100 protein-coding genes, 1 tRNA gene, 1 other RNA gene and 1 riboswitch (2 of these 103 only partly in view) are annotated in these 115,343 nt (G+C 67.1%); of the genes, 34 read left to right on the forward strand and 68 right to left on the reverse strand.

The window, feature by feature from the left end; genetic code table 11:
- The 7 genes from C566_RS0105820 to rnpB form a co-directional block, all read right to left on the reverse strand.
- Nucleotides 1-310: the 5' portion of a DUF1579 family protein gene (locus C566_RS0105820; RefSeq protein WP_018773400.1), read on the reverse strand. The gene continues 149 nt to the left of window position 1, outside the view; 310 of the gene's 459 nt are visible here — the first part of the coding sequence; it begins with the start codon at nucleotides 308-310; its stop codon lies off the left edge, out of view.
- Nucleotides 311-340: 30 nt separating this feature from the next.
- On the reverse strand, nucleotides 341-1,237 hold the full coding sequence (ppk2, locus tag C566_RS0105825; protein ID WP_018773401.1) for a polyphosphate kinase 2: 897 nt from the start codon (nucleotides 1,235-1,237) through the stop codon (nucleotides 341-343).
- A 107-nt stretch (nucleotides 1,238-1,344) separates the two neighbouring features.
- On the reverse strand, nucleotides 1,345-2,142 hold the full coding sequence (locus C566_RS0105830; protein ID WP_018773402.1) for an HNH endonuclease family protein: 798 nt from the start codon (nucleotides 2,140-2,142) through the stop codon (nucleotides 1,345-1,347).
- A gap of 111 nt (nucleotides 2,143-2,253) precedes the next feature.
- Nucleotides 2,254-2,463, reverse strand: coding sequence for a hypothetical protein (locus C566_RS0105835; protein ID WP_018773403.1), 210 nt, complete (start codon nucleotides 2,461-2,463; stop codon nucleotides 2,254-2,256).
- An 88-nt stretch (nucleotides 2,464-2,551) separates the two neighbouring features.
- Complete coding sequence (locus C566_RS0105840; RefSeq protein ID WP_081627256.1) at nucleotides 2,552-4,042, reverse strand: glyceraldehyde-3-phosphate dehydrogenase; 1,491 nt, start codon at nucleotides 4,040-4,042, stop codon at nucleotides 2,552-2,554.
- Between the two features lie 229 nt (nucleotides 4,043-4,271).
- A complete protein-coding gene (locus C566_RS0105845; protein WP_018773405.1) occupies nucleotides 4,272-5,939 on the reverse strand; it encodes a GMC family oxidoreductase in 1,668 nt (555 codons plus the stop codon).
- Nucleotides 5,940-6,130: 191 nt separating this feature from the next.
- An RNA gene (gene rnpB, locus C566_RS22065) (RNase P RNA component class A) lies at nucleotides 6,131-6,524 on the reverse strand.
- Nucleotides 6,525-6,644: 120 nt separating this feature from the next.
- Between rnpB and C566_RS0105850 the strand changes: the two genes are divergently transcribed.
- From C566_RS0105850 to C566_RS0105860, 3 genes are all read left to right on the forward strand, one after another.
- Nucleotides 6,645-7,496 carry an SPFH domain-containing protein gene (locus C566_RS0105850; protein ID WP_018773406.1) on the forward strand — a complete coding sequence of 284 codons (852 nt, stop codon included), beginning with the start codon at nucleotides 6,645-6,647 and terminating at the stop codon, nucleotides 7,494-7,496.
- 669 nt (nucleotides 7,497-8,165) lie between these two features.
- Nucleotides 8,166-8,453, forward strand: coding sequence for a hypothetical protein (locus C566_RS23105; protein WP_018773407.1), 288 nt, complete (start codon nucleotides 8,166-8,168; stop codon nucleotides 8,451-8,453).
- 72 nt (nucleotides 8,454-8,525) lie between these two features.
- Nucleotides 8,526-9,290, forward strand: a complete 765-nt coding sequence (locus tag C566_RS0105860; protein ID WP_018773408.1) for a YaaA family protein — start codon at nucleotides 8,526-8,528, stop codon at nucleotides 9,288-9,290.
- Nucleotides 9,291-9,297: 7 nt separating this feature from the next.
- Here C566_RS0105860 and C566_RS0105865 read toward each other — a convergent pair whose 3' ends face one another.
- Both C566_RS0105865 and C566_RS0105870 read right to left on the reverse strand, forming a co-directional pair.
- A complete protein-coding gene (locus C566_RS0105865) occupies nucleotides 9,298-10,035 on the reverse strand; it encodes a zinc ribbon domain-containing protein (protein WP_018773409.1) in 738 nt (245 codons plus the stop codon).
- A 123-nt stretch (nucleotides 10,036-10,158) separates the two neighbouring features.
- Nucleotides 10,159-11,082, reverse strand: a complete 924-nt coding sequence (locus tag C566_RS0105870) for a Nif3-like dinuclear metal center hexameric protein (RefSeq protein WP_026266427.1) — start codon at nucleotides 11,080-11,082, stop codon at nucleotides 10,159-10,161.
- 99 nt (nucleotides 11,083-11,181) lie between these two features.
- Here C566_RS0105870 and msrA point away from each other — a divergent pair, with 99 nt between their 5' ends.
- The 3 genes from msrA (at nucleotide 11,182) to epsC (ending at nucleotide 13,326) form a co-directional block, all read left to right on the forward strand.
- Complete coding sequence (gene msrA / locus C566_RS0105875; protein ID WP_018773411.1) at nucleotides 11,182-11,706, forward strand: peptide-methionine (S)-S-oxide reductase MsrA; 525 nt, start codon at nucleotides 11,182-11,184, stop codon at nucleotides 11,704-11,706.
- A gap of 65 nt (nucleotides 11,707-11,771) precedes the next feature.
- Complete coding sequence (gene cysK, locus C566_RS0105880; RefSeq protein WP_018773412.1) at nucleotides 11,772-12,707, forward strand: cysteine synthase A; 936 nt, start codon at nucleotides 11,772-11,774, stop codon at nucleotides 12,705-12,707.
- A 34-nt stretch (nucleotides 12,708-12,741) separates the two neighbouring features.
- A complete protein-coding gene (gene epsC, locus C566_RS0105885) occupies nucleotides 12,742-13,326 on the forward strand; it encodes a serine O-acetyltransferase EpsC (RefSeq protein ID WP_018773413.1) in 585 nt (194 codons plus the stop codon).
- A 47-nt stretch (nucleotides 13,327-13,373) separates the two neighbouring features.
- Here the strand turns inward: epsC and C566_RS0105890 are convergent, their stop codons facing one another.
- Together C566_RS0105890 and gndA are read right to left on the reverse strand one after the other, a co-directional pair.
- Complete coding sequence (locus C566_RS0105890) at nucleotides 13,374-14,216, reverse strand: oxidoreductase (protein WP_018773414.1); 843 nt, start codon at nucleotides 14,214-14,216, stop codon at nucleotides 13,374-13,376.
- 115 nt (nucleotides 14,217-14,331) lie between these two features.
- On the reverse strand, nucleotides 14,332-15,768 hold the full coding sequence (gene gndA, locus C566_RS0105895) for an NADP-dependent phosphogluconate dehydrogenase (RefSeq protein WP_018773415.1): 1,437 nt from the start codon (nucleotides 15,766-15,768) through the stop codon (nucleotides 14,332-14,334).
- 261 nt (nucleotides 15,769-16,029) lie between these two features.
- Between gndA and C566_RS0105900 the strand changes: the two genes are divergently transcribed.
- The gene (locus C566_RS0105900; RefSeq protein ID WP_018773416.1) at nucleotides 16,030-16,758 is read left to right on the forward strand and encodes a FadR/GntR family transcriptional regulator; all 729 of its coding nucleotides are present in this window, start codon (nucleotides 16,030-16,032) and stop codon (nucleotides 16,756-16,758) included.
- Nucleotides 16,759-16,793: 35 nt separating this feature from the next.
- Here C566_RS0105900 and C566_RS0105905 read toward each other — a convergent pair whose 3' ends face one another.
- The 3 genes from C566_RS0105905 to C566_RS0105915 are packed head-to-tail and all read right to left on the reverse strand — an operon-like array spanning nucleotide 16,794 to nucleotide 19,613.
- Nucleotides 16,794-17,858, reverse strand: a complete 1,065-nt coding sequence (locus C566_RS0105905) for an L-idonate 5-dehydrogenase (RefSeq protein WP_018773417.1) — start codon at nucleotides 17,856-17,858, stop codon at nucleotides 16,794-16,796.
- Nucleotides 17,858-18,628, reverse strand: a complete 771-nt coding sequence (locus tag C566_RS0105910) for an SDR family oxidoreductase (RefSeq protein WP_018773418.1) — start codon at nucleotides 18,626-18,628, stop codon at nucleotides 17,858-17,860. The genes C566_RS0105905 and C566_RS0105910 overlap by 1 nt, the downstream gene beginning before the upstream one ends.
- Nucleotides 18,629-18,641: 13 nt before the next feature.
- Nucleotides 18,642-19,613, reverse strand: a complete 972-nt coding sequence (locus C566_RS0105915) for an NAD(P)-dependent oxidoreductase (protein ID WP_018773419.1) — start codon at nucleotides 19,611-19,613, stop codon at nucleotides 18,642-18,644.
- A gap of 64 nt (nucleotides 19,614-19,677) precedes the next feature.
- On the opposite strand from C566_RS0105915, the gene C566_RS0105920 reads away from it, so the two are divergent.
- A complete protein-coding gene (locus tag C566_RS0105920; protein ID WP_018773420.1) occupies nucleotides 19,678-20,742 on the forward strand; it encodes a D-2-hydroxyacid dehydrogenase in 1,065 nt (354 codons plus the stop codon).
- Nucleotides 20,743-20,941: 199 nt separating this feature from the next.
- Here the strand turns inward: C566_RS0105920 and C566_RS0105925 are convergent, their stop codons facing one another.
- The 5 genes from C566_RS0105925 to C566_RS0105945 all read right to left on the reverse strand — a co-directional run bounded on the left by C566_RS0105925 (nucleotide 20,942) and on the right by C566_RS0105945 (nucleotide 26,171).
- Nucleotides 20,942-22,291, reverse strand: a complete 1,350-nt coding sequence (locus C566_RS0105925) for an MFS transporter (protein WP_155846742.1) — start codon at nucleotides 22,289-22,291, stop codon at nucleotides 20,942-20,944.
- Between the two features lie 166 nt (nucleotides 22,292-22,457).
- A complete protein-coding gene (locus C566_RS0105930) occupies nucleotides 22,458-23,255 on the reverse strand; it encodes an IclR family transcriptional regulator (RefSeq protein WP_018773422.1) in 798 nt (265 codons plus the stop codon).
- A gap of 173 nt (nucleotides 23,256-23,428) precedes the next feature.
- Complete coding sequence (locus C566_RS0105935; RefSeq protein WP_018773423.1) at nucleotides 23,429-24,259, reverse strand: fumarylacetoacetate hydrolase family protein; 831 nt, start codon at nucleotides 24,257-24,259, stop codon at nucleotides 23,429-23,431.
- Nucleotides 24,260-24,506: 247 nt separating this feature from the next.
- Entirely contained in the window at nucleotides 24,507-24,785 is a 279-nt protein-coding gene (locus C566_RS0105940; protein ID WP_018773424.1) for a hypothetical protein, read from the reverse strand.
- Between the two features lie 117 nt (nucleotides 24,786-24,902).
- Nucleotides 24,903-26,171, reverse strand: coding sequence for a glycosyltransferase (locus C566_RS0105945; RefSeq protein WP_196802333.1), 1,269 nt, complete (start codon nucleotides 26,169-26,171; stop codon nucleotides 24,903-24,905).
- A 165-nt stretch (nucleotides 26,172-26,336) separates the two neighbouring features.
- Here C566_RS0105945 and C566_RS0105950 point away from each other — a divergent pair, with 165 nt between their 5' ends.
- Nucleotides 26,337-28,178, forward strand: a complete 1,842-nt coding sequence (locus C566_RS0105950; protein WP_081627258.1) for an FAD-dependent oxidoreductase — start codon at nucleotides 26,337-26,339, stop codon at nucleotides 28,176-28,178.
- A 107-nt stretch (nucleotides 28,179-28,285) separates the two neighbouring features.
- Here C566_RS0105950 and C566_RS0105955 read toward each other — a convergent pair.
- From C566_RS0105955 to C566_RS0105970, 4 genes are all read right to left on the reverse strand, one after another.
- Nucleotides 28,286-28,361, reverse strand: a tRNA-Val gene (locus C566_RS0105955).
- A 90-nt stretch (nucleotides 28,362-28,451) separates the two neighbouring features.
- Nucleotides 28,452-29,384 (reverse strand): NAD-dependent protein deacetylase, encoded by a 933-nt coding sequence (locus C566_RS0105960; RefSeq protein WP_026266432.1) that lies wholly within the window; start codon nucleotides 29,382-29,384, stop codon nucleotides 28,452-28,454.
- A gap of 4 nt (nucleotides 29,385-29,388) precedes the next feature.
- Nucleotides 29,389-29,871, reverse strand: coding sequence for a peroxiredoxin (locus tag C566_RS0105965; RefSeq protein WP_043466219.1), 483 nt, complete (start codon nucleotides 29,869-29,871; stop codon nucleotides 29,389-29,391).
- A gap of 41 nt (nucleotides 29,872-29,912) precedes the next feature.
- Nucleotides 29,913-30,332, reverse strand: a complete 420-nt coding sequence (locus C566_RS0105970) for a DUF3052 domain-containing protein (protein WP_018773429.1) — start codon at nucleotides 30,330-30,332, stop codon at nucleotides 29,913-29,915.
- 436 nt (nucleotides 30,333-30,768) lie between these two features.
- On the opposite strand from C566_RS0105970, the gene aceE reads away from it, so the two are divergent.
- The 6 genes from aceE (at nucleotide 30,769) to fabF (ending at nucleotide 38,926) form a co-directional block, all read left to right on the forward strand.
- On the forward strand, nucleotides 30,769-33,522 hold the full coding sequence (gene aceE, locus C566_RS0105975) for a pyruvate dehydrogenase (acetyl-transferring), homodimeric type (RefSeq protein WP_026266434.1): 2,754 nt from the start codon (nucleotides 30,769-30,771) through the stop codon (nucleotides 33,520-33,522).
- Between the two features lie 236 nt (nucleotides 33,523-33,758).
- Nucleotides 33,759-35,003: a PucR family transcriptional regulator gene (locus C566_RS0105980; RefSeq protein WP_018773431.1), complete on the forward strand. Its 1,245-nt coding sequence runs from the start codon at nucleotides 33,759-33,761 to the stop codon at nucleotides 35,001-35,003.
- 87 nt (nucleotides 35,004-35,090) lie between these two features.
- Nucleotides 35,091-36,020 (forward strand): ACP S-malonyltransferase, encoded by a 930-nt coding sequence (locus C566_RS0105985; protein WP_018773432.1) that lies wholly within the window; start codon nucleotides 35,091-35,093, stop codon nucleotides 36,018-36,020.
- Nucleotides 36,017-37,078: a beta-ketoacyl-ACP synthase III gene (locus C566_RS0105990; protein WP_018773433.1), complete on the forward strand. Its 1,062-nt coding sequence runs from the start codon at nucleotides 36,017-36,019 to the stop codon at nucleotides 37,076-37,078. Before C566_RS0105985 ends, C566_RS0105990 begins: the two co-directional genes overlap by 4 nt.
- Before the next feature lie 199 nt (nucleotides 37,079-37,277).
- Nucleotides 37,278-37,523: an acyl carrier protein gene (locus C566_RS0105995; RefSeq protein WP_018773434.1), complete on the forward strand. Its 246-nt coding sequence runs from the start codon at nucleotides 37,278-37,280 to the stop codon at nucleotides 37,521-37,523.
- 167 nt (nucleotides 37,524-37,690) lie between these two features.
- Nucleotides 37,691-38,926: a beta-ketoacyl-ACP synthase II gene (gene fabF / locus C566_RS0106000; protein ID WP_018773435.1), complete on the forward strand. Its 1,236-nt coding sequence runs from the start codon at nucleotides 37,691-37,693 to the stop codon at nucleotides 38,924-38,926.
- A 123-nt stretch (nucleotides 38,927-39,049) separates the two neighbouring features.
- Here the strand turns inward: fabF and C566_RS0106005 are convergent, their stop codons facing one another.
- The 5 genes from C566_RS0106005 to C566_RS0106025 all read right to left on the reverse strand — a co-directional run bounded on the left by C566_RS0106005 (nucleotide 39,050) and on the right by C566_RS0106025 (nucleotide 44,100).
- On the reverse strand, nucleotides 39,050-39,553 hold the full coding sequence (locus tag C566_RS0106005; protein WP_026266435.1) for a DUF3145 domain-containing protein: 504 nt from the start codon (nucleotides 39,551-39,553) through the stop codon (nucleotides 39,050-39,052).
- A 380-nt stretch (nucleotides 39,554-39,933) separates the two neighbouring features.
- Nucleotides 39,934-40,833 (reverse strand): tyrosine recombinase XerC, encoded by a 900-nt coding sequence (locus C566_RS0106010; RefSeq protein WP_018773437.1) that lies wholly within the window; start codon nucleotides 40,831-40,833, stop codon nucleotides 39,934-39,936.
- 129 nt (nucleotides 40,834-40,962) lie between these two features.
- Nucleotides 40,963-42,150 (reverse strand): DNA-processing protein DprA, encoded by a 1,188-nt coding sequence (gene dprA, locus C566_RS0106015; protein WP_018773438.1) that lies wholly within the window; start codon nucleotides 42,148-42,150, stop codon nucleotides 40,963-40,965.
- 45 nt (nucleotides 42,151-42,195) lie between these two features.
- The gene (locus C566_RS0106020) at nucleotides 42,196-43,743 is read right to left on the reverse strand and encodes a YifB family Mg chelatase-like AAA ATPase (protein WP_018773439.1); all 1,548 of its coding nucleotides are present in this window, start codon (nucleotides 43,741-43,743) and stop codon (nucleotides 42,196-42,198) included.
- Nucleotides 43,744-44,100 carry a YraN family protein gene (locus tag C566_RS0106025; protein WP_026266436.1) on the reverse strand — a complete coding sequence of 119 codons (357 nt, stop codon included), beginning with the start codon at nucleotides 44,098-44,100 and terminating at the stop codon, nucleotides 43,744-43,746.
- Between the two features lie 171 nt (nucleotides 44,101-44,271).
- Between C566_RS0106025 and C566_RS0106030 the strand changes: the two genes are divergently transcribed.
- Both C566_RS0106030 and C566_RS20950 read left to right on the forward strand, forming a co-directional pair.
- Nucleotides 44,272-44,694 carry an HAD domain-containing protein gene (locus C566_RS0106030; RefSeq protein ID WP_018773441.1) on the forward strand — a complete coding sequence of 141 codons (423 nt, stop codon included), beginning with the start codon at nucleotides 44,272-44,274 and terminating at the stop codon, nucleotides 44,692-44,694.
- A 235-nt stretch (nucleotides 44,695-44,929) separates the two neighbouring features.
- On the forward strand, nucleotides 44,930-46,000 hold the full coding sequence (locus tag C566_RS20950) for a transglycosylase domain-containing protein (protein WP_018773442.1): 1,071 nt from the start codon (nucleotides 44,930-44,932) through the stop codon (nucleotides 45,998-46,000).
- Nucleotides 46,001-46,010: 10 nt separating this feature from the next.
- Here the strand turns inward: C566_RS20950 and C566_RS0106040 are convergent, their stop codons facing one another.
- The 13 genes from C566_RS0106040 to C566_RS0106100 form a co-directional block, all read right to left on the reverse strand.
- The gene (locus tag C566_RS0106040) at nucleotides 46,011-46,337 is read right to left on the reverse strand and encodes a DUF2469 domain-containing protein (RefSeq protein ID WP_018773443.1); all 327 of its coding nucleotides are present in this window, start codon (nucleotides 46,335-46,337) and stop codon (nucleotides 46,011-46,013) included.
- A 91-nt stretch (nucleotides 46,338-46,428) separates the two neighbouring features.
- Complete coding sequence (locus C566_RS0106045; protein ID WP_018773444.1) at nucleotides 46,429-47,094, reverse strand: ribonuclease HII; 666 nt, start codon at nucleotides 47,092-47,094, stop codon at nucleotides 46,429-46,431.
- Nucleotides 47,095-47,104: 10 nt separating this feature from the next.
- Nucleotides 47,105-48,124: a signal peptidase I gene (gene lepB / locus C566_RS23110; RefSeq protein ID WP_018773445.1), complete on the reverse strand. Its 1,020-nt coding sequence runs from the start codon at nucleotides 48,122-48,124 to the stop codon at nucleotides 47,105-47,107.
- Nucleotides 48,125-48,805 (reverse strand): signal peptidase I, encoded by a 681-nt coding sequence (gene lepB, locus C566_RS0106055; protein WP_026266437.1) that lies wholly within the window; start codon nucleotides 48,803-48,805, stop codon nucleotides 48,125-48,127. It lies immediately after the preceding gene.
- Nucleotides 48,806-48,936: 131 nt separating this feature from the next.
- Nucleotides 48,937-49,296, reverse strand: a complete 360-nt coding sequence (gene rplS, locus C566_RS0106060; RefSeq protein ID WP_018773447.1) for a 50S ribosomal protein L19 — start codon at nucleotides 49,294-49,296, stop codon at nucleotides 48,937-48,939.
- A gap of 235 nt (nucleotides 49,297-49,531) precedes the next feature.
- Nucleotides 49,532-50,371, reverse strand: coding sequence for a tRNA (guanosine(37)-N1)-methyltransferase TrmD (gene trmD, locus C566_RS0106065; RefSeq protein ID WP_018773448.1), 840 nt, complete (start codon nucleotides 50,369-50,371; stop codon nucleotides 49,532-49,534).
- Nucleotides 50,372-50,983, reverse strand: a complete 612-nt coding sequence (rimM, locus tag C566_RS0106070; RefSeq protein ID WP_018773449.1) for a ribosome maturation factor RimM — start codon at nucleotides 50,981-50,983, stop codon at nucleotides 50,372-50,374.
- Between the two features lie 123 nt (nucleotides 50,984-51,106).
- Nucleotides 51,107-51,349 carry an RNA-binding protein gene (locus C566_RS0106075; protein ID WP_018773450.1) on the reverse strand — a complete coding sequence of 81 codons (243 nt, stop codon included), beginning with the start codon at nucleotides 51,347-51,349 and terminating at the stop codon, nucleotides 51,107-51,109.
- A gap of 1 nt (nucleotide 51,350) precedes the next feature.
- Entirely contained in the window at nucleotides 51,351-51,776 is a 426-nt protein-coding gene (gene rpsP, locus C566_RS0106080; RefSeq protein WP_026266438.1) for a 30S ribosomal protein S16, read from the reverse strand.
- Between the two features lie 218 nt (nucleotides 51,777-51,994).
- Nucleotides 51,995-52,432, reverse strand: a complete 438-nt coding sequence (locus C566_RS0106085) for a hypothetical protein (RefSeq protein ID WP_018773452.1) — start codon at nucleotides 52,430-52,432, stop codon at nucleotides 51,995-51,997.
- A 614-nt stretch (nucleotides 52,433-53,046) separates the two neighbouring features.
- Nucleotides 53,047-53,922 carry a VOC family protein gene (locus C566_RS0106090; RefSeq protein WP_018773453.1) on the reverse strand — a complete coding sequence of 292 codons (876 nt, stop codon included), beginning with the start codon at nucleotides 53,920-53,922 and terminating at the stop codon, nucleotides 53,047-53,049.
- An 82-nt stretch (nucleotides 53,923-54,004) separates the two neighbouring features.
- On the reverse strand, nucleotides 54,005-55,087 hold the full coding sequence (locus C566_RS0106095; RefSeq protein WP_018773454.1) for an amidohydrolase family protein: 1,083 nt from the start codon (nucleotides 55,085-55,087) through the stop codon (nucleotides 54,005-54,007).
- Between the two features lie 3 nt (nucleotides 55,088-55,090).
- On the reverse strand, nucleotides 55,091-55,591 hold the full coding sequence (locus C566_RS0106100; protein WP_018773455.1) for a GNAT family N-acetyltransferase: 501 nt from the start codon (nucleotides 55,589-55,591) through the stop codon (nucleotides 55,091-55,093).
- Nucleotides 55,592-55,666: 75 nt separating this feature from the next.
- Nucleotides 55,667-55,774: riboswitch (TPP riboswitch) on the forward strand.
- Between C566_RS0106100 and thiC the strand changes: the two genes are divergently transcribed.
- Nucleotides 55,770-57,620, forward strand: a complete 1,851-nt coding sequence (gene thiC, locus C566_RS0106105) for a phosphomethylpyrimidine synthase ThiC (RefSeq protein WP_018773456.1) — start codon at nucleotides 55,770-55,772, stop codon at nucleotides 57,618-57,620. (Overlaps the previous riboswitch by 5 nt.)
- Here thiC and C566_RS0106110 read toward each other — a convergent pair.
- Together C566_RS0106110 and ffh are read right to left on the reverse strand one after the other, a co-directional pair.
- Entirely contained in the window at nucleotides 57,617-58,351 is a 735-nt protein-coding gene (locus tag C566_RS0106110; protein WP_018773457.1) for an alpha/beta fold hydrolase, read from the reverse strand. The genes thiC and C566_RS0106110 overlap by 4 nt on opposite strands.
- 71 nt (nucleotides 58,352-58,422) lie before the next feature.
- Nucleotides 58,423-60,006, reverse strand: a complete 1,584-nt coding sequence (gene ffh / locus C566_RS0106115) for a signal recognition particle protein (RefSeq protein WP_018773458.1) — start codon at nucleotides 60,004-60,006, stop codon at nucleotides 58,423-58,425.
- A gap of 152 nt (nucleotides 60,007-60,158) precedes the next feature.
- Here ffh and C566_RS0106120 point away from each other — a divergent pair, with 152 nt between their 5' ends.
- Nucleotides 60,159-61,547: a glucose-6-phosphate dehydrogenase gene (locus C566_RS0106120; RefSeq protein WP_018773459.1), complete on the forward strand. Its 1,389-nt coding sequence runs from the start codon at nucleotides 60,159-60,161 to the stop codon at nucleotides 61,545-61,547.
- 189 nt (nucleotides 61,548-61,736) lie between these two features.
- Here the strand turns inward: C566_RS0106120 and C566_RS0106125 are convergent, their stop codons facing one another.
- Entirely contained in the window at nucleotides 61,737-62,075 is a 339-nt protein-coding gene (locus C566_RS0106125) for a P-II family nitrogen regulator (protein WP_018773460.1), read from the reverse strand.
- Nucleotides 62,072-63,439 (reverse strand): ammonium transporter, encoded by a 1,368-nt coding sequence (locus tag C566_RS0106130; RefSeq protein WP_018773461.1) that lies wholly within the window; start codon nucleotides 63,437-63,439, stop codon nucleotides 62,072-62,074. The genes C566_RS0106125 and C566_RS0106130 overlap by 4 nt, the downstream gene beginning before the upstream one ends.
- 251 nt (nucleotides 63,440-63,690) lie before the next feature.
- On the opposite strand from C566_RS0106130, the gene C566_RS0106135 reads away from it, so the two are divergent.
- Both C566_RS0106135 and C566_RS0106140 read left to right on the forward strand, forming a co-directional pair.
- On the forward strand, nucleotides 63,691-64,941 hold the full coding sequence (locus C566_RS0106135; protein ID WP_018773462.1) for an MFS transporter: 1,251 nt from the start codon (nucleotides 63,691-63,693) through the stop codon (nucleotides 64,939-64,941).
- A gap of 161 nt (nucleotides 64,942-65,102) precedes the next feature.
- Nucleotides 65,103-66,797, forward strand: a complete 1,695-nt coding sequence (locus tag C566_RS0106140; protein ID WP_155846743.1) for a hypothetical protein — start codon at nucleotides 65,103-65,105, stop codon at nucleotides 66,795-66,797.
- 76 nt (nucleotides 66,798-66,873) lie between these two features.
- Here C566_RS0106140 and ftsY read toward each other — a convergent pair whose 3' ends face one another.
- The 3 genes from ftsY to C566_RS22900 form a co-directional block, all read right to left on the reverse strand.
- Nucleotides 66,874-68,085, reverse strand: coding sequence for a signal recognition particle-docking protein FtsY (ftsY, locus tag C566_RS0106145; RefSeq protein WP_018773464.1), 1,212 nt, complete (start codon nucleotides 68,083-68,085; stop codon nucleotides 66,874-66,876).
- Nucleotides 68,086-68,173: 88 nt separating this feature from the next.
- The gene (gene smc / locus C566_RS0106150; RefSeq protein ID WP_018773465.1) at nucleotides 68,174-71,809 is read right to left on the reverse strand and encodes a chromosome segregation protein SMC; all 3,636 of its coding nucleotides are present in this window, start codon (nucleotides 71,807-71,809) and stop codon (nucleotides 68,174-68,176) included.
- A 99-nt stretch (nucleotides 71,810-71,908) separates the two neighbouring features.
- The gene (locus C566_RS22900; protein ID WP_196802345.1) at nucleotides 71,909-72,157 is read right to left on the reverse strand and encodes a hypothetical protein; all 249 of its coding nucleotides are present in this window, start codon (nucleotides 72,155-72,157) and stop codon (nucleotides 71,909-71,911) included.
- On the opposite strand from C566_RS22900, the gene C566_RS0106155 reads away from it, so the two are divergent.
- From C566_RS0106155 to C566_RS20955, 3 genes are read left to right on the forward strand one after another with little or no spacing between them, the layout of a single operon-like run.
- Nucleotides 72,072-73,094, forward strand: a complete 1,023-nt coding sequence (locus C566_RS0106155; RefSeq protein ID WP_026266440.1) for a 3-oxoacyl-ACP synthase III — start codon at nucleotides 72,072-72,074, stop codon at nucleotides 73,092-73,094. The genes C566_RS22900 and C566_RS0106155 overlap by 86 nt on opposite strands.
- Nucleotides 73,088-75,823 carry an alpha/beta fold hydrolase gene (locus C566_RS0106160; protein ID WP_018773467.1) on the forward strand — a complete coding sequence of 912 codons (2,736 nt, stop codon included), beginning with the start codon at nucleotides 73,088-73,090 and terminating at the stop codon, nucleotides 75,821-75,823. Before C566_RS0106155 ends, C566_RS0106160 begins: the two co-directional genes overlap by 7 nt.
- Complete coding sequence (locus C566_RS20955) at nucleotides 75,820-76,857, forward strand: NAD-dependent epimerase/dehydratase family protein (RefSeq protein WP_081627270.1); 1,038 nt, start codon at nucleotides 75,820-75,822, stop codon at nucleotides 76,855-76,857. Before C566_RS0106160 ends, C566_RS20955 begins: the two co-directional genes overlap by 4 nt.
- Here the strand turns inward: C566_RS20955 and mutM are convergent.
- The 5 genes from mutM to coaD form a co-directional block, all read right to left on the reverse strand.
- Nucleotides 76,793-77,776, reverse strand: a complete 984-nt coding sequence (gene mutM / locus C566_RS0106170; protein ID WP_018773469.1) for a bifunctional DNA-formamidopyrimidine glycosylase/DNA-(apurinic or apyrimidinic site) lyase — start codon at nucleotides 77,774-77,776, stop codon at nucleotides 76,793-76,795. The two genes, C566_RS20955 and mutM, sit on opposite strands and share 65 nt — an antisense overlap.
- A 9-nt stretch (nucleotides 77,777-77,785) precedes the next feature.
- Nucleotides 77,786-78,508: a ribonuclease III gene (gene rnc / locus C566_RS0106175; protein WP_018773470.1), complete on the reverse strand. Its 723-nt coding sequence runs from the start codon at nucleotides 78,506-78,508 to the stop codon at nucleotides 77,786-77,788.
- Nucleotides 78,509-78,529: 21 nt separating this feature from the next.
- Nucleotides 78,530-78,733 (reverse strand): 50S ribosomal protein L32, encoded by a 204-nt coding sequence (gene rpmF / locus C566_RS0106180; RefSeq protein WP_009356569.1) that lies wholly within the window; start codon nucleotides 78,731-78,733, stop codon nucleotides 78,530-78,532.
- A gap of 36 nt (nucleotides 78,734-78,769) precedes the next feature.
- Nucleotides 78,770-79,294: a YceD family protein gene (locus tag C566_RS22300; protein ID WP_079553424.1), complete on the reverse strand. Its 525-nt coding sequence runs from the start codon at nucleotides 79,292-79,294 to the stop codon at nucleotides 78,770-78,772.
- Nucleotides 79,295-79,467: 173 nt separating this feature from the next.
- Nucleotides 79,468-79,968: a pantetheine-phosphate adenylyltransferase gene (gene coaD, locus C566_RS0106195; protein WP_026266441.1), complete on the reverse strand. Its 501-nt coding sequence runs from the start codon at nucleotides 79,966-79,968 to the stop codon at nucleotides 79,468-79,470.
- 117 nt (nucleotides 79,969-80,085) lie between these two features.
- Between coaD and C566_RS20960 the strand changes: the two genes are divergently transcribed.
- Genes C566_RS20960 through C566_RS0106210 form a run of 3 tightly spaced genes read left to right on the forward strand, consistent with a single transcriptional unit; the run spans nucleotide 80,086 to nucleotide 82,954 of the window.
- A complete protein-coding gene (locus C566_RS20960; protein ID WP_231386257.1) occupies nucleotides 80,086-80,949 on the forward strand; it encodes an SDR family NAD(P)-dependent oxidoreductase in 864 nt (287 codons plus the stop codon).
- Nucleotides 80,946-82,166, forward strand: a complete 1,221-nt coding sequence (locus C566_RS0106205) for an aminotransferase class I/II-fold pyridoxal phosphate-dependent enzyme (RefSeq protein WP_018773476.1) — start codon at nucleotides 80,946-80,948, stop codon at nucleotides 82,164-82,166. Before C566_RS20960 ends, C566_RS0106205 begins: the two co-directional genes overlap by 4 nt.
- Before the next feature lie 2 nt (nucleotides 82,167-82,168).
- Nucleotides 82,169-82,954 (forward strand): spermidine synthase, encoded by a 786-nt coding sequence (locus C566_RS0106210; RefSeq protein ID WP_018773477.1) that lies wholly within the window; start codon nucleotides 82,169-82,171, stop codon nucleotides 82,952-82,954.
- On the opposite strand, the gene rsmD is transcribed toward C566_RS0106210, so the two are convergent.
- From rsmD to C566_RS22040, 5 genes are all read right to left on the reverse strand, one after another.
- Complete coding sequence (gene rsmD, locus C566_RS0106215; RefSeq protein ID WP_018773478.1) at nucleotides 82,951-83,547, reverse strand: 16S rRNA (guanine(966)-N(2))-methyltransferase RsmD; 597 nt, start codon at nucleotides 83,545-83,547, stop codon at nucleotides 82,951-82,953. The genes C566_RS0106210 and rsmD overlap by 4 nt on opposite strands.
- A 39-nt stretch (nucleotides 83,548-83,586) precedes the next feature.
- Nucleotides 83,587-85,836 (reverse strand): ATP-dependent DNA helicase RecG, encoded by a 2,250-nt coding sequence (locus C566_RS0106220; RefSeq protein ID WP_018773479.1) that lies wholly within the window; start codon nucleotides 85,834-85,836, stop codon nucleotides 83,587-83,589.
- Nucleotides 85,826-86,902 (reverse strand): DAK2 domain-containing protein, encoded by a 1,077-nt coding sequence (locus C566_RS0106225; protein WP_043423224.1) that lies wholly within the window; start codon nucleotides 86,900-86,902, stop codon nucleotides 85,826-85,828. Before C566_RS0106225 ends, C566_RS0106220 begins: the two co-directional genes overlap by 11 nt.
- 22 nt (nucleotides 86,903-86,924) lie before the next feature.
- Complete coding sequence (gene thiL / locus C566_RS0106230) at nucleotides 86,925-87,995, reverse strand: thiamine-phosphate kinase (protein WP_018773481.1); 1,071 nt, start codon at nucleotides 87,993-87,995, stop codon at nucleotides 86,925-86,927.
- A 106-nt stretch (nucleotides 87,996-88,101) separates the two neighbouring features.
- The gene (locus C566_RS22040; protein WP_155846744.1) at nucleotides 88,102-91,098 is read right to left on the reverse strand and encodes a hypothetical protein; all 2,997 of its coding nucleotides are present in this window, start codon (nucleotides 91,096-91,098) and stop codon (nucleotides 88,102-88,104) included.
- 209 nt (nucleotides 91,099-91,307) lie between these two features.
- Between C566_RS22040 and C566_RS0106245 the strand changes: the two genes are divergently transcribed.
- The 7 genes from C566_RS0106245 to C566_RS0106275 all read left to right on the forward strand — a co-directional run bounded on the left by C566_RS0106245 (nucleotide 91,308) and on the right by C566_RS0106275 (nucleotide 100,347).
- Nucleotides 91,308-91,883: a YdcF family protein gene (locus C566_RS0106245; RefSeq protein ID WP_018773483.1), complete on the forward strand. Its 576-nt coding sequence runs from the start codon at nucleotides 91,308-91,310 to the stop codon at nucleotides 91,881-91,883.
- Between the two features lie 76 nt (nucleotides 91,884-91,959).
- Nucleotides 91,960-92,355 (forward strand): hypothetical protein, encoded by a 396-nt coding sequence (locus C566_RS0106250; RefSeq protein ID WP_018773484.1) that lies wholly within the window; start codon nucleotides 91,960-91,962, stop codon nucleotides 92,353-92,355.
- A gap of 49 nt (nucleotides 92,356-92,404) precedes the next feature.
- Nucleotides 92,405-93,550 (forward strand): non-hydrolyzing UDP-N-acetylglucosamine 2-epimerase, encoded by a 1,146-nt coding sequence (gene wecB, locus C566_RS0106255; RefSeq protein ID WP_018773485.1) that lies wholly within the window; start codon nucleotides 92,405-92,407, stop codon nucleotides 93,548-93,550.
- Nucleotides 93,551-93,929: 379 nt separating this feature from the next.
- Nucleotides 93,930-94,652 (forward strand): glycoside hydrolase family protein, encoded by a 723-nt coding sequence (locus tag C566_RS20975; protein WP_018773486.1) that lies wholly within the window; start codon nucleotides 93,930-93,932, stop codon nucleotides 94,650-94,652.
- A 316-nt stretch (nucleotides 94,653-94,968) separates the two neighbouring features.
- Nucleotides 94,969-95,841, forward strand: coding sequence for a glycosyl hydrolase (locus C566_RS22045; protein WP_018773487.1), 873 nt, complete (start codon nucleotides 94,969-94,971; stop codon nucleotides 95,839-95,841).
- Nucleotides 95,842-95,989: 148 nt separating this feature from the next.
- Nucleotides 95,990-97,783, forward strand: coding sequence for a polysaccharide pyruvyl transferase family protein (locus tag C566_RS22050; RefSeq protein WP_018773488.1), 1,794 nt, complete (start codon nucleotides 95,990-95,992; stop codon nucleotides 97,781-97,783).
- A 38-nt stretch (nucleotides 97,784-97,821) separates the two neighbouring features.
- A complete protein-coding gene (locus tag C566_RS0106275) occupies nucleotides 97,822-100,347 on the forward strand; it encodes a glycosyltransferase family 8 protein (protein WP_018773489.1) in 2,526 nt (841 codons plus the stop codon).
- Between the two features lie 4 nt (nucleotides 100,348-100,351).
- Here C566_RS0106275 and C566_RS0106280 read toward each other — a convergent pair whose 3' ends face one another.
- The 10 genes from C566_RS0106280 to C566_RS0106330 form a co-directional block, all read right to left on the reverse strand.
- Nucleotides 100,352-102,598, reverse strand: a complete 2,247-nt coding sequence (locus tag C566_RS0106280) for a polysaccharide pyruvyl transferase family protein (protein ID WP_018773490.1) — start codon at nucleotides 102,596-102,598, stop codon at nucleotides 100,352-100,354.
- Entirely contained in the window at nucleotides 102,591-104,438 is a 1,848-nt protein-coding gene (locus C566_RS0106285; RefSeq protein ID WP_155846746.1) for a glycosyltransferase family 2 protein, read from the reverse strand. Before C566_RS0106285 ends, C566_RS0106280 begins: the two co-directional genes overlap by 8 nt.
- 69 nt (nucleotides 104,439-104,507) lie before the next feature.
- Nucleotides 104,508-105,830 carry a UDP-glucose dehydrogenase family protein gene (locus C566_RS0106290; RefSeq protein WP_043466256.1) on the reverse strand — a complete coding sequence of 441 codons (1,323 nt, stop codon included), beginning with the start codon at nucleotides 105,828-105,830 and terminating at the stop codon, nucleotides 104,508-104,510.
- A 142-nt stretch (nucleotides 105,831-105,972) separates the two neighbouring features.
- A complete protein-coding gene (locus C566_RS0106300; RefSeq protein ID WP_018773493.1) occupies nucleotides 105,973-106,887 on the reverse strand; it encodes a hypothetical protein in 915 nt (304 codons plus the stop codon).
- Nucleotides 106,884-109,178 (reverse strand): glycosyltransferase family 2 protein, encoded by a 2,295-nt coding sequence (locus tag C566_RS0106305; protein WP_018773494.1) that lies wholly within the window; start codon nucleotides 109,176-109,178, stop codon nucleotides 106,884-106,886. The genes C566_RS0106300 and C566_RS0106305 overlap by 4 nt, the downstream gene beginning before the upstream one ends.
- Nucleotides 109,175-111,112 carry a glycosyltransferase gene (locus C566_RS22055; RefSeq protein WP_018773495.1) on the reverse strand — a complete coding sequence of 646 codons (1,938 nt, stop codon included), beginning with the start codon at nucleotides 111,110-111,112 and terminating at the stop codon, nucleotides 109,175-109,177. The genes C566_RS0106305 and C566_RS22055 overlap by 4 nt, the downstream gene beginning before the upstream one ends.
- Before the next feature lie 4 nt (nucleotides 111,113-111,116).
- The gene (locus C566_RS0106315) at nucleotides 111,117-111,956 is read right to left on the reverse strand and encodes a hypothetical protein (RefSeq protein WP_018773496.1); all 840 of its coding nucleotides are present in this window, start codon (nucleotides 111,954-111,956) and stop codon (nucleotides 111,117-111,119) included.
- Nucleotides 111,949-113,259 (reverse strand): UDP-N-acetyl-D-mannosamine dehydrogenase, encoded by a 1,311-nt coding sequence (gene wecC / locus C566_RS0106320; RefSeq protein WP_018773497.1) that lies wholly within the window; start codon nucleotides 113,257-113,259, stop codon nucleotides 111,949-111,951. Before wecC ends, C566_RS0106315 begins: the two co-directional genes overlap by 8 nt.
- A gap of 7 nt (nucleotides 113,260-113,266) precedes the next feature.
- The gene (locus C566_RS0106325) at nucleotides 113,267-115,189 is read right to left on the reverse strand and encodes a glycosyltransferase (protein WP_026266444.1); all 1,923 of its coding nucleotides are present in this window, start codon (nucleotides 115,187-115,189) and stop codon (nucleotides 113,267-113,269) included.
- A gap of 3 nt (nucleotides 115,190-115,192) precedes the next feature.
- Nucleotides 115,193-115,343, reverse strand: the final stretch of a protein-coding gene (locus tag C566_RS0106330) for an ATP-binding cassette domain-containing protein (RefSeq protein WP_018773499.1). The gene runs 740 nt beyond the window's last position; the window shows 151 of its 891 coding nt (coding positions 741-891); the start codon falls outside the window, past its right edge; it ends in the stop codon at nucleotides 115,193-115,195.

Genomic DNA, 115,343 nt, shown 5'->3' on the forward strand with positions numbered 1-115,343 from the left:
TGAGCCGGAGGACACCATCGGCGCCCACCGTGCCGGAGAACTGCATCAGCGCCTTGCCCGTGTGCCAGGAGTCCGCCCACACCGCGGTGGCGGGATCCGCGTCGGACGCCCCGCCGGCCAGGAGCAACAGGCCTTCCTGCGGGTTCTCACCGTCTGACCAGGTGTAGGCGACACTCGCGAAGTGCGCCGCGGTCACCTTCACCGTGGCGGTGGCCGCCGAACCCTTGTACTCGTCTGTGGGCATGAGCCGCAAGCGGTTTTGTCCCTGCCAGGTGCCAAGGATCGGTGTTACGTATTTCACAATGTCCATGCTGCAGTCTACTGATCCAGTCGATCCCGCTCAGTCCTCCGGCGGCTTTTCCAGGCTTGCCGCGAAGTCCGGGACATAGCGGAACAGTTCCCGCGGCGGACGCGTGTAGTTGACGGCTTTCGGCCGCTCCGGCAGGGTCACAGGCTCTGTCCGTACTTCTTTGTAGTCGATGCTGGAGAGCAGGTGGGCGATGAGGTTGATCCTTGCCCGGCGTTTGTCTTCGGCTTCCACCACGTACCAGGGTGATTCCGCGGTGTCCGTCTGCATGAACATGTCGTCCTTGGCCCGCGAGTAGTCTTCCCACCGCAGGATTGCCTCCCGGTCCATCGGCGAGAGCTTCCATTGCCGCATGGGATCATCCAGGCGGGATTTGAACCGCCGCTCCTGTTCCGAATGGCTGATCGAGAACCAGTACTTGAAGAGCAGGATGCCGTCCTGGATAAGGAGCCGTTCAAAAACCGGGCACTGGGCCATGAAGCGTTTGTGCTCCGCCGGGGTGCAAAAGCCCATCACGTGTTCGACGCCGGCACGGTTGTACCAGGAGCGGTCCATCAGGACGATTTCCCCGGCGGCGGGCAGATGCGCCACATAGCGCTGGAAATACCATTCACCACGTTCGCGCTCCGTCGGCGCCGGCAATGCGACTATCCGGGCAAACCGCGGATTCAGGTACTCGGTGACCCTTTTGATCGCACTCCCCTTGCCGGCTGCATCCCGACCCTCGAAGATGATGAGGACCCGCGCCCCGGTGCTCCGGACCCACTCCTGGAGCGCAACCAGTTCTGCCTGGAGCCGCAGAAGCTCGGCCTCGTAGATTCCGGCGTCGAGCCGCGCCTGCCGCCGCGCAGAGCCCTTCTTGTGACCGGCCTTGTGACCGGCCTTGTGGTCGGTGTGCCCCTTGCCTGAATCGTCCGTGCGATGTGCCATGGTTTCCGTTCCAGCATTCCGGCGCGCGGTTTGTCCCGCCGCGCCCATTCTCGCCGGGCAGGAGACCGGCTGCAAGGGTCCTCCAGCCCGGAAGCCGCGACGCGTCCTCACCGCGGCACAATCGTCTGCTGCCCGGGGCACAAGGTCAGGATCCGTTTCATCGCCTCCTTTTCTGCGGCCGTGACCCACAGCCGGTAGGCCGCCTTGACCGAGATTTGGCGGGCCACATAGTGGCAGCGGAAAGCCTTGTTCGGCGGCAGCCAGGTGGCGGCGTCAGAGGCGCTCTTGTCCTGGTTGGCGGGACCGTCGACGGCGATCAGGTTGAGGGGATCGTTGGCCAGGTGTTCGCGCTGCTGCACTGTGAGCTGCTGGGCGCCCTTTTGCCACGCGTCCCCCAGCGCCACGACGTGGTCGATCTGCACCGCGGCACTGGTTTCGGCGCCGCGCCGGAACGCGATCATGCGGCCGGTGTACGGTTCCTGGAACGTGCCGCCGGCCACCTGGCACCGGGAGCCGCTGGCGAATTCGGCGGCCGCCAGGTCGCGGCGGAGGATGTCGTTGCGCGTATCGCAGCCGTTGCGGTCGACGTCGAGCCACGCCTGGCCGAAGGCGCCCCGGTCATAGTTGTTCTTTGCCGCCCGTCCCTTGACCGCGAGGGTGTCGAGCACTCCGGCAGCGCTTCCCTCCGGCACGGCCCGGACGGCATCCACTGCGTTCATCCACCCGGCGGCAACCACGGGGGCCTCGCTGGGGCCGGCGATCTGCGGCTCCGCGGCAACAAACTGGCCGGCCGTGAAGAACCAGGCGAGGCCGCCAAGGACGGCCAGGCCTGCTGCGGCCAGGAGAATCCAGGCCTGGCGGGAGTGTCGGCGGGCGCGGCGGAATTCCATCCAGGTGACGGTCATGTAGGCGGCCGCTCGCGGCGTTCTGGCTGCACGCCCTGAGCCTACGCGGACGGACCGATACCAGGGCGGTTGTCCACAGTGTTGGGGACCAGTGGCGCGGAACGCCGGGGCCTATTGCTCCCGTGTGACCCGTTTCAGGTCTTCGTTGGCCAGATCCAGCAAGCCCTGGAGCTGGGTCACTCGGTCGTCGTTGACTTCACCGGACTGGCGTTTGACCAGGGCGTCGTCCAGCAGCCGCTTCGCTTCCTTCGCGTTGCTCCGCGCGACGTCCAGCGCGTGTTCCAGGGTGGTCTCGTGTTCAACAGCCGGGTTCGGTTCCATGGCTCCATTGTGGGTCCCTTTCCCGGCCGATTCCAGTGCATCGGCCGGGAAAGGAGGAACCAGTCCCGGTCAGGGACCTTGGCCCTGGCTAGACCTCGACGGGCAGGCCGGCGGCCTCGAGGATGGACGCGGCGTCCTTGGCGGGGAAGGACGGCGGGTTGACCCCGGCCATTTCCTCCATGACGCGGACCACCTGGCAGCTGTAGCCGAACTCGTTGTCGTACCAGACGTACAGGACGAGGTTCTTGTCGTTGGAGATCGTGGCCAGTCCGTCGACGATGCCAGCCCGGCGTGAGCCGACGAAGTCCGTGGAGACAACCTCGGGCGAATCGATGTAGTCGATCTGCTTGCGCAGCTCGGAGTGCAGCGACATTTCCCGCAGGTAGTCGTTGACCTCGTCCTTGGTGGTGCCGTTCTCCAGGTTCAGGTTCAGGATGGCCAGCGAGACGTCCGGGGTGGGGACGCGGATGGAGCTGCCCGTGAGCTTGCCGAGCAGTTCCGGCAAAGCCTTGGCGACGGCCTTAGCGGCACCTGTCTCGGTGATCACCATGTTCAGCGCGGCAGAGCGTCCACGACGGTCACCCTTGTGGAAGTTGTCGATCAGGTTCTGGTCGTTCGTGAAGGAGTGGACCGTCTCCACGTGGCCGTGGACCACGCCGTAGCGGTCGTTGATCGCCTTGAGCACAGGGGTGATGGCGTTCGTGGTGCAGGACGCCGCCGAGACGATCGTGTCCGAGTCGGCGATGGTGCCGTGGTTGATGCCGTGCACAATGTTCTTCAGATCGCCCTTGCCCGGTGCGGTGAGGAGAACGCGGGCAACACCCTTGCTCAGCAGGTGCTGGGACAGGCCCTCGGCGTCGCGCCAGCGGCCCGTGTTGTCCACGACGAGCGCGTCGTGGATGCCGTAGGCGGTGTAGTCCACCGTGGAGGGGTTGTCCGAGTAGATGACCTGGATCTGGACGCCGTTGGCCGTGATGGTGTCGTTTTCGAGGTCAACCTTGATGGTGCCTTCGAACGAGCCGTGGACGGAGTCGCGGCGCAGCAGGCTCGCGCGCTTGCTGAGGTCGTTATCGGAACCGCGGCGGACCACGATGGCGCGCAGGCGCAGGCCGTGGCCGCCGCCCGCCTTTTCGATCAGGAGCCGGGCCAGGAGCCGGCCGATGCGGCCGAAGCCGTAGAGGACGACATCGGTGCTGGTGCGGTCGTCGCCGCCGCGCTTGCCGACAACCTCGGCGAGTTCGGCGCGGAGGAACTCATCCAGGCTGGCGCCGTCGCCCTCGGCGCGGTACTTCTCGGTGAGGCGGGCAATGTCGATCGCCGCGGCGCCGAGGTCCAGCTTGGTCAGGGCCTCCAGCAGCGGGGCCGTCTCCTCGAGGCGCAGTTCTTCCTTGCTCATCCGGCGGGCGAAGCGGTGGGCCTTGAGGATATTCATGGTGGACTTGTTGATCAGGCTGCGTCCGTGGATGGAGGTCACCACGTTGTTCTCGCGGTACAGCCGGCCGATCACGGGGATCATCGCCTCGGCGAGCGCCTCACGGCCCATCCACGTATCAAGACAAGAATCTGACGTCTGGCTCACAGAACTACCTTCCTAGAATCCACCCCCTACGTCCTCGTAGGGGGAAGTCGGCCGCCGGAGGGTGTCCGGTACCGGGCACCGGCGGGGATTCGGTCCACCCCGGGCGCCTCATCGAGCGCAAAGAAAAACCGCCGGCTGCGAACGCAGACCCGGCGGCAGAACTTCTACGTTCACCATCAATTCTACGGGCGGCCAGGCCGGGTGGGGTGCCTGTTGCGCGTGAATTGACTCACACACCGTCCGGGGCCAAGGAGGAGCCGGCCAAACCACTCACTCCGGGCGCCAGCCGGGCTGCGTCCTCCAGGATCATGTCGACGGCCTTTTCCGCGATCATGATGGTCGGCGCCTGCGTGTTGGCACTGACCAGGCGGGGCATGACCGAGGAGTCAACGACCCGCAGCCCCTCCAGCCCGTAGACCTTCAGCCGGGGCGAGACGACCGAATCGTCTGTGGCCCCCATGGCGCACGTGCCGACCGGGTGGTAGGAGGTCCGTCCGTAGGAGCGCACGAAATTCACGTATTCGTCGCGGGTTGCCACGCGGGAGCCGTCGCCGATGTGCTCCTTCTTGATGAACGCCGCCATCGATGACTGCTCCATGATCTGCCGGCTCTGCTGCACGCCGGCGATCGTCATCTCCAGGTCATAGTCGTCCGCGAGGAAATTCGGATCGATGAGCGGCGACTGTGTGGGGTCTGAGGATGCGACCCGGACTGTCCCCCGGCTGCGGGGGCGCAGGAAATAGGAGTTCAGCGTCATGCCGAACCCGGGCTGCAGCGACGCTATGCCCGGCTCCGACCTCGCTGCGGGCAGGAAGTGGAACTGCAGGTCCGGGGATTTCTCAGCTGTGTTGGCGTAGCTGAAGCCACCCGCTTCAACGAGGTTGGATGCGAACGGTCCCGAACGGAAAGCCAGATACTCGAGGCCCGCCAGGACAGTCGCCGGGCGTACCCGATTGAACCGGTCCAGGCTGTGGTCATCGGTGAGTTCGTAGATGATGTCAAGGTCAAGGTGGTCCTGCAGGTTCTTCCCGACCCCGGGCAGGGCGTGGATCACGTCGATGCCGGCGGCAGCAAGGTCTGCCGGGTCGCCAATGCCTGAAAGCTGCAACAACTTGGGCGAACCAAACGCTCCGCTGGCGATCAGCACCTCGCGCCGGGCACCGTAGGTTCGCGCGACTCCGCCTTCAATCGTCTGGATGCCTACGGCGCGGCCGTTCTTGATGACCACCTTGGAGACGGTCACGTTGACGCGCACCGTGAGATTGGGCCGCTTGCGCGCGGGTTTCAAATAGGCAACGGCTGCGCTGCACCGGCGGCCGTTCCTGGTGGTGGTCTGGTAGAAGCCAACGCCGAGCTGCTTCGCCCCGTTAAAATCGCTGTTGTAGGGCAGCCCGAACTCCTGGCCCGCCTGCACGAAGGCCGCCGAGAGCGTGTGCGGACGCCGGAGGTCAGAGACGCCGAGGGGCCCTTGGGTTCCATGGTGCGGTCCTGAGAGTCTGGAGTTTGATTCCGAGCGGATGAAATACTTGGACACCTCGGCGGCGGACCAGCCCTCGCATCCGTAGTCCGCGACCCACCCGTCGTAGTCCCCAGCCACGCCCCGGGTGAAGACCTGGGAGTTGATGGAGCCGCCGCCGCCGAGTCCCCGGCCCTGAGGAAGCGCGATGCTGCGGCCGTTGCTGTGTTTTTGCGGAACGCTGTTGTAAGCCCACTGATACGGGCCCCCCTTGAGTCTCGGGAAGCCCGCGGGCATGTGAATGAACGGATGGCGGTCGGATCTTCCTGCCTCGAGCAGGAGCACGCGTATCGAAGGGTCCTCGCTAAGTCTGCCGGCCAGGACGCTGCCGCCTGTGCCACCACCGGCGATGACATAGTCGTATGCTGCGTCATCCGGCACTATGACTCCTCAACCATCGCATGCACCGTTACCTGAAGCGTTCATTGAAGTGTCGGGGCCCGCCGGGATGATGTCAAGCATGCCTCAAGGTTTTCCCAAGCTTGCAACCGTGCACGCACGCGCCCGGCTGCCGGCAGCCTGTGACGGCCGGATCCCGCTCCGGGCAGGACAGGGTAACCCGGCGGTTTGGGTGGATGGGTTGACCGATACGCCGGGTTCTGTGTTCCCGCGCTGTTGCCGGCGCGGGAGTAGCGGCCATCCATCTACGGACGCCGTTGCCGACGCCCTCCAGCGGCCTACCCGGACACTCGGGCGAGCAGCCCTCAAACGTGCCCTGTCTGGCCTTGCTCCGGGTGGGGTTTACCTAGCCTTCCCGGTCACCCGGGAAGCTGGTGGTCTCTTACACCACCGTTTCACCCTTACCTGCCCTGCAGCCTGTGCAAGCACACGCCGCACGCAGGCGGTCTGTTCTCTGTGGCACTGGCCTGCGGGTTACCCCGAGTGGGCGTTACCCACCACCCTGCTCTGCGGAGCCCGGACGTTCCTCGAGCCACTTGCGTGACGCGCGGCCGCCTGGTCAACCCATCCGCTGTCCATTCTACGGTCACGGCGAACGCATCCGGTGACACGTCCGCGCCGCGGCCTTTTGGGGCAGCCCGTGGGAGAATTGGAGCAGGATTCCTGCTAGTCAAGGAAGAGATCCCAATGAACTGGATCGCCATCATCATCTGGCTGCTCGCGATCATCCTGGTGGTGATTATCGCCAAGATGTCGATCAAGATTGTGCGCCAGTACGAACTCGGCGTCCTGTTCCGACTGGGCCGGGTGGTGGCGGTCCGGAGCCCCGGGTTGCGGTTCATCATCCCGGTTGTGGATCGGCTTCAGCTGGTGAGCCTGCGGATCGTGACGATGCCGATCCAGTCGCAGGGCATCATCACCCAAGACAACGTCAGCGTCGACATCTCGGCAGTGGCTTATTACCGGGTGATCGACGCCGTGAAGTCCGTTGTGGCAATCGAAGACGTAGCGGCGGCCATCAACCAAATCGCCCAGACCACCCTGCGCAAGGTCGTGGGCCGGCACAGCTTGGACCAGACGCTGTCCGAGACCGAGCACATCAACAGTGACATCCGGAAAATCCTGGACGCCCTGACCCTGGAGTGGGGTGTCGAAGTAACCCTCGTTGAACTCAAGGACATCCAGCTTCCGGAGAGCATGAAGCGGGCGATGGCCCGCCAGGCGGAGGCCGAGCGGGAGAAGCGGGCCAAGATCATCGCGGCCGAAGGAGAGGCGATCGCCGCCGTGGCGCTCGGCGCGGCATCTGACACCATGATGGCCCACCCGGTCGCCCTGCAGCTGCGGAATCTCCAGTCCCTCGTGGAGATCGGGGTGGACAAGAACTCAACCGTCGTCTTCCCGGCGCCCCTGATGAGCACCATCGCCGAACTGGCCGCCTTCCTGGCCCGCGAGGACCATGTGGCCAGGACAACGATGTCGGCGGCTGCACCCGCAGCGACACCGGCGGAATCACCGGCGTCACCGATCAAGGCCGCGTAGCGCGTGAACCTAGGAGTAGCGCCCCGGACCGGCGCGCCTATTATCGAGGGATGGACGAGTCTGCCCTGACCCGGCGCCGCCTGCTGGGGCTGGCAGGGATCGGTTTGGGCGCCTCCGCCCTCGCGGCGTGCACGGGCGGGCTCGCGCCCACCGAAACGTCCCGGCCGGCAAGCCCCGCGCCAGCGAGCCCCACGAGCCCGACGACACCGCCGGCCCCCGCCGGCCCGCTGACGGTCCGTACCAGCACGGGTTCGTTCGTCTCGGCTTACCGCCCGGGGACCGCGAGCCACTGGTCGCTGGCGACGCCGGAACTGCCGCCCGGCGGCGCGCCGCCCGAACTGCCCCTGGCCGTGTTTCTTCACGGACTGGGCGGCAGCCACACGGCTCTGCTGGAGGACCTGGCGGCCCACGAGGCCCTGCAACGGCACCTCGACGCCGGCGGCGCGCCCTTCGCGATCGCGGCCGTGGACGGCGGAAACACCTGGTGGCACCCGCGCGCCGACGGCAGTGACACGCAGTCGATGCTGGTGAAGGAATTTGTTCCGTTCCTCGGCGGCCAGGGCTTCGACCTTGGCAGGATCGGCCTCGTCGGCCTCTCGATGGGGGGGTTTCGGTGCCCTGCTGCTCGCCTCGCAGGGCCGGCTACCCGGGGTCCGGGCCGTCGCGGCCATGAGTCCTGCGGTCTGGGACCATTACGACCCGCGCCAGGATACCGCGTTCGACGGCCCGGAAGACTTCGCCGCCCACGACGTTTTCGCACTCCGGCCCCGGCTCGCAGCGCTGCCCAAACGGATCGACTGCGGCACCGGGGACGAGCTTGCCGCCACTGTTCGCCACTACCGGGCGGGACTCCCGGGCGAAATCGAGGGCGGCTTCCAGCCAGGTGGCCACGACTACGGCTACTGGCGCACCATCCTGCCCGGCGTCGTGTCCTTTCTCGGCTACAACCTCGCCTGAACCGCCGCCAATCGCCGGCCCCCGGGCCCTGGACGGCGGTCCCGGGAAGGCAGCCGCCGGTAAGATCGTACGGTGCTAATTCTGCTGCCGCCCTCCGAGGGCAAGACTCCCGCGACCGGCGGGGACGCCGCCGACTGGACCGCGTTGAGCTTTCCCGCCCTCAACAGCTCCCGCGCCAAGGTCCTGGAGGCGCTCGGTACTGTCAGCGCGCACGAGGACGCCCTGGCGTTGCTGGGCGTCGGCGCTTCCCTGAGTGCCGACGTCGAACGCAACACACGGCTGCACGCAGAACCTGCCGCCCCGGCCCACCAGGTGTATTCCGGGGTGCTCTTTGACGCCCTCGGCTACAACTCGCTGACCCCGACGCAGCGAAAGAGGGCCGACGAATCGGTGCTGGTGGTCTCCGCCCTGTGGGGCGCCATCCGCTTCGCGGACCGTGTGCCCGCCTACCGGCTGTCGATGGGGACCTCGCTGCCCGACGTCGGACGGCTCGCCTCCTTCTGGAAGCCGCAACTGGGCGACGCGCTGGCCGCGGCCGCCGCGGGCCAGCTGCTGGTGGACTGCCGGTCCAGCACCTATGCCGCGGCCTGGACTCCCCCGCCGGAACAGACGGTGGCCGTGAACGTCTTCACCGAGACCGCCGGCGTGCGCAAGGTGGTCAGCCACTTTGCCAAGCACACCCGGGGCGAGCTGGCACGCCATTTGCTCAGCCGCCGGGGCAAGGCCCCCCAAACCCCCGCACAGCTGCAGAAGGCGGCGGCGGAGAAATGGGTTGCCGAACTTGTTGCGGGCACGGCCCGGAAGCCGCACACCCTGAACATCATCCTGCCGGGCTAGGAACTGCTCAGGCCCAGTCGGCCGAGCGGACCAGGATGCAGCCGGAGTCGGGGCAGAACACGATGTCGTCCTCGGCCGCGGCCTTGATCTCGGCCAGGTCGCCCGGGCTCAGGTGCATGCCGGAGCCCTCCGAGGTGCCGTGGAAGAGCCGGGCGGCGCCGACGCCACGCTTGGCGAGGGTCTTCTCGTAGACGGCGAGCATTCCGGCGTCGAGTCCGGCGGCGAACTCGGCACGCTGCCCGCGCACCACCGTGGCTTCGGCGGCGATCTCGGCCAGCTGCTCGTCCAGCTCGGCACGGATGGAGCCGAAGGAGCCCTGGATGTCGTCCACGATCTGCTGCTGGGCCGCCTGGCGGGCGCGGAGCGAGTCGAGCCGTTCGAGGACTTCGAGCTCGACGTCCTCGAGGTCCGAGCGGCGCTTGTTCAGGGAGACGAGGTCCCGCTGCAGGGCGACGAGGTCCTTGGACAGCCCCGTGCCGCTGTTGAGCCTGGCCTCGTCGCGTTCGATCCGGGAGGCAACCTGCTCGACGTCGGCCTCTGAGCGCTTGAGTTCCAGTTCAGCGTCGTGGACGGCCACCTTGGCGGCACCGAGCTCACCGTTGGCCACGCTGAGGGCGGCTTCCAGGTCCGTGATGCGGGAATCGCTTTCAAGGCTTCGCCGGCGGTTGGACAAGGACTTGAGCTTGGCATCGAGTCCCTGCAATTCGAGCAACTTCAACTGTTCCGCCGGTGCTGCCTTGGCCACTATTTACCTCCGCTAAATCCAATCCGGCCGAAGCCGGGCACCGTCCCGGCGCTCCTTAGACTCTAGCGCCTAGCGTACTCCCCGGCCTCGCTACGCTCACCCGGGGCCCCTCGCACGCCAGGCTTAGCCCGGAGTCAGAATGAAGTCCCACGGGTCGCTGTTGGTGGCACTGACCCGGATCTCGACGTCGTGGCCCTGGTCGGTGAGCACATTGCCCAGCGCTTCGGCGGCCGCAGGCAGCCACAGCCACTCGCTGGCGAAGTGGGAAACGTCGATCAGGTACGGCCGGTCGTTGACCGCCGCCTCCCGGGCTTCCGATGCCGGGTGGTGCCGCAGGTCCGCCGTGACGTAGACGTCCGCGTTGCTGGCCCGGACCTCGCCGAAGAGGGAATCGCCGGCGCCGCCGCAGACAGCCACCCGCCGGATCAGCCCGTCCCGGTCCCCCGAGACCCGGACGCCGCCGGCCACCGAGGGCAGGATGCCGTACACGCGGGCCGCGAAATCACCCAGCGTCAGGACCTCTTCAAGGTCGCCGACGCGGCCGATGCCTTCCTCGGGGAGCCCGTTCGCTGCGGGCGTCAGTGGGGCCACGTTCTGCAGGCCCAGCGCGTCGGCCAGGACGTCGGAAACTCCCCCGACGGCGGAATCACCGTTGGTGTGTACGGTCAGCAGCGCGGTCCCGGACTCGATGAGGCGGTGCACGGCCTTGCCCTTGGCCGTGTTCGCGGCAACGGACGTCACGCCCTTGAGCAGCAGCGGATGGTGCGTGATGAGCAGCTCGGCACCGAAGTCGATGGCCTCCTCGATCACGTCAAGGGTCGGATCGACCGCGAACATGACCCGGTGCACCTCGGCGTTCGGGTGGCCGGCCACCAGGCCCACCTCGTCCCAGTCCTCGGCGAGGGATTCGGGCCAGAGCTCCTCCACTGCCAGCTGGATCAGGCCCAGCGTCGCGGCGCCTGTGGCCTCCCCGGTGCCGCCATCGCCGTCGACGGCGGCAGCAGGGCGGTCGGATTCCGCTGAAACATCGGTGTTCACAGGTTCCATACCCCCATTTTTACCCTATCCGCGGGCGGCCCGGTCACTCGTAACACTCTCGTAAGGTGGATGGGGAATCATCGGGGCCCTCGAACCATTGAAGAGATCATGAGAACTTTTGTCCTCGGCGGAGGCTGCTTTTGGTGCCTCGACGCCGTCTACCAGAAAACCAAGGGTGTCAGCTCGGTCGTATCGGGCTACACCGGAGGCCATGACCGCAGCCCCGACTACTACTCTGTGTGCTCCGGGACCACAGGCCACGCCGAGGTGGTGGCGGTGACGTTCGACGAGGACATCATTCCCGCCGAGGTCATCCTGGACATGTTCTTCGCCCTCCACGACCCCACCACGTTGAACCGGCAGGGCTACGACGTCGGGACCCAGTACCGTTCCTCGATGTTCTACGAGACCACCGAGGAGAAGATCCTGTTCGAGGAGGCGATCGAGCGGAACCAGGCCCTGTGGCGGCACCCGATCGTCACCGAGGTCAGCCGGCTGCCGCAGTTTCATGTGGCCGAGGAAATCCACCAGGACTACTTCGCCAAATACCCGGAGCAGGGCTACTGCCAGGTCATCATTAACCCGAAGCTGGCCAAGGCGAGGAAATATTACTCTGCATGGCTTAATGCTTAGCTAGCGCCTGTAGGCGCTCGTTAGGCTGACCTCAGTCAACCCTCTTCAAAGACAGGCATACATACATGGCACCGATCTATGACGATGTAACCCAGCTGGTAGGCGGAACTCCGCTGGTCCGGCTGAACCGGCTGACCGAAGGCCTTGACGCCACCGTGGCCGTCAAGCTGGAGTTCTACAACCCGGCCAACAGCGTCAAGGACCGGATCGGCGTCGCGATTGTTGACGCTGCCGAGAAGTCCGGTGCCCTCAAGCCCGGCGGCACCATCGTCGAAGGCACATCCGGCAACACCGGAATCGCCCTGGCCATGGTGGGCGCGGCCCGCGGCTACAAGGTCATCCTGACCATGCCGGAGACCATGTCCACCGAGCGCCGGGTCATGCTGCGCGCGTACGGCGCCGAGATTGTCCTGACCCCCGGCTCCGAGGGCATGCGCGGCGCCGTGGAGAAGGCCCAGGAGATCGTGGCCAACACGGAGAACTCCATCTGGGCACAGCAGTTCGCCAACGAGGCCAACCCGGAGATCCACCGCCGCACCACGGCCGAGGAAGTCTGGGCCGACACCAACGGCAACGTGGACATCTTCGTCGCCGGCGTCGGCACCGGCGGCACCGTCACCGGCGTCGGACAGGTCCTGAAGGAACGCAAGCCGGAGGTCCAGATCGTCGCCGTCGAGCCGAAGGACTCCGCCATCCTCAACGGCGGCGCCCCGGGCCCGCACAAGATCCAGGGCCTCGGCGCGAACTTCATTCCCGACATCCTGGACACCAACGTCTACGACGAGGTCATCGACGCCACGCTGGAAGATTCCGTCCGGGTGGCGCGCGATCTCGGCATCAAGGAGGGCATCCTGGGCGGCATCTCCTCCGGCGCCATCGTCTGGGCGGCCCTGGAGCTCGCCAAGCGGCCGGAGAACGCCGGTAAACTCATTGTTGCCGTGGTGTGCGACTTTGGTGAGCGCTACATCTCCACCGTGCTGTACGACGACATCCGCGGCTAAGTCCGCTGACCCACGATTGCCCAGAAAGGTCTTTGTGAGCTTCTTCGCAAGACTGAAGGAAGACCTCGACGCCGCCCGGTCCCACGACCCGGCGGCTCGAGGTTCTTTTGAGAACTTCTTCGCCTATTCCGGCCTGCACGCGATCTGGTTCCACCGCCTGACGCACCGGCTGTGGCAAAACCCCGCCCTGCGCTTCCCGGCGCGGCTCATCTCCCAGCTCGCCCGGTTCCTGACCGGCATCGAGATCCACCCCGGCGCGACCATCGGCCGGCGCTTCTTCATTGACCATGGCATGGGCGTGGTCATCGGCGAGACGGCGGAGATCGGCGAGGACGTCATGATCTACCACGGCGTGACCCTCGGCGGCCGCTCGCTCGCCAAGATCAAACGCCACCCCACCATCGAGGACCGCGTGGTCATCGGCGCGGGCGCCAAGATCCTGGGCCCCATCACCATCGGCCGGGACAGCGCCGTCGGCGCCAACGCCGTGGTGGTCAAGGACGCCCCGGCCGAATCAATCGTCACCGGCGTGCCGGCCACCTGGCGGCACCGCGACGCGCAGCGCGAGACCAAGCCCGCCGTCGACCCGGCCGAATACCTGATCGAATACCGGATCTAGACGGACTCCAGAGCGGCTCCTGACGGAATCTAGAGCGGACAAAGGATCTAGGCAGCCCTTCCGGGGAACCGCTTGTAGATGTTCCACAGGACGGCGTCGAACGCCCGGTCCGGCAGCAGGTGGCGCAGCAGCAGGATCCCGCGGGCGCTGGCACCCACCGGGTACCGGGTCTTGGGCCGCCGGGCGGTCGCGGCGTGCAGGATTGCTTCGGCCGCGAGCTCGGGCCGCGACGACGTTGCGGGGTTGTCCGTGGTGCCCAGCGCCGCCGCCACCACCTTGGCCTGGGCCGCGTAGGGGCCGTTCCCGGAGCTGGCCAGCAGCCCCTGCGCCGCAATGGCGCCCCACTCGGACTGCGTCCCGGCCGGCTCGATGATGGCCACATCGATGCCGTGCGGCTTGAGCTCGATCCGCAGCGAATCGCTCAGGCCTTCCACGGCGAACTTGGTCGCGTGGTACCAGGCGCCCAGCGGCTCGTACATTTTGCCGCCGATGGATGAGATGTTGATGATCCTGCCCGCGCGTGCGGCCCGCATGGCGGGGATCACGAGCTGCGTCATGCGCGCCAGGCCGAAGACGTTCACGTCGAACTGCCGCCGGCCCTCGGCCAGTTCCACCTCCTCGAGCGAACCGTACGTGCCGTAGCCGGCGTTGTTGACCAGGACGTCGATCCGGCCGTGCGCGGCCAGCACGTTCCCGACGGCGGCGCTCATCGAGGCCTCATCGGTCACGTCCAGGGCCACCACCTTGACCCCGGATGCCTTCAGCGGTTCCATTAGCTCCACCCGGCGGGCCCCGGCATAGACGGTGAAACCGGCGGAGGCAAGCTTTTTCGCGGTTTCGAAGCCGATCCCGGTGGAGGCACCGGTGACAAACGCTACGGGCTGGGGCATGGGCTGAACTCCTTGGGCGCTGAACTCCTGGGGCAGGAGCAGCCGGAAACACGGACGGCCGGCGCCTCCCAGAGTAACTGGAAAGTGCCGGCCGTCGCGTCGGAACCGGGGTGGGTCAGTGGGTGTCGACTGCCTCGATCTCGGACTTGTCCTCGCCCCAGAGGGTGTGGAACGTGCCCTCGGCGTCGACGCGGCCGTAGGTGTGCGCCCCGAAGAGGTCGCGCTGGCCCTGGATGACGGCGGCCGGCAGGCGCTTGCGGCGCAGGCCGTCGTAGTAGGCCAGCGAGGAGGAGAACACCGGTACCGGGATGCCGAGCTGCACCGCGGTGGACACCACGCGGCGCCAGGCCGGGAGGACCTCGGCGATCGCCTTGGTGAACGCCGGGGCGAAGAGCAGGTTGGCCGGCTTCTCCGCGGCGGCGTAGGCCTTGGTGATCTCCTTGAGCAGCTCCGCGCGGATGATGCAGCCGCCGCGCCACAGCGACGCGATTTCATCCAGCTTCAGGTCCCAGCCGTATTCCTTGGCCGCGGAAGTGAGCATGTCCAGGCCCTGGGCGTAGGAGACCAGCTTGGAGGCGTAGAGCGCCTGGCGGACGTCCTCGACGAAGCTCTCGGGGACCTCGACGGCGGCCTCGCCGCCGGCCAGCAGCTCCTGGGCCAGCACGCGCTGCTCGGCCTGGGAGGACAGGGCCCGGGCGAAGACGGACTCGGCGATGCCCGACGTCGGGGAGCCGAGTTCGAGCGCGGAGATGACCGTCCAGCGGCCGGTGCCCTTCTGGCCGGCGGCATCCACCACGACGTCGACGAACGGCTTGCCGGTCTTCGCGTCGACGTGGCCGAGGACCTCGGCGGAGATTTCGATCAGGAAGGAAGCGAGGTCGCCCTTGTTCCACTCTTCGAAGATCTTGGCCTGCTCGGCCGGTTCGATCCCGGCGCCGGAGCGCAGGAGGTCGAAGGCCTCGCCGATGACCTGCATGTCGGCGTATTCGATGCCGTTGTGGACCATCTTGACGAAGTGGCCGGCGCCGTCGGTGCCGATCCAGGCGCAGCAGGGCTGGCCGTCGACGTGGGCGGCGATCTTTTCCAGCAGCGGGCCGAGGGCGTCGTAGGACTCCTTGGAACCGCCCGGCATGATCGAGGGGCCGTTGAGGGCGCCTTCCTCGCCACCGGAGACGCCGATGCCGACGAAGTGCAGGTCCTTCTTGGCGAGCGCAGCCTCGCGGCGGCGGGTGTCCTCGTAGTGCGAGTTGCCGGCGTCGATGATGATGTCGCCCGCTTCCAGCAGCGGCTCGAGCTGCTCAATCACGGAGTCGACCGGCTTGCCGGCCTTGACCATGATCAGCACGCGGCGCGGCTTCTCCAGCGAATCAACGAGTTCCTGGAGGGTCTCGGTGCGGACGAAGTCGCCCTCATCGCCGTACTTGGCGAGCAGGGTGTCTGTCTTTTCCACGGACCGGTTGTGCAGGGCAACGGTGAAGCCGTTCCGGGCCAGGTTGCGTGCGAGGTTGGCCCCCATCACCGCGAGGCCGGTAACACCGATGTGTGCTGACATCAAAACTCCAATTCATTTCTGTACACCAGGGATGTACGGCGATTCGTCTCAGACGTTCATCTAGGACCCGGCAGGTTGCGCCGCGGAGGGCGGAACCCGCTCTTAAGGATTGTGGCTGTCCTTAAACCATATGTATTTCCGCGGGCTGCGGGAAAGCCGCGCCCACGGAGCGGAAAACTGCGCGTCATAAACAGTCTATGATCACCGGCGTCCGCCCCTCCGGTCAGCCCGGACCAGGCCCACCGCATTATGCTTACGACTATGTCAACCAGCCTCCACCACCGTGCCATTGAGCACCTCGGGACCCGGATCGTGGCCGGCGAGCTTCCGCCCGGCCACGTCATGCTCGCCGAGCACCTTGAGGACGAACTCAAGGTCTCCCGCTCGGTGGTCCGGGAGGCGGTCCGGGTCCTCCAGTCCCTGGGCCTGGTGGAAACCATCAAGCGCGTCGGCATCCGCGTGCTGCCCTCGAACCGGTGGAACCCCTTCGACCCGCTCGTGATCCGCTGGCGGCTGGCCGGCGAGGGCCGCGGCGCCCAGCTGCGCTCCCTGGCCGAGCTCCGCACCGCCGTCGAGCCGGTGGCCGCCGAGCTGGCCGCGGCCAACGCCCCCGAGGAGCTCCGCCGCGAACTCGTGGAGATCTCGCACGCCATGCGCGACGCCGGACAGGCCGGGGACGTGCCCCGGTTCCTCGAGCTGGACATCCTGTTCCATTCCCTGCTGCTGACCGGCTCCGGCAACGAGATGTTCGCCAACATGGTGGGCCAGGTGACCGAGACGCTGACCGGCCGCACCATCCACGGCCTGATGCCGGACCACCCGCGCGAGACCGCGCTGCGGTGGCACGTCGAGGTCGCCGAGGCCATCGCCGCCGGGGATGCCGCCGCCGCCCGCGAGGCCTCGAACCGGATCATGCGCGAGACCATCTCGGAGATGGAGCCGAGCTGGAAGAACCAGCCGCGGGTGTTTGTCCCGGTCGAGCGCCACTAAGCCACTGGCCGTCCGGGCGCCGGCGGCGGCGCCCCTCACGCCGGGACCGGCCTGAAGTCCAGCAGCACCTTCCCCGAGACAGCCGCGTTCCTAGCGACCTCGAACGCTTCCAGTCCGCGGTCCAGCCCGAAGGTGTGGGTCACCACGGGATCCACCCGCAGGGAGCCGTCGGCGAGCGCCGTTATGACGTCGTCGATTTCGTCATTGAAGCGGAAGGAGCCCAGCATCTCCAGCTCGCGCGTGATGGCCAGGGAGATCAGGACCGGCTGCGGGCCCGAAGGCAGCAGACCCACCATGACCACCCTGCCGCCACGGACCGCGCCCTGGATGGCCGAAGCCAGGCCGTGGTGGCTGCCCGAGGACTCGATGACGACGTCCGCTTCAACCGCGGCGATCGCCCCGGCGTCGTCCCCCTTGAGGACCACGTCGGCTCCCACGGCACGGGCTATCTCCAGCGGCCGCTCGTGCATGTCCACGGCCACGATCCGGCCGGCGCCGGCGCGTTTGAGGACGGCGACGGCGAGGGCCCCGATGGGGCCGCTGCCAATCACCAGCACCGTCTTTCCCGCCACGTCCCCGGCGCGCGAGACGGCGTGCCAGGCGACGCTGGCCGGTTCCGCCAGGGCCGCGGTCCGCAGCTCCAGCCCGGCCGGCAGCGGCCGGAGCATCCGGGCCGGCAGCACGGCGAAGCGGCTGAACGCCCCGTCCGTGTGGGGAAACCGTGCGGCGCTGCCCAGGTAGGTGCAGCCCGGTGACAGGTTGGGACGCTCTGCCGGGTACCGGGCGCCGCCCGGGCCCGGCGTGGCGGGATGCACCGCGACGGCCGTGCCGGGCGCCGGCCCCGAGCCGTCAGCGGCCGCGCGGATCACGGTCCCCACGATCTCGTGGCCCAGAACCATGGGAGCCTTGAGAACGGATTCGCCCGCGGCGCCGTGCAGCCAGTAGTGCAGGTCGGAGCCGCAGATGCCGCCGAAGGCCACGTCGACGACGGCTTCATCGGGCGCCGGTGCGGGCACGGGGATGTCCTCGATCCGCAGGTCGCCCGCCGCGTGGGCCACCACCGCCGCGGCCGTGGCCGGAAGTTCTGCCACGGCGCCCATCAGACCACCACCGTCATTCCGCCGTCGATGAAGATGGTCTGGCCGTTGACGAAGTCCGATCCGTCGGAGGCCAGCCACACGGCGGGTCCGGCCAGGTCCTGCACGGTCCCCCAGCGGTGCGCGGGGGTCCGGCCCAGGATCCAGGAGTTGAACTGCTCATCGTCGACGAGGTTTTGCGTCATCTCGGTGTGGATGTAGCCGGGCGCGATCCCGTTGATCTGCAGGCCCGAGGCGGCCCATTCCGCGGTCATGGCCCGGGTCAGGTTCCGCAGTCCGCCCTTCGCCGCAATGTAGGGGGCGATCGTGGGCCGGGCGAGGTCGGTCTGGACCGAGCAGATGTTGATGATCTTGCCCCGGCCTCGCGGGATCATGTGCCGGGCCGCTTCCCGCCCCACCAGGAACGCGCTGGTCAGGTCCGTGGAGATGACCCGTTCCCAGTCGGCCACGTCGAGCTCAAGCATCGGGACCCGGTGCTGGATGCCGGCGTTGTTGACCAGGATGGCCAGCGGGCCCACGTTCTCCTCCACCCAGGCGATCCCCCGGGCGGCTCCGGTGTCGCTGGTGACGTCGAAGGCGCAGCTGTGCACCCGGCCCGGCGCGTAGTCCGCGGCCATCGCGGACTCGGCGGCCTTGAGCCGCTCGGGGTTGATGCCGTTGAGCACCACGGTGGCGCCGGCGTCGGCCAGCGCCCGGGCCAGGGCGTTGCCGATCCCCCGGCTCGAACCGGTCACCAGGGCCACACGCCCGGTCAGGTCAAAAAGTCCACTCATGGTTCACTGATCCTCATTTGGTCTTTGCTGCTGGAATGGCTGTTGTGCTAGTTGTGGTGTTGCCTGTCGTGGTGGCGCTCCCGCTGCCGGTGCCGCTGAGATTGGCGATGGCCTGCCGCACCACGGCGAGGTCCCGGTCCCCCAGCCCCTGGCGCTTGAGTTCCGCGTAGAGCTCGACGCCGGCGGCCGCCATCGGTACGGCGGCACCGGCCGCTGCGGCGCTTTCGAGCACGAAGGAGAGGTCCTTGTGCATGAACTTGGCGGGCCCGGTGGGCTCGTAGTCCTTGGCGGCGAGCCGTGGCCCCACGATGTCCAGGACCCGGCTGCCGGCCAGTCCGCCGGCGAGCACCTCGAAGAGGGCCGGCACTTCCATGCCGGAGCGTTCGGCGAGCTCCGCGGCCTCGGCGAGCGCCGCCGTCGTGGTTCCCACGATCAGCTGGTTGCACGCCTTGGCGAGCGACCCCGATCCCAGCGGTCCGAGCCGCCGCACCGTGCTGCCCATCGCGCCGAAGAGCGGCTGAAGCCGGCGGAAGTCATCTTCGCTGGCGCCCGCCATGATGGCGAGGGTCCCGTCCGCCGCGCCCTGGGTCCCGCCGCTGACGGGCGCATCGACGACGACGGCGTTGCCTCCGCTTGCCTCCGCGACCCGCGCCCCGAAATCCCGCACCCCGGACGGCGAGACGCTGCTCATGACCACGACGGCGGTTCCGGGCGCGGGCGGGCTGGCGCCCCAGCCGGCCAGGAGCGCGGCACTCGCGTCCTCAATGTCGGACAGATCCGGCAGCATGAAGACAATGACGGGCTGGTCGCGGAGCGCCTCGACCCGGGCCACGCGGGAGCCGCCCAGTGCCTCGAAGGCGTCCAGCGCCGCCGGCGAACGGTTCCAGGCAGTGACGGTCCATCCTGCCGCGAGGAGGTTGGCGGCCATCGGCGCGCCCATCAGTCCGAGGCCGACAAACCCGGCCTCCCTGCGTTCCAGCTCCATGCGTTGCCTCACTTCGTCGTGGTTAATCTAGGAATTCTGTTCAGCATCCTAGCCTCCATTCAGTATGATGAACACTATGACGACCAAAACCACCGTCGCGATCGCCGTCCCGCTCGAACCAGAGCTGGTGGACCGCATCCGCGCCGTAGATCCGTCCGTGACCGTCCTCTATGACCCCGAGCTCTTGCCGCCGGAACGTTTTCCCGCCGACCATTCGGGTGACCCGGATTTCCGCCGTACGCCGGAGCAGGAAGAGCGGTACTGGGACATGCTCAACAAGGCCCAGGTCCTGTACGGGCTCCCCAACGAAAGCCCGGCAGGCCTCGCCCGGATCGCCGGCAGCAATCCCCGGCTTGAGTGGATCCATGCCATGGCGGCCGGCGCCGGCGGTGCCGTGAAGGCATCGGGGCTGGATGCCGCGACGCTGCAGAAGGTCAAGGTCACCACCTCGGCCGGGGTGCACGCCCTGCCGCTCGCCGAGTTCGTCGCCCTGGGCATCCTCAACGGCTTCAAGCGCAGCGCCGAGCTGGCCCAGGACCAGGCGGCCAAGCTCTGGCCCGAGCTCCGCACCCCCACCCGCCTGGTCAACGGCTCCCACCTGGTGGTCACCGGACTGGGCGAAATCGGGCTCGAGACCGCACGGATCGCCCGCGCCCTGGGCATGAGCGTCAGCGGGACCAAACGGACCGTGGAGGCCATCGACGGGATCGAGACCGTCACGGACAACGACGGCCTCGCCGGCCTCCTGGGCAGCGCAGACGCCGTCGTCAATACCCTGCCCGGCACGCCGTACACCGAGAAACTCTTCAGCCGCGACGTCTTCGCCGCCATGAAGCCCGGAACGGTCTTCGTCAACGTGGGCCGCGGCACCGTGGTGGATGAAGAGGCGCTCCTGGAGGCACTGGGCAACGGCCAGGTCTCCTATGCCTGCCTGGACGTCTTCGCCGTGGAGCCACTGCCGCAGGACAGCCCGCTGTGGACCCACCCCAGGGTGATGGTGTCCCCGCACACCTCGGCGCTCAGTGCCGCCGAAAACCGGCTGATCACCGAACGCTTCTGCAGCAACCTGCGGACCTACCTCGACGGCGGCGAACTCCCCCACCTGGTGGACACGGTGCACTTCTACTGAGCCCACCCTTTCCCAGCCCTGCGGCCAGCGCCGCAGCGACACCAGGGCGGCCCCGCCGGAAACGGCTGGGCCGCCCTTTGCGTTGCGTTGGGCGACGCGGGTTCGGCTCGCGTCCCAGAAACGGCCGTGGCCCCTTCCTGCGTGGAAGGGGCCACGGCCTGAGGTGCCGCGGACGGCGGGTCTGCAGCCCGGATGCCGGCTAGTGCGCATCCTCCGTCAGGAGAAGGTCGCGTCCCACCGTCTCGGGCGTGAAGAAGGTGGTGACGAATGAGATCAGCGCCAGGACCAGCGAGTAGATGGCGAGCACCAGCCAGGAATGGTCCGTGGCGGCCAGCAGCGCGGCGCCGACCAGCGGGACGAGCCCGCCGGCCAGGACGGCGGAGAGCTCCCGGCTCATGGCCACGCCGGTGAAGCGGTACTGCGAGCCGAAGAGTTCAGGCAGCAGCGGGCACTGCGGTCCGAGCATGGACTGGACGCCGAGGGCGATACCCACCACCATGACAATCCAGACCAGCGTGACATTGCCCAGCGTCACCAGGTAGAACGCCGGCAGCGCGATGAGCGCCTGGAACAGCGCGCCGTAGCGGTAGACGGGCACCCGGCCGAACCGGTCGGACAGCGCGCCGAACGTGATCACCATGACGGCCGCGAAGCCCGCGGCGATGAGCAGGCCGACCGGACCGATGAACTTGTCGCCGGGAAAAACGCCGTCCTTGGCCGCCAGGAACGCGATGAGCAGGGCGGAGTAGATCGAGGAATTGCCGTTTTCGCCCATCCGCAGGCCGATGCCGATCAGCACGTTCTTTTTCGAGTGCTTCCACAGCTGGCCGAGGGGGTTCTTGACCACATTCTTGTGCTTTTCCAGTTCCTGGAAGACGGGCGTTTCCTTCAGGCGGAGCCGAATGAAGATGGCCACCACAACCAGGAGCACGCTGGCCAGGAAGGGCACCCGCCACAGCCAGCCTTCCAGGACGGCCTTGTCGGCCATGGCAATGAGCGCAAACGTTCCGGCGCCGAGCAGGGTGCCCAGCTGGATGCCGACGAACGGGAGCGAAGCGAAGAAGCCACGACGGCGGCGCGGCGCGACTTCGGAGATCAGCGTGGTGGCACCGGCCTGTTCGGCGCCGGCACCCAGTCCCTGCAGGATGCGCAGCGTCACCAGGAGCACGGCGCCCAGCATGCCAGCCTGTTCGTACGTCGGCAGCAGGCCGATGGCGAAGCTGGCGGTCCCCATCAGGCCGATGGTGAGGATCAGGACCATTTTGCGGCCGAACCGGTCGCCGATGTAGCCGAAGACCATCCCGCCGAAGGGCCGGGCCGCGAAGCCCACGCCGTACGTGGCAAAGGATGCGATCAGGGCCCCGTCCTCGCCGAGCGGCTTGAAGAACAGCGGGCCGAAGATCAGGGCCGAGGCCAGGCCGTAGATGTAGAAGTCGTAGTACTCCAGCGCGGAGCCCACGGAGCTGGCAAGCGTTGCCCGTCGCAGCTGTTCCGGATCGACGACGGCGCCGTCCGCTTCAGCGAGCGGTGTATTAGTACTAGTTGTCACAAGCACTCCCTCAAGAACACTCCAGACCCCCGTTGGTCTGGTGGGTGTGAGCAACCCCCAAAGGAGTCGATCACTATGCTGAACAGAGTACAGCATAGTGATCGACTAGCCAATGAATAATCAGATTTATTCCCGGGGCGTGCAGGACCGTCCCGCGACAGGGACCCTAGCCCATGGGATTGCCGAGGGACCGGGCGAGGTCCTGGAGTTCCTTGACCATCATGGCGCCCTGCTCGTTCGAGTAAGTCGCCTTCAGCGCGGTGACCGAAAGGCCGAGGCTGGGCCCGTGGGCGCCCCGGGTCGGGACGGCAACGGCCAGGCACACGACGCCGGTGGTGGATTCCTCGTCCTCGAACGCGTACCCCTGCTCCCGGATGAGCGTGAGCTGCGCCTTCAGCTCGGCTCCCGTGCGCAGCGACTTCGGCGTCAGGACCGGAAGGGCAGCGTCGTCGGGAAACATCTCGTCGACGTCATGGTCATGCAGCCGCGCGATCAGGGCCTTGCCCACGGCACAGAGGGACACGGGCATCTTGTCGCCGATATTGGACGTCAGGCGGACCGCCGGGTGCCCTTCGTAGCGGGCGAGGTAGATGACATTGGTTCCGTCCAGCATGGCGATCCGGACCGTTTCCCCCGAGAGCGTCGGGGCCTGTTCACAAAAACGGTAGAACTCCTGGACCTCGTCGAGCCGGCTGAGGTAGGCAGCGCCGAGCTCAACCAATTTCCGGCCGAGGGTGAACTCCGCACCCTGGCGGTTGATCAGCCTCGCCTCCTCGAGCGCGAGCAGGAGGTTGGAGGTGGAGGACTTCGGGATTCCCAGTTCCCTGGCCAGATCACTGAGCGTGAGCCGTCCCGTCGCGGAAGCCGCCAAGGCTTCCAGCACGGCGGCGGCACGGGTGACAGCCGGTGCGGGTGACGCGCTCCCCAATCCGTCGGAGGGTCGGGAAACTCGGGAATCGGCCATGATTCTCCTTCAGGTATCGCGCGCCAGTCGCCGCGCCACTCGTTCGAATGCCGTCCAGTCAGCTGAACAGTAACCATCATAATGTCTTGCGCTGTGAACCGGGACCCGGCGGGGCCCGCGCACCCGCCCCCATGCTCCCCGGTCAGCGGTCCTCGCCGGGGACCGCCGGTCCGTCAGGCGGCAGACACCACGGGATTCGTCAGCTCGCCGATGCCGGCGATGTGGCACGTGACGGAGTCGCCGGGAACGATCGGCGCGCACTCAGCGGGGAATCCCGTCAGCACCAGGTCGCCCGGGTGAAGGGTCATGAAGGAGGTGAGGTAGGTGAGGATTTCCTCCGCCTTCCAGCCAAGGTCGGCGGAGCTGGCTGCCTGGAGATCCTGACCGTTGTGTCTGATGCCGATCGCCAGGTCTTCACCCTTCAGGTCTGTGACGATCCAAGGCCCCACGGGCGTGAACGTGTCCTGGCTCTTGGCGCTGATCCACAGCTCGTCGGATTCCTGCAGGTTCCTGGCGGAGACGTCGTTTCCGATCGTGTAGCCCAGGACTGCGCCCATGGCGTTGCCGGGCGTCAGTGCGCGGGCCCTGCTTCCGATGACGATTGTCAGTTCGGCCTCCGGCTCGACGCGGCCCACACCCGGCAGGAGTTCAACGGCGTCCCCTGGGCCGACCACGCTGGTGGCCGCCTTGTGGAAGGCCTGCGGCGGAAGTCCGCGGCCCGCGGCACCCGTATTGTGCGCCATGCCCAGGACGTTGGCCGGGACACACGGCGCGAGGAACGTGAAGGACGATTCCTCCACCGTCGCGCCGACTTCCCAACCGCTGCGGGGCAGGCTGCCGGCGTTGGCAGCAGAACCGGGGAATGGAGAGGTGGTCACCGTCCACACTTTGCCGGCCGCACTGCCAAAGTCCGCTGCGTCGTTGGCGACGAAGAAGTATTCGTCCCCGGCAGCAGGGAAAAGGGGGCGGACTCTGGCGATTCGGCGGGCACTCGTGGCGGTCATGAAAACATCCTAGGCGGCGGAGTTCCGGGGCCCTCGATTAGGCCATCGACTGGCGTAATTCTGGCGCACAGAAACGCCGCCGGTGTTTCACATTTCCAATCGTTCACGGTATATTCATTACAAGCCTTCCACCGCGGCATCCCCCAATAGTCGCGGTGGAAGGCTTTTCCAATGCCCGGGTGATTCCAGTGTCCGGGGCCCCATTATGAGCGGGCCGGATTCGCCGATCGATGCCCGCGCCGGCAGCCTACGCGGCGTCCGCAACGGCCCCCCGCAGCCGCCAGCCCCCGCCGAGGCCGTCCCGGATCAGTTCCATGGTGGTCAGGGCCGAACCGCGGTTGCGGCCGAGCCTTGCCTGGACCTGCCACACCTCGACGTCCACGCGACTCAGACCCTTGGGCATCCGGCGCTCGGCTTCCCACCAGCTGACCCGCTCGAACCAGCGCACGGGCTCGGCCCCGATCAACCATTCCCTGCCGCCGCGGACCACGGCCAGGGGCCGCCCGTCCGGGCCTGTTTTCACCATCACGTGCTCCATGCCCGTCACAGTAGGGCGGAGCCCTGACATTTTCGGATCGAAGACATTTCGGGTGCGCCCGGGCGGCCTCCGGTCGTTAGTCGGCGGCGTGCACCGCAACGGTCTTTAGTCGGCGGCGTGCACCGCAACGACGCGCGGCTGGCGCAAGCGGATGAAAACCTCTGCGGGCTGGCGATTCTTGCCCTTGAGTGTGATGCCGGAGATGCTGACGCCTTCGGGCAGCAGAAGGCTTTGACGCACCACGCCGTGCGCGCTCTTCGACCACGCCTGACGATTCAACCCATAGACGGAGCTCTCCCGCAGCCCGAGCTCCTCGGGATCGATGCCCTCCGCACCTTGAAGCTCATAGGTGACCACGGCAAATCCTCCCTGGAGCCGGCTCCTCGACTCGAACTCAAACTCGAACTCGACCAGCCCCGCCTCAATTGTCGAATCCAACGGAAAAGTCAGCACCGTGTCCTCGGTCAGGCGCAGGGGTTCCGCGCCCGGCGCGGAAAGCTCGTGCGGCACAGGTTCGCCGCGGACGATGTCCTCGATGAGACTCGGCCATTTTTCCGCCGAAATGTCGGCCGACCGCACCGCCGGAAGCTTGTCCAGCCGCGCCAGAGAAGCTGCGACGCGCTCATGCGGGGTTTCGTTCAACGTCGAGTCCTGATCGCTGTGACGGACCTGGAAGAACATGTGCTCCCGGGAGTCAAGGATGGTCGGCATCACCTGGTCTACACCATGGTGCGGACCGGGCGTAACGATCGAGAGGCTGCGCTGGCGCGGGTCGAACGCTGACACGAAGGCCATCCCCTGGGCGGACTTCGGGTGGTAGAACTCCCGGAGGTTCACCAAGTCATGTTCGCCCTTGTAGGCCGTCAGGCCGAGTCCGAATGAAATGGCCATCCCCACGTGGTTCAGCGTCCGGTACACCTCAAGATGGGTCAGATAGTCGGCGGCGAGCAGGTCATCGTCATCGAGACGGAACCACGCGACCGGCTGCACGCCGGCGTCGGCGTCGAACTTGCTGGCGAGGTCCTGCTCAATCAGGGGCTTGACTTCTTCGATGCCTGTTCCCCGGACGACGTCGTTCCATTCCACCGGAACCAGGAACGGGTACCTGGCCGCGGCCGCGAACAAAATTTCCTGATGCCGCTTCGGGAGCAACTCGGAATACATCACAAAGTGTTTGTAGTCATGGTTTTCAGCCATCGCGGAAAGGGCAGGCACGGCCTTCTCGAAGAACATCTCAGCTCGAAGACTAAGGCGCTTTTCCGAGAACAAGTACTGCATGTAGTCCTCCGGGGTCTTGAAGACGCCGGAGCGCGACGTCTTCCAAGAGTGCGATCCGGGAGAGAAAAGGCTGTAGCGCGTGACGCCATAAAACATGGTGGTCCCCATGGTCTTTCGAAGCTGAACAAAATCACCTAACTGTACTCTGCTACCACCATGCCTTAGGGACGGGTCCGCCCCTAACCTCCCCTCGCTGATGTCAGACATTTCGGACCACGTGACCGCGCACGCGCATCGCCCGGGTCAACTATCGTTGGCAGCATGAACCTTGCCACGCAGACAATTCCACGCTTCAAGGAGTTCGCACCCGGAGACAAGCCGAACGTCGTTGATCCGATCAGCTCCCGGCAGAGGACGGCGTGGAATGAGGTTCCTGAAGTCGCGGACCGATCGTGTGACGTTGTTGTCGCCGGCGGAGGTCTATCGGGGGTGACTGCGGCCATCGCCGCCACCAGGCGCGGTGCCTCCGTGATCATGGTGGAACCGACCCACATGGTCGGCGGGCAGGCAACAGCCGGCGGCGTTTCCGCCTTTGACATCACCTTCCACTACGACCACGCGCTCAATGACTTTGGCATCTGGTCAGAGATACTCGCCCGGATCCAGCACATCTACGATGTCGACCTCAACCGGCCCGTGAACGTCGGCCATTACAGGAAAATCTCCTTCACGCCCAACGTGGCTGTGGTTGAACGAGTGCTCACCGAGATGCTCGATGCCGCGGGCGTACCCGTGCTCCGTAACACCGGGATCAGTGCTGCGTTCCGCGAGGCCGGCCGGGTCACCGGCCTCCTCACCACCGCGGGACCGATCGAGGCGAAGATCGTCATCGATGCCACCGAGGACGGGCAGGTTCTCGCCCTCGCCGGGGTCCCCCACCGGCTGAGTAACGGAGTCTCCAACGGAACAACCACCCGCGGGATCACTTCCCAACGGCAAGCCATTCAGGACATTACCTACACCGCGATTATCCAGGCCTATCCCGGGGGCATCCCCGACGAACTCCGCGTCACCGTGGCGCCGGAAAACTACGACACGTATGCAGCGGAATTCCGCAGCGCATACCCGCCAGAAGGCGGCTTCGATAGCCTCAAGAAAAAGCCCGGGCCGCTGGGATTTGCAGGCTTCCGTGCCGCCCCGGACCTGAGTTCCGAGAACATGCAAACGGGCGACGAGTACAACGCCGTAACCCGAACGAACCTGAATCATTTCAACGACTTCCCCGTCGGCGCCGACTACCTCACCGATCCGGATGCCCGCGCCCGCTACGAGGCCGAGGCGAAGCTGAAAACGATCTGCATCATCTACTACTTGCAGAACGAGCTCGGCCTGCCTTGGTCTGTCGCAACGGACGAGGGCTACGCTGAGGGGCCGACACCCCCGCGCAACCCATATGTGCCCCAGGTATATATCCCGATCGAGCGGCATATGCCACTCATCCCCTACATCCGCGAATCACGCCGCGTGATCGGGACAGCAATCATTACGGGCAAGGACATCGTCCGTGAACCGAACCGCACCGAAGCGCCCTGGCGCGACGACAGTGTGGTTGTAGGCACGTACCACCCGGACCTCCACGGCGGCCGGGCCGAGACGGACTTCGAGAATTATCTCGGCGAGTCCCTGGCCGACAAGCCCACCGTCTGGCGGGAGGGTCCGTTCCCCATCCCGATGGGAGCACTCATCCCCGAGTGGGTGGACGGGCTCCTCGCGGCGGAGAAGAATATCTCCACCACTCGGCTCGCGTCCGGTGCGATTCGGCTGCACCCTACCGTGTCAGGCATCGGTGAAGCCGCTGGCACGGCGGCTGCGTTGGCCGTGCACCATGGCGTGCAGCCGGCAGAGATTCCGGTCGCGGCCGTCCAGCTGTCACTGGCCGAGGGTGGCGCATTATTGACGCCTCTGGCCGTGGAGGGGCTGGACCGAGGGTCGCCCGAGTTCATCGCTGTCACGCTGGCCCTCGCCAGAAACAGGGCTGCCAAGGAGATCCTGCGTCCGAAGAACATGGAACCCTACATCATCACCGACACAGAGGCTGCTGCGGCCGCCGGGCAGGTGTCGATCCAGTACCTGAAGGACTGGCGGGTCAGCATTCAACGCTAACGAAGGGCGCCCCAGGCCGCGGAGTCCGCTGCCTGGGGCCCTGCCGGGCCGGCACAAAAAAACTCCGCCGTCCCGGAGATATTCCAGGACGGCGGAGCTTGAATAAGTGGTGGGTCCTACCGGGATCGAACCGATGACATCCACGGTGTAAACGTGGCGCTCTACCAGCTGAGCTAAAGACCCAAACCGCGGTTTCCGCGCTTCAGCGCTTCAACCAACGAACAGTTACTGTACCGGATGTCACCGGCCCAGCGCCAATCGGCCCGGCCGTCGCTACAACGGCGGCAGCTCGGCGGCGAGCCAAGTCAAGGCCCCGCTGACGCCTGCCTCCAGCTTGATGGTGGCAAGGCCGTCGCCGCGGGTCGGTCCTCTGTTGATGATGACGACGGCTTTGCCCTGCTTCGCCGCGTGGCGGACAAAACGCAGGCCGCTCATCACGGTGAGTGAGGAGCCTGCCACCAGGAGCGCCCGGGCGGCGTCGACCATGGCGTAGGAGCGCTCCACCCGGTCCTTGGGCACGTTTTCCCCGAAGTACACGAAGTCCGGTTTCAGGGTGCCGCCGCAGGCGGGGCAGCGGGCGACGACGAACGACTCAATCAGTCGGGTGTCCTCGACGGCGGCATCGGCGTCCGGCGCCATTTCAACCACCCCGGCGGCCTGCGCGCGTTCGAGGAACCCGGGGTTGAGTTCCTCCAGGACACCGGCCAGCATCCGGCGGCTGAACCGCCGGTGGCAGTCCAGGCACACCACCTGGTCGAACCGGCCGTGCAGGTCCACCACGTTGACGCTGCCGGCGTCCTCGTGGAGCCGGTCCACGTTCTGGGTGATGAGTCCGGTGAGCAGCCCCTGCTGCTCCAGCCGGGCTACCGCGGCGTGGCCCGCGTTGGGATCCGCCCTGCGCAGGTGTGACCAGCCGATGTGGTTGCGGGCCCAGTAGCGCTGCCGGTTTCCCGGCTCGCCGATGAATTCCTGGTAGGTCATGGGGGTCCGCGGCGCGGCGCCGGGCCCGCGGTAGTCCGGGATGCCTGAATCCGTACTCAGGCCGGCGCCGGTCAGCACGGCAAACTGGCCCCCGGACAGGAGTCCGTGGATGTCCTGCAGGGCCTCGAGTTCGGTGCGCTGGAGCTCCGCGGCGGTCCCGGCGGCCGTGACCGGCGGGAGACTGGCAAACCCGGTCATGCCGATTCCTGGCCGCCGCTGCCTCACCGGGTCAGTTCCCGCCGAGTCCCGCGAGGGCAGCCCGGTATTCGGCGAAGTCCCGGGCCTGGCCGCGGGGATTCACCACGACGTAGCGGACAATTCCCGCCGCGTCAATGATGAAGGTGCCGCGCAGCGCCATGCCGCTGTCAGGGTCGAACACGCCATAAGCCGAGGCCACGGCGCCGTGCGGCCAGAAGTCGGCGAGCAGGTCGAAGCCATAACCTTCCTTTTCGGCATAGGCCCGCTGGGCGAACTTACTGTCCACCGAGACCGCCAGCACGACGGCATCGGAAGCCTCGAACAGTGCCAGGTTGTCCCGGATTTCGCACAGTTCCCCGGTGCAGATGCCGGAGAAGGCGAACGGGTAGAAGACTATGACGACATTGCGGCCGCGGAGATCCGAGAGGCGCACCGGTTCGCCGAATTGATTGGCGAGCTCGAAATCCGGTGCGGCATCGCCGACGCCGGGTACCCCGCCGGGAACAGGACTCATTACGGCAGACACCGCAGAGGCCTCGTGCTGGACCGCCTGGGTCACTTGTTCTTCCGCGTGACCAACCGGGTGGCGCTCCAGTCCTTCGAGACGCCGGCGGAGGTGGTGTAGTGAAGACCTGCGGTGGGCGCGGCGTCCTGGATGTCCGCGGGCGAGACGTAGCCGTCCCGGCCGGACTTGGGCGTCAGGACCCAGACCACGCCACCCTCGGTGAGAGTGGTCAGCGAGTCGACCAGCGTGTCCACAAGGTCTCCGTCACCTGCCCGCCACCAGAGAATGGCGGCGTCGACCACCTCGTGATCGTCCTCATCGAGAAGCTCAGAGCCCGTGAGATCTTCGATATCGTCCCGCAAGTCGAAGTCGACATCGTCGTCATAACCGAATTCCTGAATCAGGTCCCCGTCTTTGAAACCCAGTTTCTCCGCCACATTTACCGAAGTGGCGGCGTCGGCCTCGCTCACGTGTTGCTCCTATGCTTTTTGAATTGCTTCATGTTTTCAATGGCACTAGTGATTTCCATTACTCCAAGCCAACACCCTTTGCGCTCTCGCTTCAAGCTGTTGGCACCGCGATCCGCCATATTCTGCGTCACACGAGGCGATCCGGAGGCTGCAGGGCAGCGCTTCGTCACACAACCAGTATGCCCGTGAAATACGGCGGCGGGTCCATACGGCGGCTACGCATCCATCAGTCCGCACGGCTAGAGTGGCTGATGACGACTACGCCTGCGCGGGCAACCGCCCGGCTGATACAGGCAGGCGTACCGTGATTGGACCTTGCCCGGCGCATACGACCGGGCTGTTGTAACCGATATGTCGCACACGTCGCGTTCACGCCAGGCAGTCACCCTGCCCGGAGCTGAGGGTGCCGATAGATGCGCTCAAAGAGAGGTTGGACGTGGCTGCAGGAGAAGATACCTCCCATATCCTCAGCGGGTTGACAAACCAGCTGCCTGATCGTGATCCGGAAGAGACCGCCGAATGGCTGGAGTCCCTGGATACCCTGATTCAGGAACAAGGCACCGAACGTGCCCAGTACATTATGCGCAGCCTGCTCCAGCGGGCCGGCGCGCAGAGCGTGGGTGTTCCGATGGTCACCACCACGGACTACGTCAACACCATCCCGGTCGACCAGGAAGCGGCATTCCCTGGCGATGAAGAGATCGAACGCAAGTACCGTGCCTGGCTGCGCTGGAATGCCGCCGTGATGGTGCACCGGGCACAGCGGGCGGACATTGGCGTCGGCGGCCACATCTCCACCTACGCCGGTGCCGCGACCCTGTACGAGGTTGGTTTCAACCACTTCTTCCGCGGCAAGGACCACTCCGGCGGCGGCGACCAGGTCTTCTTCCAGGGCCACGCCTCCCCCGGCATGTACGCCCGCGCCTTCATGGAGGGCCGGCTCTCCGAGGAGGACCTGGACGGGTTCCGCCAGGAGAAGTCCAAGGAAGGGCACGCACTGTCCTCCTATCCGCACCCGCGCCTGATGCCGGAGTTCTGGGAATTCCCCACCGTCTCGATGGGCATCGGCCCGATGAACGCCATCTACCAGGCCCAGTCCAACCGGTACCTGCACAACCGCGGCATCAAGGACACCTCGGACCAGCAGGTCTGGGCGTTCCTGGGCGACGGCGAAATGGACGAGCCCGAGTCCCGCGGCCTGCTGCAGCTCGCGGCCAACGACAAGCTCGACAACCTCAACTTCGTCATCAACTGCAACCTCCAGCGCCTCGACGGTCCCGTCCGCGGCAACGGCAAGATCATGCAGGAACTCGAAGCGTTCTTCCGCGGTGCCGGCTGGAACGTCATCAAGGTCGTCTGGGGCCGCGAGTGGGATGACCTGCTGGCCAAGGACGAGGACGGCTCGCTCGTCAAGATCATGAACGAGACCGTCGACGGCGACTACCAGACGTACAAGGCCGAATCCGGCGCGTTCGTCCGCGAGCACTTCTTCGGCAAGACCCCGCAGACCAAGGAAATGGTCCAGGACCTGACCGACGACCAGATCTGGAACCTCAAGCGCGGCGGGCACGACTACAACAAGGTCTACGCCGCGTACAAGGCCGCCACCGAGTTCAAGGGCAAGCCCACGGTCATCCTGGCGCACACGGTCAAGGGCTACGGCCTGGGTACCCACTTCGAGGGCCGCAACGCGACCCACCAGATGAAGAAGCTCACCCTTGCGGACCTCAAGGCCTTCCGCGACCACCTGCGCATCCCGATCACGGACGAGCAGCTCGAAGCGGACCTCTACCGGCCGCCGTACTACCACCCCGGCATGGACTCCCCGGAGATCCAGTACCTGATGGACCGCCGCAAGCAGCTCGGCGGCTTCGTCCCCGAGCGGCGCTCCAAGCACGCCGACGTCACCCTCCCGGATGAGAAGGTCTACGAAGTCGCCAACCGCGGCTCCGGCAAGCAGCACGCCGCCACCACCATGGCATTTGTCCGGCTGCTCAAGGACCTCATGCGGGACAAGGAGTTCGGCAAGCGGATTGTGCCGATCATCCCCGATGAGGCCCGCACCTTCGGCATGGACGCGTTCTTCCCGACGGCGAAGATCTACAACCCGAACGGCCAGAACTACCTCTCCGTGGACCGCGAGCTCGTCCTGGCGTACAAGGAGTCCATCTCCGGCCAGATCGTGCACGCCGGCATCAACGAGGCCGGGTCCGTGGCAGCCTTCACCGCCGCCGGCACGTCCTACGCCACCCACGGCGAACCGCTCATCCCGGTCTACGTCTTCTACTCGATGTTCGGGTTCCAGCGCACGGGCGATTCCTTCTGGGCAGCCGCCGACCAGATGACCCGCGGGTTCATCATCGGCGCCACGGCAGGGCGCACCACGCTGACCGGCGAAGGCCTGCAGCACGCCGACGGGCACTCCCCCATGCTGGCGGCAACCAACCCAGCCGTCGTCACCTACGACCCGGCATACGGTTACGAGATGGGCGTCATCATGCGTGACGGCCTCAACCGGATGTACGGTCCCGGCCCTGACGACAACGACCCGTCGCGGAACGTGATGTACTACATCACGGTCTACAACGAGCCGATCGTGCAGCCGCCGGCACCGGCGGAACTCGACGTCGAGGGCATCGTCAAGGGCATCTACCTGCTGGCGCCGGCCAAGATTGACGGCCCGCGCACGCAGATCCTTGCCTCGGGCGTGTCTGTTCCCTGGGCCCTCGAAGCCCAGCGGGTCCTCGCCGAGGACTGGGGCGTCTCAGCGGACGTCTGGTCCGTGACCTCCTGGACCGAACTGCGCCGCGACGCCATGGCCGCCGAGGAAGATTCCTTCCTCAACCCCGGCCAGCCCGCCCGCGTCCCGTTCGTCACCCAGCAGCTCGCCGGTGCCACCGGGCCGATCGTTGCGGTCACCGACTACATGAAGGCCGTGCCGGACCAGATCCGGCAGTTCCTCCCGAACGAGTTCGCCTCGCTCGGCGCGGACGGCTTCGGCTTCTCCGACACCCGTGCCGCGGCACGCCGCTTCTTCAAGAACGACATCCACTCGATCGTGGTCCGTTCCCTGCAGATGCTGGCCCGCCGCGGCGAGGTCGACGCCCAAGCGCCGGCCCAGGCGATCGAGAAGTACCGTCTGCTCAACGTGAACGCCGGCACCACCGGCAACGCGGGCGGCGACTCCTAACCGCGCCGCACGCCACCACAGTTCGACGGCGGCTCCCACCGAACGGTGGGGGCCGCCGTCGGGCGTTTAACCGCCCCGCCTGCCTCCTTCTCGCTTTCCATCTCCCCTCCCGCCTCCCTCCGGCCTCCCTTGTTGCGCACGCTTTGGACTGCTGCGGGACGCTGTGATGCAGGACAAGGGCAGTTGTAGCCTTCGCACAAATGGAGCTTGGGCGGCCCGCCCCGTATGCTCAATGCATGGCAGAGCCGATCACCACTCCCGAAAAACGCAAGCCGAGCTCGAGGGCGATGACTCCGGAGAAAGCCGAAACCCTCAAGAAGCTCCGGGCCAGCGTGGGCCAGCTGTCGACGACGACGCTGCGCCAGTTGGAGAAGTCCCTGCCGTGGTACGGCCGGCTGAACTCGGATGAACGTTCCGCCCTGGGCATGGTGGCCCAGAACGGCATCGCGGCTTTCGTCACCTGGTACGAGCGGCCGAGTTCGCCGTCGTGGATCCTCTCCGACGTCTTCGGCACCGCCCCCACCGAGCTGACCCGCTCCATCAGCCTGCAGAAGGCGCTCCAGCTGATCCGGATCGTGGTCGAAGTCGTCGAGGACCAGGTCCCGGTGATCGCCCCGGAAGCGGACCAGGGGGCCCTTCGGGAAGCCGTGCTGCGCTACTCGCGGGAGGTCGCGTTCGCGGCCGCCGACGTTTACGCCCGCGCCGCGGAATCCCGCGGCTCCTGGGATACCCGGCTGGAGGCCCTGATTGTCGATGCCATCCTCCGCGGCGAAAACACCGACGCGCTGCGGTCCAGGATCGCGGCCCTGGGCTGGAAAGCACAGGAGCGCTTCACCGTCATGGTCGGGAATTCCCCGTCCGAACCAAGCGCCAGCTACGTCAGCGAACTGCGGCGCACCGCCGGGCGCTTCGCCGAGGACGCCCTCGTGGGGATCCAGGGCGACCGGCTCATCCTGATCCTCGGCGGGGTCCACGACCGGGAGACCGCGTACCTGAAGCTCAGCGAACTCTTTGCCCCCGGCCCGGTGGTCTACGGCCCGGAGGCCGGGTCCCTTCTCGAGGCCAGCGGCTCCGCCCAGTCGGCCTTTGCCGGCCTCACCGCGGCCCGCGCATGGCCGTCCGCGCCGCGCCCGGTGGCGGCCGATGACCTGCTCCCCGAGCGGGTGATCTCCGGCGACGACGCCGCCCGCCGCTCGCTGGTCAAGAACATCTACCGCCCGCTGCTCGCCGCCTCCAACGGGCTCGTGGAGACCCTCGGCACGTACCTGGAACTGGGCCATTCGCTCGAGGCCACGGCCCGGGAACTCTTCGTCCACGCCAACACGGTGCGCTACCGGCTCAAGCGCGTCTGCGACGTCACCGGCTGGGATCCGCTGCTGCCGCGGGAGGCGTTCGTGCTCCAGACCGCCCTCGTCGTGGGCCGGCTTTCTGCCCCGCCGAAGGCCCCCACGGAGCGGCAGCCTCCCCGCAACGGCTCCTGAACCGTTGTAGACTTCCTACAAACTGACCCAGTGAGCTTGGTGCATGAAAACACGAATGTTCACGCGGTAATTTGGAAAGCTGGTTACGTGCTTGCAATCGTTTGCCCTGGACAGGGCTCCCAGACCCCTGGTTTTCTGGCCCCCTGGCTGGAACTGCCACCCGTCGCAGGCCTCCTGGCCTCCCTCAGCGAAATAGCAGGCATCGACCTCACCGCGCACGGCACCACCTCCGATGAGGAGACCATCAAGGACACCGCTGTCGCTCAGCCGCTGATCGTCGCTGCGGGCCTGGTGACCGCAAAGTCGCTGTTCGACGTCGAACTCGGCACACTTCCCGTCATCCTCGCCGGCCACTCCGTCGGCGAAATCACCGCGGCTTCCCTCGCCGGTGTCCTGTCGGAATCTGAAGCCATGACGTTTGTCCGCGAACGCGCCAACAGCATGGCGGCCGCTGCTGCCGCCACCCCGACCGGCATGAGTGCCGTCGTGGGCGGCGACCCCGCCGAGGTCCTGGCAGCCATTGGCGCCGCGGGGGCCACGGCCGCCAACGTCAACGGGGCGGGCCAGACCGTCGCCGCCGGCACCCTGGAGCAACTGAAGGCCCTGGCGGAGAACCCGCCGGCCAAGGCCCGGGTCATTCCGCTGAAGGTCGCCGGCGCGTTCCACACCTCACATATGGCCCCCGCCGGCGCGGCCCTGCAGGCCCTGCGTCCGTCGCTGCACCCGAAGGACCCGCAGGTACCGCTGCTGTCCAACTTCGACGGCGCGGAAGTCACCGACGGCGCCGCCGCCGTCGACAGCCTGATCGCCCAGGTCTCCCGACCGGTCCGCTGGGACCTGTGCATGGAGACGATGGTGCAGCGCGGGGTGACCGGCGTGATCGAACTGGCTCCCGCCGGGACACTGGCCGGCCTGGCCAAGCGCGGCATGCCCGGCGTCAAGACAGTCACCGTCAAGACCCCGGACGACCTTTCCGCGGCCCTGGCCCTATTTGCAGAACTGGAGGGAGGGGCATGAGCGTTCCCACTCTGAAGCAGGCACCCGTGCAGGCAAACACCCGCATCATGGGTATCGGCGCCTACCGGCCCAGCGTGATCGTGACCAACGAGGACGTGTGCCAGTGGATCGACTCCTCGGATGAGTGGATCCGCCAGCGCACGGGCATCATCACCCGGCACCGCGCGCCCGCCGATGTCAGCGTTATTGACATGGCCGAGGGCGCCGCACGTGAAGCCCTGCAGAAGGCCGGCATCGAGGCCTCCCAGCTCGGCGCAGTGATCGTCTCCACGGTCACCCACCCGTATGCGACCCCGTCCGCTGCAGCGAGCCTCGCCGACCGCCTCGGCGCGACGCCGGCCCCGGCCTTCGACATCTCGGCGGCATGCGCCGGCTACTGCTACGGCATCGCCCAGGGCGACGCCCTGGTGCGCTCCGGCGCGGCCTCCTACGTCCTGGTGGTCGGTGCCGAAAAGCTCTCCGACGTCATCGACAACACCGAACGGACCATTTCCTTCCTGCTTGGCGACGGCGCGGGCGCCGTCGTGATCGGCCCCTCCGACACCCCGGGCATCGGCCCCTCGGTGTGGGGTTCGGACGGCAGCAAGTGGGATGCCATCGGCATGACCCACTCCATGCTGGACATCCGCGAGCTCGCCCTGACCGGCAAGCACGGCGCCTCCGTCAGCGATGAGGAAGCGGCCGTGACCGACGCGTCCCTGTGGCCGACCCTGCGCCAGGACGGCCAGACTGTCTTCCGCTGGGCCGTGTGGGAGATGGCCAAGGTGGCCCAGCAGGCCCTGGACGCCGCCGGCATCCGGTCCGAGGACCTCGCCGCGTTCATCCCGCACCAGGCCAACATGCGCATCATCGATGAGATGGCCAAGAAGCTGCAGCTGCCCGAGACCGTCAAGATCGCCCGCGACATCGCCGACGCCGGAAATACGTCGGCGGCGTCCATCCCCCTGGCCACCCACCGCCTGCTTGAGGAAAACCCCGAGCTCAGCGGCGGGCTGGCGCTGCAGATCGGCTTCGGAGCCGGTCTGGTCTTCGGCGCCCAGGTGGTCGTGCTTCCTTAGGCAGCCACCGCTTTTCCGAACTAAATACGTTCCGCCCGTTTCACCCTTGCACCGCATGTCCTTCTTTCAGGGCTCGCCCGCATGCTGTGCTCGCAAGCATTCCCGCACCAAGCCGAACCCTCGGTTTGAATCATTTCCGCCCTTAGGCTGCCGGCAATTCGCCGGCAGCCGAGGGCAATAACCAGAAAAGGAGCCATCAATGGCTAGCAACGAAGAAATCCTGGCCGGCCTGGCTGAAATCGTCAACGAAGAGACCGGCCTGGCCACGGAGGCTGTCGAAATGGACAAGTCCTTCACCGAGGACCTGGACATCGACTCCATCTCGATGATGACGATCGTCGTCAACGCCGAAGAGAAGTTCGGCGTCCGCATCCCGGACGAAGAGGTCAAGAACCTCAAGACCGTCGGCGACGCCGTCAGCTTCATCGCCAACGCCCAGGCCTAGTCTGGCTTCCGCCGGCAACGGCGGACCCCGGTGCCGGTCCGGGCGCTGCAGCAGCGCCCGGACCGGACCACCAGCAATAGAACGACCCCAACGTTTTCCCCTCGCAGGCCCCGGCCATCCCCTTCGCGGTTCCGGATACGGCAGGCGCACCGACAGAGAGTGATCCCATGGCACGCAAAGTAGTCATTACCGGTCTGGGTGCCACCACACCCATCGGCGGCGATGTCCCCACAATGTGGAAGAACGCGCTCAAGGGCGTCTCCGGCGCGCACACGCTTGAGGACGACTGGGTGGCCAAGTACGAGCTGCCTGTCCACTTCGCCGCACGCGCCTCCACCCCTGCCCTGGACGTCCTGACCCGGGTCGAGGCCAAGCGCATGGACCCGTCCACCCAGTTCGCCGTGGTCGCAGCCCGCGAGGCGTGGGCCGACTCCGGCATCACCGAAATCGACCACGACCGCCTGGCAGTTGCCTTCGCGACCGGCATCGGCGGCGTCTGGACCCTGCTGGATGCCTGGGACACCCTGCGCGAAAAGGGTCCCCGCCGCGTCCTGCCCATGACCGTGCCCATGCTGATGCCCAACGGCCCCGCCGCGGCGGTCAGCCTGGACCTGGGTGCCCGCGCCGGCGCCCACACCCCCGTCTCCGCTTGCGCGTCCGGCACCGAGGCCGTGCACGTGGGCCTGGACCTGATCCGCGCCGGCAAGGCCGACGTCGTCGTCTGCGGCGGCGCTGAAGCCGCCATCCACCCGATGCCGATCGCCGCCTTTGCCTCCATGCAGGCCCTCTCGCGCCGCAACGACGATCCCGAGCACGCCTCACGCCCCTACGACCTTGACCGCGACGGCTTCGTCATGGGCGAAGGCGCCGGTGCCCTGGTACTCGAGGCCGAGGAACACGCCCTGGCCCGCGGCGCCCGGATCTACGCCGAACTGGCCGGCACGTCGGTCACCGCCGACGCCTACCACATCACCGCCCCGGACCCCCAGGGCCTGGGCGCCACCCGCGCGCTGAAGGCTGCCATGTTCGATGGCCGCATCCAGCCCGAAGACATCGTGCACGTCAACGCGCACGCCACCTCCACCCCGGTCGGCGACAAGCCCGAGTACGCGGCCCTCAAGGCCGCCCTGGGCAAGCACGTGGACTCCGTCGCGGTCTCGGCCACCAAGTCCCAGATGGGGCACCTGCTCGGCGCCTCCGGTGCCGTGGAAGCCGTGCTGACCGTCATGGCCATCTACGACCGCAAGGCGCCCGTGACGATCAACCTCGAGAACCAGGATCCGGAAATCCCGCTCGACGTCGTCACGTCGGCCCGCGACCTGCCGGCCGGCAGCATCGCCGCGCTGAGCAACTCGTTCGGCTTCGGCGGCCACAACGCCGTGATCGCGGTACGCAGCGTGTAGCTGCTCCTGCCCGCTCCCCCCGCCCGGAACGCAGATGGCGGCAATGTTCTTCGTGAACATTGCCGCCATCGCTCGTTTGGCGCCTAGCTATGGAATTGCTGCGGTGGTGCGCCCGGTGAAGCCCTAGCCGACCTGGTGGAGCCAGCGCACCGGGGCGCCTTCGGCGGCGTGCCGGAACGGCTCGAGTTCCTCGTCCCAGGCCTCGCCCAGGGCGAGCGAGAGCTCGTGGTAGACGGCCGAGGGGTCGCCGGCGCCGGATTCGTAGGCGTAGCGGATGCGGTCCTCGGACACCATGATGTTGCCGTGGACGTCGGTGGTGGCGTGGAAGATCCCCAACTCCGGGGTGTGCGACCAGCGGCCGCCGTCGACCCCCTGGCTGGGTTCCTCAGTGACTTCATAGCGCAGGTGCGCCCAGCCTCGCAGAGCGGACGCCAATTGAGCCCCCGTGCCCGGCGTTCCGGTCCACGACAGCTCGGCCCGGAACATTCCGGGCGCGGCAGGCTGAGCGGTCCACTCCAGGTCCGTCCGCTTGTCCACGACAGACCCTATGGCCCACTCGACGTGGGGGCACAAGGCAGTCGGGGCCGAGTGAACGAACAACACACCGCGGGTCAGTGCAACAGACATTCCATCCTCCATAGCTGTAGGTACGTCTTCCCCAACGACCTGTGCCTGGATGTCTGTCTGTTGCGCGGATCCGAAATTGTGCCGGCGGTCCCTGCCAGACTACTAATATACAACCGGGTTCAAAGCTGGGACGTGTTGCATTCCAGCTTCAAGTTCAACTTGAAACTTCCCGGGCGTGAGTTTTATTCTGCCCTACCCCTCCTAATTACGCCAGTGCGATTCGGCGCGTCTTTTGCGGCGCGCCGTGCCCGGTTCAGCAGACCTGTAGACGGACCCTGGTCCGCTTGGCGCGGGGCCGGTTTGCGGGCGGAATCCCGGGCAGGAATCCGCGCCGGATTGTGGGCCTTTCCGGCCGCCCGGACGCGCCGCGCCGGCGATCATCAGGCCCGGGGGTGGGCCTGCTGGTAGCTCTGCCGCAGTCGATCGACGGACACGTGGGTGTAGATCTGGGTGGTGGCCAGGCTGCTGTGCCCGAGGATTTCCTGCACGGCGCGCAGGTCTGCCCCGCCGTCGAGCAGGTGGGTCGCTGCGGAGTGCCGCAGCGCGTGCGGCCCGGTGGCGGCGGTGTCTCCCAGCCGTTCCAGCATCTCCTTGACCACGCTGCGGACCTGGCGCTGGTCCACCCGTCCGCCGCGCGCGCCCAGGAAGAGCGCCGGGCCGCTGGTCCCGGTTGCGAGGGCCGGCCGGCCGCGGCGGAGCCAGTCGTCGACGGCGAGCGCCGCCGGCAGCCCGTAGGGCACCGTGCGTTCCTTGTTGCCCTTGCCAAGCACCCGGAGGGTCCTGCGGTCCGGGTCGAGGTCGTCGACGTCCATGCCGGCGAGCTCGCCGACCCGGACGCCGGTGGCGTAGAGCAGCTCCACCATGGCGCGGTTGCGCAGGGCCAGCGGATCCCCCTCGGCCGAGGCGGATTCGGCGTCGTCGACGAGCCGCCGGACCTGTTGCTGGTGCAGGACGCCGGGCAGGGACTTCTCGCGCTTGGGGGCCTTGAGCCGCAGGGCTGGGTCGGCTTCGATCAGCTCCTCGCGGACAGCCCAGGCGGTGAAGGCCCTGGCGGTAGCGGCGCGGCGGGCCAGGGTGGCGCGGGACTTCCCGGACTCGCTCTGGGCGCCAAGCCAGCGCCGCAGGGTCCCGAGCTCCAGCCCGGCAAGGTCGCGGACCCCCTCGGTTGCGGCGTGCGCCAGCAGGCTTTCGACGTCGGAGAGATAGGCCCGCACTGTATGGGCGGACCGGCCCCGCTCGGCTTCCAGGTAGCGGCCGAAGCGTACGGCGGCGATCTGCATATCGCCGTCGGGCGCGGCAGGCGGGGCAGCGGGGGGATCCTGTGTAGACACCCTCTTACTCTGGCAGTATTCCCCCGGCATTCAAGGAGCCGGTCGGCGAGCCGCTTCTTCCCGGTGAAGCCAGCCATCTCAGTCCGCCTTCCCTGAGCGTTTCCAGCCGCCGTGCCGGGATTCGGCCAGCCCCAGCAGCCCGAGCCGGCCAAGGCCTGCGCGGACCGAGTCCGGGCTCAGCCCGGCGACCGTGGCCAGCTTCTCAACCGAGGTGGTGGTCCGCAGCGGCAGGGCATCGAGCAGGATCAGGTCCTCCAGGGTCAGGCCATCGTGAGCCTGGGACCGGCCTGCCTTGTCCGGGGGCATCGCCTCGCCGCTCGGGGAGGCGAGCTCGGCGATCTCCCCGGCATCCGTGACGCACACCGCGCCGCCTTCACGCAGAAGCCGGTGGCAGCCGGCGGAGTTGGCGCTGTGGATGGATCCGGGCACGGCGCCCACGGACCTGCCCAGGCTCTCGGCATGGTGGGCCGTGTTGAGGGCGCCGGAGCGCCACCGGGCCTCGACCACGACCGTGACGGAGGCCAACGCCGCAATGAGTCGGTTCCGCTGCAGGAACCGGTAGCGGGTCGGCGCGGACCCGGGCGGGACCTCGGCCAGCACCGCGCCGTGGTTCGCCACGGTCCGCAGCAGGTCCTCATTGCCGGCTGGGTAGAAGCGGTCCACTCCCCCGGCCATGACGGCAATAGTGGGCACACCGCCCGCGCTTCCGGCCAGGGCCGCCCTGTGGGCATGGGCATCAATCCCGTAGGCACCGCCGGAGACGATGCTGAAGCCACGCTGGGCCAGCGAGTAGGAGAGGTCGCCGGTCACCGATGCCCCGTAGCTGGTGCTGTCCCGGGAGCCCACGAGGGCTATGGACCGGGCCGCCGGGGGCAGCTCCTGTTCCACGCCGCGCCACCACAGGCAGAGGGGCTCCTGCAGTCCGAGGTCCGCCAGCTGCCGCGGCCACAGGTCATCCGTGGGAATGATGAGCCGTCCGCCGAGCCTCTGCATGGTGGCCAGGTCCCGCTCCGGTGCGAGGTCGGGCGCGCGCGGGGCCCAACGCTTCAGCGCCTCGTTGAGGCCGGACCAGCCGCTGCCTGAGCCGCTGTCCGCCAGGATTCCGGTGACCTCCTGTTCGAGCCCGGGACCGGCGGCCAGAGCGCCGCTGGCAATCCGCAGGGCGTCCTGCACTCCCGCCGCCTGGACCAGCGCCAGCGCCGCCGCGTCCTGCGGCTCGAACAGGCGGGACAGGGCGGCCCGGGCTGTTCGTTCGTCATCGATCATGGTGGTGCCTTTCACGGGGCTGGGGTGGGCTTCGTACGGGCCGGCTCAGGGTGAGACCGCGGCGGCCTGGCGGAGGCCCAGCGCCTGCCCGACGTCGTCTGCGTCCGGGACGTCGTGCCGGGACAGGTCCGCAAGGGTCCAGGCCAGGCGCAGCACGCGGTCGTAGCCGCGTGCTGTCAGCACTCCACGCTCCAGCGCGTAGTCCAGGATGCGGGTGGTGGGGGCATCGAGCCGGAGGGCCCCGCGCAGCAGCCGGCCCGGCACCTGCGCGTTGGTTTCCAGCCCGAATGGCAGCAGCCGGTCCAGCTGGCGGGTCCGGGCCGCCCGGACCCTTTCCGCGATGCTGGCGGTACCTTCCTCGGCCGCAGGTTGGCCGAAGCCGGCGAGCGAGACCCGCTCGACTTCGAGCTGGATGTCGACCCGATCCAGCAGCGGCCCGGACATCCGGGCCTGGTACCGGCGGCGCATCGTGGGCGTGCAGATGCAGTCCACTCCTTTGCCCGTCGCGTTGCCGCAGGGACAGGGGTTGGCGGCAAGGACCAGCTGGAACCGGGCGGGATAGGCCGCGGACCCGGCCGAGCGGTGGATGACCAGCTCACCGCTTTCCAGCGGCTGCCGCAGGGCGTCCAGGACGCCGCGGTCGTATTCCGGGGCCTCGTCCAGGAAGAGCACTCCGCGGTGCGCACGGGACGCTGCCCCGGGCCGCGGCAGCCCGGACCCGCCACCGATGATGGCCACCGCCGTCGCGGTGTGGTGCGGGTTCTCGTAGGGCGGGCGGCGCAGCAGCTGCACGGAGCCCGACGGCAGCGAACACAGCGAGTGAATTGCGGTCACCTCCATGGCCTCGGTATCGCCCAGGTCCGGCAGCAGCCCGGGCAGCCGCTCGGCGAGCATCGTTTTCCCGGCCCCTGGCGGTCCCGTCAGCAGCAGGTGGTGGGCTCCGGCTGCGGCCACTTCCAGGGCACGCCGCGCCGCGGCCTGGCCGGAGACATCGCACATGTCCGGCGCCAGGGCGGGACCGGTGACGGATTCGGGGTGGTCGGAGTCCTCGGTCTCGGGTTCGAAGTCGAGGGCGAGGTCCTGCGGGTCCGCGCCGCAGTCGAACGCAAGCCGGGCCAGTGTGGCGTAGCCCCGGACTTGCGCGCCGGGGACGAGCTCGGCCTCGGCCACATTGGCCCGGGCCACGACGACCTCGGAGTAGCCGGCCCGGACCGCGGCCATCACGGCCGGGAGGATGCCGCGCACGGGCCGCAGCCGGCCGTCCAGGCCGAGTTCGGCGATGAAGACCTTGCGGCCGGTGGGCCGGACGTCGTTCGCCGCCAGCAGCACGGCCATGGCGATGGCGAGGTCGAATCCCGAACCGCGTTTGGGCAGGGATGCCGGGATGAGGTTGGCCGTGATCTTCCGGCGGCTCAGCGGGATTCCCGAGTTCTGGGCCGCGGAGCGGATCCGTTCCTTGGCCTCGTTCAGTGAGGCGTCCGGCAGGCCCAGGATCACGAACGCCGGCAGGGTCTGGCCGATGTCGGCTTCGACCTCCACGATGTAGCCGTTGAGGCCCACGAGGGCGACGGAGTAGGTCCGGCCCAGGGCCATCTACCCCACCCCCTTGAGGTGCTCAAGGGCGGGCTCGCCGATGCCGTCGTCGACCACGGCGATCACGTCCACGCGGCACAGCGGCATCCGCAGCCCCTGGGCATGGCACCACGCCGCTGCCAGCCGGTGAAGCCGGGCGAGCTTGTCCGCGCCGACAGCCTCGAAGGGATGGCCGTACGCGAGGGATTTGCGGGTTTTCACCTCGGCGATGACCAGCGCGTCGCCGTCGAGCGCGACAATGTCGATCTCGCCCTCGGGGCAGCGCCAGTTCCGCTCCACGATCCGCATGCCGTGGGCCTGAAGGAAATCGGCGGCGAGCTCTTCCCCGCGCCGGCCCAGCACATCCTTAGCTCTCATGCCTCCAGCGTGAAGCGCCGCCGCGGACGAACACAGGGCACACTTCGGCTATGTGGAAAACGTCGCCCCAGCTGCAAGCGCACAAGCCTGATGAGACGAGTATCGGCAGCGGGTTCAGCGCTGCCGATCGCATAATCAAGGCAGGACGAAAGGGCTGCAGGAGGAACAGGAATGAAAGTACTTTTCCTCGATATTGATGGGGTCGTCAACCGCGTGGGTACGAGACAGCGCTATCGCGGCTTCACCGGCATCGATCCTTTCCTGGCGTCCAAGGTCGGCCGGATCATCCTCGACACTGATGCAGCCGTTGTTCTTACGTCCACATGGCGGCATTTCCAAGGCGGCCGTGAAGAAGTCGACCGAAACGTTTACAAGACCTTTGACGTTACTCCGATAGCAGACACAGGTTTTCGTGGCGAGGAGGTGAAGATGTGGCTGGACCGGCATCCGGAAGTCACGCGGTATGCCATTGTCGACGATGACACTGACTTCTATGCCGATCAGCCCTTGTTCAAAACGAGCTGGCAAACGGGAATCACCGACGAGGTTGCGCAGCAGGTAACCGAATTTCTAAACAGCGGAGATACCCCATGAGTGAACATCTACCAACGTTGGGAAACTTCGCCAAAGCGCCTGCCGAAGGCCCGGGATCCCGGGCGGGCCCTACCGGCGATCTAATCCGTGGCGGCATTGACAGGACGTGTTGAGGCGATTGTCAGGCAACGAAACGTAGCCAATGCCCGCACGGCCCACCTAGGCTCTTTCCCAACCCCCGCGAATTCCGCGGGGCGCCCGTATTCTCTCCTGAGGATCGGCCGAAGGATCGGCTATGGAATATCGAGCGGCCCAACCGCTGGAGACGCAGCAGCCTATTGAACCGGGTCCGCCCGGCGGGCAGGCTGGCCCCAGCTGGCCCCCAGCAGCGCGGCTTGCGCCCGGGCCCCCACCAGCGCGGGCTGAGCCCGGGCACGGCACCGCGCCAGCACGGCCTGAGCCCGGGCCCGAGCCCGAGCAGCCGGCGGCAAAACGCACGCACCGGCTGCGTCGGCTCCTCGCCAGGGTCTTCAAGCTCGTCCTCGCCATCGTTGTCATCACAGTGCTTGCCGCCGTCTCCTTCATCTGGTTCGCTCCCCCACGTACTGCCTTCATGCTGCAGACCGGCGGCCCAATCGCCTACCAGTACGTATCCCTGAACCACGTCAGCCGCTATGTCATTGCCGCGGCCGTCGCCCACGAGGACCAACAGCTGGGAACGCGTGTGGGCGCGTTCTCCGTTGATGATTTCCGGGACAGGGCCGTCGCCTACCTGCAGGGGAAGGATGACCCGAGCGGTTCCACGGTCCCGCAACAGCTCGTGAAGAACATCTTCCTGTGGCCTGACCCGAATGCCCTGAGGAAGGGCCTGGAGGCGGGCCTCGCGACCGAGTTCAGCCTCACCCTGACCCCGCAACGGATCATGGAGCTTTATCTGAACTACGCGCAGTTCGGTCCAAACCTGTACGGAATCTGTGCGGCGAGCTGGTACTACTTCGACGAACCGCCGTGGAACATGTCCGAGTACCAGGCCGCGCAATTGATGGGGGTTCTGCCACTGCCCACCCTCGTCACCCGCGCGGCGGAAGGCGGCATCTATCTGGGCCCGGGTGTCCACCCCAAAGTGTGGGACTACGTCAACGGTGCGGCCAACGTGTGGGTCCCCCTGCAGATCGAAGGGCTTGGCGGATGGAGGGCGGCCGTCGCAACCATCGGCATCGGCGACACAGCGGCCGACCACGCCGCCGAGCGGGGAGCCGCAACCCCGGATGGCTGCAGTTCGTATCCGGAGAGCGTGCTGGACCTGCTGCGGCAGCAGGGCATTGCCCTGGACAGCAACGGGAACCCTGCGCCACCCACGGATTAAGAATCGTGGATCAGTTGCCCAGGTCCTCGACCTTGGGCAGGGCGAGTTCCTCGCTGCGGGGCAGTTCCTCGACGTTGACGTCCTTGAACGTGATGACGCGGACGCTCTTGACGAACCGGGCGGAGCGGTAGACGTCCCATACCCAGGCGTCCTGCAGGGTCAGGTCGAAGTAGACCTCGCCGTCGGCGCTGCGGGCCTGCAGGTCAACGTGGTTGGCAAGGTAGAAACGCCGTTCGGTCTCGACCACATAGCTGAACAGCCCGACGACGTCGCGGTATTCGCGGTAGAGCTGTAGCTCCATGTCGGTCTCATAGTTTTCAAGGTCCTCGGCACTCATGGTTCCATCTTGCACCATCCGGCGCCGGCCGCGCGCCACACGACGGGCCGGCCGCGCGCCACCGGCGGGCCGCACCCCCACGCCGGAGCGGCTAGAGCAGCTGCCAGCTGACCCGGTGGTACGGCGTGGGACCGCCGGTCCGGAGCGCTTCCTTGTGCGCTGCCGTGCCGTAGCCCTTGTTCACGTCCCAGCCGTACGCCGGGTATTGGGTGTGCAGCTCGCACATCATCGCATCGCGCTCGACCTTCGCGATGATGCTGGCCGCGGCGACGCTGAGGCACTGCATGTCGGCTTTGACCAGTGTGTGCACCGGGGCGTCGCAGCCGGGCTCGGCGGGGGCATCGTCAAACAAGGAGGGCTGCAGATCCGGCGAGAGCCAGTTGTGGCTGCCGTCCAGCAGGACAACCTCGGGCCTGACGCCGGCGGCTAGCACGGCAAACCAGGCCCGGTTCCCGGCAAGCCGGAGCGCTGCGATGATCCCGAGTTCGTCGATCTCGGTCGCGGACGCGTGCCCTACGGCGGAGGCGACGCTCCAGTCCCGGACCAGCGGCACCAGCCGCTCCCGGTCCGCGACCTTGAGGAGCTTGCTGTCCCGGACATCGGCCAGGAGCTTCTGCTGCTGCAGGTCCACGACGGCGATCCCCACGCTGACGGGACCGGCGAGGGCACCGCGGCCGACCTCGTCGATGCCCGCGAGGAGCCGTGCGCCGGAGCTGCGGAAGCGGCGTTCGTAGTCGAGGGTGGGGGCTGCTGACATGACGGGCGGCTTACTTTCCGGCCGGGGCGGGGACGCTGCGGAAGACGTCCGGGTAGTTGTCCAGGGCCGACATCCTGTTCAGCGGCCACGCGATGACGGCGGCCTTGCCTTCAATGTCGGATTCGTTGACGAAGCCGCCGTTGGTGTCCATATGGGCGCGGGAATCCGCGGAGTGGTTGCGGTTGTCGCCCATGACCCAGACCTTCCCCGCGGGCACGACGACGTCGAAGTCGCGGACCTGGGGAATCTCCGCGGAATTGATGTAATTCTCGTCCAGCGGCACGCCGTTGACGGTGAGCTGTCCGCCGGCGTCGCAGCAGACCACGTGGTCGCCCGGGAGCCCGATGACGCGCTTGACCAGGTGCTGTTCGGAGTTGTCCGGCAGCAAACCGACGAACGTCAGCCCGTCCTGCACCCAGGTGAACGGGCCCTTCGTCTTCTCGGCCGCGGGGGCGAGCCAGCCCTGGCTGTCCCGGAACACCACTACGTCCCCGCGCTGGAGCGCCATGGGCTCGGGCACCAGGAGGTTCACGAAGATGCGGTCGTTCACATCGAGGGTGTTGACCATGGATTCGGACGGGATGTAGAAGGCCCGGAACAGGAAGGTCTTGATCAGGAAGGACAGCACGATCGCCACGATGACCACCGTGGCGACCTCCTTCAGCCACAGGAAGAGCGGGCTGCGCCCTTCACGGGCCTTGGCCTTCCGGGCCCGGCGGGACGTCGGGCCGGCGTGGGCGGGGCCGTCGGCCCGGTCCCGCTCCGCCCCCTCGGCCCCGGCCCGGTCCGTGCTGGCAGCCTCGGCCTCGGCCCGGTCCGTCCGGGCAGCCTCCGTCCGGGCAGCCTGGATTCGGGCAGCCTCGGTCCGATCAGCGCGCTGCGCTCCGGCGCTGTCGTCCTGCACCGCCGACGCCGGAGCCGGCGCACCAGCCGGTGGATCCGCCGGCTCGTCCGCCGGGATCGCCGAGGCGGTAACCCGGGGTCGGTCCTGGCCCTGCGGATCAGGAGTGCGCGGTTCGGTCTCGGGCATCTACTGTCCGTTCGTCGTCGTCGTTGTCGCAGCCGGTTCGGGCCGCGCTACTGCTGCAAATCTATCAAGCGGCCAGATGATCTGTACCGGCCGGCCAATGACGCGTTCCAGCGGCACCATGCCCCCGCCGGGGGCGCCCAGCAGGCTCCGGGAATCGGCCGACATGGAGCGGTGGTCGCCCATGAGCCACAGCCGCCCGGCGGGCACCTGGACGGCGAACTTCACATCGCTCGGAGTGTCCCCCGGATACACATACGGTTCCGCAACTTGCTGGCCGTTGACTGTGAGCCGGCCGCCCGCATCGCAGCAGACCACACGGTCGCCCGGCAGTCCGATGACGCGCTTGACATACGTGGTGTCGCTGCCCGCCAGGCCAAGCCAGCGTCCGGCTTCGGCGAGGGCATCCACCACGGGGCCGTTGCCGCTGTTGAGCGGGGCGAAGGAGCCGCGCCCGTCAAAGACGACGACGTCGCCCCGGCCCAGGGGCTCAGCCTGGAAGCCGGCCCGCGCCACCACGATCCGGTCCCCCGTGTGCAGGAGCGGCTCCATGGAGGCGGACGGGATGAAGAAGATGTCCACCCACAGGGAGCGGACCACGGCACTGATGGCCACGGCCAGCACCAGGGCCAGCAACGCAAAACGCCAGCCCGGTTTTCTGGGCTGGCGTTTTGGCTGTTCCATGTTCCGTATCCCCTGGCGCTGTCGTGACCTAATGTGCGCTGTTGCGGATAGCTCGGGCGCCGCACTAGCTGACGCACCGGGTACGGTCCGTGGATCCGCGGTGAAAGACTGCGTTGGAAGTCTGGGAAGACTTACTTGGCGGTCTGGAAGTCGCGCTTTTCCTTGATCTTCGCGGCCTTACCACGCAGGTTACGCATGTAGTAAAGCTTGGCGCGGCGCACGTCACCCTTGGAGACGAGCTCGACCTTGTCGATGATCGGGGAGTGCACCGGGAAGGTACGCTCTACGCCGACACCGAAGGAGACCTTGCGGACGGTGAAGGTTTCGCGGACGCCATCGCCCTGGCGGCCAAGGACGAAGCCCTGGAAGACCTGGACGCGGGAGTTCTTGCCTTCGATGATGTTCACGTGAACCTTGATGGTGTCACCCGCGCGGAACTCGGGAACATCGGTGCGCAGCGAGGCTGCATCTACGGAATCGAGGATATGCATTGATCCACTCCTGGTGAACGCCACAGGTCACTCACGTTGGGTTACGGCGGCCAAGCCCGGTGGCATGCGCCGCCCGGAAATTTCCGCCGAAAGTTTGTCAATCCGGCCCTGTCAGGAGTAGACGGGGCCGGGGTGCCGGGCTGTTGGTAGCGCTCCCCCTGTGGCAGGTTCGCAACCCAGCAGGCACAAGGACTAATTTTGCCACATTTTGTGCGGGTTAGCCCAATCCCGGCGGTTAGGCGTCGGGACGGCGCAGCAGGCGGCCGTCAACGACGTCGTACCCCAGATCGGAGAAGGCCGTGCGGTCCGCGCGCGGCAGCTTGCCGGCGTCGAACTCCACGAGGAGGTCGGGACGGCGTTCGGCGGTGCGCCGGTACTGCTCATGCCGGCGCCACTGGGCGATCTTGCCGTGGTTGCCGCTCAGCAGCACGGCCGGGACGTCCCGGTCCCGCCAGCTGGAGGGCTTGGTGTAGACGGGGTACTCGAGCAGCCCGTCCGAGTGGGACTCCTCCACGAGGGACTCGGGGTTGCCCACGACGCCGGGCAGCAGCCGCCCGATGGCCTCGACCATGGCCAGCACGGCGACTTCGCCGCCGTTGAGGACGTAGTCTCCCAAGCTCATCGGGCGCACCGTGAAGTGCTCCGCCGCCCATTCCAGGACCCGTTCGTCGATGCCTTCATAGCGCCCGCAGGCGAACACCAGCTGGTCTTCCTCCGCGAGTTCGTGCGCCGTCGCCTGGGTGAAGCGCTCCCCCGCCGGCGACGGGACGATCAGCACGGGTTTGCCGGCCGACCCGGGAGTGCCCGGTGCGCCGGCGTCGCTTGCGTCCCCGGCGTCCTCGGACCGCCCGGCGGCCACGGCGGTGAGGGCCTGCGCCCAGGGTTCGGGCTTCATGACCATGCCGGCGCCGCCGCCGTAGGGGGTGTCATCGACCGTCCGGTGCCGGTCGGTGGTGAAGTCCCGCAGGTCATGGACCTTGAGGTCCAGCAGGCCGTCCTGGCGGGCCTTGCCGATCAGGGACAGCTCCAGCGGGGCCAGGTATTCCGGAAAGATGCTGACGACGTCGATTCGCATCTACGCGTTGCCCCCGGCGGCGGTGCCCTGCGCTTCGGGGTCCTGGGTTTCCTGGGCTTCGGGGGCCCGGGTTTCGGGCGCCTGGGCTTCGGGCGCCTCGTCCGTGTTGATCTCGAACAGTCCAGGCGGCGGGGTGACGAGGACGTACTTTTCAGCCACGTTGACCTCGGGCACAATCTGCTCGACGAACGGGATCAGGACTTCCTTGCCGTCGTCCGTGGTGACCACCAGCAGGTCCTGGACCGGCAGCGTGTGCAGCGCCGAGACCTTGCCGACCACGTTGCCGCCCACCCGGACCTCCAGGCCCACGAGCTCGTGCTCGTACCAGCCCTCGTCGTCGTCCTCGGCGCTGATGTCTTCGGTTTCGATGAACAGCTTGGCGCCGCGCAGGGTCTCGGCCTCGTTGCGGGTCTCGATCTCATCGAAGGCCAGCAACAGGATGTCCTTGTTCCAGCGGGCGCTGAACACCGTCAGCGGGCCGGCCGAGGCGGGTTCCACGATGAACTGCGTGCCGGGGACAAAACGGTCGCCGGGCGCGTCGGTGAGCACCTGGACGGTCACTTCGCCGCGAATGCCGTGGGGCTTGCCGATTCGTGCCACCTGGAGCTGCATCTGTTCCTCTGTTCGGGGTTGGTGATTCTGTGTTCTCTGGTGCGGAAATGCGGGAAAACAGTCCGGCCCCTCCACCATTATCTGGTGAAGGGGCCGGACTCAAGACAAGTAGTGCTGAAAGCGTTACCGGCGGCGGTCGGTGTCGACGACGTCGACCCTGACCGGCTCGCCGTCCGCCAGCGCCGCAACCACAGTGCGCAAAGCACGTGCGGTCCGGCCCTGCCGGCCGATCACCCGTCCGAGGTCGTCCTGATGAACGCGCACCTCGAGGGTTTCCCCGCGGCGGTTGTTCTTCGCACTGACCTTGACGTCCTCGGGGCTGTCAACAATCCCGCGGACCAGGTGTTCGAGCGCTTCTGCCAGCAATTTACTCAGCCTCGGTGGTCTCTGCTTCGGCGGCGTCGGCGGGAGCCTCGGCAGCTTCGTCCTTCTTAGCCTTCTTGGTGATGGCTTCCGGGATGATCACGGAACCCTTTTCCGGGGTAACGAAGGCAGCCTTGGGAGCCTTGGTCTTCAAGGTGCCCTCCTGGCCGGGGAGACCCTTGAACTTCTGCCAGTCACCGGTGATCTTCAGGATCGCGGCGACCTGCTCGGACGGCTGTGCGCCGACGCCGAGCCAGTACTGGGCACGGTCCGTGTCGACCTCGATGTACGAGGGCTCTTCGGTCGGGTGGTACTTGCCGATCTCTTCGATAGCACGGCCATCACGCTTGGAGCGTGAGTCCATGACGACGATGCGGTAGTACGGTGCGCGCATCTTACCGAAGCGCTTAAGGCGAATCTTTACGGCCACTTTTGTGGTCACTCCTGTTTCTGAAACGGGGTCGAGCCCGGCGTTCTGCACCCGTGGGGCGGGCCGTACTTGGGGGTTCTAAAGGACAAGATCCAGACGCGGAGAGAGGGGCCACGCAGATCGAGTACCTGTTCATTGTGCCAGATCACCGGCAGGATTTCGACTTGACACGGGCCCGGCGCACCGGCGCGCGTCCTGGCAGCGGCCCTGGGGGCCGGTCAGGACGTCCAGACGTAGAGGCCGGACCTGGTAGCGGGGTCGACGCCGGCGGCGAGCTCGGCGATCCGGCGGACGTAGCCCCGGGCCTCGTCCGAACCGAAGGGCATGTCCTCTTCGGCGGCCCAATTGGCGGCGACATCCTCCAGGACGTCACCCTCCCCTTCCGTTTCATAGCTGAGCAGTTCCGCCAGCGTGCGGACCATTGCCGCCGGGACGCCGAGCAACGAGTCGCTGGCCACGTCAACCATGGCCAGTTCATAGTCCGCGCCCGGGGCGTGCACGGCGACGCCGGCGAGGTCGCCCAGCCGCTCCACCTCGAAGTCACTGATCTCCGGGATGCGGACGGCCCCCTGCGCGGCCGGGGCGCCGCCTTCCAGTGCGCCGGCGCGCTTGAGGGCTTCTTCGTGGGTGGACACAAAGAGTTCGGTGAATCCCATGCAGCTGGTCCTTAGGGTTCGGCGGTCCGCGGACCGCTGTTTTCGACGTCGCTTCAGCCTAGTCGCTTCAGCGCGCGGCGACGCCCCGGCTGTTGGACATGCCCTCCGCGACGGGCCGAAGCTCGCCTCCCTTGCGTGTGGACATGCCCTCCCCTGACCGTGAGCAATGGACATATGACAACTATGTCCAGCCCTGGTTGCGACCGATGGACATGTCCAGCGGCCCCGTCAGCGAACAGTGGACATGTCCTTCGCAGGCCCGGGGAAACTCGGCCCCGCCCGCGGACATGCCCTCCCCCGGCCGCGAGCAATGGACATATGGCAGCTGTGCTCATCCCGGCCGCGACCGGTGGACATGTTCCGAAGTGTTCCGAAGTCCTACGGCGAACAGTGGACATGCCCTTCGCTGGCCCGGGGAAACTCGGCCCCGCCGCGGGCATGCCCTCCCCCGGACGCGAGCATTGGACATATGGCAGCTGTGCGCATTCCCGGCCGCGACCGTTGGATATGTCGAGCGGTCCCGCCAGCGAACAGTGGGCATGTCCAGCGGGAAGCTGGGCACGCCGTACATGTCCAGCCGTCCCGTCAGCGAACGGCTTGCCTGGGCAGAACTTCTAGCGCACGGCGACGCGGATCCGGTTGCGCCACGGATCTTCGAAGCGCAGCTCGGCGCCGGTGTGGTGGGATTCGACGCCGGCAACCTTGAGCCGGTCGGCCAGGGCCGCGACGTCGTCGCCGGAGGGCACTTCAATGAGGACTTCGCCCAGCCCCAGCGTGTCGCGCCGGGGGCCCGCGCCGCGGCTGTTCCACACGTTCATGGCCATGTGGTGGTGGTAGCCGCCGGCCGAGACGAACAGCGCCTGGCCGTGCCAGCCCGCGGTCTTCTCGAAGCCGAGCGTGCCGACATAGAAATCATGCGCCGACTGGACGTCGCCGACCTGCAGGTGGACGTGCCCGACGCCGGCGGCGGCCTGGCGCTGGCCGGTCACGGACTCCTCAGTCAGGTATTGCTGCAGGTAGCGCTGCGGCGGCAGGGCGAGGCTGTCCATGACGACGTTCTTGCCCTCCCAGGACCACGCCTCCCGCGGCCGGTCCCAGTACAGCTCGATGCCGTTGCCCTCGGGGTCGTTGAAGTAGAACGCCTCGCTGACGAGGTGGTCCGCGCTGCCGGTGAAGGACTGGGGCTCGTACTGGGCCGCGCTGGCAATGGTGGCCGCCAGGGAGTGCTGGTCCTCGAAGAGGAGGGCGGTGTGGAAGAGCCCGGCCTCGCCGCGGGAGGGAAGATTCAGGCCCGGGGCGGGCGCCAGGTGGACCAGCGGCTTCTGCTGGCGCCCAAGGTAGAGCCCGCCGTCCTGTTCGGCCACAGTCTCCAGGCCGAGGGCGCGCTGGTAGTAGTCGGTCATGAGCTTCATGTCGCCGACTTTGAGCATCACGGTGCCCATGGTGAGTTCGGCAGGAAGGAGGTCCTGGGTGCTGGCTTCTGCGGTCATGGCAACGCTCCGTGGATTCTGTAGCCACCGGCTTTCGGTGACCCTTACATAAAACTAAATTACTTGAAGCTTCAATTTATTCCTAACGGATGGGATGACCCCGAAGCACAATGTGCTGCAGTTCCCGGAGCGTGGCCGGATTGCTCCGCGGATCCTCGGCGCAGAGCAGGACATCCGCGCTTGCCCCTTCGCCGATGGACTCCGCGCCGAGCCAGGTCCGCGCGGACCAGGCCGCGGCGTCGAGGGCGGCCGCGGCGGGAAGGCCGGCGGCGTGCAGGGCCTGGATCTCGTCGACGATCCTGCCGTGGCTGATCACGCTGCCGGCGTCGGTACCGGCGTAGATCGCCACCCCGGCCTCGTGGGCTTCGAGGATCCGCTCCGCCCGCCGCTCCCACAGCGAGCGCATGTGGGCGGCGTAGCGGGGGAACTTGGCCTCCGCCCGGGCCGCGATGTCCGGGAACGTGGCGATGTTAATCAGGGTGGGCACGATCGGGACGCCCTGTTCGAGGAAGCGCGGCAGATGCCGCGGCAACAGCCCGGTGGCGTGCTCGATGCAGTCGATCCCGGCATCGAGCATGTCATCGAGGGTGTCCTCGGCGAAGCAGTGGGCGGTGACGCGGGCCCCCTCATCGTGGGCGGCCTGCACGGCGTCCTTGACCGTCCCGGCGGGAAAGCTGGCGGCGAGATCGCCGGCGTCGCGGTCGATCCAGTCCCCAACGAGCTTGACCCAGCCGTCGCCCGCGCGGGCCTGCTTCCGCACGGCCTCGACAAGATCCTCCGGCTCGACCTCGACGGCCAGGCCCGGCAGGTAGCGCCGGGTCCTGGCGAGGTGCCGGCCGGAGCGGATGATCCGGGGAAGGTCCGCGCGTTGCTGGAGCCAGCGGGTGTCGTGGACGGCGCCGGCGTCACGGACCAGCAGCGTCCCGGCGTTGCGGTCCGCCAGGGCTTGGGATTCCGCGGTGTCCTCGGTAACGTCCCCGCCCGGGCCGAGGCCGATGTGGCAGTGCGCGTCCACGAGGCCGGGAATGACCCAGCCGTCCAGCACCAGCTCCGGCGCGGCAGCGGGCCGGTGGAAGGTCAACCGGCCCTCCACCGACCACAGCCCGTGGCGGACCTGGTCCGCCGCCGTGAGGATGGGGCCGCTGAACTCGATGATGCTGGTCATGGCCTAAAGCCTAATCCGCATGACAATCCGCGGGCCCAGATCATCGAGCCCCAGCTGCGCTTCGTGGATCCGCAGGGCAGCCAGCGCCGGCCCCGGCCGGGCGAATTCCTCGAACCCGCAGCTCGCGTAAAACAGGGCATTGAACGGAACGGCTGCGAAAGTGCAAAGCGTCATCCAGGGATAGCCACGGCTCCGGGCAGCGTCGAGGGCCGCCTCCACCAGGGACCGTCCGATCCCCCGCCTGCCGGAGTCCGGCTGCACGGAGAGTTGCTCCAGATGGGCCTGGCCGCCGAGTGCGTCAACGCGGGCAAAGCCTACGGGCGGGGTTCCGGCGACCAGTATGAACAGCGGCTCGACCGGCGTCGTCAACTCCGGAGCCGGGAGCGCCCGGTTCCCCAGTTCCTTTATCAGGACGCCGTCTGCCGCGGCCTCGATAGCCGGCAGCGCCGGGAGATCTTCCGGCGCCGCCGTCCTGATGCGGGGCACGGCCTTGGGCGGGGTCACAGTGCCACGCTAACACCGCGGTCCGACCGTCCGCGTCACACTCGACGGCCGGCCGGAGGCGCGTGGTAGCTTCGTCTACGACCACACGGGTGCCCCTGCAGGGGCTGAGATCGGGCTGACGCAGCCTGCGACCGTTGAACCTGTCCGGGTAATGCCGGCGAAGGAAGTGAGTATTTCCGTGAACACCCAACTGACACAGCACAGCCCTGTCCACAACCAGCCTGCGGCCCCCACACAGTCGCTGAAGTCCCACTCGCTGGCCTTCACCACGGACCCGGACCACGGCATCCGCGTCCCGGTGACCGAAATCGCCCTGGAACCCTCGCCGGGCGGCGTCCGGAACCCGCCGTTCCGGGTGTACCGCACGGCAGGACCGGGCAGCGATCCGGTCCGCGGGCTGGAGCCGTTCCGCACGCCCTGGATTGAGGCCCGAGCGGACACCGAACCCTACGCCGGCCGGGAACGGGAGCTGCTCGACGACGGCAAGTCGGCGGTGCGCCGCGGTGCGGCGTCGGCCGAGTGGCGGGGCGGCCGGCCGGTGCCGCGCCGGGCCGTTGAGGGCAGGACCGTCACGCAGATGCGCTACGCCCGGGACGGTGTCATCACCCAGGAAATGCGGTTCGTCGCGCTGCGCGAGAACTGCGATGTGGAGCTGGTGCGCAGCGAGGTGGCCGCGGGCCGGGCGATCATTCCCAACAACGTCAACCACCCCGAATCCGAGCCGATGATCATCGGCAAGGCGTTCCTGGTGAAAATCAACGCCAATATCGGCAATTCCGCCGTGACCAGCTCCATCGCCGAGGAGGTCGACAAACTCCAGTGGGCCACTCAGTGGGGCGCGGACACCGTCATGGACCTCTCCACCGGGGACGACATCCACACCACGCGCGAGTGGATCATCCGCAACTCCCCCGTCCCCATCGGAACGGTCCCGATCTACCAGGCGCTGGAGAAGGTCAACGGCGAGGCGAACGCCCTGACCTGGGAGATCTTCCGGGACACCGTGATCGAGCAGTGCGAGCAGGGCGTGGACTACATGACCATCCACGCCGGGGTCCTGCTGCGGTATGTGCCCCTGACGGCCAACCGGGTCACCGGCATCGTGTCCCGGGGCGGTTCCATCATGGCCGGCTGGTGCCTGGCGCACCATCGGGAAAACTTCCTGTACACCCACTTCGACGAGCTGTGCGAGATCTTCGCGCGGTACGACGTCGCCTTCTCCCTGGGCGACGGGCTGCGGCCGGGCGCGACGGCGGATGCCAACGACGCGGCACAGTTCGCCGAACTGGACACCCTGGCCGAGCTCACCCAGCGGGCCTGGGAATTCGATGTGCAGGTCATGGTGGAGGGCCCCGGGCACGTGCCCTTCCACCTCGTCCGGGAAAACGTGGAGCGTCAGCAGGAACTCTGCAAGGGCGCCCCGTTCTACACACTCGGGCCGCTGGTCACGGACATCGCACCGGGATATGACCACATCACCTCGGCGATCGGCGCCACCGAGATCGCCCGCTACGGCACCGCCATGCTCTGCTACGTCACGCCCAAGGAACACCTCGGGCTGCCGAACAAGGACGACGTTAAGACGGGCGTGATCACCTACAAGATCGCGGCCCATGCCGCGGACCTCGCCAAGGGCCACCCCGGCGCGCACGAACGCGACGATGCCCTGTCCAAGGCAAGGTTCGAATTCCGCTGGCGGGACCAGTTCGCGCTGTCCCTGGACCCGGTAACGGCAGAGGCCTTCCACGATGAGACGCTTCCCGCCGAGCCGGCCAAGACGGCCCACTTCTGCTCGATGTGCGGTCCGAAGTTCTGCTCCATGCGGATCAGCCAAGACATCCGGGACGAATACGGCACCGGCAACTATGGTGCGGCGGACTCCGCTTCGGCGGATCCTGGTTCGGCGGAACAGCAAGCCGCCCTTTCCGAGAGGGCGGCCGGAATGCGGGCGAAGAGCAACGAATTCCTCGCCTCGGGCGGCAAGGTCTACCTGCCGCAGCCCTCGGTGGGCGGACCCGCAGCTTCCTAGGAGGCCCGGGCGTGCTGGCGCCGGCTGACCTCGGCGATGTAGGAGCGGATGGCCCGGTCCCCTTCGGCTGAATCCTGGGGCCGGTGCCCTCCCGGGGCGGTGCGGTGCAGGGCGCCGGTCTCGCGCAGGTAGCCGGCGATTTCCTCGTACAGCGGTTCCCAGCCGCCGGTCAGGACCAGGGTCGGCACGCCCGGCACGATCTGCAGCGGGGCTTCCCAAGGCGGCGCCTGCAGGCGGAGCCGGCGCGCCGCCCGGAGGGCCTCCGGCGTCGTGGCCCCGGGGGCGTCCGCCGCGAACGCGCGGCGGATGAACTCCCGCTGGAAGTCGTCGTCGCTGAGGTTGTGCCGGACGTCGAAGAGCGGCTGCATGAGGGCCCGGTGCGCGGCGGTGGCCGGGAGTTCGGCGGTCAGGGACAAGCAGGCAGGTTCCACCAGGGTCAGCGACTGGACGAGGTCGGGCCGCTCGACGGCGGCCATCATCGCGGCGATCGCGCCTTGCGAGTGGGCCACCACGTGGCCGCCGGCCTCGCCGCGGCCGTCGTCGGCCAGCGATGCGAGCACGATGGCGGCGTCGGCGGCGAAGTTGGATTCGAGCGGTTCGGCGACGGCGTCAAATCCGTGCCGCCGCAGGAACAGGGCGTCGTAGTCCAGCGCCATTCCGTGCTGTTTTGGCCACGCGGCGGCGCCGAAGCTGCCGTCCCCGTGGACGAAGACTACGCGCTGCTTGAACATTGTCTAACCCTATGGCACTTCAGTGCTGATGCCGCCGGCGACACAGTGCCGGCGGCCGTCAGCACTTGCGGTTACTTGCTGCCGCCGAGGAACTTGTCGAAGCCCTTGGGCAGGTTCAGCTGGGACGGGTCGAAGTCGCCGCCCTGCTGGCCGAACGACGCCCCGGTGGGCAGGGCCTTCGGGCCGGCGGCACGCCTGGCCTCGGCGTCGCGCAGTTCCTGCGCCGCCTTGGCCGGGTTGCCGGAGCGGGCCTTCTTCTTGGGCGCGGGCTTGGCGCCCTTGCGAGCCCCGCCGCCCATGCCCGGCATCCCCGGCATGCCGGGCATGCCGCCGCCGGCGGCCATCTTCTTCATCATCTTCTGGGCCTGGGCAAAGCGTTCCAGCAGTCCGTTGACCTCGGAGACGTGCACGCCGGAACCGCGGGCAATACGGGCCCGGCGGGAGCCATTGATGATCTTCGGAGCCACGCGCTCGTGCGGGGTCATCGAGCGGACAATGGCCTCGACGCGGTCGATCTCGCGCTCGTCGAACTGCTCCAGCTGCTGGCGGATGTTCTGCGCACCGGGCATCATCATGAGCATTTTCTTCATGGAGCCCATGTTGCGGATCTGCTGCATCTGGGCGAGGAAGTCATCGAGGGTGAAGTCTTCCTGGTCGGCGAACTTCTTCGCCATCCGGGCGGCTTCATCCTTGTCCCAGGACTTCTCGGCCTGCTCGATCAGGGTGAGGACGTCACCCATGTCCAGGATGCGCGAGGCCATGCGGTCCGGGTGGAAGAGCTCGAAGTCGTCCACGCCTTCGCCGGTGGAGGCGAACATAACCGGTTTGCCGGTCACCGACGCGACGGAGAGCGCGGCACCGCCGCGGGCGTCGCCGTCGAGCTTGGAGAGCACGATGCCGGTGAAGTTGACGCCCTCGTCGAAGGCCAGGGCCGTGTTGACGGCGTCCTGGCCGATCATGGAGTCGATCACGAACAGGACTTCGTTCGGGACGATCGCGCGGCGGATCTGGCGCGCCTGCTCCATCATGTCGGCGTCGACGCCGAGACGGCCGGCGGTGTCCACGATCACGACGTCGTGGAGGGTGCGCTTGGCTTCCTCGACGCCGGCGCGGGCGACGGCGACAGGGTCGCCGGCCGGGTGGTCCAGTTCGGTTGACGTGGCGCCCGGGTGCGGGGCAAAAACGGGTACGCCGGCGCGCTGGCCGACCACCTGCAGCTGGGTGACGGCGTTGGGGCGCTGGAGGTCACAGGCCACCAGCATCGGGCTGTGGCCCTGGGACTTGAGCCACTTGGACAGTTTGCCGGCCAGGGTGGTCTTGCCGGCGCCCTGGAGACCGGCCAGCATGATGATGGTGGGTCCGGTCTTGGCCAGGCGGATCCGGCGGGTCTCGCCGCCGAGGATCTCGACGAGTTCCTCGTTGACGATCTTCACGATCTGCTGGCTCGGGTTCAGCGCCCCGGAGACCTCGGCGCCGAGGGCACGCTCGCGCACGCGGCCGGTGAACTCCCGGACCACGGGCACGGCGACATCGGCGTCCAGGAGGGCACGCCGGATCTCGCGGACTGTGGCGTCAACGTCCGCCTCGGTCAGGCGGCCCTTGCCACGCAGATTCTTGAAGGTTGCTGTCAACCGGTCAGAGAGTGAATTGAACACGCGCCGTGCACTTCTTTCAGTGGATCTACAGGTGGCGGCCGGTGCGGCACGCCAGCGTCGCGACTGGTATTCGCCTGGACGAACCGCCTCGACAACAGGACTCGACTATCTAGGGTACCAAGATGCGCCTTCAAGATGGCATGCTGGCGTAGGTGACCAGCCAAACAACTGTAAAAACCCTGCTCATTCTGGGCGCTTCCGGCGATCTCACCGGAAGGCTCCTGCTACCGGGGCTTGCCCGCCTGGTGGCCCGGGGCCGCGCCGACGGCCTCACCCTCGCGGGAGCGGGATCGGACCCCTGGACACCGGAGCAGTGGCTTGGCCGGATCGAGGAGTCGTTCGCGGACGAGGACTCCACGGCCGACGCCCACGGCAGGCGCGAGCTCAAGCGGGTCCGCCAGGAGAGCACGTACCACCAGCTCGATGTGACCGCCGAGGGCCAGCTCGCCGGGCTGCTGGCGCAACTGGAGGGGCCCGTGGCCGTCTATTTCGCCCTGCCGCCGCGCGTCAGCCAGCTCGCCTGTGAGGCCCTGGCGCCGGAGGACGTGCCCGCCGGCACCCGGCTGGTCATGGAGAAGCCGTTCGGTTCCGACGAGCAGTCGGCGCGGCACCTGAACACGACGCTGGCCGCGCTGGTCCCGGAGGACCACATCCACCGGGTGGACCACTTCCTCGGCAAGGCAACGGTCCTGAACATCCTTGGCCTGCGCTTCGCGAACACGTTCCTGGAGCCGGTGTGGAACCGGCAGAACATCGAAAAGGTCGAGATCATCTTCGACGAGGACCTGGCCCTCGAAGGCCGCGCCCGCTACTACGACGGCGCCGGCGCGCTCCGCGACATGATCCAGAGCCACCTGCTGCAGATCATGGCCCTCATGGCGATCGAGCCGCCGGCATCCGTGGACGAACGCGACCTTCGCGATGCCGTCGCCACCGTGCTGCGGGCCAGCAGCATCAAGGCCCCCTACCGCCAAAGCAGCCGCCGGGCCCGGTACACGGCGGGTTCGATCAACGGCCGGGACATTCCGGACTATTCCCGGGAGGAGGGCGTGGACGCGTCCAGGGGCACCGAAACCCTCGCCGAGGTGGAGGTGGGGATCGACAACTGGCGCTGGCAGGGCGTGCCGTTCATCCTGCGCTCAGGCAAGGCGCTGGGCCAGAAACGCAAGGAGGCTGTGGTGACCTTCCGGCCGGTGCCGCACCTTCCGAAGGGGTTCACCGGTGTGGACGCCCCCAACCAGCTGCGGATCGGCTTTGGCCCGGACACGCTGCAGTTCGACGTCGACGTGAACGGGCCCGGCAATGTCCTGAGCCTGGACCGGGCCACGCTGCGGGCCGAACTGAGCGCCTCCGAGCTCCTCCCCTACGGTGAAGTGCTCGAGGGCGTGTTGACCGGCGATCCGCTGCTCTCGGTGCGGGCGGACACGGCCGAGGACTGCTGGCGCATCCTGGCGCCGGTGCTGAAATCCTGGACCGCCGGTCATGTCCCGCTGGAGGAATATCCGGCCGGGACCCCGGGGCCGGAGGGCTGGCCGGCCTAGTTCCGTCGCAGCAGCGCCCGCGCAGATCCGGCGCAGGGCGCCTGAGCCGGAGCGCCCGTGCAGATCCGACCAGGCCGCACCCGGAGACGACACAGCGGGCCGGATACCTTCCCAGGTATCCGGCCCGCTGTGTCAGTGCTGTGTCAGTGCCGTGTCCGTCTCCCGGTCAGGGAGTGGAGCGGGGAGCAGCTAGATCGCTGCCGCACCGCGCTCTCCGGTGCGGACCCTGACAGCCTCGAACACATCCATCGTCCAGACTTTGCCGTCGCCGGCCCGGCCCGTGTTGGAACTGGCGATGATGACATCGAGGATGTCGTCCGCCTGTTCGTCGGTGGCCAGGACTTCCACCCGGATCTTGGGCAGCAGGTCCACGTTGTACTCGGCCCCGCGGTACACCTCGGTGTAACCGCGCTGCCGGCCGTAGCCGCTGGCTGCGCTGACCGTGAGGCCCTGCACGCCGTAGGCTTCCAGGCCTTCGCGAATAGCCTCAAGCTTTTCCGGTCGGACGATTGCCGTGATCAGTTTCATGCCCCCACACTTTCCTTGCCCGTTGCGTTCTGCTTGCCGTTGGACTCGGCGTCCACCGGCACTTCGGCGGCTGCCTCTTCACTCATCGGCTTGCCCGTGATCAGTTCGTGCAGCGGCTGGAAGCTGCCGCCGTGCCCGCCGACGCCGAACTCGTAGGCGGTCTCTGCGTGCAGGCTCAGGTCCACACCGACAACTTCCTGTTCCTGGGAAACCCGGAAGCCCATGAGCTTGTGGATCGGGAAGGCGATGATGAAGGTCATCACGGCGGTGAAGACGATGGCCATCAGTGCCGCGAGGGTCTGGGCGACCAGCTGCGTGGTGCCGCCGCCGTAGAACAGGCCCGCGGTGCCCTGGGTCGGGGTGGCCAGGAAGCCGATTGCGACCGTGCCGACAACACCGGAGACGAGGTGGACGCCCACGACGTCAAGCGAGTCGTCGTAGCCGAACTTGAACTTCAGGCCGACGGCGAGCGCCGAGGCCACACCGGCTGCGACGCCGAGGGCGATCGCACCCAGCGGGGAGACGTTGGCGCAGGCCGGGGTGATGGCCACCAGGCCGGCGACCACGCCGGAAGCGGCACCGAGGGAGGTCGGGTGACCGTCGCGGAAGCGCTCCACGGCGAGCCAGCCAAGCATGGCGGCGGCCGGGGCGGCCAGGGTGTTGATCCAGATCAGGCCGGCCTGCTCCACAGTGGCGGCGGCACCGGCGTTGAAGCCGAACCAGCCGAACCACAGGATTGCGGCGCCGAGCATGACGAACGGAATGTTGTGCGGGCGGTGGTTCGGGTCCTTGCCGAAGCCCTTGCGGTTGCCGATGATCAGGACCAGGATCAGGCCGGCGACGCCGGCGTTGATGTGGACCACGGTGCCGCCGGCGAAGTCGATGACCGGCGCGAACGTCTGGCCGAACCAGCCACTGGCGGAGAAGAGTCCTCCACCCCAGACCATGAAGGCCAGCGGCGCGTAGACCAGGGTGGCCCAAATGGGCGTGAAGACCACCCAGGCGGAGAACTTGGCGCGGTCGGCGACCGCACCGGAGATCAGGGCCACCGTGATGATCGCGAAGGTGGCCGCGTAGCCGACCTTGAGCAGGTCAGCCGGTTCGGTGAAGCCGTGCAGGCCGAAGTGGCTGAACGGGTTGGCGAAGATCTGGTAGAAGTTGTCTTCGTTGCTCGTAGCCATCGAAGCGCCCCACAGGATCCACATGATGCTGACGGTTCCAATGGCGACGAAGCTCATCATCATCATGTTCAAAGCCGACTTGGCGCGGGTCATGCCGCCGTAGAAGAATGCCAGGCCCGGGGTCATGAACAGCACGAGTGCCGCGGCGACCAGGAGCCAAACGAGACCTGCGGTGAGTTCCATGGTCTACGTCCTCTCTTGCTATTAGGTGCGGAGTAGTCCGCCGGTCCCAACGCATTTATTTGCGTTCTAGAAAGAGTTTCGCGGGGCAGTGTTTCGCTGGCGGAGGATTTACATTGCCGGGTTGTTACAAGAACCTCCCGGACGTAAATGGTGCATCTCACACTTGTTACGGTTATGTTTCAGCGGATCATTCCCGCACTAGTTGGACCCGCCGCCAGCCGGCCCCGCATCTTCCCAAGGACGAACGCATTATGAGCAAGACCTCCCGCCCCGCCGGCGACGCCGCAGCCAAGGTGCCCTCCCGGGCCCCGGGCCGCTCCCGGCTGCCCCGGGACATCAAGGTGATGCTGGTGGCGGCCTTCCTGATTGCGATCGGTTTTGGCCTCGTGGCACCGGTTCTGCCCCAGTTCGCCACCACGTTCGACGTCGGGGCGACCGCGGCGGCCGTGATCGTGAGCATCTTCGCGTTCATGCGGCTCGTCTTCGCTCCGGCCGGCGGCGCCCTGATCGTGAAGCTGGGCGAACGGCCGGTCTACGTGGCCGGGCTGCTGATCGTCGCGGCGTCCACGGCGGCCTGCGCCTTCGCCCAGGACTACTGGCAACTGCTGGTCTTCCGCGGCCTGGGCGGGGCCGGTTCGGTGATGTTCACGGTGGCGTCCATGGCGCTCGTGGTCCGGCTCGCGCCGCCGGAAAGCCGCGGCCGGGTCTCCGGGGCCTATGCCTCCGCCTTCCTGATCGGCAACGTCTGCGGCCCAATCGTCGGCGGGATGCTCGCCGGCTTCGGTTTGCGGGTGCCGTTCCTGGCCTACGCGGCGGCCCTGGTGCTGGCCGCCGTCGTGGTGCAGACCCAGCTCAGCCATGTCCCCGCCGCCTCGCGGCAGCCCGGCGCCACAGCCCCGGCGATGGCACTGAAGGACGCGCTGCGGGACAGCGCCTACCGGGCCGGCCTGTTCTCGAGCTTCGCCAACGGCTGGGCCACCTTTGGCGTGCGGATGGCCACAGTGCCGCTCTTCGCCGTCGTGGCGCTCGGCGCCGGGCCGGAATCCGCCGGCTGGGCCCTGGCGGTGTTTGCCGGCGGCAACGCGGTGGCGCTGACGTTTTCCGGCCGGCTCGCGGACAGCCTCGGCCGCAAGCCGCTCCTGCTGGCCGGACTGCTGGTCACCGGCACCGCCACGGCGGCCATCGGGTTCACGCACCAGCTGCCCTGGTTCCTGCTCGCCTCCGCCTGCGCCGGGATCGGCTCCGGACTGCTCGGACCGGCCCAGCAGGCCGCCATCGCCGACGTGATCGGCAACGAGCGCTCGGGCGGCCGCGTCCTGGCCGTCTTCCAGATGGCCTCCGACAGCGGCGCGATCGTCGGACCGGTGGTGGCCGGGCTGCTGGCGGACCGGCTGGGCTACGGCTGGGCCTTTGGGGTCACCGGCGGCATCCTGTTGGCCGCCGCCGCCGTGTGGTTGCCGGCCCGCGAAACGTTCCGCCGGCCGGCGCCGGACCGCGCCTGACCTGCGGCGTTGCCGCCACTGGTCGGCTCTGGGCAATGCCTCCACCGGAACCCTGTCCGTGACCCTGCACAGGACGTCGTCCTGGGCCTGCCGGTCAGCGGCGCCCTCCGCCCTTGGCTAAGCTGGGGGCACGTGCCACAAACTTCCGGAGGTAATCCCCCATGGCCAAATTCGACTCTTCCCCCGGGAAAGCCGAAAGCCCCGACCCCGCCCAACCCGCCAACGCCGCTAAGAGCGCGGGAAACAGGAAGCGCGCAGGGTTGATCGCCGGCGCCGGAATTGTCGCCGTCGCCGCAGCTGTACTGGTTCCCCTCGCCCTCGGAAACCCGACGCCGGCACCGCCGGCCGCTTCTTCCCCCGCCCAGTCGGCACCGGCGCTCGCCCCTGCCGAGGCGGGACCGCCCGTCACCTATTACGCACAGCCGGGTCCGCCGGCCGGGTCGCCGCTGGAAAAGGTTGAGCCCCTCAAGGTCGATGTCTCCAACGACCTCGTGGGCACCTCCCTGAACAAGGGCATGACGGGAATTTCCCTCGAGGCCACGGATCTGGCCGATCCCGACCTCAGCAGCGACAACGCGTCGATGGTCAAGCTGCTCCAGGAGATCGACCAGCCGGTCCTGCGTTTCGGCGGCAACGCCGTGGACCGGCGCTTTTTCTGGACATCCAGCGGCGAGGCCGTCCCCGCCGACTACAAGGGCGACAAGACGCACCCGGTCAAGGCCGTGGGCCCGGCAGACCTGGTCCGGCTCAAGACCCTGCTGGAGGCCGGGGATGCCGAGGTCAGCCTCACAGTGGACCTCGGCCACTACAATCCGGCCCGGGCAGCGGACATGGCCAAGAACGCCTCGGCGATCCTCGGCAACCGGCTGCTGAGCATCACCGTGGGCAATGAGCCCAACGGCTTCGTGTTCAATGACGTCAAGGCCGGCAACGGCTACAGCCTGGAGCAGTACATCCGGGAACTGAAGGACTACGCGGCCGCAATCTATGCCATGGCGCCCAACGTGCCCATCTCCGGCCCGGGCGCCTATGACCAGAAGTGGTGGCAGCCGTTCGTCGACGCGGACCTCCCGCAGAAGAAGATCCTGACGTTCCACCACTACCCGCTCTCCAACTGTGACGGCGGCGTGCCCCAGGACTCGCCCACGCTGGCAAACGCGATGAGCCGAACGATGCACGACCGTGGCGTCAACTACCAGAAGGCGGCCCTCGCGGTGGGTCAGGCCGCCGGCCTGGAAACCTGGATTCCGGAAACCGGGATCTCGGCGTGCCCCGGTTCCAATGAGACCTCCCGTACCCACGCATCAGCGCTGTGGGCGGCAGACTATGCCCTCACCGCCGCCCAGCTGGGCATCACCCGAATCGGCTTCCACAGCTCGTTGCTGACGTGCAAGGGCGGCCCGCCCCTGTCCGCCATCTGCAGCGCCGGAGCCTACCCGTTCGGCAACGGCCAGATGTCCGGCCGGGCCAACTTCTTCGGCATCTCCATGGTGGCCGAGCTCGAGGCCGGCAAGTTCATGAAAGTGAACAGCTCCGGAGGCGGCCCGGCGTTCAGCTACGCGCTGCAGAACGCGGACGGCAGCACCAGCGTGGTGATCATCAACGAAAACGACCCCGAAAAGGCCGCGCAGACTTCCGTCACCCTGACCCTGCCGGGCAAACCGGTCACCGGGACCATGACCCAGCTCAGCGGCCCCAGCTACTCAGCCGAGAACCAGACCGTCATCGACGGCGCCAAGACCGAGCCCAAGCCCCTCGCCAAGCGCGCCACGGTCCCGGGGTTCGCGTACAAGTCCCAGACCCAGCAGTTCCAGCTGACCGCCGGAACCGTGACGGTCCTGAACTTCAAGTACTAGCCACTTAAGCAAAAAGTGCCCCGGTCCTGTCTGAACTGTCCAGACAGGACCGGGGCACTTTTTGTGGCGGTGCGTACTAGTTCAGCAGCGCATCCACGAAGCCTTCGGCGTCGAACGGCGCGAGGTCGTCGGCGCCTTCGCCCAGGCCGATCAGCTTCACCGGGACCCCGAGGGATTTCTGGATGGCGACGACGATCCCGCCCTTGGCGGTGCCGTCCAGCTTGGTCAGGACGATCCCGGTGATGTTCACGACCTCAGAGAACACCCGGGCCTGGTTGAGTCCGTTCTGGCCGGTGGTGGCGTCCAGGACCAGCAGCACCTCGTCCACCTCGGCCAGCTTTTCGATGACCCGCTTGACCTTGCTGAGCTCGTCCATGAGGCCCACCTTGTTCTGCAGGCGCCCGGCGGTGTCGATCATGACGACGTCGACTTCCTGGTCGATGCCGGCCTTGACTGCCTCGTAGGCCACCGAGGCCGGGTCCGCGCCGTCGATGTCCGACTTCACGGTGGGCACGCCGACGCGCTGGCCCCACGTGGCCAGCTGCTCGGCGGCGGCGGCGCGGAAGGTGTCGGCCGCGCCCAGCAGCACGTCCTTGTCCTCGGCCACGAGCACGCGGGCGAGCTTGCCCACGGTGGTGGTCTTGCCAACGCCGTTGACGCCGACAACCATCATGACGGCGGGCTTGTCGCCGTGGCGCTCGACGTTCAGGCTCCGGTCCATGGTGGGGTCCACGAGCTTGATGAGTTCCTCGCGGAGCAGGGCCTTGACGTGCTCAGGGTCGCGCGTGCCCATCACCTTGACGCGTTCGCGGAGCGAGTCCACAAGCTGCATGGTCGGTTCGGTGCCGAGATCGGCCAGCAGCAGGGTTTCCTCGACCTCATCCCAGACGTTTTCATCGATCTTGTCCGCCGAGAGCAGGGCCAGGAGCCCCTTGCCCAGGATGTTGTTGGACTTGACCAGCCGCTCGCGCAGCCGCATCAGCCGCCCCGCCACCGGCAGCGGGGTCTCCACCGGCACGGTTTCCAGCCCGGCTGCGTCGTCCGGAACCTCGAGGGTTGGTTCTTCGAGTTCGACGCCGTCCGGCGAGGTCCGTGCCGGTGCCGGTGCCTGCGCGGGACGGTCCTCCACAAGGGTTCCGGCTCCGGGGGCCTGCACGGGGTCGTTTGCGTCCCGCGGGCCGGTGTAGGTCTTGGAGCTCTTCCGGGTCTTCATGAGCACCGGGATCAGCGCACCGAGGACCACCAGGACAGCGAGAATGGGCAGAATGATGGGGAGGATGTCGTTCACTCCCCTAGCTTCTCACAAACCCCAAATGGGCCGTGGCCAGCGCTTTTGTTGCGCGTGGACGCCGCCCTGCCGGGACTTGGACGTTTGCCTAGATCTCCGCATTGAGCCGCTGGCTGATCACCGTGGAGACGCCGTCGCCGCGCATTGTGACGCCGTAGAGGGCGTCGGCGACTTCCATGGTGCGCTTCTGGTGCGTGATGACGATCAGCTGGCTGGATTCGCGGAGCTCTTCGAAGATGGTGATGAGCCGGCCCAGGTTGGTGTCATCGAGGGCGGCCTCGACCTCGTCCATGACGTAGAAGGGCGAGGGCCGTGCCTTGAAGATGGCCACCAGCAGCGCCACGGCCGTCAGGGAGCGTTCGCCGCCGGAAAGCAGCGAGAGCCGCTTGATTTTCTTGCCGGCCGGGCGGGCTTCGACCTCGATGCCGGTGGTGAGCATGTCGGTGGGGTCGGTCAGGACCAGCCGGCCCTCGCCGCCGGGAAACAGCCGGGCGAAGACGCGGACAAACTGCCGGGAGGTGTCCTCGAACGCCTCGGCGAAGACCTTCTGGACGCGGTCGTCGACTTCCTTGATGATGTCCAGCAGGTCCTTGCGGCTGGACTTCAGGTCTTCGAGCTGGGTGCTGAGGAACTGGTGGCGCTCTTCCAGCGCGGCGAACTCCTCCAGCGCCAGCGGGTTGACCTTGCCGAGGGCGGCGAGGTCGCGTTCGGCGCGTTTGAGCCGTTTTTCCTGCTCGGCCCGGACGAAGGGCTTGCCTTCGGAAATCTCACGGCCGTCCTCGTCCACCGGGGCGCGCAGTGCGGCCCATTTGTCCGCGGAGTCGCCGGCCGGGACCGGGACGGGCTGGTCGGGTCCGTAGTCGGCCACGAGCTGCCCGGCGGTCAGCCCGAGCTCCTCCACGCTCTTCAGTTCCAGCGCCTCGATCCGCAGCCGCTGCTGGGTGCGGGCGAGCTCGTCGCGGTGCACGGAGTCGGTGAGTTCGGCCAGTTCCCGGGCCAGGGCGTCGTTGCCGGTGCGGACCCCGGCCAGTTCCCGGTCCATCGCGTCCTTGCGTTCCTCGGCGCTGTCCCGCTCCCGGCGGGCCAGTTCCACGGACACGTCAATGAACCCGATGACCTGCTGCACGGCGACGGCGACGGCGGCGGCGCGCCGGGCCTGGAGCCTGCGGCGGCGGGCGCGTTCCGCGGCTTCCTCGCGGGCGCGGCGTTCGGTGGCGGCGGCGCGTTCCAGCGAGGCCGCCCGGTTGCGGGTGGCCGTGAGTTGTTCCTCGGCGCTGCGCAGGGCGAGCCTGGCCTCCATCTCGGCCGTGCGGGCCAGCGAGGCGGCCAGGGCCAGGGCGTCGCGGTGCTCCGGGGAGGGTTCCTGCTCCGCGGGGGCCTCGGTGGCCGCGGCGAGCCGGGCCGCCACCGCTTCCAGCGCACGTTGTTCGCTGACGATCTGGGCCTCAGCCTGGGACAGGGACGCGGCCAGGCGCTCACTTTCGGCGACGGCGCTGCGCAGCACGGCGTTCAGGTGGCCCAGGCGTTCGGCGACGGCCGCGAGTTTCGCGTCGGAGTCGTGGAGTTTCGCGAGGGCCGCGTCGGCACGGTCCTGGGCTTCGGCGCGCCGGGTCCGGGCGGTGGAGAGGGCGAAGCGGTTGCGTTCGAGCGCGGCGGTGACGGCGGCCAGCTTCGCGGCGGCGTCGTCGACGGCGGCCTGGACTTCCAGCAGCGACGGCGCCGACGCGGACCCGCCGGTGACGGTCAGCGCCGTGAAGACGTCCCCGGCGCGGGTCACGGCGGTGAGTTCGGGACGCGCGGCGATCAGTTGCGCCGCGGCGTCCAGGTCCTCGACGACGGCGACGCCGGCCAGCAGGGCGGCCAGCGGCAGGCCGGCGCCGTCCGGTCCCGCGGCCGAGACCAGTTCCGCGGCCCAGCGCGCGCCTCCGGGAAGCGTGCTGCCGCCGGTTAATGCATCGGCCGATTGCGCACCGGCCAACAGCGGCGGTGACGCGGCCGGGGTGCCGGCGAGCAGCAGCGCGGCACGGCCGGCGTCGTCCGCGCGGAGCAGCCGCACGGCAGCGGAGGCCGTTTCCTGGTCCCGGACCACCACGGCGTCGGACGCGCTGCCGAGTGCGGCGGCGACGGCGGCCTCGAATCCGGCCTCCACGGTGATCATGGACGCCAGGGGTCCCAGGACCCCGCCGGCCAGGTCCCCGGCGGCCGTGCCGAGCACGTGCCCGGAGCCGTCTTTGCGGTTCAGGCCCAGCTGGAGGGCGTCGCGGCGGGCCATGAGGGCGCCGCGTTCCCGCTCGCCCTCCCGCTCGGCCGCCTTCAGGGCATCAATGTCGGCGATGATCGTATCGAGGGCCTCGCTCGCGGCCTCGTAATCGGCGTCGAGCGATTCCTCGCCGTCCTCGACCCCTGCCACCTGCGCTTCCAGGGCGGTGAACTCGCTGTGCGCCTGCCGGCGGCGCTCCTCGCCCGCTTTTTGCGATTCGCGGAGGCGGCCGAGCTCGGACTGGGCGGACTCGACGCGGGACCGTGCCGCGCCGACCTGCCCGGCGAGCTTGGCCAGGCCTTCACGCCGGTCCGCGGCGGCCCGGAGCAGGGCGGCGAGCCGCTTGTCCTCGGCGGCGGCGGCCTGTTCGGCGTCGTGTTTGGCGGCTGACGCGGCGTCCAGGGCTTCGGTCCGGTCCAGGATCTGCCGTTCCAGCCCGGCCTGCTCGTCGCGGACGCGGGCGGCCTGTTGTTCCAGCTGGTCCGGATCCCGGCCGGTATCCGGAGCCACGTCCGCGGCGCCGAGCAGCCGGCGGCGCTCCTCGGCGAGCGAGCCGAGGGAACGGAGCCGTTCACGCCCGGTGGAGAGCGAATACCAGTTCTCCCGCGCGGCGTTCAGCGCGGGCGTGGCCTCGGCTGCGAGCCCTTCGAGGACCGCCTGGCGCTGCCGCCCGGCCTCGAGGTCCCGTTCGACGACGGCGCGGCGTGCCTTGAGCGCCGATTCGTCCGCTACGTCCTGCGCAAGCGCGGACTGCAGCTGGACGAGGTCGTCGGCCAGGAGCCGTGAGCGGGCGTCGCGGACCTCGAACTGGACGCTCTGGGCGCGCCGGGCCACTTCCGCCTGTTTGCCCAGCGGGGTCAGTTGCCGCCGGATTTCGCCGGTGAGGTCGCTGAGCCGGGACAGGTTGGCCTGCATGGCCTCGAGTTTGCGGACCGTTTTTTCCTTGCGGCGGCGGTGCTTGAGGATGCCCGCGGCCTCCTCGATGAAGCCGCGCCGGTCCTCGGGGGTGGCGTGCAGGACCTTGTCCAGCTGGCCCTGGCCCACAATCACGTGCATCTCGCGGCCCAGGCCGGAGTCGGAGAGCAGCTCCTGGATATCGAGCAGCCGGCATCCTGCACCGTTGATGGCGTATTCCGAGCCGCCGGTCCGGAACAGCGTGCGCGAGATCGTCACCTCGCTGTATTCGATCGGGAGGGCGCCGTCGCTGTTATCGATGGTCAGCGAGACGTGCGCCCGGCCCAGGGGCGGCCGGCCCGAGGTGCCGGCGAAGATCACGTCTTCCATCTTGCCGCCGCGGAGGGTCTTGGCTCCCTGTTCGCCCATGACCCAGGCCAGCGCGTCCACCACGTTGGATTTGCCCGAGCCGTTCGGGCCCACCACGGCGGTGACGCCCGGTTCGAATTCAAAGGTCGTCGCGGAGGCGAACGACTTGAATCCCCGGACGGTCAGACTTTTCAGGTGCAAGGCGCTTCGGTTCTCCTGGTCGGCGGACTGGCCCGCTGTTCGACGAAAGCATGTTTCGGACGGACGCGGGGGTTCGGGGCGGCCCCGGATACCTACAATCTACTGCGCATTTGCGGCCATTCCGCGCAGAACCAGTGCGAAGCCGCGGCGGATGGCGTATGCCGCATATGCGGGAATTGACCTGCACGGGGCATAGTTAAGCTCTCGGGCTTGTGAGCGGCCACCGCCGGAGCGCAGGACGGACATGAACAGGGGCTTGATTTTGGTAGGCAATGCAACATTCCGGCACAGCAACACCGCTTTACTTTCGGTGAGCAGCGTCGAAGCTCCGACGATCGTCAGTTCCATGGATTTCGACCGCAAGCTGGCTTCGACCCTGCGGCGGCTGGGGGTCCCCCCGAAGCTGCTCGAACGGGTCGCAGGCATCACGCACCGGCGGTGGTGGGCTCCCGGGACGTCGTTCGACGACGCAGCCATCGAGGCGGGCGCCAAGGCCCTGGCCGAGTCCGGCATCGAAGCGTCCGAGATCGGTCTGCTGATCAACACCTCCGTGACGCGGCGCAACCTCGAACCTTCCGTCGCGGTGAAGATCCACCACGGACTGCAGCTGCCTTCGTCGGCCATGAACTTTGATCTGGCCAACGCCTGCCTCGGATTCGTCAACGGAATGACGCTGGCGGCCAACATGATCGACTCCGGCCAGATCAAGTACGCGATGATCGTCAACGGTGAGGATGCCCAGGCAACGCAGGAGGCCACCCTGGCCCGGCTGCAGCGGCCCGAGACGACCCGCGAGGACTTCAACCGCGAGTTCGCCACGCTCACACTTGGCTCCGGAGCCGCTGCGGCCGTCCTGGGCCCGGCGGACGAGCACCCAGGGGCGCACCGGATCCTCGGCGGCGTGATGCGTGCCGGCACCGAGCACCATGAACTGTGCGTGGGCAGCATCGACGGCATGGCCACCGACACCAAAGGGCTGCTCGACGGCGGCCTGCAGCTCGTGGTCGACGCCTGGCACGAGGCCCAGCCGGAGTGGAACTGGGCCTCGATGGACCGCTATGTCACGCACCAGGTGAGCACTGCCTACACCCAGGCCATCATCAACGCCATTGACCTGGACCCGGACAAGGTGCCGATCACGTTCCCGCACTGGGGCAATGTGGGCCCGGCTTCCCTCCCCATGACCCTCGCGGCCGAAGCGCAGACTCTCGCAACCGGGGACCGCGTGCTGTGCATGGGCGTCGGTTCCGGCCTGAACACCGCCATGGTGGAAATCGTTTGGTAACCGCGGACTGGCCCGGCGTCGACCCTGAATGGTCGCGCGAAATCGATGTGGCGTCCACCTCCGCCGCGGACGAGCCCGGCACCGTGCGCCGCTGGCACCTGCTGGACAACGGTGCCCAGCTCGACCGCCGCGGCCTGACTCCTGCCGGCACCCTGCTGTGCGTGCACGGCAACCCGACCTGGTCCTACCTGTGGCGGTCCCTGCTGGCCGCCGGATCCGACCCCGCACATCCGTGGCGGGTGGTGGCGGTGGACCAGCTGGATATGGGCTTCTCCGAGCGCACCGGCACGTTCCGGCGCCTGGAGGACCGGATCAACGACCTGGGTGACCTCACCGCCGCGCTCGGCCTGGACGGGCCCGTCGTCACCGTCGGCCACGACTGGGGCGGCGTAATCAGCCTCGGCTGGGCAGAGGCACATCCCCAGCAACTCGCCGGCGTGGTGCTGACCAACACCGCCGTCCATCAGCCCGCCGGCACCCCCATCCCGCCGGCGCTGCGGCTCGCCCTGCACCCTGCCGTGCACCGCTGGGGAACGACGACGTCGGATGCGTTCCTGCGGGTGACCCACGCCCTGGCCCATCCGCCGCTCGCTGCGGACGTCCGGCGGGCCTTCATGGCCCCCTACCGCGGTGCCGGCCGCCGCGCCGGCGTGGGGCACTTTGTCGCGGACATTCCCGCCGACGCGTCCCATCCCAGCTTCCCGGCGCTGACCCGCGTCGCGGAAGGGCTGCGCGGGCTGAGGACCCCGGCCCTGATGCTCTGGGGCCCGCGCGATCCGATCTTTTCCGACCGGTACCTCAAGGACCTCATCGGCCGGCTGCCGGACGCGAAAGTCCACCGCTTCGAAGGTGCCGGCCACCTGGTCGCGGAAGACCGGGACATCGCCGCGCCCGTCTTCGAGTGGCTTGCCGAGTGCGTCCGGGCCAACGGAGACGGCCTGCAGCGGACAGCCGCCCCGGCCGTGCGGTCAGCCGGCGGCCCGGCCGCCCACCCGCCGCTGGACTACGGGTCCGGACCCCTGGAGCCCGGCACCGGGATCCCGCCCCTTTGGGCGCCCCTCACCGAGCTGGCGGCGGGACCCGCAGCCGGGGATACCGCCGTCGCGGAAATGGGCACGGACGGCAGCGTCGCCCGCTCGCTCAGCTGGCGGGAGCTGGAACAAAACATCGCCGCCCTCGCGGCGGGCCTGCAGGAAGCCGGTGTCGGGAACGGCAGCCGGGTGAGCCTGATGGTCCCGCCGGGCGTGGACCTGACCGTGGTCCTCTACGCCTGCCTGCGGCTCGGCGCGGTGGTCGTCGTGGCCGATGCCGGCCTGGGCACCCGCGGCCTGAGCCGCGCCGTGCAGGGCGCCACCCCGGATTTCCTCATCGGAATCGGCAGGGCCCTGGCGGCCGCCGCGGTACTCGGCTGGTCGGGACGGCGCATCAGCGTGCGGGACCTGCCGGCCGCCCGCCGCCGCCTCCTCGCCGTCGAGACCTCCCTCGCCGCCCTCGCCCGCCGCGGAGCCGGCCTCAGCCCGGAACTCCCCTGCCCGGGTCCGGCCCCGGTTCCGGACCCGGACGCCCCCGCCGCGGTGCTGTTCACCTCCGGCTCCACCGGCCCCGCCAAGGGCGTGCTCTACACGCACCGGCAGCTGGCCGCGATGCGCGACACCGTGGCCGAAACGCTGGGGATCGCCCCGGGCGCGCGCCTGGTGGCGGGCTTCGCGCCGTTCGCCCTGCTGGGTCCGGCGCTCGGAGCTGTCTCGGTGACGCCCGCCATGGATGTCACTGTGCCCCGCACCCTGTCGGCCAGCGCGCTGGCCGACGCCGCGGCAGCCATCGACGCCACGGTGATCTTCGCCTCGCCCGCGGCGCTGCGCAACGTCCTCGCCACCCGGGCCGGCCTGAGCCGGGCCGGTTACGATGCCCTGGGCCGTGTGGAGCTGCTGCTCTCCGCCGGCGCGCCGGTCCCCGAAGCCCTCCTCGCAGAGGTGCAGCGGCTGCTGCCGCGGGCCTCCCTGCACACCCCGTACGGGATGACCGAGGCGCTGCCCGTCACGGACATCAGCCTCGAACAGATCCGCGCCGCCGGGGCGGACGCCGCCGCCGGAACCGTGGCGGGGGCCGGCAACGGCGTGTGCGTGGGCCGGCCGGTGCACGGCGCCCGGGCCGCCATCATCCCGCTCGCTGCGGACGGCACCGCACCCGGGAACGAGCCCGTCACGGAGGCTGGAGTGACCGGAGAGATCCTCGTCAGCGCCCCGCACGTGAAGGATACCTACGACAGGCTCTGGCTGACCCAGCGCGAGAGCGTCCGCACGGCCGGATGGCACCGCACCGGCGACGTCGGGCACCTCGACGCCGCCGGCCGGCTCTGGGTGGAAGGACGCCTCGTGCACGTCGTGACGGCGCCGGGCGCTGTGGTGACGCCTGTGGGCGCCGAGCAGGCCATCGAACGCCTGGACGACGTCGGGATGGCCGCCGTCGTCGGGGTCGGTCCGTCCGGGACCCAGGCCGTCGTCGCCGTCGTCGAAACCGTTCCGCCGGTCCGCCGGGCCGGCCCCGCCGAGCCGCAGCTGGCGGGCCGCGTCCGGGACGCCGCCCGTGCGGCAGGCGTCAGCGTCTCCGCCGTGCTCGCCGTCCCCTCCCAGCCGACCGACATCCGCCACAACGCCAAGATCGACAGGAGCCGCCTGTCCCGGTGGGCTACGGCGGTGCTGGCCGGCGGCCGTCCGGGCACGCCGTGAGGGTCCTCGTCACCGGCGCGAGCGGACTGCTCGGCCGGGAAGTGGCGCGTCTGCTGGTGCGGCAGGGCCACGCCGTCAGCACATTCCAGCGCCGCCCCTCCGGCGTCGACGGCGCTACGGACCTCCAAGGGTCCCTAGCGGACGAGGACGCCGTCCGCCGAGCCGTCTCGGGCGCCGAGGGCGTCATCCACCTGGCCGCGAAGGTGTCCTTCACCGGCCGCGCCGCGGAGTTCGACGCGGTGAATGTCGAAGGCACGCGCCGCCTGCTCCGGGCCGCCCGCGAGGCCGGCGTGCGGGAACTGGTGTTCGTCTCCTCCCCCTCGGTGGCTAATTCCGGGGCCGCGATCGCCGGGCTGGGGGCCGAGGCGGCGGACCCGGCCCGCGCGCACGGCGACTACTCCCGCACCAAGGCCGAAGCTGAACTGCTGGCGCTGGCCGCGGACTCGCCGGATTTCCGGGTCGCGGCGGTGCGCCCGCACGTCGTCTGGGGCCCGGGCGACACGCAGCTGGTGGAGCGGGTGCTGGAACGTGCCAGCCGCGGCCGCCTGCCGCTGCTCGACGCCGGTGCGGCCCTGATTGACACTACCTACGTGGACAACGCCGCCTCGGCCATCGTCGCCGCGCTTCACCGCATGGAGCACGTCCACGGCCGGGCGCTGGTGGTCAGCAACGGCGAACCCCGCCCTGTCGGCGAGCTGCTGGCGGGCATTTGCGCCGCGGGCGGCGTCCCTGCGCCGTCCTGGACGGTCCCGGGCAGCCTCGCGCGCGCTGCAGGATCGGTCGTGGAGAAGCTCTGGTCCCGGTCCGGCCGGGCCGGGGAGCCGCCGATGACCAGATTCCTCGCTGAGCAGCTCTCCACCGCCCACTGGTTCGACCAACGCGAGACCCGTGAACTGCTCAACTGGGCCCCCGCCGTTTCCCTTGACGAGGGCCTGGCGAAGCTGGCCGGGCACTACACCCGCACTCCCCCTACCAGCGCCCGTTCCGCGGCCGGGGCTGGCAGACGGGGCAGGTATACGAGGACCGGTTCATGAACTGTTCCCGCTTGAGCAGGCTGACCCGGCCGGCGGCGGCGCAGCGCTTGCACTCGAGGCCCTCCCGGCCGTAGGCGTTCAGGGAGCGGTCGAAGTACCCGGAGGCTCCATTGACGTTGACGTAGAGCGAATCGAAGCTCGTGCCGCCGGCGGCCAGGGCATCCGCCATGACCTCGCGGGCGGCGTCAAGGACCCGCAGCGCGTCGGCGCGGCGCAGGGTGTCGGTGGGCCGGGCGAAGTGCAGCTGCGCCTTCCAGAGGGCCTCGTCCGCGTAGATGTTGCCGATCCCGGAGACCAGTCCCTGGTCCAGCAGCGCCCGCTTGAGCCCGGTCTTGCGGGCCCGCAGGCGCCGATAGAAGGTTTCGAAGGAGAACCAGGGGTCCAGCGGGTCCCGGGCAATGTGCGCGGCTTCCTCGGCGATGAGCGGCAGCGGCGATTCGGCGAGGCCGCCGGGGCCGCCGTCGTCGGTCGGGATCAGCGTGGTGAGGAACAGTCCGCCGAAGATGCGCTGGTCCACGAACCGGAGTTGGCCGGGCATACCGTCGGCCGGGCTGAGCCGCAGCCTGACCTTCAGGTGTTTTTCGTCCGGAACCCCGGGGTCCTGCATCAGCAGCTGGCCGGACATGCCCAGATGGGCCATGAGCGCGACGGCGGGGGCCGGCTGGTCGGCCAGCTCGTCGGCCGGGATACCGTTTCCGGACGGGGCCGGCGTGTCAGCCAGCGGCATCCACAGGAATTTGCCGCGGCGGACCACGTCCAGGACCCGCGCGCCTTCAAGGTTGCCGGCAAAGTCTTCCGGGCCCAGGGCGTGCCGGCGCAGGGAGCGCGGGTCCAGCACCTCGACGGAGGTGATGGTCCGGCCGCGCACCCAGCTCACCAGGCCGCGCCGGACCACCTCGACCTCGGGCAGTTCAGGCAACGCCGCTGCCTAGCTGCCGGTCTGGGACTGCAACTGCTGCGGATCAGGCGCGGACGGGGCGGTCAGCCGGCGCCAGGCATCAGCGGCGGCTTCCTGCTCGGCCTCCTTCTTGGAGTTGCCGGTGCCGGTGCCGTAGTCCGTGCCGCCAATCCGCAGCACGGCCTCGAACGTCCGGGCGTGGTCCGGCCCGGAGCCGTCGACCGCGTAGTTGATGGTCCCGAGCTGCCGGCTGGCGGCCAGCTCCTGGATGGAAGTCTTCCAGTCGGTGCCCGCGCCGAGGGCGGCCGCGTCCTTCAACAGCGGGCCGACCAGCCTCATGACCAGCTGCCGGGCCGTCTCGATGTCGTTGGAGAGGTAGGTGGCGCCGATCAAGGCCTCCATGGTGTCCGCCAGGATGGAGGCCTTGTTCTTGCCTTCGGTGAGCTTTTCGCCCTGTCCAAGGTAGATGTAGTCCCCCAGCCCGATGCTGCGGCCGATGCCGGCCAGCGCCCGGGTGCTGACGACGGCGGAACGGCGCTTGGCCAGGTCGCCTTCGGGCAGCGTGGGGTTGTCACGGTACAGCGCGTCGGTAACGGAGAACCCCAGGATGGAGTCGCCCAGGAACTCGAGCCGTTCGTTGGTGGGGATGCCGCCGTTTTCGTAGGCGTAGGAACGGTGTGTGAGCGCAAGACGAAGCGTCCCGGCGTCAATAGTGACACCGAGACGCTTCAGAAGCTCTTCAGTTGAAGACATCTTTTTCAGCCTGTTGGCGGATTAGACGTCTGCGACCTTGCGGCCCTTGTACTCAAGGAACAGCGCAGTGCCAGCCGAGTCGGTAACGACCTTTGCCTGGTGCGGCAGGCTGTACGTGACCTGGCCGTTCTCGACAGTCTTCACCAGGTGGGGGGCAGTTGCCTTCCACTGGGAGCGGCGGGCGCGGGTATTCGAGCGAGACATTTTCCGCTTCGGGACAGCCACGGCTAACTCATTTCTCTCTAGAAAAACACTTACAAATCAGTTTTGCCGGTCAGGCTTAGCCAAGTCAGCCAGGGCGGCCCAGCGAGGATCTACGACCTCGTGGTGATGCCCCGGCTCGTCTTCCAGGCGCACTCCACATTCGGAGCAAAGGCCCTGGCAGTCTTCCCGGCACACCGGCTGGAACGGCAGTATGGTGACAACTGCGTCCCGCAACACCGGCTCAAGATCGATCAGATCGTGCTCGACTCGACGTTGCTCTTCTTCGTCTTCTTCGTCGGAGAACACAGCATCCTCGTAGAAGAAAAGTTCTTGCACATCAACCTCTTGGTCATACGCAAGGGGATCCAGGCATCGGCCGCATTCGCCAGTAACTTCAACGTGCGCGGTTCCTGATACCAGAATTCCTTCGTGTACGGCCTCAAGCCGCAGGTCCAGCTCGACATCCGAGCCTTCCTGCACGCCAATGAGCGCCACACCAAGATCACTTGGCGCGGGTACATGTTCCGTCAGCGTCCGCATGCTTCCCGGACTGCGTCCGAGGTCCTTGACGTCGAACGCCAAGGGCGAACTAGCATCTCGTTTAATGAGAACTCCTGTTGAACATATGACCGACGTACTATCTTAGCCTGAACTTCCGGACGGACTCAAACCGGGGCACGCCGGCGGTTCACACCACAAGCGGCCTCGGATTCGGGCCACGCAACCGGCAGCAGGCCGCCGAGTACCGGTCAAGCTTACACTTTGCGCGCCCGGTTCGGGACCGGCTCGCCCGGGGCCAGCCGTTTCAGCACGGACCGGGGAACAAAGTCCGAGACGTCCCCGCCCAGGGCGAAGACCTCTTTGATGAGGGTGGAGGACAGGTGCAGGTAGTGGCTTTCCGCCGGCAGGAACACAGTCTCGACGCCGGTCAGCTGCCGGTTCATCGTGGCCATCGGCAGCTCGTAGTCGAAGTCCGAGGACGAACGCAGGCCCTTGACGATCGCGGACACGCCGCGCTGCCGGCAGTACTCGGCCAGGAGCCCCTCCCCCACGGGTTCGACCACGATCCCGCGCAAGGACGCGAACGTTTCCTTGGCCATGTCGATCCGCTCCTCAAGGCTGAAGCGGTACTTCTTGGAGTAGTTCGTGGACACGGCCACGATCACCTCGTCGAAGAGGCCCGCGGCACGCGCAATGACTTCCAGGTGTCCATTGTGAATGGGGTCAAAAGAGCCAGGGCAAACAGCGCGTCTCATGCTTCGAACCTACCGTATCCGCGCCGAAGCCCGGGATAACATGGCTGAATGTCAGCATCGAACAATCGCGCGGCCCGGCCTTCCACTGTGCCGCCCTTCACTGCGCGGCCTTCCACTGTGCCGCCTTTCACTGTGGACGGCGGCGTGGCCCTGGTCACCGGTGCCGCCATGGGCATGGGCCGGCTCTACGCCCTCCGCGCCGCCCGGGAAGGCGCCGCTGTGGTGATCCTCTGGGACGTCGACGCCGATGCCCTGGCCAGCACCGCCGCTGAAGTTGCCGCCCTGGGCGCCCGCGCCGTCCCCCGCACGGTGGACCTCGCGGATCGCGCCGCGATTGCCGACGCCGCCCGGGAGGCCCGGGCCGAGGGGCCGCTGGCGCTGCTGGTGAACAACGCCGGGATTGTCCGCGGCGCGTACTTCTGGGACCACGCCCCGGACCGTGACATCGCCCTGACCATGGACATCAACGCCCTGGCCCCCATGTACGTCACCCTTGAGTTCCTGCCGGACATGATGGCCGACGCCAGCCGCCCGCGCCGGATCCTCAATGTTGCCTCTGCCGCCGGCACGGTCTCGAATCCGCGAATGAGCGTGTACGCGGCCTCGAAATGGGCCGTCATCGGCTGGAGCGACTCGCTCCGGCTCGAGCTTGAGCAACAGGGCTACGGCCACCTGAAAGTCACCACCTTCTGCCCCAGCTACATTTCCACCGGCATGTTCGAGGGAGCCCGCGGTCCCCTGCTGACCCCGCTCATGACGCCCGAGGACGCCGTGGACCGGGCATGGCGCGCTACGGCCGCCGGACGGCCGCAGCTGATCGCCCCCGCCATGGCCAAGCTGGGGAAAGTACTCAAAGGCATCCTGCCGGTGCGGGCGTGGGACTTCGTGGGTGGAAAGGTCTTTGGGATCTACACCACCATGGACAGGTTCACCGGCAGGCCAGCCGCCGCCGCCAGCTCCGATACGGCAGGTTCCCGGTGACCGGCCCCGCCCAGCTCCCTGCCCAGTTCCCGTGGCAGCGCGCCGCAACCGGCGCCAACCTGCTCTCCCCCGACGGTTCGCTGGGCGTCACGATCTTCGAGGAGATGACCACCCTGGCCCTGAGCACGGGCGCCATCAACCTCGGCCAGGGCTTCCCGGACGAGGACGGCCCTGTGGAGATCAAGGAGGCCGCCCAGGCCGCCATCGCCGCCGGAGCCAACCAGTATGCGCCCGGCAAGGGCATCCTGCCGCTGCGGGAGGCGATCGCGGTGCACCAGCAGCGGTTCTACGGGCTGACCCCCGATCCCCAGACCGAAATCATCGTCACCACCGGCGCCACGGAGGCCATCGCCGCCTCCCTGCTCGCGCTGGTAGGTCCGGGAGATGAAGTGCTCACGTTCGAGCCGTTCTACGACTCCTACGGCGCCATCATCGGGCTCTCCGGCGCCACGCACGTCACCGCCCCGCTGCTGGCCCCGGATTTCATGCCGGACCTCGCCGCGCTCGAGGCCGCGTTCAGCAACCGCACCAAGGTGGTGCTGATCAACAATCCGCACAACCCGACCGGCGCGGTGTTCCCGCGCGAGGTGCTTGAGCGCGTCGTGGAACTGGCCGCTCAATACGACGCCGTCATCGTCACCGACGAAGTGTACGAGCACCTGACGTTCGGTGTGCGGCACATCCCGATCGCGACACTGCCCGGGGCGGCCGGGCGCACGCTCACCATTTCCTCGGCTGGCAAGACGTTCTCCTTCACCGGCTGGAAGATCGGTTGGCTCTCCGGGCCGGAGGAGCTCGTGGCCGCCGCCCGGACGGTCAAGCAGTTCCTGAGCTACAGTTCCGGCACGCCCTTCCAGGCCGCGATCGCGGTGGGCCTGGGGCTTCCGGACGAGTTTTACGCCGGCATTGCCGACACCCTCCGGTACAAGCGCGACATCCTCAGCGAGGGACTGCGCGCGGCCGGCCTCGACGTCCTGACCCCGCAGGGGACCTACTTCGTGAACGTGGACACCTCACCGCTGGGGATCACCGATTCGGTGGAGCTGGCCCGCAGGCTGCCGGCCCTCGTGGGCGTCGCCGCGATCCCGGTGCCTGTCTTCTGCCACGCCGACGGCGCCGAGCGCACCCGCAGCCTGCTCCGCTTCGCGTTCTGCAAGCAGCTGCACGTGCTGGAGGAGGCCGCCGAGCGGCTGGCGACCTTGCGCGACAGGCTGTGAACATGGCCGGGCAGCAACCCGGGGCCTCGCGGTTCCTGCGGACCACCGGACAGCACGCCGTGATCGAACCGGATCCCTTTACCGAGGGCGGCTTCGTGCTGAGCATCGGCGGCGCCGAGCAGTCCCACGTCAACCTGGCCGACCCCGCGGATATCTTCTACGAATACCTGCGCAGGATCGGGCACGTCGTGGACCTTGCCGCCCCGTGGGGCGAGCCGATCACGGCGCTGCACCTGGGCGCGGGGGCCCTGACGCTGGCCCGGTACATCCAGGCCACCCGGCCCGGCTCGGTCCAGTACGCCGTGGAGCTGGAGCGGGAACTGCTGGACTTCGTGCTCGCGCAGCTGCCCCTGCCGGAGGGAACCGAGCTGCACACGGTGATCGGCGATGCCCGCGACGCCCTCGCCGGGCTTCCGGCGGACCTGCGCTTCGACGTCGTGATCCTGGACATCTTCTCCGGGCCGGAGGCGCCGGAACACATCGCGTGCACCGGCTTCTACCAGGAGGCGGCGGCCCGGCTGACGCCGCGCGGTGTGTTGATAGTCAACGTGGGCGACGAACCCGGGCTGACCCTGGTCCGGAGCCAGATCGCGGCCATGCGCCAGGCCATGGCCGACGTCTCGGCCTTCGCGGAGGCCGGAATGTTCACCGGCCGGTACCCCGGAAACATCATCCTGACCGGGACGCAGGGGCCGTGGCCCGAGGTCTGGACGGCGGCGCTCACGGCGCGCGGTCCGCATCCGGCCCGGCTGCTCGCCGGCGTCGATCTGGACGCGCTGGCCGGCTAGTCCCCGGCCTCCAGGTCCACGGCTTCCACGCCGGGCTCGGCGAACCACAGCCGGGTTTCGCCATACTTCTTCTCGGCAAACCGTTCCATGCCCTCGGGCCACGCCGGCTCGGGACTCCGGGACGAGCGTTCCACCACCACGACAGCGCCCTCGCCCAGGTGCGGCACCAGCTTGGCCAGCACGGCAGCGAGGGCCGGCTCGTCCAGGGGGTAGGGCGGGTCCAGGAACACCAGGTCCCAAATGGCGGAGTCGGCGGTCCGGTCCAGGAAGGATTCGACCTTGGAGCGGTGCACGGAGACCACCTTGCGGCCCGTGACGGTATTGACGAGGTCGGCGTTCCGCTGGCAGACGGCGCTGGCCTTGGCGTCGAATTCGACCAGGTCCACGCAGTCCGCGCCGCGGCTGCCGCTTTCCACCCCCAGCGAGCCGGATCCCGCGTACAGGTCCAGCACGCGGGCGCCGGCGATGACGTTGAAGGCATCCAGCCGGGAGAACAGGGCCTCCTTGACCCGGTCCGTGGTGGGCCGTGTCAGGTTCCCGGGCACGCTGTTCAGCGTGCTGCCGCCGGCCGCGCCGGCAATGATCCGGCTCATGCGCGATCCCCCGCGGACGTGTTTGCCTGGCTCGTGGTCCTAGCCGCGTTCAAGGAACGCCTCCTTCTCGGGGTTCAGGTATTCGTCGATCGCGGCCGCAAGCCTGGGCTGGCCCTGCAGCGAGGGATCGGCGGCGACGATCCGCTGGGCGTCCTGCCGGGCCCGGGCGATCACGTCCTCGTGTTCGAGCACGCGCAGCAGCTTCAGGGTGGAGCGGCCGCCGGACTGCGAGGCGCCGAGGATGTCGCCCTCCCTGCGGAGCTTGAGGTCCTCCTGGGACAGTTCGAAGCCGTCGGTGGTGGCAGCCACGGCATCCAGGCGGCGCCGGCTCGGATGGCCCGGCTCCAGGGTGGTGACCAGCAGGCAGGTCCCGGGCAGCCCGCCGCGGCCCACCCGGCCACGCAGCTGGTGGAGCTGGGAGATGCCAAAACGGTCCGCGTCCAGGATCACCATGAGCGTGGCGTTGTGCACGTCCACGCCGACTTCGATCACGGTGGTGGAAACCAGGAGCTTGGTCTGGTTGGCCGTGAAGGAGGCCATGGTCTCGGACTTCAGCACCGGGTCCTGCCTGCCGTGCAGCGGCGCCACAGTGATCCCGGCCAGGGCCGGTTCGTCCTGGAGGTGTTCCACGACGCCGGTGACGGAGGCGAGTTCCCGCGCGCCGTTCTCGCCTTCGAGGTCCGCGGCGGACGGTTCGGCCTCGCCCGGGGTGAAGTCGCCGTCGTCGTCCGCGCCGATCTTGGGGCAAACGACGTAGACCTGGTGGCCGGCGTCGATCTCCTCCCGCGAACGGGACCAGATGCGGGTGGCCCACCCCGGGTGTTCCGCGAGCCCCACCACGTGCGTGGAGATTGGGGCGCGGCCGGCGGGGAGCTCATCGAGCACGGAGGTTTCGAGGTCGCCGAACACGGTCATGGCCACGGTCCGGGGAATAGGCGTGGCGGTCATGACCAGCAGGTGCGGCGGTTTGCTGGCCTTGGCCCGGAGGGCGTCGCGCTGTTCCACACCAAAGCGGTGCTGCTCGTCCACCACGATCAGGCCGAGGTCATAGAAGGACACGTTGTCGCTGAGCAGGGCGTGGGTGCCGATCACGATTCCGGCCGTCCCGGAGGCCGCGTCCAGCATGGCCTGCTTCCGCGCCGCGGTGGGCATGGAGCCGGTGAGCAGGGTGACCTGGACGGCGTCCGGGCCGAACCCGCCAAGCATCCCGTCGCGGGAGAGCGGTCCGAGCGTGCGCCGGATGGATTCATAGTGCTGGGCGGCGAGGACTTCGGTGGGGGCCAGCAGGGCAGCCTGTCCCCCGGCGTCCACCACCTGCAGCATGGCGCGCAGCGCCACGATCGTCTTGCCGGAGCCCACCTCGCCCTGGAGCAGCCGGTTCATGGGCGAGTCCCGGGCGAGCTCGTCGGAGAGCGTCTTGCCGACGGCGGCCTGGCCGGCGGTCAGCGTGAACGGCAGCTGGCGGTCGAAGGCGGGCAGCAGCCCGTCGGGTGCCGGGCGGCGGGCCGTCGCTTCCTCGGCGGCGAGTTGGGCGCGGCGGCGGGCCAGGGCCGACTGCAGCACCAGGGCTTCCTGGTAGCGGAACCGGTCGCGGGCGCGCTGGAAGTCCGCGGGGGTTTGCGGGGCGTGGATCAGCCGGTAGGCATCCGCGACCGGCAGGAACTTCTCCCGCGCCGCGATCTCGGCCGGCAGCGGGTCGCCGAGGGTTTCCAGCTCCACGGTGTCCAGCAGCGTGGAGATGACCTTCTGGATGGACCAGCTGGTCAGTTTGGCCGTGGCCGGGTACACCGGGATCGGCATGGCGGCGAGCTTCTCCGGGTCGAGGCCCGGCGTTTCGGGGTCCTCGTCGAGCAGCAGGAAATCCGGGTTGGTCAGGCCGAGGGATCCGGCGTAGCGGGTCACCTTGCCGGAAAACATGGCGCGCCGGCCCGGCTGCAGCTCGGCCTTGGCCCGGAACCCGTTGAAGAAGCTGACCTTGAGCGTGCCCGGCAGTGCGCCGGCGGCCCGGGCGGAACCCGTTCCGGCGTCGTCGGAGATCACGACGTCGGTGAGGGAGCCGCGCCGGGCGCGCATGGAGCGGGTGCTGTTGGAGACCACCCGGGCGATCAGGGTCACTTCCTCGTCCAGCGGGACTTCGCTGATGGGCGTCAGCTCGCCGCGGCTGAGGTAGCGGCGGGGGAAGTAGTTCAGGAGCCCGCCGACGGTGGTGATGCCGAGGTGTTTTTCGATGACAGCCGCGGAGCGCTTGCCGATGCGGCGCTCCAGGCCCAGTTCAAGTTCAGCGTGCATGTCCGTCGGGGTTTCGGGTTTCGGCGGCAGCTGCGAGAGCATCGGGGGCAGCAACGGTGGCGGCAACGGTGGCGGCCGGTGCCTCCGGGTCGCGCGGCACTGCGAGCTCGCTCACGGAAATGTCCGTGGGCTCGCCCAGGGAACGGATCAGCGCGACGGCGGGGTCCGCGTCCAGGACGTGGACGTGGACGCGCCAGCGGTAGCGCCCGGCGGCATCCGCGCCGCCGCCAACCTGGCTCATGATCACCGAGTCGCCCATTTCGTCGAGCCGCTGGCGCATCATGGCGGCGTCCAGCGGGGACAGGGAGATGGTGCACATGACTTCGACGCCTTCGTCGCGTGGCATGCCGACGTGGATATGCGGATCCTGGACATCGTAGCCGTGCAGCCCGTCCAGCAGTTCGCTCTGGAGTTCCTCGCCCAGCACGGCGGAGCGGAGGCAGTCGAGGATCAGAAGCATGCCCACGCCGCCGGCGTCCACCACGTGGGCGGCCTGCAGGGCATCGAGCTGCTCCTCCGTGCGCACCACGGCGGCCAGGGCCGCCTCGACGGCGGCATCCAGGGCCAGCCCGAGCGTCTGGTTGCTGTCATCGCCGTCGTGTGCTGAGTCCACGGCGGCCGCGGCCCGGGCGGCAGCCTCCATGACGGAGAGCATGGTGCCGGGCACGGGATCACTCAGCGCCGACCAGGCCCGGATCTGGGCCCGGTTCAGGGCCGCAGCCAGCAGGGGTGAGCTGATCCGGGTGTGGCCGGCCAGGGGTTCGGCGGCGGCGCAGAGGAAGACGGCGAAGAGGGTTCCCGAGTTGCCGCGGGCCTGCTCCATGGCAACCTCGCCGGCCTGCGCCAGGACGGCGCCAACGTCATGCAGGGACGGATCCGGTGCCGCGTGCGTCGCCCCGACCGGATGTCCCGGCACGGCGGCGTCGGCTGCGTGGGCCGCGGCGCGGACGGTCAAGTAGAGGTTGGTGCCGGTGTCGCCGTCGGCCACCGGAAAGATGTTGATGGCGTTCAGGCGGTCGCTGTGGTTGCCGAGCGTGGTTTCCGCCTTGCCCAACCACCGCTTCATCGCTTGCGCGTTGGCGGCAATCTTAGTCTGCAAAGTGATCCCATCCCACAGCGTCAGCGGGCCTGCCCGCGATCGTTACTCCCGTGCTTTCGGTTGGTGCAGGGGCCTCTACCGAGCCTATCGCAGTGAACCCGGGAGGGAGCGGAACCCCTGCCGGGAAAGTGGCGAGCAGCCCGTGGTCTTCACCGCCGCCGAGGACCCAGGCCATCGGGTCGGCCCCCACCAGCTCCGAGGCCGGCAGCAGCGGGGCGGCCAGTTCCTTCAGCGCGGCGGCTTCCAGATTCAGCACCGCGCGGCTGGCGGCCGCCATGCGGTTTCCGTCCCGGACCAGGCCGTCCGAAATGTCCATCATGGCCGATGCTCCCGCCTCACGCGCCAGCGGTCCGGCCGCGAGCGGCGGCTGCGGCCTGCACTGGATGTCCAGGAGGGAGCGCTGCCCGGCGGTCAGGTCGCCCACGGGGACGTCCGACTCCAGCAGCGCCAGCCCGGCGGCGGCCCGGCCCACAGTTCCCGCCAGGGCCACGGTGTCCCCCGGCCGGGCCCCGGAGCGCAGGACGGGCTCTTTGCCGTCCAGGGTCCCCACGATGGCAACGCTGACCGCCAGTTCGCGGCCGCGGCCGAGGTCGCCGCCGGCCACCGCGCAGGCCGGAGCCCCCAGCTCCCTGATGCCGGCCACGAGGCCGTCCGCGAAATCCTCCACCCAGGAGACAAGGGTCTCCGGCGGCATGGTCAGGCTCACCACAAGGGATGTGGCCCGGGCGCCCATGGCATTGATGTCGCTGAGGTTTTGTGCCGCGGCCTTCCAGCCGACGTCGTACCCGGTGGTCCGGTAGCCATTGTTCCATTCGAGCCGGAAATCCTGGTCCGCCACCTGGGTGTCGATGCTCAGCACGGTCCGCCCGTCCGGTGCGGCGACAATCGCGGCGTCGTCCCCCGGGCCGAGCAGCAAGTACGACGCCGCCGCCGGGCCGCCATCGGGCTGCGGGATCGTCAGCCGCGGGAAGATGCGCCCCAGCAGTTGGGACTCCGAGAGCCCGGCAACAGTCAGTGCGGCGTCCGCCGGCAGGGATCCGGACGCAGCGGCATCAGGCACAGTGTCGGGCGCAGGAGTTTCAGGCACGGGAGATTCAGGCACAGCCCTACGCTACCGCGAGGGACTGACCGTGCCGGGCTGTGGCTCCAGGGAACCCTTCACATGGTCAGTAGGTTAGGGACTGGCACCCCAGCGCGGACACCCCGGTCCGCAGGACGCCGGCCCCGGCGCTGGAGACACAGACGGTGTACTTGCCCCGGGCCTTGATGGGAATGGCGGCACGGTAGCCGTGGTTGCCTCTCACGTTCAGCGCGCTGTTCACATCCAGCCGGTAGATGTTGGCCGAGACACTGTAGCTCTTGGAGCTCGAATCCGGAGACTTGACGGTGACGCGGACCGGGACGCTCTGGCTCGTGAAGCCCGGATCCATGGCCCAGCCGGTCGCCAGAATCGTTCTGCTGGTGCTGGTCCCGGACAGGCGGGCGGTGTCCAGGTAACCCCGCACCGGTGCGGCGGGCTGCGCAACCACATCCCGGCAGCCGAGCAGTGTGTTGCCCGCACTCAGCGGGCTCACTGAGATGCCGTAAGCGCACACGTGGTAGCGGCCGGACAGGGTGATCGGGATGCTGTTCCGGAATCCGTGGTTTCCGGTCAGCGAAAACGCGGCATTGACGTCCGGCCGGGTCCCGTTCGCGCTGAAGGGGTAGCCCTTGGTCTTGCCGTCCGGGCCCGTGACGTAGATGTGCACGGCGTTGGACGCTGCCGGCGTGCCGGGTTCATAGGTCCAGCCGGACGCCGTGATAACCGCCGACGGCGTCTTGGTCTGCACCACGATGGCGTCCACGTAGCCGACCGGCCGCGCAGCGGGGGCCGCCGTAGCGTTCACGCAGCCCAGGAAGCCGTTGCCCTTGGTCAGGGGGGCGACAGCGATTCCGGTGGCGCAGACGCGGTACGTTCCGGCCTTCGTCACGCTCACGGATGTCCGGTACCCGTGCGAACCGGCGATCCCCATGGCGGCGTTGACGTCGCTCCGGGCAGCGTTGGCGGTGGTGGTCACTGTCTTCGTGCTGCCGTCCGGGGACGTGACGCTCAGCTGGACTGGGATCGACGCCGACGGGACGCCGGCGTCGAAGGACCAGCCTGCGACGTCCAGCCGCGCCGAGGACCCGGCGTTGATGAAGGACACGGAATCCAGGTACCCGGTGGGCGGGTCACTGACAGCCACGGGGACGTTGCGGCAGCCCAGGGTGGTGTTACCGGCAGCAAACGGGGCGACGGGGATGGCGTAGGCGCAGACCCGATACGTGCCGGTCTCTGTTGCCGGGATGGTGATCGCAAACCCGTGCGTGCCGCTGACCCCCAAGGCCTTATTGACGTCCAGGCGCTGCAGGTTGGCGGTGAAGGCCTGGCCGGTGGTGGCCCCTGCAGGGGTGGTCACGTAGACGTGGACCGGGATGGATGCGCCTGGCTTGCCGCGGTCCACTGCCCAGCCCCGCAGCTTGATGGACGGTTTGCCAGACACCATGGCCGTGCTGACCGCATCGAGGGATCCCTCGGGTGCGGGAGTGCTGGCCAGGGTGACGGTCCGGCAGCCCAGTGCTGTGTTGTTAAAGATCCCGATCGCATAAGCGCAGGCTTGATACTGTCCGGCCGCCGTGACGGCGATCGACGCCTGGAAGCCGTGGTTTCCACTGATGCCCAGCGCCGCGTTGACGTCGGCGCGCGGTTTGTCCGCGGTGAAGGCATGGCCCGTCGTCGTGCCGTCAGGTGCTGTGACATAAATGTGCGTCTGCGTTGAGGTGGAGGCCGCCGCCGGATCCACCGACCATCCGCGGACGTTGATGGTGGCGCCGGACGAGGTGACCGCGAGGGCTGCGCTGTCGAACGAGCCCTTCGCGGGCGCACCCGGCGGACGGATCGTCACGGTGGCCCCGGTGTTGCTGACGGCGCCGATGGAGACCTTGGTGCCGGCGTGCGTGGTGAAGGTCTGGCCGGCCTGCCAGGCCTGGGTGTTGCTGTAGTAGCCGTTGAAGGCGGTTGCCCGGGTATTGGGCGGAAGCAGGATCGAGGAGTTGCCTCCGCCCTGCTGGGTGATCTTCACGCCGCGGTTTCCGTTCTGCGCAATCACGGAGTCGTAACCGACCGGAGTGCGGAGTTCCAGGAAATACACCTCGCCGGATTTCGGGTCCGTGAACTTCGCTGCGCGGTTGGCACCTGTTCCGGCCCACGGCTTGAGGTTCACCGTGCGGGGGGCGGACACCGTGCCCAGGTTGGCGATCTCGTTACCGTTGCCGAACCGGCCCATTTCCCAGAAGCTGGCGCTGATTTCCGGCATGATGTCGAAGTGCGAGATACCCATCAGATCCAGGTTGTCGCCGTAGGTCTTGATGCTGCAGGTGGCATCCGCAAACCCGGCGAACGGCCCGGAGGCCACGTCCATGGCGCCGCTGCCGCACAGCAGGCTGTTGGCATGGTCCATGCCAAGGGCGTGCCCGAACTCATGTGCCAGGACAGGCGTGGAGAGCCGGCTGTTCTGCGGCATCAGGATGCGGCCGCCAATGTTGCCGTTGCTGTAGGTCATGCCCGCGGCGCCGTTGGTGAGGTAGGCGCCGGGGATGAACATGACCAGTGCCGTGTAGGAACTCTGCGTCCAGCCCAGCTCCTGGGAGACGATGTCCACAATCTGCGCCGGCGACTGCTTGGAGGTCGCGGCGGACTTGTGCAGCTGGCGCGACGAACTCAGCGCAATGTCCACCCGGCCCGCTGTGGCGAAGGCCCAGTAGCGGTTGGCGGAGCTGAGCGAGGCCTTCGCCGCCGCCATCGGGACGGCCGTGTCCGTCTCGGCTGCAGACTTGTCGGCCAACTGCACCGTCACCAATGTGGTTTTCAACGTGCCGGCGAGCGGCGCGCTGACGTAGGTGTATTCGGACTTGGCCCTGCCTGCGGGCGGCTCCGGGCGCACAAAGTCATCCACCGGCCCCTGGGGGCTCGGGTCCGACACCGCCGGCACGGCACCAGTCTGCACGGCAGCCGACGGCGCCAGTGCGCCGGCGGACACCTGTCCAGCGGCCGGCACCTCGACAGCGGCCACGGCGGCCTGCGGCAAGGTTGCTGCCAGCATCACGGCGGCAATCACGGTTGCCGCTATGTTTAGTTTTCGCAAGATTGCTCGCTTAGGGGTGAGACCGAAGGTGGATACCTGTGGTGGGAGCGACGTAAGTTGCCTATAGCATAAACGGCAATCCACATCTGTCACCCCAGTAACTTTGATCTCCAGAATCACAACTGCATCACGCATTCTTTTGTGCAAGTTTTGGCGCAGCACCGGCGCACCATTTCGCCACCTGAAAACCGCGTGCCAAACTCTTAGCCGTGCCTCCTTCCGTCGCCGCGGTGAATACCGCCACCCGCAGGGTGCTCGCGGTCGCCGTCGGGGGCCTCCTGCTGTGGCTGATCATCGCCCTTCAACTGTTCGTTAACGTGGACCCCCTCAGCGTGCACCGGACGGACGCCGTCATCATGCTCGGCGGCGCGGCTTCCGAACGCCTGCCGGTGGCGCGCCAGTTCCAAGCCGATTTCCACGTTCCGGTCCTCGTGATCTCGCACACGGACACGTTTGGCAACCGGGTGGCGGATGAGGCGTGCAATTCGGCCGTCTTCCCCAACGCGTCCGTCATCTGCTTCCGCCCCCCGGACCTGGACACCCGCGGCGAAGCACTGGCCATATCCGGCCTGGTCAAGGCCAACGGCTGGAAGTCCGTCACCGTAGTGACGTCCAGTTATCACCTCACCCGCGCGGGGCGCCTGATTGGCCAGTGCACGACGGCGGACGTACAGATGGTTGCCTCACATCCGGACCTGGATTTGGGCCAATGGTTGAGGCGGTTTGTGATCGAAACCGGAGGACTGATCGATGCTTCCTTGCGGCCGGAATGCGCCAATCAGTGAACGAAAATGTAACAATTGAACCTCATCCGGCTGAACTGGTCAGCCGGTCCGGGCATCTGACCCAGGCGAGGAGGACATGCTGGAACACACTCCTGACGGCCCTCCCCCGCTGGTTGCCGCGCCCCGGCACCTGCGCAGGCGCCGCATGCACGCGGAGATCGCAGACACCCTCCTGGTGCCCGGGGCGGAGCCGCTTCCGCTCAAAGAACCGCCCGCCGAAGCGCCGGCTCCTGCAGAACCGGAGACCGCAAACCACGACGCCGCGGACCTGGACACCGCAAGCCAGGATGCCGCAGACCTGGACACCGCAAGCCAGGATGCCGCAAACGCGGCGACAGAAGCCCGAGACAAGGAATCCCAGCAGCTCCTCCGGGACGCGCAGTACCGACGCAAACGGCGGGTGGCACTCCTGGGCGTTCTCTTTGTAGCCATAGCTTTGCCAGCCATCGTGCTGGCGCTGCTGCTCGGCTGAAGCCGGGCCATAAACCTTAGCAACCGCTCGCACACCCTTGGGGAAAACCATGCACAGCATCATGCCGATCTTCGGAACCAGGCCGGAAGCCATCAAGATGGCCCCAATCGTCAGCGCGCTGCAGGAGTCTGAACTCTTCCGGTGCATCGTGACGGTCACAGGGCAGCATCGTGAAATGCTGGACCAGGTCAACGAACTGTTCGGCATTGTTCCGGACCACGACCTCGACATCCTGCAGCCAGGGCAGTCCCTGTCGGCCATCATGACGCGGACCATCGACGGCCTGGAGACGCTCTTTGCCGGGTCGAGGCCGGACGCCGTCGTTGTCCAGGGCGATACCACCACCTCCACGGCCGCGGCCATCGCAGCGTTCTACCACGGCATCCCTGTGGTGCACGTCGAGGCCGGGCTGCGCAGCGGAGACCTGCTCTCGCCGTTTCCGGAGGAAGCCAACCGGAAGATCACGAGCCAGATCGCCCGCCTGCATCTGGCTCCCACCTCCACTAGCCGGGAAAACCTGGAAAGGGAAGGCATAAGTCCGGAGGACATCGTAGTGACCGGCAACACGGTGATTGACGCTCTCCTGGCCACGGTGGACAAACAGCTGCCGTTCACGGACCCCCGGCTGGAAGAGCTTGCCACCAGCGGCCGCCGGATCCTGTTGGTGACCACGCACCGCCGTGAAAACCAGGGCGATGCCATGCGCAACATGGGCCGGGCGCTGGCCCGGATCGCCGACGCCGAGCCGGAACTGACGATTGTTCTGCCCGCCCACAAGAACCCGGTGGTGCGCGAGGCGGTGCTGCCCGCACTGGACGGCAAAGCAAATGTGCTGGTCACTGAGCCGCTGGCCTACGGTGAGTTCACCCGCCTGCTGTCCCGGGCGCACATCGTGCTCACAGACTCCGGCGGAGTGCAGGAGGAAGCGCCCAGCCTCGGCAAACCCGTCCTGGTGATGCGGGAAAACACGGAGCGGCCCGAGGCACTGGAGGCCGGAACCGTGAAGCTCATTGGCACCGACGAGGAACGGATTGTTGCCGAGGTGAGCCACCTCCTGCACGATTCCGCGCACTTTGCCGCCATGGCAAACGCAGTGAACCCCTACGGCGACGGCAAAGCCGCCGCCCGCACGGTGGCAGCCATCGAGGAACTGCTCGGCGTCGGCTACCGGACCGCGGAGTTCACCGGGGCGTAGGTACCTGATCACTGCCTGCTGAGCCGCTCGATAGCCTCCTGACCTCGTTAAACACGTCGAACAAGAGGCGTGATTCGTGAAACAATGAGTGTTCAACAGGCAAGGATGCGGGTTGCCGGAATTTCGTTCCCTGACCACGGATCTGGCTCCCTCGGATTCAGGCCAGAATCCGAAACGCCAGGGGGTGCACATGGACCGCAGGACCTTTCTTACCGTGCCCCTCGCCGTCGGCGCCGCCGCACTGGCGGCATGCACCCCTGACACGGCACCCGCGCCTCGACCGCCCTCGAGCCCGTCCACGTCGCCCGCGCCAACCGCTGCTCCGCCCACACTAAAACCCCGCCGACGCAAGTCCGATTATGCGAGCAAGGGCATCGGCATGCCCCGGTTCGAAGGATTCGGCTTCGATGAGCTGAATTCCCTGAACCCGGACTGGTTCTACAACTGGGGGCCGGGCTACCCCCCACTTCGGCCGGCTTCGCAAGAATCCGCTGAATTTGTGCCGATGATCTGGGGTCGCGGATCCTTGGAGCGCAACGGCGTCGCGCAAGTCCGTTCCGAGGCGCCATGGACGGGGGCTGAGCATCTCCTCGGCTTCAACGAACCCGACCACGAGGGCCAGGCGGACATGTCAGTGAGCACCGCCATCAAACTCTGGCCGCAGCTGGAACAGTCGGGCCTCAGACTGGGATCTCCTGCGCCGGTTCAGGCCTTGGGCGACTGGCTCGGGAAATTCATGGACCAGGCAGCAGCGAAGGACCTGCGGGTGGATTTTGTCACGATGCATTCCTACGCTCCGCCCAATGCAGACTCGTTCCTGGAAACGGTGCAGAAAGTGCACGAACGCTACGGGAAGCCGATCTGGATTACGGAATTTGCCGTTGCCGACTGGAAAGCCACCGAATCCTCGCCCTCCCGATTCACGGAGAAGGAAATTTTGGCCTTTATGAAGGAATCCGTTGCCGGACTTCGCAAGATGCCCTACGTGGAGCGCTTCGCCTGGAAGACCAGGGTCCACGGAGACCCCATTATGGGAGCCTCTGCACTGTTCCGGAACAACGGGTCGCTGACCCCCACCGGGCAGCTCTACCGGTCGCTCTAGGCCCCTCCCCCCGCCGGCCGCACGAGCCCTCCGGCAGCCCCGGCGAAACTTGCGTATTTCCTGTGTAAACCCGGGATTTTTCCTGCGCGTTGCCGTGCTAAATTGACTTCAGTCACAACTGAAACAGAGATCCCACAGGCCAGAGCAGCCACTCTCCGCCGCACCGGTCACTCCGCTTCATGGATACTGGGGCGGCGGATCCCCGTCCGCCCTGGCTTTGTTCCTGCCCACCACTTTGCCTTGGTCTGCTCACTCGCATTCGTCTTGGAGATGTTCGCCGGATCCGGTCCGGTCATCCTTCCAATGAAAGGAACACATGGAACGCCGCAAGTTTCTCACCATGCCACTGGCCGCGATGGCAGCGCCGGGTGCACTGCTGGCCGTCAACGCCGGGACGGCCCATGCCGTTACCGCCCCGACCGCCATCCCAACCGTCCCGGCCATCACCACTCCCGCCAACACCCTCAAGGGTTTGGGGCATGGCGGCAAGGACGCCCTGGCGCTCCAGCAGATCAATAGCCTCAAGCTGAAGTGGCACTACACGTGGGGCTCACACCCCAACGTCGCTACGACCACGCCCTTTGTCCCCATGATCAAGAGTGCCAGGACCCTGCTGGAGCAGGATGCCATCGGCTACGTCACCCGCCAACTGGCCGAAACGAAGACCAAGCACCTCCTCGGCTTCAATGAGCCCGACCACGAGGACCAAGCCAATATGTCCGTGGACCAGGCCATCAGCCTGTGGCCCAAACTGCAGGCAACCGGGCTACGGCTTGGGTCACCCGCTACCACAGGGCCCGCCAGCCCCTGGCTCGCGGACTTCATGGCCAAGGCCAAGAACAAGGGACTGCGCGTTGACTTCATGACCATGCACCGCTACGCCTGGCCCAAAGCGGACGAGTTCTTGACGAAGGTCACGGAACTGCATGAGCGGTACGGCAAGCCGATCTGGGTGACCGAGTATGCGGTGGCTGACTGGAACGCCACTTCCACCCGGCCAAGCGTTTACTCCCGGGCCCAGACCGAGGACTTCATGCGCGCCACCGTGGCCGGCCTGCGGGCCATGCCGTTCGTTGAGCGCTTTGCCTGGAAGACCCGGCCGGCCCTTGATCCCAAAATGGGCTGCTCGGCCCTTTTCCACACGAACGGCTCCCTAACCAGCACAGGCAGGCTCTACGCGTCCCTGTGAGGCGCCATGGGGCAGTCATTCAGGGCGTAATGCCCTTGTGTTTTGAACCACAGGCGGGCCGGGTTAAACCTTCGCAAGTAGGCTTATGGGCTAGACTCAAGTCCCACTGGACAGACATATGGCGCGTCGCAGCGCGCCGAGGGGATACATGAATCACTCCGCGGACCAATACCCAACCATTATCAGCTTCGCCATCGGCGCACAGTACTACCACGACGGCGCCGAGCGCCTCGTCGCTCAGTGCGAAGCCCTTGGGCTGAACCACTCAGTTGAGCACATCGAGGCAGTCGAAGACTTGGATTGGGCGCAGATTTGCCGACTCAAGATCCAGTTCTACCGCAAGAAATTGCTGGAACTGGACACGCCGGTTATGTGGATCGACGCGGACACCGAACTGCTGAACCGTCCGGAGACTCTCCGCAACTCCAACGCCGACTTCTCTGCCATGCTGCGCACTGGCTATTTGAACTCTTTTGACCCTTACGTTTCAGCCCGGATGTGGGCGCCTCAGGTTCTCTACTTCGGCAACACTCCCATGGCGGCCAGGTTCCTGGATCATCTCGCGGACGTTGAAGCGAAAACCGCGGGGCCCGTGACGGACGACTACGTCTTCCAGGAAGCCTGGTCCTCCTTCGAGGAACAAATGTCCGTTCTGCTGCTGCCTCCCACGGTCCAGTCGCGAACCATCGAGGCGTCGGGGCCGAGCACCTGGATTCTTCACGGCGACAGCGGGAACGTCCAAGATTTCAAGGACAAAGTCCTCCAGCACGGAACGCTGAAGAACAGGGGCGGCATCCTGACGGTCATTGCCCAGGACCTGATGAAGACCGGTGATTTCGCCGGTGCGGAACAGCTGCTCCGCACCGCTGAAGCTTATGGTTTCGAGAGCATCGAGCGTGTCCGCAGGCTCGCCGAATCCATCCGCCGACAAGGACGGGTGGACGAGGCGAAAGCTGTCATCAAGAATTTCCATCTGGCCCACCCCCTCAACGGCGACGGTAAAATCGCCTATGCCAGGCAGCTCATGAAGGAGCAGAAATTCACCTCGGCTGAGCGCCTTTTCAGCGAGGTTGAAGCATCAGGGGACCCCCGGTTGTCCGGTCTGGCTACTTCCCTCCTCTTCGACCTCGCACAGGAGCGCAAGGCAAAGCGCCTGAAGCTGGAACCCCGGGACCGGACCAGAGTCTGGTGGATGAAGCAGCCGTATCCCGGTAACCTCGGCGACATCCTCAACCCGTACATTGTCGAAAAACTCACTGGCATTCCACCGCGACTGGCCCCGCGCGGTAAGGGCATGTTGGCGATCGGAAGCGTCATCAAGTTCGCACACGATGGCTGCGATGTCTGGGGCACTGGCACCCCTCGCCTGGGCGATGTCCTCAACCCCAACGCCAAGTACCATGCCGTACGTGGCCCGCTCACGCGCCAGCTCGTCCTCGACTCCGGCGGAGAATGCCCCGAGGTGTACGGCGATCCGGCACTTCTGATGCCTCTCCTCTACAACCCTGAAGTCAAGAAGAAGTACCGCCTCGGCGTCATCCGGCACGTCAGGCACCGCGGTCTCGGCGAGATCGCCGACGGGGTCAGGGACCTCAATCTGTTGCGCGTGGGCTACGAGGAAATCGAAAAGTTCATCGACGAGCTCCTCGAATGCGAGATGGTCGTCTCGACTTCGCTCCATGGGATCATCCTTGCGCACGCCTACGGGATTCCCGCCCGCTGGGCTGAGTTCTCCGACACCGCACTCAAGATTCAAGGCGACGGTACGAAGTACATCGACTACCTCAGGTCCGTCCAGCTGCCGGATCAGACGCCCTTGGACCTGTCACAGTTCAGTGTCTTGGACGAGTCACTGATCGAGCACATCGATCCGGACTGTGCCATTACGTTCGATGCCCGGGCACTCCTAGACGCCTTCCCCGGGGGACTGCCTTTCAAGTAGGACGGGAGTCCCGACCCAGGCCAGGAGCACGTCCCGACGTGCTCTTTACCAAAAGCGATCTTGCGGAGGCGACGTCAGTGCCACCAACCAGCGACCCCCTGGGCAGCAAACATGGGAAGGACCCGGACGATGCCATTCTGGGCACCGTCCGGGCGCTGGTTTCGGCGAAACAGCTGTTGGAGGCCCGCTCCTTCGCTCTCCAGGTTGCGGACCACCCTGCGACCCGCGACGCCGGCCGTATCGGCGCCGCCATCGTAGCGTCGAAAAACCGGCTGATCGACCTCGCGGCAGCCTACCTACGCCTCGTCCCGGACGAAAAGGCGCTTACGCTGGCTCCGACGGAGTGGTATCAAGTCCAATTCAACCTGGATCCGGATGCCGCCCTTAAGCACTTCCGCGACAGCGCTGAAAGACACTTTCCAAGCGCAACATGGGTTCTTGTTATCAAGAGCAGCCTGCGCCAGGGCCTGCCGGACGCGGCTGCGGAACTTTGCCGCTTGTTCCTGGAAAATCCGGCGCATGCGAACGAGGAGTGCCAGGCGGACCGGGCCAGCATCCAGTTCATCGATGATTTCCTTCGCGCCCGGCAGGAGCCTGACTCCAGCAGCCGGACGGGCGGGCAAAGCGATGTGACCGTCGGCATCTGGGACAGCGCGCAACCAGATATTGCTGGTCCGTCAGCGGACCTCGGGATCCATCTTGAATCGGTTCTCCTGCTGTTGCGGCTCCGGGGAGTGGCTTCACTTGCCCCCGGGAAGGCTGGACTGGCGCGCGCTCTGCAGGGCATTGAAGGACCCGACAACGATACGGTCACCCGAGACGAGCCGAGGCGCCAGGTCCGGATTGTCGCCGTTCCCCGTTACGCACCTCGGGAGCAGGATGTCCCCAGGTTGACATGGACGGTGTTTCACGGACGCTTTGGCCAGAAGGTCCTCGGGGCGCGTCCGCCGTTCCCAGTTGCCAGCAATATCAGGCCCATATTCTTTGGATTCGAGCTCGCTGACTTGAACAGTGATCCCGAGATGATGACGCTATTGCGGAAGTACGGACCCGTTGGTTGCGCGGACTGGGCGACCACGTACGCCATGCTGAGCCAGGGCGTAGACGCCTTCCTCTCTGGGCCACTGGCCAACTTGGCCACGCCCATAAGCTCCGGGTATCAGAACAGTGCCGGCTTCGCGGGTGACACCGATATGTCCGGGCTGGTTTCCTCCGAACCCGGCCGGAAGAACCTTGTTCGTGCGCAGCAGAAGAGCGCCCGCCTCCGATCGGCCACTCTGGGCAGCAACCTTGAGACCGCTCTTGAGTACCTACAGACGCTGGAAACTGCTGAGGCGGTTTCCACACCGCATCCGGAAACTCACGCCATCAGGAGAGCGCTGGGCCTGGAGGTCCACTATGCCCCGCCGGGCCGGGCCAACACTACAGAAGCGCCGGCCGACGAAGCCCCGGAGGCAGACCGGCCGCCTGCCTCAGTGTCAATCCCACTCGACGCCGTCCTGGAAGAAATATCCGCCGGAGCCGGCGAGACGGCCGTTTACGAGACGTGGTCCCGCGCTACTGCCGGGCTGGTGGCCGAGGCGTGGAGACGCTATGAACAGCCACCGGTTGTCCCCCCGACAGGCTTCGACGTCGAGTCCATCAGCAGCGTCCTGCGCGAAAATACCGTTCACGCGGGAAAGGCGGAAGTCCGCCAGGCCCCCGCCACTGTGCATGTGGCGATGGCGTGCGATGCCAACCTGTTCGGCCAACTTGCTGTGGCGATCGGGAGCCTGCAGCGGGGCACCGACCGCAAGCTGCAGATTCATCTGCTCTGCCGCGGCCTGGGCCCAGACAACTTCACGTACCTGGCCTCGCTGTTTCCGGAAATCGCCTTTGATTTTATCCCCTGCGACAGGGTCGACTACGGGACCGTGCTGAGCACCGGCGGCCACTTGACCGTCTCATCGATTGACCGGTTGCTGTTGCCCGCGCTCCTGAGGGGGATACCACAAGTTGTCTACTTGGACGTAGATCTCCTGGTGCTCGCAGACGTAGGAAAACTCTTTGATATTGACCTGAAATCGGTGCCGCTGGCAGCGTGCTCGGCGACGGCGGACTGGTCGAAGAGCGGGTACGGCCATCTGGGCGCGGTCGCGCAGCGGCTTGAACCGACCAGGTCGGAGGAACTGAAGCACCTCATGCTGCGGATCCATCGCAAGGACTTCCTGGCTTTCAACTCGGGGGTCCTTGTACTGAACCTTGAGCAGATGCGCTCGGATAATTTCTGCGCGCGGTTCCTCGGCTACCTGTCCTATTTCGACATGACCGACCAAGACGTGCTGTACTGCTACACCGGCAGCAACTGGCGGGCCCTGCATCCCACGTGGAATTGCATACCCTCTCAGGTTTACGTTTCCCGTCCGCTCATCGTCCACTGGGCCGGACCCGCGAAGCCCTGGCATGAGCTTCGCATGCCCTATCAGGGCGCTTGGTGTGAGCTCGTGCAGGACCTTGCGGCAAAGGCCGCAGCCTGTGGGCTGGATGCCGCACCGATTGCGGAATTGGCCCAAGCGGCCGTCTAGCTTCTCACCTGGTCTCAGCCGACGTCAGGGACCAGAAATCAGTAACGCCCGGTTCGGTCAGTGCCAGCAAGGATTGCACGTTGCCATCCAGCCGCTCACGGGCTGCGCCTTCCATGGCGTTGATAGCGGGTCGCAGCCTCTCCCTGATCTGTGCCCGGTCCCGGAGCGTTGCTGAGATGACGTTGAAGAGTTCACCGGCGGGGGCATCTGGTCCGACAAGCCGGTCGCTCTCACCGGCCTCGCGGAAATAGTCAGAGATCTTGGCCTCATACGACAACCCGACCGCGGGAACACCTTGACGGTGTCCCAGGATCGAAGCATGGAGCCTCATGGACACCAACACGTCGACGCTGCCGAGGTCCGCAGCAGCCTGGGCGGGATCCATGGTAAACGGAAGGACGACGCTTTCGCGGGCGCCGACTGCATCGAACAAAAGACGCAACTCCGACTCGTCTCCGCTTTGAAACGGAACCCCGATAAATGCGCAATTGAAGTCGTTCTCGAGCCTCCGGAGGCTCTCGGCCAGTCCGGGCCACAGGTGGTTTGCTGCGAGCGGATCTGTGTTGTCCATTGCCCGGACATTGACGCCGACGCGCAAGGGGGCTTGGACGTGCGTGCCTGGGCGCGGCGGCAAGACCGGTACCGCCCATGCGAACGCGAGGTCACCGTCCTGGCTTGGCTCGGCCCCGGCGTGGGCAAGCTCTTCAAGCAAAGACTGAGAATTGGAATCGCGCACGCTGATGACGCTGCACAGCGACGCCATGAGGCGCACGTAGGCCCGTCCCGAACGTTCCCGCAGGGGTCCCACTCCAAGACCCAGACCAGCAATGGGCTTTCCCACCGCCTGGAAAAGGACCGGCAACGTGGCCAGGTTCACCACTGAATGCCGGGGATTCTGGAACAACCCGGCGAGCCCGCCGTTAGTGTCGGCCGCTTTATCGTTCCAGATGCCCCCGCCCCCGATGATCAGAGCGTCTGCGTATTGAGCCAGCTGTGCCATGCTTTTCATCTCATGGCGCGGCATGGCGGCAAGGCCGTGGTCCTGCTCGACGCGAGACGGGCGCGGGGCGGCGACCACTACCTGGCCGTGCGGGTTGACGCGCCGGAGCGCTTGCGCGAGGACGTCCAAGATTAGTTCGTCGCCGATATTCCGTTCTCCGTACCATCCTGAAATGGCCACGACCGGACCCCGTGGCCGAACAGAGGCAGACCAGCGTTCCTTGATGCGTTGACGCACGCCCGGAGCAAATGCCCCCAAATCCGCCTGGGCGTAGTCGCGAATCGCTTCAATGAGGTGGTGGAACTGGTCCTCATACAAGTAGCTGGACTGAAGAATCGCCGCGTCCTGGTTTGCTGCTTGTCCCAGGTCGCCGGCGTCGACCTTCAGCCGCTGGAGCAGTTCCTCCAGCCCGGACTCCCCGCGGTAGGTGAACACGGCGGACAGCGCGGCAAAATGGGCAGGCAATCGCAGTTTTTCTGGCACCACTACCGCAGAGCCGGACAGAAGCGAGACCATGCACCGCCAGAGGGTCTGGCGCTGGGAAGGGATAACTGGTGGGTAGATGTGGACGAGGGCACGGGCAAGGTTCTCTGACTCTGCGGAGTCTGGGGCCGGCTCTCCGGCACCACGGAAGTCGGCGTCCGCGGCCAACTTCGCGGACAAATCAGGATAGGACTGCGCCATCGCGCTTCCGTCCATCACGGCAAAGGACAGCGGTGCGGGATCCCTGGGAGTGCGGCTGAAAGCCAGCGAGGCGTCGGCGCCCAGGTAGAACGGGAGGCTGAGGGCAGCGGAATCGGCGGAACCGCCCCCCGCAATGACATCGTAACGGCGCGGCCCCGCCGTCCCCTCGGCCTTTGGCAAGGTGTCGAGGAAAAGCAGCACGATTCCCCTTCGGGATGCCAGTTCCTGACTGGATGCCTCTACCGAGTAGCCGGCGTTCGGGACGAGGACGACGTCTGGATCGAAGGTGTCCAGAATTGGAGAAACCGGCTTGAGATTCACCGAACGCGTCGAGCTCCCGCCCGATTCCGACTTACGAATCAGCCCGTCATGGCGGGTCGCCGAGACAGTGAAGACGTGGTGGCCCAGCATGCTCAGGGCCCGTCGGAGACTCTCAACCTGATTCCTGAGACTGGGATCGAGAGGCATGACCAGGAGGATCCGCAAGCACGGCCCATTGTTTCGCCGGGCCTTTATCCTGGCCAGGACGTCTGGCTCAGGCAGCCCCAGTGCGGAAAGATCAGTCATCGCCGCTGGTCCTCCAACCGGGGTATCCGAGTCCGTCCCACGACCTGATGGCTTGTTTCTCGAAAAACGCGCTGTCGGGGTTCCAGGTGTGCATTCGTTCGCCGTCGCCCCGGCGCATCAGATAGTTCATGCCGTGCGTGCGGTAGACAGTTCCACCGAGCTTGCGCAGCGACTCGTGCAGAAGCCGGTCCTCGGCGGTGCCGACAGGACTCCAGCCTCCCACCTTGCGCAGTGTTTCCCTCGACAGGAGCATGGTGCCGCCGGTGACGGTAGCGCCGTACATTTCACTGTTGGGACGTCGCTGTATTGTCTTCCCGGACACTTCCAAGTACACGAATTCCGCCTTGCACCCCACCAGTTCGGCCCCGGAATAGCGCGCTGCTGCGAGTAGGTCGGCAAGGTGGTGCTGGGTGTACAGGTCGTCGTCATCCATCTTGGCGATGTAATCGCCACTCGCTTCCACCGTGAGTTTGTTGAGGGCCTCTCCCAGGTTGAAGTCGGCGTCAACCTCGATGAAGCGGACGTCGGTCCGGGACTGGAGCCAGGGAGACGCCGCGAGGAGTTGTTGCCGGCTGTAACCGTGCAGCCCAACCAATACCTCGCGGTTTGTGTGGCTCTGATGGACGGCCTGCCGCACGATCGACTCAACGAATTCGGGACGGCGGGACGGGATGAGAACAGAAATGGAATCATCAGTGCCGCAACTTTCCGAAGGACGGCGCGGAACGATGCCTCGCAGGATCTCCTGCTGAGAATGCACGCGCAGCGCATGCCGCCGCGTGTCCACGGACCAAGCCTGCCGGGTCAAGTCGTCTTCCAGGTCAAGCTCTGGCAGAACGGAGTACTGGCCCCGCAAGTCCGCGCCGATCCCCCAGGCTCCCGCTGGGGGCAGGTCATCAATCTGCAGGGGGACACCAGCACAAGCCATTCCGGCAAGCAACATGGCCGCATGCCGCGGGTCCGCTTCTCCGGCCTGCTGCAAACGAGCCTGGCGGTAAGGGCGCAAGTCGGCGATCACGTTCTCGTTCAGGCCAGCGCTGACATCGTAGACCCGGGATCCCCCGTTCCCGGGACGCAACGTCAGAAGGATCCGACGCTTTGCGTGCTCCAGCTCAAGGTCAACCACGCCGAGACGGGGTTCAGCCTCAAAGCCGGCAGGTGAGATCCAGCGGGTATCGACGGGCTGCAGTGATGACATGTCAACGTCCACGACAGGTACACCAAGTTCACCCAGCAGCCTGCGGCCGGCTTCATCGAGCGCCACGTCGGTCGAGGCTTCGGTGTTGGTCAGGAACACGTCAAAAGGAGGTATGGAGTCCGGCTCCATCGGCACGGCGCCGAGTCCGACGCCGATCTTGTGGCTTCCTCCCGCCAGCCGGGTCATTGAGGCTTCCTCGACCGCCACGCGGGCGGAGAGGAGTAGCGATCCTGGGCACACGAGCTTTGACACGGCCTGGCCGATGTCGATGGAGCAAGTATCGGAAACGGCCGTGAACACGAACCCGGTGTCCGACACCTCGACAGTGTTCCGGCTGCCCGCCCTGGAGGGGGGCACGTTGAAGTTTGACCGTTCGAGCCGCGAGGTTCTCTCCAGGACGACAATCAGGCGACTTGCGTAGCCTTCGTGCGCCAAAAGCTGGCCGGAACGCTCAAGGTCGACGAGCGAAGCGCACACGAGGACGAAAGTTCCCCGCATGCGTTTGTCTTTTCCTTTGACCGTACTGCCCGGGGTTCGCGGGTCGTCTTTACGCAGCTTCCAGCCGGAGAAATCCATACCCAGGGTTCGCGCGGTTTGTGCCTTTGTGACATTCCCCACCAAGGCGATAATGTCAACAGCCACCAATTACCACCTTCGGCCAGGCAAAGCCGCGCCCACCCCGGGCAACCGTCAAAGAATCAGGCATCGAGACTAGTCAACCGACTTCCGGCCGAGGGTTCGGGTGGTCCAGCCGGCGGCTTCCCATTCCTGCCAGTCCAGGACGTTTCGGCCGTCGATGATCTTGCGGGACTTGACCAGGCCGGCCAGGTCGGAGGGGCCCAGTGCTTTGAACTCCGGCCATTCCGTAAGCAAGAGGACCAGGTCGGCCCCCTGGACCGCTTCTTCGGTGCTGTCGGCGAAGCCCAGCCGGGGGAACCTCTTTGCGGCATTCGCGTTGGCCTTGGGGTCGTAAATGAAGACCTCCGCACCCTGGTTGAAGAGCCTCGCAGCGATGTCCAGAGACGGTGAGTCCCGTACGTCATCACTTTCCGGCTTGAACGCAGCGCCGAGCACCGCGATGCGTTTCCCGACAACGTCATTATCGAGGAGTTCGTCGGCCAGGAACACCGCCCGGTCGCGACGACGGAGGTTTATTTCATCCATCTCCGTCAGGAAGCGCATTGTGCGGTCCAGGCCGAGCTCACTGACACGGGCCTGCAGTGCCCTAATATCCTTGGGCAGGCAACCGCCGCCGAAGCCCACGCCCGCGTTCAGGAAGCGACGCCCGATCCGCACATCATGGCCGAGCGCGTCCGCCAGCGTGGAAATGGATCCGCCGACCGTCTCAGTAATTTCGGAAATTGCGTTGATGAAGGAAATCTTCGTCGCGAGGAATGCATTAGCTGCAGTCTTCACCAGTTCGGACGTTTCAAAATCGGTGGTGATCACGGGCGTGTTACGGGAAATTGCGTCCGCGTAAATCGTCCGGAGCAATTCCTCGGCGGCCGGGGAATCAACGCCGAACACAAGCCGGTCGGGCCGAAGTGTGTCCTCGACCGCAAAGCCTTCCCGCAGGAATTCAGGGTTCCAGGCCAGGTCGATTGACAGGCCCGGGGCGCTGAGTTCTTTGACCATTGCCTGAAGGCGTCGTGCGGTGCCGACAGGAACCGTCGACTTTCCAATGATCAGTGCGTCACGCTTGATGAGCCGGGTGAGTCCGGCCACAGCCGCATCCACGTACGTGAGATCGGCGCCGGTGTCACCAGCGCGCTGGGGGGTGCCCACCGCAACGAAATGAACATCCGCCGCCTCTGCGGCAGTTTCCAGCTCGGTCGTAAAAGTCAGGCGACCGCTGGCGATGTGCTTGCGGAGCAATTCGGGCAGGCCTGGCTCGTAGAAAGGCAGATCGCCATTGGCCAGGCTCTTGATTTTCTGTTCGTCCGTGTCCACTCCAATGACGTCGAAGCCGAGTTCGGCCATCGCAGCAGCATGGGTGGCTCCAAGGTAGCCGGTACCAATAACACTTACTGTCAGGCTCACTGGGTAATCTCCTGTGTATCGTCGGATGCGACGCGCAAGTCGCTCTCCATGGGGGTGAGTGGGTGCTGCTGGTAGATCATTTCACGGGTAATGGCCCGAAATTGTTCGTCAGGTCGCAGTGCGGCTGGAGCAAAAGTCATTTGTCTGCATCTGCCTGGATAATGAGCTCTTCACCGAAGAACTCCGCATGCGCCTCTTGGATATTGCGCAGGAATCGGTGACGTGCGGGCGGCTCGTGGCCTTTCGACATCGGCTCCAGCACCAGGCGGAGCCGCCCGGAAGCGTCCATTCCGCCAGTTTCAGGATCAATTGAGCGCACCTCGGCGAACGGTGCATAATGCTCCTTCAAATGATCCAGGTCATTTGAATTCTGGACGTAGCGCACGTAGTTGGGGATTTCTTGCTCCGCGTAGAGGCGACGGAGGTTTACCCTCTCAGGAAAGTCAACTTCCACGGCATCAATGGTGTCATAGCCGGGGAAAGCAGCCTTTACCAAGACTTTGTGAACCCAAGAGATGTAGTCACCAACGCGAGTCTGGGGTGAGAAACTAACAGCCGCAGAACCTGGTATGCGGCGCGAAATTGCCATCGCGGCATATCCCCCGCCGCTGGACCCGGTAAGAAGAATGCGCTCATAGCCGCCGTCGGCTGCCACTTGTTTGACAACGGCAGCGATCTCGTCGGAAAGGTCTTGCTCGGCAGTACCGATATACCAACCGAGGGGAACCTTTTCACCCATTTCGAGGGTGGTGTCAGCGATCAATAGAACGCCGGCCTCCAGGTTTCCGAGCGTCCGTCGCCATTCAAAGCGTGGAAGCGTGAACTTGGACCGGACCAGCGAGCCATGGAAGCTAACGATCAGCGTTTTCGAAACTTTAGGGGCGTAGAGGGCCACGACATCAAGCGGCCCCCCGGATCGTCCCGCCACAACATATTCGCGCGGCTCCGCCGCCTGGTGGTCGATCTCGCTGGCCGAATCGACCCGGCGGATCTCGACTGCGTTCCGCTCGTCCCAGTCCAGGCCGGTGGTGGTGGTGTTCGGTGTATTCACGGAGTCTCTCCTGCTTCAAAAGCGCCCACGGTGGAGCTTGTCAGTGCACGCGGAGCTTCCTCCGCCGGGGTGTCGGGAATGGTGAGCGGGTCCGATGGCGCTACATGGTCACCGATGGACTTCTGTCCATGTCCGGACTCGGTGATGACCCGCAGTGTCCGTTCGTTGAGCGGAATCCAACGGATAGGAGCGCCAAAGACCTGCAACAGGTTGCGTTCCACCGTTCCGACCTCGTACTTGTGTTCGTCCGTTTCCCAGTTGTAGGGCGGCTCGTCCGTCCATACGGACAGTTGTTCCGCAGCGTGCCCGCTGCGCAGCTCTCGGCTGTACTGGAACGCCGTCGGATCATAGACGTTGACTGTCGCAGACCGCACGCGGTCCGTGACCTCCACGCGGACAAGACTCCCGTCGTGGAAGGCGTCCATGAGCTCGTCTGAGAATGACCGGTCGATGGCGGCCGTGTGAAGGAGGCTCGGATAGTGCATAAGCCCAACCCGTTCTCCCTTCTCTACTGCGGCCGCAAGATGTTCCTTCATCAGTACGCCCACCAGGGAGTCCGCGCCGAAATCGCCGACCAGCAGGATATCAAGTTCCAGGTCCTGTTGTTTGGCACCGGCCGGAAGGAACCGGGACGGGGCCGGGAACGCCCGCCTGGCAAGCGGGAAGTCCAGGTAGCCGGAGTGTTTGCCCGTCTGGATCATCTTGTGCCAGTGTTCGTAAGAATCGCGGTAGGACACCCGGTCCGGCGACCTGTAGCCGAGACGGAAATCTTCCATGGAAAGGTTCGAGGCGCCCACCAGGGACAGCGTCAAGGGTGCCTCGCACACTTCGAAAGGCTCTTCGCCATTGACGAGGGCCTGGTAGCGGAGAATGAACTCCGTGTCCGCGGCCTTACGGACGGAATCCCAGTGACCCAGGTGCTTCCGAATGGTGGGCGTGTGGAACATGGTGGACACGTGGGCCGGCGTGATGAAGGCTCCGCGCCATCCGCGGTAGTGGAAGAAGAGGTCCTCGTCCGCGCGCGTCCAGGGAGCGGAAACGAGCCTTCCGTCGGTCTGTTGCAGGGCGCCCTGAACCAGGAGCTCGATCTTCTGGGGGTGCTGCCAGTCGTCGCCGTCGAAGATCGTGATGAACTCGCCCTGAGCCATGGAGTAGCCGATGTTGCGCGACGTGTACGCGCCGGCGTTGGGCTCGTTCAGCACCAGCTTGACGCGATCGTCCGCAGCCACCCACTTGTTAAGCCGTTCAGCTGCGTCCCCGCCGGAACCGTCGTCAACGATGATGATTTCAATGTTCCGGTAGCTCTGCTTGAGCGCCGACTGGATCGCAAGATCCGTGTATTCGTCCGGCTTGTAGACGGGCATGACGATGCTGACCAGCGGCCCCTCCGTGACCGTGACCGGCCCTTCGGCCTGCAGGCGGAGGAAAGCCGGGGCGGTGCCTTCGGCCAGCGAAAGCCGGGACAGCCCCGCCCGCTCATAGATCCCGTTGATCTCGGCGAGCCACTGGTCGGCGTCAGCTGCATTGTCCTTGAACGGGTTGGCTGCGTTGGCGCGGTACAGGTGGAGGTCGTTGGCGTTCATTTCGTCGGCCCTGTAAAGGTGTTGAAGCCTGAGGACTTCCTCACCCTGACCGGTCCGGGCAAGGGCGTCCAGGAAGAATTCCCCGCGCCGCTTTTCCCGGAAGGGCTTGGCACCGAGCCGCTGGAAGACGTACTTGTACAGCGTGGCCGCGTTGAGGATGTCGTCCTGGAGAGCGTTCTGGCGGAAGCAGAGGTCGCCGAGATGCAGCAGTACGGAGCGGGGTGTCTTGTCCAGGACGTGCTGAACGCTCCGCCGGGTCTTCCCCCCGATCCGGTACATTTCGAGGGCCACAGCCATGTCCCGCCAGCCCCACTGGCCCGTGGTAGCCGTACTGACCAGGACATCGCGGCCGTCAACGGAACGGAGCTTGGTCAGGCGCTGGGCAAGCCGCGCCTCCGGGATCCGGGAGCGGGCACCCCACTCGACGAGGGCACCAGGGCGCGGGTCCGGCAAAGTTGCGGCCAGCTTGGACTGCGCGGCGATGGCGCGTTTGGTAGCGCGTCGGGACGCCTTCAAGAGCCTGTCCATGTACAGCACGCCGGCGGCCAGCGCAGACACGAAGACCACAACCAGGAGGCCCAGTAGCCAAGGGCTGCGCAGGTACGCAGCCAGCACCACCAAGGCGAACAGGACGGCGAAGGAAGCGGCTGCCGCCTTCTTTTTCGTGGACAGGCGCGCAATTCTGCGGAGAGCTTGTAGAAATTTCATTCCTGAGCCTTCTGGATGTGCGATTGAATGGATCGGGCGGACTGGGACGGGACGGGCACCGGTACCCGGGCGAAGTGGCTACGCAAGGCGTCGAGCCGTGCTCCTGCAGGACGGTCCGAAACAGGGCCGATCTGTGGCGGCGGCTGGAACCCGTCCCATTGTTCGGCAACGCTTTGCAGGAAGATGCTGTCCTCTGGGTTCCAGGTGTGGCCGCCGTGCGAATCCGCCCCGGAGTGGCGTTGCATTACGTAGTTCTGGCCATGGGAGCGGTAGATGAGTCCCCCGGCGGCCTGGACGGCCTGCAAGAGGCATCGGTCGACGGCACGATGAACGGGCCGCCACCCTCCCAGCTGACGCAGCTCATCCCTGCCGAGCATCATGGTGCCGCCCGCAACGTGGTCCGAGTACTGCTCGCCGAGCGGAGGCCTGCGGGTGGTGATGTCCAGGCTTTCCAGGTACACGAATTCGACTTGTGCCCCCACTAGGATGGCACCGCTGAAGTCCTTGGCGTGAACGAGGTCCCGCAGGTGGTGCGGGCCGTACCAGTCGTCGTCGTCCATCTTGCAGATAAGATCGCCGCCGGCGGCGCTGACACCGGCGTTCAGCACGTCGCCGAAAATCATGTCGGCCGGAACGGAGCGCACCTGCAGCTGGCCGGGATACGCCTCCACAGCCCGGCGGACTTCGGGGAGGTCCGGGTCGAAGCCGTGCAGCACCACCACCACTTCCACGGCTTCCCAGCTCTGGCATGCCAGCTGCTCCAGGGCCGAAGCCAGCTTCTCCGGCCGGCGGGTGGCCAGAACCACGCTCACGGAGGGTACGGGAAGCAGCGGCTTGCCGAGCCGGCCCAGCAGTGTGTTCCAGACGGCGCGCGGGCTGTAGAGGTCCAGCGCCGTCCGGCGCAGGTCGATCGACTTTGATTCCCGCACCACCGGCGCGTCACCGGCGTCGAAGGCCTCGATGCAGTCCACCAGCCGGTCACCCAGCATGGACCTTACCGGGGACGGCAATGCACGCGTCAGCATCGGCACGCCGGCGACGGCGAGCTGACTCAGGCGCCGCGCCAACTGCCGGTCCAGGCCGCCGAAGCGGCTGCCATCAACCTCGACATAGTCGTGCGGGCGCAGGGCGGCGAGTCCGGTTTCGCTGAGGTCTCCCCCTTGGCCGAGCTCCCTCGGCTCGAGCGCACGAGCCGGCTTGTCCGGGTAAGGCAAGAACCCCATCGGAGAGACGACGGCGGTATCAACAGGAGGCAGCACGGTCGCCGACGGAGTCCAGACCGGCGGGGTTACCCGTCGTGGCTGGGCGGCGATCTGCTCACTGAGCCGCTGCGCGAGCACGGCGGGACCGATCAAAACGTCGACGGAATAGATGTCATCCGGCTCGGGCTGCAGGAGCTGTTCCGTCATGAAGCTGCCCAGCGAGTCGCCAGCGAGCCAGGCCCCGTCTGAGGGGTCGCTGATACCGACGCGCAGTCCGCCCAGCACCGGCCGCGGCGCGGCCGGCGAGCAACAGCCCAGTGCGGCGAGGGCGGCAGCGTGCACATTCACCCATTTGCCGCCTTCCACCACCACGGCGAAGCCGAGTCCCGGCACGGTCAGGGCGGACGTGCCTGCCTTGACCTGGAGGCTGCGCGGCGTCCAGACCGGCAGATCAGCTGCCGGGAAGAGACCCCGGATCACGAGGACGAAGCGCTGCGCCCGTCCCTCGCTGCGGAACAAGGGAAGCAGCGTCCTGGCCTCGGCGAGGGACTCGGTCTGCACAACGTACTGATCCCACCACAATTGATCCGCAGGAACGGCGTGTTCCCAGTCGGACGCGGTCTTGGGGTCGCGGTGCTCCCAGTCCGAGCGGGCGTAGTCCAGTCCAAGGTCCAACGCCAGCTGCGCCATGGAGTGCTCTGCCGGGCCGACGACAACGCTCTTGATCTGCATGCTGCTAGCTCCCCGCCCCGCCCGCGCGGGACTTGAGCTGGCCAAAGATGTAGGCCGGGCCCTTACGGGCAATGGCACGGGCGCGGGAGAGGCCGCGGTTCGGGGCCATCCCCTGCTCCAGGCGGCGGCGCTCGATTTCGGACTTCTTCAGCCGTGCCTCGAGGTGCCGGATCTTCTGCTCATAGTCGAGGCGGGTAGCGGCGTCGGCCAAATCCCGGACCACGATATTGAGGTCAAGGGTTGCCGCGGCGCCTTTGCGCAGGTGCAGCTTGGGTTTGGGCCGCCGGAAGTCGTGCAGGCCCAGGGCACTCCCCGAGACCCACCGTTCACCGCCGGCGCTTCGTGCGGATTTCTCAGGGTCACCGGTTTCTGACAGCTCCCGGAGGGTCGCCGTCTGCCACAGTTCCATCGCGCCGGACTGCCCGTCCACCAGTGCCCTCAGGACAAGTGCCTGTGTCTGGCGCAGGGTGTCGATCATCGCCTCCAGCGAGTGCAGGCCGATGGCCGTTCCCGCGCTGAGCACCAGCGTGTAGGCGGCCCCAGCAGGCTGTCGTCCGTCCGTTCGGGGAAATGAAAAGCGGCGGTCCGTGACGAGCCACTCCTCCAGCTTCGGCCGCCTGTCCTCCACGAGAACGTCCACGGTGAAATCCTGGCACGCGGAGCCGAATAGCGATGCGACGGTCCCTGCAATCTCCAGGTCCGTGGCCTTCGCGGCCGGGATCAGGATTTTGACGAGTGGGGTCTCCTGCCGCGGCGTGTGCAGGGCTTTGAGCGCGAAACCGGCGTGTCGCAGCTCGTCTTCAATAGCCGCTGCCGCTGACTGGGCGTGGCTTTTCTTATCCACTGACGGAGGCCCCCACGGGCGCGTGCAGCCGATTGGGCTCGGAGGGCTCCTGCTGGTTCCAGATGCCCTTGGTGTCGATGACCTGTTTTCCTTCCAGGGCAACGGAGTCAAGGGCCAGGAATTCATCATGGTCCACCAGGAGCATCACGAGGTCCGCCGCCGCTACGGCCTCCTCCATGCCGTGGAGCACGGAGAGGCCGGATGCTGCCAGCGCCGTCGGGAGTTCCTCGACGTTCGGGTCAACCACCAGGATGGTGCTTTCAGGCAGCTGCCGGACGAGCTCCTGGACGATCGTCACGGACGGCGACTCGCGGACGTCGTCGATGTTGGCCTTGAAAGCCAGGCCGAGGACAGCCACGGTTGCCCCGGGCTGGTCGGCCAGTGCTTCTACAGCCTGCCGGACCACATGGTGCGGCTTGGCGTCGTTGACTTCGCGGGCGGTGCGTATCAGGACGGAGTGTTCCGGGACGGCGTCGACAATGAACCAGGGGTCCACCGCGATGCAGTGTCCGCCTACACCGGGGCCGGGGCGAAGGACATTCACGCGCGGGTGGTGGTTCGCCAGTTCGATCAGCTTCCACACGTCGATGCCCAGGTTGTCGCAGATAAGCGAGAGCTCGTTAGCGAAGGCGATGTTGACGTCGCGGAACGTGTTTTCTACCAGCTTGGTCATTTCGGCCGTGGTGGCGTCCGTGACCAGGATTTGGCCCTGGCAGATGACCTCGTAAAGCCGCTTGGCCAGCTGGGCCCCCTCTTCGGTCAGGCCTCCGATCACGCGGTCGTTGGTGACCATTTCGACCATAATCCGCCCCGGCAGCACCCTTTCCGGAGAGTGCACAACGTGGACATGGTTCAGTCCGGGACCCGCTTCGAGCGACAGGTCCGGCCGCAACTCCGTGAGGTAGGCGCCCAGGCGGTCCGTGGTGCCCGGAGGCGACGTGGACTCCAGGACCACAAGTTCGCCGCCGCGCAGCTTGGGGGCGAGGGCCTCGAGAGCGCTTCGGAGATAGGAGAGGTCGGCGCCGTTGCCCTCCGCGAGCGGGGTGGGCACAGCGATGATGAACGCGTCGGCCGCAGGTACGGTGGACATCGCAACGAGGTTCCCCAGGCTGACCGCGCCCGAAACCACCACGCCCATGTCGGGTTCCACAAAGGGAACCTCTCCCCTGTTGACGGCGTCGATGGTCGACTGCTTTACATCGACGCCGGCCACGCGCTTGCCTTTGGCGGCAAAGCTGGCCGCTGTGGGCAAGCCGATGTAGCCAAGTCCGATGACGGCAACATCAAAAATCGTCTCGTCCATGTCTCCCCTAAACTAAAATGTGGTCTTCGGGCGAGCCGAAGAACTGAATCTTTGAAGAAGCCAGAAGCTCTTCAGTGGTGATGGGCCAGGTGTGGGACGCCACGTCGGCGCCCCGCATTTGGCAGTAGTTGAAGCGGTCCGCGGAGTACACCCGACCGCCCGACTCGATGACGTCGCCCAGGAAGCGCGAGTCCTCCCCACGCTGCACGGGATGGAAGGGTATGCGCCTGAACGTGTCGGTGGCAGCGAAAATCGTCGGTCCGGAGACTGCTTCCACGAACCGGTGTTCCAGTTGCGGGTTGCGCAGGATCGTAGCACCAGCCCCGGCGAGGTGCATGTAATGCGCCCGCTTTCCCACCACCTCGGCCTCGGAGTACATCATGGCGTTGACCTGGTCGCCCAGGTACATGGGGCTGTAAATGTCGTCGTCATCCCATTTGGTGGAGAACCGGCCATCGGCGCGCGCCACGGCGGCATTCAGGCACTCACCGAGCAGCGTTTGCCCCGGTTCCTGAAGAACCACGACGTCGAGAATCCCGGCTTCCAGGCACTTCCGCCGGAATGCCGCATCGTCGACCTCAAACCCGTGGGCGAGGTAGACCAGTTGGACATCCACGCCCTGCTGGGCGGCGACGCCGGCAATGACATGGTCGAGTTGCTGCGGACGGAAACTAGAGACGAGGACCGATACCTGGGCCCTGGGCGCCGGCGCGGCCAGGGCAGGCCGCGCCGCAGCCGCGATGGACTGTGCCCGGTGGCTGAAGGTGTGTTCCGCCCAGATTCTGCGCTGGGCCTTGTGGACCAGGCGCTGTGCGTAGTCCGGGTTGGCCGTCAGCGCCTTCAACAGGTGCGCGGCATCGTGCCGGTTGTCTGCCGTGGGAATTTCATTGCCCGGGAAGAATTCCGCTATGGCCGCGCTAGGAGTAGAGACCACGCAGGAGCCGGCCGCCGTGATCTCGAAAATGCGCCGGGCACACATCGACGGCGAATCCGTGACGGAGTTGACGTTGAGGAAGACCTTGTACGCCTTATAGGCGGTCAGCATCTGTTTGTAGGACAGGGATCCCACCACGTGCTTCTTGAGGATTCCCGGGAACTGATACTGCGGCTGACTGCCAAGCTGGCGCGAAAAGATTTCAAAGCCTGGACGCTTGCCCGCCGTCGCGTCCACGGCCGCTCCCAGCAAGTACTCCATCTGGCGCCGACGGTCCTCATACTTGTGCGCAAAGTACATTCCAGCGAATGCAATCTCGCGGGCGTGCCAGCCGTGCCGGGGGCGGGCCGGGTTGTGGATGCGGGGCTGCGCGGCAAAGGGCAGCACGGAAATCCGGCTGTGGCCCAGGTCCGCCCGGTAACGGGGAAGCATGTTGGCATCGGTGGTAAAGACGTGGTCGAACAATCTGGCTGCGGGGAGAAAGTCCTCGTAGTGCGGCGGGTCTTCCTTGTTCCAGAAGACCGCAGGAAGCCCGGCCGCCCGGCATCCTTCCACCAATTCCTGGAAGACTGCTGCGGGGCCGGCGGGACCCGTGATTTTGCCCCGCCAGAGTCCGGCGTTACCGGCCCAGGCGGATTCGACCACGACAAAGTCCAGTGCCTCGTCACGCAGCTGCTGGGCCCAGCTGTCCGGCCTGAGCGCCACGACGGTCCACTCGGCGGAGAATGCCGCCGCGGAAAAGTCGTCCATGATGATGCCGACTCGCAGGTCCGGGTTCCGCGGCTGCGCGACGTCAATGGCCGTTTCACGGAAGATCAGGTGCCGGCTGCGTCCCAAGCCGCGCCAAGCACCTTCCGCGCCGCGAACTCCGGACATACTGGCCTCGTCGCGCTCGGCCGTGCTGCGGTGGAGATAGCTCTTGACCTGGGACATGCCGCCCCGGCGGGCGTGCCAAAGTGCGCGGCGCCAGTACGCCGTCTTGTTTCGAAAACTCATTCGCTACCTGGACCGCTTCCAGCCGTTGGGCAGCAGCGTGGTCCGCATTTCCGGAAGGCTTGCCATCAGCTCTGCCCGGATCTGGCGGCCGTAGTCGGCGTTGCCCTCGTTCATGCGCCAAATGAAGTTCCGGTATTCCTTGGCGACGTCGTCC

This window comes from Arthrobacter sp. 131MFCol6.1 (assembly GCF_000374925.1).
GTDB lineage: Bacteria > Actinomycetota > Actinomycetes > Actinomycetales > Micrococcaceae > Arthrobacter.

Excerpts from the sequence above, each read along its gene's own strand:
- C566_RS0106020 (WP_018773439.1), bottom strand. The coding sequence starts at position 43,743 with ATGGCCCTGGGCCGGACCTACTCCGTCGCCCTCGTGGGCCTCAACGGC.
- gndA (WP_018773415.1), bottom strand. The coding sequence starts at position 15,768 with ATGTCAGCACACATCGGTGTTACCGGCCTCGCGGTGATGGGGGCCAAC.
- C566_RS20950 (WP_018773442.1), top strand. The coding sequence starts at position 44,930 with ATGGAATATCGAGCGGCCCAACCGCTGGAGACGCAGCAGCCTATTGAA.
- C566_RS0106110 (WP_018773457.1), bottom strand. The coding sequence starts at position 58,351 with ATGTTCAAGCAGCGCGTAGTCTTCGTCCACGGGGACGGCAGCTTCGGC.
- C566_RS0106225 (WP_043423224.1), bottom strand. The coding sequence starts at position 86,902 with ATGAAGCGGTGGTTGGGCAAGGCGGAAACCACGCTCGGCAACCACAGC.
- C566_RS22050 (WP_018773488.1), top strand. The coding sequence starts at position 95,990 with ATGAATCACTCCGCGGACCAATACCCAACCATTATCAGCTTCGCCATC.
- C566_RS0105830 (WP_018773402.1), bottom strand. The coding sequence starts at position 2,142 with ATGACCGTCACCTGGATGGAATTCCGCCGCGCCCGCCGACACTCCCGC.
- C566_RS0105850 (WP_018773406.1), top strand. The coding sequence starts at position 6,645 with ATGAACTGGATCGCCATCATCATCTGGCTGCTCGCGATCATCCTGGTG.
- C566_RS0105890 (WP_018773414.1), bottom strand. The coding sequence starts at position 14,216 with ATGCCCCAGCCCGTAGCGTTTGTCACCGGTGCCTCCACCGGGATCGGC.
- C566_RS0105950 (WP_081627258.1), top strand. The coding sequence starts at position 26,337 with ATGAACCTTGCCACGCAGACAATTCCACGCTTCAAGGAGTTCGCACCC.
- C566_RS0105935 (WP_018773423.1), bottom strand. The coding sequence starts at position 24,259 with ATGACCGCCACGAGTGCCCGCCGAATCGCCAGAGTCCGCCCCCTTTTC.
- C566_RS0105920 (WP_018773420.1), top strand. The coding sequence starts at position 19,678 with ATGATGAACACTATGACGACCAAAACCACCGTCGCGATCGCCGTCCCG.
- trmD (WP_018773448.1), bottom strand. The coding sequence starts at position 50,371 with ATGCGAATCGACGTCGTCAGCATCTTTCCGGAATACCTGGCCCCGCTG.
- rplS (WP_018773447.1), bottom strand. The coding sequence starts at position 49,296 with ATGCATATCCTCGATTCCGTAGATGCAGCCTCGCTGCGCACCGATGTT.
- rnc (WP_018773470.1), bottom strand. The coding sequence starts at position 78,508 with ATGTCTTCAACTGAAGAGCTTCTGAAGCGTCTCGGTGTCACTATTGAC.
- C566_RS0106305 (WP_018773494.1), bottom strand. The coding sequence starts at position 109,178 with ATGAAATTTCTACAAGCTCTCCGCAGAATTGCGCGCCTGTCCACGAAA.
- C566_RS0106220 (WP_018773479.1), bottom strand. The coding sequence starts at position 85,836 with ATGCACGCTGAACTTGAACTGGGCCTGGAGCGCCGCATCGGCAAGCGC.
- wecC (WP_018773497.1), bottom strand. The coding sequence starts at position 113,259 with ATGGACGAGACGATTTTTGATGTTGCCGTCATCGGACTTGGCTACATC.
- rsmD (WP_018773478.1), bottom strand. The coding sequence starts at position 83,547 with ATGAGCCGGATCATTGCCGGCGCGGCCGGCGGCAGCACGCTGAACAGC.
- C566_RS0105990 (WP_018773433.1), top strand. The coding sequence starts at position 36,017 with ATGAGCGTTCCCACTCTGAAGCAGGCACCCGTGCAGGCAAACACCCGC.
- C566_RS0106135 (WP_018773462.1), top strand. The coding sequence starts at position 63,691 with ATGAGCAAGACCTCCCGCCCCGCCGGCGACGCCGCAGCCAAGGTGCCC.
- C566_RS23105 (WP_018773407.1), top strand. The coding sequence starts at position 8,166 with ATGAGTCCTGCGGTCTGGGACCATTACGACCCGCGCCAGGATACCGCG.
- wecB (WP_018773485.1), top strand. The coding sequence starts at position 92,405 with ATGCACAGCATCATGCCGATCTTCGGAACCAGGCCGGAAGCCATCAAG.
- C566_RS0105940 (WP_018773424.1), bottom strand. The coding sequence starts at position 24,785 with ATGGTGAAAACAGGCCCGGACGGGCGGCCCCTGGCCGTGGTCCGCGGC.
- C566_RS0106040 (WP_018773443.1), bottom strand. The coding sequence starts at position 46,337 with ATGAGTGCCGAGGACCTTGAAAACTATGAGACCGACATGGAGCTACAG.
- C566_RS22900 (WP_196802345.1), bottom strand. The coding sequence starts at position 72,157 with ATGGAACTGACGATCGTCGGAGCTTCGACGCTGCTCACCGAAAGTAAA.
- msrA (WP_018773411.1), top strand. The coding sequence starts at position 11,182 with ATGAGAACTTTTGTCCTCGGCGGAGGCTGCTTTTGGTGCCTCGACGCC.
- fabF (WP_018773435.1), top strand. The coding sequence starts at position 37,691 with ATGGCACGCAAAGTAGTCATTACCGGTCTGGGTGCCACCACACCCATC.
- C566_RS0106140 (WP_155846743.1), top strand. The coding sequence starts at position 65,103 with ATGGCCAAATTCGACTCTTCCCCCGGGAAAGCCGAAAGCCCCGACCCC.
- C566_RS0106045 (WP_018773444.1), bottom strand. The coding sequence starts at position 47,094 with ATGTCAGCAGCCCCCACCCTCGACTACGAACGCCGCTTCCGCAGCTCC.
- C566_RS22045 (WP_018773487.1), top strand. The coding sequence starts at position 94,969 with ATGGAACGCCGCAAGTTTCTCACCATGCCACTGGCCGCGATGGCAGCG.
- C566_RS0106250 (WP_018773484.1), top strand. The coding sequence starts at position 91,960 with ATGCTGGAACACACTCCTGACGGCCCTCCCCCGCTGGTTGCCGCGCCC.
- C566_RS0106090 (WP_018773453.1), bottom strand. The coding sequence starts at position 53,922 with ATGACCGCAGAAGCCAGCACCCAGGACCTCCTTCCTGCCGAACTCACC.
- C566_RS0106005 (WP_026266435.1), bottom strand. The coding sequence starts at position 39,553 with ATGTCTGTTGCACTGACCCGCGGTGTGTTGTTCGTTCACTCGGCCCCG.
- C566_RS0105870 (WP_026266427.1), bottom strand. The coding sequence starts at position 11,082 with ATGGAACCTGTGAACACCGATGTTTCAGCGGAATCCGACCGCCCTGCT.
- ppk2 (WP_018773401.1), bottom strand. The coding sequence starts at position 1,237 with ATGGCACATCGCACGGACGATTCAGGCAAGGGGCACACCGACCACAAG.
- C566_RS0105930 (WP_018773422.1), bottom strand. The coding sequence starts at position 23,255 with ATGGCCGATTCCCGAGTTTCCCGACCCTCCGACGGATTGGGGAGCGCG.
- coaD (WP_026266441.1), bottom strand. The coding sequence starts at position 79,968 with ATGAGACGCGCTGTTTGCCCTGGCTCTTTTGACCCCATTCACAATGGA.
- C566_RS0105905 (WP_018773417.1), bottom strand. The coding sequence starts at position 17,858 with ATGGGCGCCGTGGCAGAACTTCCGGCCACGGCCGCGGCGGTGGTGGCC.
- dprA (WP_018773438.1), bottom strand. The coding sequence starts at position 42,150 with ATGATCGATGACGAACGAACAGCCCGGGCCGCCCTGTCCCGCCTGTTC.
- lepB (WP_026266437.1), bottom strand. The coding sequence starts at position 48,805 with ATGGAACAGCCAAAACGCCAGCCCAGAAAACCGGGCTGGCGTTTTGCG.
- rimM (WP_018773449.1), bottom strand. The coding sequence starts at position 50,983 with ATGCAGCTCCAGGTGGCACGAATCGGCAAGCCCCACGGCATTCGCGGC.
- C566_RS0106010 (WP_018773437.1), bottom strand. The coding sequence starts at position 40,833 with ATGCAGATCGCCGCCGTACGCTTCGGCCGCTACCTGGAAGCCGAGCGG.
- C566_RS0105910 (WP_018773418.1), bottom strand. The coding sequence starts at position 18,628 with ATGAGTGGACTTTTTGACCTGACCGGGCGTGTGGCCCTGGTGACCGGT.
- C566_RS0106125 (WP_018773460.1), bottom strand. The coding sequence starts at position 62,075 with ATGAAACTGATCACGGCAATCGTCCGACCGGAAAAGCTTGAGGCTATT.
- C566_RS22055 (WP_018773495.1), bottom strand. The coding sequence starts at position 111,112 with ATGCAGATCAAGAGCGTTGTCGTCGGCCCGGCAGAGCACTCCATGGCG.
- C566_RS0106280 (WP_018773490.1), bottom strand. The coding sequence starts at position 102,598 with ATGACTGATCTTTCCGCACTGGGGCTGCCTGAGCCAGACGTCCTGGCC.
- C566_RS0106095 (WP_018773454.1), bottom strand. The coding sequence starts at position 55,087 with ATGACCAGCATCATCGAGTTCAGCGGCCCCATCCTCACGGCGGCGGAC.
- C566_RS0106210 (WP_018773477.1), top strand. The coding sequence starts at position 82,169 with ATGGCCGGGCAGCAACCCGGGGCCTCGCGGTTCCTGCGGACCACCGGA.
- C566_RS0106085 (WP_018773452.1), bottom strand. The coding sequence starts at position 52,432 with ATGGGATTCACCGAACTCTTTGTGTCCACCCACGAAGAAGCCCTCAAG.
- C566_RS0105835 (WP_018773403.1), bottom strand. The coding sequence starts at position 2,463 with ATGGAACCGAACCCGGCTGTTGAACACGAGACCACCCTGGAACACGCG.
- C566_RS0106030 (WP_018773441.1), top strand. The coding sequence starts at position 44,272 with ATGAAAGTACTTTTCCTCGATATTGATGGGGTCGTCAACCGCGTGGGT.
- C566_RS0105995 (WP_018773434.1), top strand. The coding sequence starts at position 37,278 with ATGGCTAGCAACGAAGAAATCCTGGCCGGCCTGGCTGAAATCGTCAAC.
- C566_RS0105965 (WP_043466219.1), bottom strand. The coding sequence starts at position 29,871 with ATGAGTCCTGTTCCCGGCGGGGTACCCGGCGTCGGCGATGCCGCACCG.
- C566_RS20975 (WP_018773486.1), top strand. The coding sequence starts at position 93,930 with ATGCCCCGGTTCGAAGGATTCGGCTTCGATGAGCTGAATTCCCTGAAC.
- C566_RS0105980 (WP_018773431.1), top strand. The coding sequence starts at position 33,759 with ATGGCAGAGCCGATCACCACTCCCGAAAAACGCAAGCCGAGCTCGAGG.
- C566_RS0106130 (WP_018773461.1), bottom strand. The coding sequence starts at position 63,439 with ATGGAACTCACCGCAGGTCTCGTTTGGCTCCTGGTCGCCGCGGCACTC.
- C566_RS0105900 (WP_018773416.1), top strand. The coding sequence starts at position 16,030 with ATGTCAACCAGCCTCCACCACCGTGCCATTGAGCACCTCGGGACCCGG.
- C566_RS0105945 (WP_196802333.1), bottom strand. The coding sequence starts at position 26,171 with ATGTTTTATGGCGTCACGCGCTACAGCCTTTTCTCTCCCGGATCGCAC.
- lepB (WP_018773445.1), bottom strand. The coding sequence starts at position 48,124 with ATGCCCGAGACCGAACCGCGCACTCCTGATCCGCAGGGCCAGGACCGA.
- C566_RS0106325 (WP_026266444.1), bottom strand. The coding sequence starts at position 115,189 with ATGAGTTTTCGAAACAAGACGGCGTACTGGCGCCGCGCACTTTGGCAC.
- C566_RS0105915 (WP_018773419.1), bottom strand. The coding sequence starts at position 19,613 with ATGGAGCTGGAACGCAGGGAGGCCGGGTTTGTCGGCCTCGGACTGATG.
- cysK (WP_018773412.1), top strand. The coding sequence starts at position 11,772 with ATGGCACCGATCTATGACGATGTAACCCAGCTGGTAGGCGGAACTCCG.
- C566_RS0106025 (WP_026266436.1), bottom strand. The coding sequence starts at position 44,100 with ATGAGAGCTAAGGATGTGCTGGGCCGGCGCGGGGAAGAGCTCGCCGCC.